An 83201-nucleotide genomic window follows, 5' to 3' on the forward strand; every position below is an offset into this window, starting at 1 on the left:
TCTCCTTGGAACACTGAAGCTTCGCAACCTCAGCTTCCTCGGTTCAGACCAGATGGACAACCTCCTGAGAGACCACAGCTAACCAACCCATTGCGCGAAGACGTGTCCGCTCCGTCGGCTTGTTCGCCCTCGCTGCTTGCGGAAACGTTGTAACCGACCGTAGACGCCTGGCGGCTGCGACCCAACCGCTCGCCGATCTCGGTTGCAGTCATCTCATCATCGAGTAGCGCAAGCAATTGCGCTTCTTCTTCGGGCGACCACGGACGGATCTCTTGTCGATCATCGGACATCGATCTCATGCCAGCAAAAGCGCTGCGGAGCGTCATCGTACGTCAAGATCGTAAACGATAAGTTCAGGGAGTCGTGGACGTCGCCTGACTCGCGCTTGCAAACCCAGGGCACGTGTAAGGTCGACCAAGATACGGGCGGTCCAGGGTGCCCGCGTAACGATCTGTAAGTATTGGGCATGCATGATAGCGTCTTTCTGCGCGTGATCAGTCCGATCAAGGAGATCGCCGTGACATCAGATAATGATGACGAGCTGGCTGTTTTGACGCGAGAGATCGCTGACAAGGTGACCTATGTTCAGAGCCAAACTGTCCTGATCCAGGTCCTTGGGCGAGACGGACACGACGTATCCGACTATGAGAGAGAGCTAGCCAAAGAGCGGTCGGGCTTGGCAACACGGATCGCGAGGCAGTTTAGACTGCTTGAAATAGCTTCGGCCAATGAAGGACCCGAGACTGCCCCGTCAACTCAAGGCTAATCATGTCGGATCGCCGGAAGATCGATCGTTCGGAGGTCGACTTAGCCGCCTACATTTTTGGAGATGGCGGCAGCCGACGTTGCCGCGTGTTCAATATCTCGGAGGATGGTGCTGGGATCGAGTTATCGACGAAGCTGCACATGCCTGCCACATTCAAGATGATGTTGGAAAGAGACCGTATCATCAGAGATTGTCGTCTCGTTTGGTCCAGTGATACTCGCATCGGCGTCGTGTTCAAAGCCGATTGAGTCGGCTCTGGTAGGTTGTTGGTGCCAGCCAAGTGCCCCGCGGGACAAAGGTCGGGGAGTGTTACCACGCGGTCTAGCGAGCGGCGTCGAGCGTTGTTGCTGCGGGTCAACGACGGCACACGCGGCGGGGGCTGTGAGGAGGGCGCCCGGTGATCCGCTTCACGGACCCTGTCGTTTTTGACAGGCGCGGGCCGTCCTGACATGCGGGCATGATCGCGGCTCAAGGACGAGGGCCCGCGGCTATGCGTTACTACTTCCCAATTTTCCACAATGGCGAGACACAGGCGGACGACGTAGGCGAGATGTTTAGCTCCGCTGAGCTTGCGGCGCAGTACGGCGCCCGCGTCGCTCGGGACATCGGTAATGATCCCGAATATGACCCCGATGCGGGCACCGTCATAATCGTGATCGACGCCTCCGGTGCTGAGATCGCGCGGCATAGGGTTGGTCCGTCAGGGACGCCTAAGACGCGGCGGTGATGATATGTGCTGCCTCTCTCACGCCGCACCGGCGAGAAGCATCGCGAATTCGTCCATTGCCGAAAGCCCTTCAGCTGGTGAGCTGCGGCCACTATAAGGTGAGTCCAACAGTGTTGTCTGCTGAGGAGGGCGGCTTTCTCTGCCGGCCTTCATGCCCTCTCCACCATAAACTGTCCAGTTGCTAGCGTTGTGGGGAGCTTCGATAGTGTCTCAGTTTGAAATTCTGGGCCGTTTGAAAATAGCTTGATGCCAAGTCCCCTCATGTTGCGGCAGCACGCACACCAGCTCCCAACCCTCTCGGCCCATTTTGTTGAGCTGTTCTGTCCATTCTATCGGATAGCGAGGGTCTAGCGCCATCTCGCGATATTCCCATTTCATTAGCCTGCCTTCTTGCCCAGTCTGCGAAGCTTACCGCTAGCCTCAGTGCTGACCCTCACATCATGTAACTTTTGAGACCTTGGATTTCAGCCAGTCAATGCCATACTCCACCTGCACGAGGCGGCAATCTCTCAAGACGAGAGAGGCGAGAGCGCGCTGCGCAACAACGCAAGAATATCATCAACCGCTAATTCTCAATCGCTCATCACCGCGCGACAGAAATCCTCGCCCAAACGAGTGACTACTACGACCTTGAGGTCGCCATGCACCACCCGCACAGCATCGCTGTGTTCCATCGCTTCGCGGTCTCCTTCATATCCAGCCGGGGCGTAGGTGTGGATCTCGGTGTAACTTGAAGCGATCAACCCAAGCCGGTTGAGGGAGATGACGGACAGCTCATCATGCTCCTCCGTTCCCCGGACGCCGGGACCGTACCGAACCGTCGTCGACCCCCAGGACTCGCTTTTATCGTCGACCAACCACTCATTCCAAATTGCTCTAAGCACGATGGCGTCGGGGCCGGTTAGGTCTGCAAGAATCGAGATGTACTTCCGATGTATCGCATCTGCCGTCGGATCCATAGCCGCCGACAACAATGATGCCCAAAGGGAATGAAGGTCGTCTTCATTCTCCATCGTCGCGTTCTGCAAGAGAGGAAGCGCAAGCTTTGGCTGCACGAGCCGAAATTGTGTGATGCCCTTGCGTCGAAGTCGCTCTTCCGTTTTGTGGAGCAGAAGCTCAAGACGTTCCCACGAGTGGATCGCGCCAGCGATCGACCGCTCCCGGACTCTGTTGGTCCAAATGCTCTTGACTGAATGTTCTACACCGGCCCCAAAGATGCGATCTAGCCATCCGCCGAGATTGTCGGCGACTTCGAGGGCTTTCGACGTCGCCTTCGCAATCTCTTGGGTTGACTTGGCGCTTTCGCTGATTGGATCCGACATGGCGCCCATGATAGCTGGTCGATGCAAGGATTCAAATGGGCCCGAAGCCAAAAAGGTGCGCACCGCAGAAGGCGATCATTGATCTCGACGCCGACAGGTTTCCTTGCGCTCGGGGTTGAACTCGGGGACGAAGTGCCGAATCTGCGCGCTCACGACGCCCGATACGGGCACATCGTCTTGCCGCTGCATTCTGCTACAAGGATCCGCGCTTGCATCGCAGGCGTGCCATTCGGGCGCCCTTGGAGCGCAAGCCACCCAGCACCGGCTTTACGCTGCTTCAACGGAGGGATTCCTTTCTTCCACAAATCGCGTATGGTCGAGTGATGGCACAGAACCGATCTCACGCTGTCATGGCGCAGCGTACCGAAGCGTCTGATAGTCGGGACGATTTTCCGACCCCGCCGTGGGCAACGCGCGCGCTCCTTGCTCACGTATTGAAAGACTTCGGGCCCTTGAACCAGCAGTCTGTTTTGGAGCCGGCTTGCGGAGCTGGCTACATGGCGCGACCGTTGGCTGAAAGCTTCGGGCAGGTCTTGGCCTCTGACATTCATGCCTATGGGTTCGGGGCGGTGCGGGACTATTTAGCGGTCCCATATGAAGCAAACGCAGTAGATTGGGTCATAACAAATCCACCGTTTCGGCTTGCCGAGGAGTTCGTCCTGCGGTCGCTAATCGTGGCAAGGAAGGGGGTAGCGATCCTTGCGAGGACGGTATTTATCGAGAGCGTCGGCCGCTATCGCAATCTCTTTGTCCCGCATCCGCCCTGCAGATTTGCGCAATTCACGGAACGGGTGCCGATGATAAAGGGCAGGGTGGACCGGTTGGCTTCCACCGCCACCGGCTACGCATGGCTTGTCTGGTCGAAAGAAATGCAGCCGAAAAATCCGGCACTAGTCTGGATCCCACCTTGCCGCAAGGCTCTTGAGCGCGACAGCGACTATTCTGATCGATCGTAGCGATCCATACCGTCTTTGAGGCTCTGGAGAGCGGAAGCATTATCGCCCGCCTCAAGTGCCTTTATTGCCTTTACCACAAAGGCATGCAGGCGGCGCCCCTTGATCCCCGGTGGACCTTTGGGTGGCAATTCGGCTGCTGGCGCCGCTTCGTTCGTGCCGAATTTTCCTTGAGAAACCTCGACAATGCGCGCTTGGTTTTCTCCAAACCAAGCTGCTACGTCATGTTGATTATCTCCCCGTGCCAACATCCCGATGGCGATTTTCGCATCGTGGATCGTCATTGCCATGTGATTTTTCCCTCAGCCTTTCGTTGAGCTTAAGCGCAACCAGAGCGAGAGCGCAAGGCCAGCAAGCGGTGGATTGCCACCGATCATCCTTTTACCGGCCGCGACTCAGGAGCGCGCTTCCATCGCGCCAATCCAGCGCTGTGTGGAGGCGAGCATATCGCGTGTCCACCATATTGATCGGAGAGTGAGTGCGAGGGATGAGGCTAGCGAAGGTTGGCTGGTTTATCTTTTCAGAATGAGCCCCATTGCGCGCGCCATTTCGCCTCACTGATCCGGTGTGCCGACCCAGCGCCGCCGCTATCTCCGACACGACACGACGACGCGCCAGCTACGCAAGCCGCTTTTGTCACTGCATCAAAGTTTCGCTCTTGCACCGGTGGCGTCAAAGACGATGATCCTGAGCAGCGCATCACAGAACAGTAACGAGGTCGGTGCGTAGTTTACGTTGGCGGTGCCTGCCTTTTCCGGATAGCGAAACCAAAAGTCGCTGTGGAAGATGCTTTTGCTATCAATAAAACCCCGTATCGGCTGAGACACTTGAAAGCCATGGTCGGTCGCGAGGTGCAACAAGGCCGAAAGGTCATGGGAGCGCTGCCATTTGCCCGCGGGCAGTGATTTGAAATCAAGATAACCTTTCAGCACATTTTCAATCCCAAAGCCGATCAACAGGAAGAATGGAATGCCGATTGTCTCGATCGGGCAATCCTTAGCGGTAGAAAAAATCCTTTCAGCACCACCGAAAAGCGATCGAGCATAAGCAAGTTTATCGATGTAGAGGTCGGGCTTCACGCTTTCATCCTTGACCAGCCATTGGCTCGGATAGCATGTCTTCCACTGTACTGCCCTGTCCAGTGCCATTGCAGCACTGAGGTCCGCGATGAACTACCCAGCCGGCCAACGCACGGCAGCCCCCGCTCACGCCGGCGGCTTCCCTTGGAATTGAATGTTGCATTTCTTCTGAATGCTCGCCTGCTCGATCGCGACCATTTGGCCTTTCATGTTGGCGAGCTCCGCGGCAGTCTGTTTGTCACCGCCGACAAAAAATGCGGCTGGCCAGAACACGACGATAGCAGCCGCCGTGACCAAGCCGTCTTTCGTCCGCTGGCTGTCTTGGGCGCCGGAAAGGGCGGCCGCTCGCTGCGAAATACCCTGAGCCTCAAGCCCCAGCTGCTGGCAGTTGTAGGATTGGTACACGACCGGCGAAACGTACGACGGCGCGATATCTGACGATGCTGACGCACAGCCAGCCAACGCGGCGCCAAGCGCCACGATTCCTAAATTACGCATTTGAAAAAGCCCCCCGGCCAAAACAACAGGGGTGCACTGAACCTCAACCAGTGCGCGAGATCAATAGGTTGCGCGCGTAAAATGCAGCAACTTGGGAAAAATATGCAAGGGCTTGTGGACGAAAGGCGGCAGCGCCCCCAAGAGGGGTTGTTTGTTCTGCGCATGCGGAGGAGCTGGCTGATGATGAGCGTGCGGAGGTTGCCGCCAGACGGTCGGCCGGGATGAGGGAGGCCGCGGAATAACGCTCAATCGGCGGCCAGTCATGGTCTGACACCCTGAGCCTACTCCAACCAAATGCGCCGCCGGGCTCCAAATACAGCGTCCCGGCGGCGTTTGCTTCAAACTGGGACCTTATAATCCCCAGCCAACCCTGAGTAGCAAGGCGGTGCCAGGCTGGGATCGTGTATTCTTCAGCAAGGCGGAGCCTGATTCGTCATGCTGGAAGCCATTCTCCTATTACTGGGAATTGGGGCCGCAGCCCTTCTGCTGATCGCCTTCTGGGGACTGCAGCATCACGTATAACTGCGCCTCGCGGGCCTAGCGCCCCAAGACCCGCCCGTTCACGCTGGTGGACCTTGTTTTCGCGACCCCCGGTAGTCATCCGGAGATGTAAGCTCCAGCCGCTGGGACTACGGTCGGTACTTTGGGCCGGACCGGCAATGGCGCGCGGCGATGACACCGAGAATGCACCAACGCTCATCTGCGAAAAATGCCGGCGGCCCATGGAATTTCTCGCATTGCTGCCGGCGATTGCGAACCTACCCGCCGCCTACGCCTACAGATGTATGCACTGCCTGAGAGTTGAAACTATCGTTCTGAAGTAGGGCACCTCTCGGCAACCGCTTCGTATGCGCCGGTTCACGTCACGCTGGCGCACAGAGCGCGACCGGCAGCGACTGATAAACGCACCGTCGGCGGCTGAGGCGGTAACCAGCCGTCAATAGGTATCAGCTTACGATCCAGCAACGCGGATCGGTGACGAGTACCGATACGTATTGGCATTGAGAACCCGCCGGCTCCCAGGTCGGCGGGCTTTTCATTTGAGCGAAAGCCGCCCGTTGCATTGGCCGTAGAAGCATCTTGACGCCATTTGATGCAAACGCTGTACTGGTCACATTCTACCGCGTTAGCGGCCGGCAGTTTTTTTGTAGTAATTATTTTGGGGGCGTTCCATGCGTAACTGTGATCGCGCCATCGTTGTGCGCCAGTATCTTGATGCACTGATCTCCGGACTTTCCGAACTCGAAGCTCTTCGTAACCGCGTGCTCGAAGCTGAGCAAAGAAGGATTGGCACGCCGCACCGACGGCGGAGAGGATCAGTCAGAAGAATAGCTAAAGTTCGCGGGCGCCTCTAACCTTCCGCGCTCCACAGACGACTAGTTGCCAGCTTCCCCTTGTAGGCCCAAGCTACATACAATTCGTGAGTCTGGAACGAAAGCCGTTTGAGGGTATGTCTCTCGAAGAACTGTGGCGACTCCACGCGCTCGTTAATGACGTTCTTGCCGTGAGGCTCGTGGCCATGAAGGAAGAGCTGGAGCGACGGCGTTTCTCAACCGAGACGACAAGCCGCTTAATTCATAAGGTCGTCTGGATTCTCGCGGCCCCCATGTTCACGCTGGCGGGCTCTGTGCTAGCACCACGGGTGCCGTGCGGAACGTTGCGGCGTCGGTCGCGGGAGCAGCCTCTTAGCCGTTCCTGCGACCTTCACTTTCGAGGCTCCGGCGCTCTGATCCGAAATTGAATCGGCGGCCGGGAGCATGGGGGCTGGAAACCAAACCATGCCATGGCACTCCCGTAGTTGTCCCGACTCCATTATTGGAACGGGGTGTTCTACCGTGAGAACACCGGCGCGATTTAATACCAATCAATATCAAGTTGCCCGGGACGGCCGCAGTGGGCCTGGAACCACGCTGCGGCCTTTCCCTTGAGCGAACCCAATTCTTTGTTGAGTCGTATCTGGCCGGAGCGATCTTTTCCGGGGGGCGATTGTGAGCATCCAAGGCATCGTGGCGACTATACTGGAGAAAGAGCTGGCCGCGCGTGGCGTGCACTCATTGAGGCATTCCGACTGCATGCAGATCGTTGAAAATCTAATCGTTCGTTTGAAGGAGCTGGACCAGGAATTAGCCGCACGAAAGATCGAGCCAAGCTAAGCTCGAACGAGAGACGACCCCGGCTGGATTGCCTGGGGGTCAAGGCCGGGGCCGCTCCGCCAGCTCGAAGGAGGGAGCTAGCAAGACAGCAAGCCCGGCAGTGATGCTAGGTTCCTACGACTGTCAGCAGGCGCACATAGGTCCCGCTTTCGTGGAGCTCGAGCCAGCCCTTCTCGACTGCGCACCTGATGCCGGCGCCGAACTCCGCGCCGCTTGCCTTAAGCGTGTAGAGGAAGGGGTAATTGATCTTCTCGATGTGGACACGGCCGTCCTGGACAGGCTCTATGCCGGCGGCGAGCTCGATCAGCTTGCGGGCTGCGGCTTGTGGATCGGCAAAAGGGCGTTCGGTGACGTGCTTCATCGCTGGAATCAAAACCTCAGTCCCATCCTTGGCCTGACTTGACCGCGACTGTCATGCCAGTTCGGGACGATATGCACAGATCCTGCGGCGCCGCATGCCGAGCAGACCATGCGCAAGCCGACGCTCGACCACGGTTGATCCTGCGGGAGTGTCTCGAGCCGCATGTCAACTGCGATCGCAACGGCCGTTCAGGCACTGGATGCTGCAGGTCACATGGCCGTCAGCCACCCATTCCGCAGGGCTGCGGGGCGGATAGTGGCCGGTATCGGCGAGTGCGCATGCCGCCATCAAAGCGGCATCGTAAGCAGCGCGCAAAATATCGATTCCTAGTAGGTCCGGGCGGGCGCGAACTACCGGTTGTCGTAGGTGGGGAAAAGTCGCTCGAAACGTCCGCCGGTCAGGCCGGCAGGTGCTCGCCTGAGCGACAAGCCAAAATGACGCCGCCGGGCAAATAATACCTTGTCCCGGCGGCGATGGGTTTAGTCCAGCCCCGAGAGGGATCAACAAAATCCCGGATACTGATACTACGAACGGAGGCGCGCGAAGTTTCAGTGCACCTCTCGTTAATTGCAATTCGGTGGCCCGCCCGGTTCATGCTGGCGGGCCGTGCCATCGTGCAGCAGAATGCCAAGGCGCTAGTGGAATTCAGTATCTATTCTCGTGGAACAAGCGCCTAGTGGATCCATCACCGGCCCATCACGGCCTCTATCGGTGACTGAGAGCCCCGTGCTCCCGCCAAGATATGCGGAGCCATTTATGCCCATGCTCACCACATCCCTGTCAGAACGCCTCACCCAAATGGCGAGCGCCGCTCGCAGCCGGGCAGAGGCAACGCCTCCGGGCCCCAAGCGGGAAGCTTTGCTAAAAGCCGCGCGCCTGAGTGAGAACGCCTTGCACATTCAGCAATGGCTGAGCTCCCCCGGCCTCCGCCCCCCAACGTAAGCCCCACTCGGTGAGCATGCCGTCTCATGTGGCGGCCTCATTGTAAGCGACGGTTCACGCTGGCGGGCCCCCGTGCTAGCACCACGGTGCCGTGCGGAACGTCGCGGCGTCGGTCGCAGGAGCAGCCTTTTAGCCGTTCCTGCGACCTTCACTTTCGAGCTCCGGCGCTCTGATCCGCAATTGAATCGGCAGCCGGAAGCATAGGGGCTGGAAGCCAAGCGATGCCATGTTTCGCTCTAGTGTGACAAGGCGCCACCGGTAGTTGTCCCGACCCCATTATTGGAACGGGGTGTTCTACCGTGAGAACACCGGCGCGATTTAAGTACCAAGCAATTTCAAGTTGACCCGGATGGTCGCAGTGGGGCTGGAACCACGCTGCGGCCTTTCGCTTGAGCGAACCCAATTCTTTTTTGATCCGTATTTAACGGCGCAACTGTCATGCCAGTTCGGACGATATGCACGGATCCTGCGGCACCGCATGCTGAGCAGACCAGGCGCACGCCGACGCGCGAGCAAAGAAGGCCTCACATCAACAGCCAAGACAGCCCGGCGATCAGGACCAAAAACCCCGTAACCGTCGTCACTGCGAAACCATATTCAATTCTGTCCACGACGCTCTCCTCATCCACTGAGGTGAAGTTGCGCCGTGTTGGGAGATCCGTCCCCAACAATGGTGAATCGACCGTATCCTAATTTCCGGAAAATGAGTGTCTCAGAATGTGTACGCAGTAAAATTACGGGGCGTCTCATTTGATCGTACCCCCATCTCAGGCCGGCTCTAGTCTCGCCTCGATGAGGCATCCAACTGCGCGACCCATGGGCGAATATCGAGCTTACGTAATCGGGGCTGACGGGCACATCCAGCTTCGGCTGGACTTGGTGGTCCCCGATGAGACGACAGCCCGGAAAAGAGCGAAGCAGCTTGTCAACGGACATGCCGTAGAGCTTTGGCAAGGCGCGACCAAGATGGATAGGTTCGAGCCGGAGCAGTGACGGCCTGCTTTGCTGTTCGGCGTGCATTCGGGAACCAGTGCACTTAACCTGCATTAAGGAACTGAACGGTCCAATTGAGGGATTGGCCATGGGCGCAGAGCGAATGCACTCCCCCAAGTACTGGCTGAAGCGTGCGGAGGAGTTTCACACCAAAGCCGATAATTGCCAGTTTCCGGAGACCAAAGCCGCGCTCCGGCAAGTTGCGAAGAACTATGAGGATCTGGCGCGGCAAGCACAGCAGATCCTCGATGCTGAACAACAAAGCGAGCGCCGCGGCTTTAGAACCTCGCGGGGAGGAGGGGGCGCTGACGATCCACGCGCTATGATGGGCGAGCTACGTCGCCGGATAAATTGAGACTGCGTAGCGTTCCGCCGATGCCGTGGAACAATTGAACAATGTGGCACTTGGTGAGTCGCTCAATGGCGAGGCGGTGCCCAGTGGACCGTGATTTCAAGAACGAAGTATTTTCGAGCTTCGACCCAAATCCGGTTCAGCCCTGCGACGAGTGCGGCAGGAAGCCTAAATCGGCCTTGAAGATGCTAAATCCAAAAAACGGTCACATCGTGCGCATGTTCAAGTGCCAATGCGGTGCGCAGACTTGGACCGAAACGAAGGAGTAAGGCCGGCTCGGTGGGCGTTACGTGTGCGGTTCTCGCTGGCGGGCCCGTTCTCCCTGGCCACAAGTTTTCCCGGCCAAGACCGAAGTGGCGTGTTTTCGTGTTGTGCCGACCCGTGATTTATCTCAAGGGAATTGGTCCACGCCGAACATTCAATGAACGCCATGGACCGGCACACTTACCGGCTTTCGCTGGTCTGGCTGGCGATCATGGTCGCCTGCCTAGTCTTGGTTCTCGTGCAGTAAGTCCGCCTCACTGGGCGGCTTAGAATCGGCCCCGGCTTCGTGGGGGCTGGAAGGTGGGCCGGGGCCGCTCCGCCAGCTCCCGGTCAAGTGAGCTAGCACGTCTTGCAAGCCTTCCTCCGCGCGTTCGTTCCTAACGTCCGTTTGCCGCTGCTGAAATCCGGCCTGACCTGAGCCCCTCGGTTGCCGCATGCGGCGCACACAAACCGCGGCTCGATGTCAGACAAGCGAACATCGTCTGGCCAGCGATCGGCGCTAAGAGCAACATTATGACCGCAATGGCAGTGGACCAGAACGCGCCGTAAGCCCATCTCGCGCATCTCGCCGAAGGGTGATCGATCGCCGTTTTGCGCCGTTAATCGGAGTCGCTATTGCCATGTGCCCAGCGGAGCATGCGCAATGGCGTTGCCATCCTCGTCGTAAACGACGATGCACATTCCTTTACAACTTAGCTCGGGCAATTCCGCGAGGATCTCTTGCGCCAGCACGGACGCAAACTCTTGCGCCTCATCCCGATCCAAGATGATTGGGGCGAGATCGGATTCGAACTCGGTCAGATTACTTATGCTGTAAGTGCAAAGAAGCATGGCTGCTGTCCTCGCCTTGTCGCAGCGGTGTCCCGGTAGCGGCTTAGAGGCGGCCCCGGCTAATGGGGGCTGGAAGGATGGACCGGGGTCGCTCCGCTGGCTTCCGGTCGAGCGAGCCAGCAAGACTTCCAAGCCGGGCAACGGTGCTAGGTTCCTAACGTAGTGCCAGGAGATCCTGGCCGGGCGTCAGCAGCCGCACATAGGTGCCGCTCTCATGCAGCTACAGCCAGCCCTTCTCGACCGCGCACCTGATGCCGGCGCCGAACTCCGAGCCGCTTGCCTTGAGCGTGTATAGGAAGGGATATAATGATTTTCTCGATGTGGATTCGGCCGTCCTGAGCGGCCATCCTAGGATTATCTTCGGATCTTTGGCGGGCGCCCAAGCTTGGGCCGGTTTGACTTTGGCCTGGGCGCAAGGGCCATGACGACGAACCGAAGTTGCATGGCGTCAAAAAGCTTCAAAATCCTGCTCAATTGGGGATCTACGGTCCCGCCGAATGTCCTGTAGACCGATCTTCGCTCAAGGCCAGAGGCTCGCGCGAGGACGGAGACATTCTGGGAGAGCGCAACTTCCTTCAATCCGCGCACGGCCTTGTCGAAATGATTGTCCTCGAACGCTTGAGTTAGTCGCACTGCAAACGCTTCAACCGCACCGGGGGCTGTTGTGGTCTGAGGGTCAGAAGGACTCGACGGCACCACGCACGCTCGCACGTTAAGCGCATCGAAGAGCTTGAGGATCCGACTGAGCTGAGGATCGATTCGGCCCCCAAATGTCCTGTACAGGCTCTCCCGCCTTAGGCCGGCGTCACGTGCCAGCATCTGCACATTTTGGCCTTGCATCACGAGGCCCAGACTAGTTCGCGCGGCGACGTAATCATTTTTGGCAAATTTTTCAGTGAGATAGGCTGCTATTTCCGCGGGATTGTCACGGAATAGCTCAGCTACGATTGTCTTGTTGCTCGCCAGCATCGCCTGTCGATTGCTCGTCACTGTGGCCCTTGAGTTACAGCATCTTTGGCCCTTCAGGCTATATTAGCCGAGACATCGACGCACACTGCTTGGGGATTTTTGTCATGAAGAAGATTTTGCTGGCTCTGACCGCCATTGCGGCGATGACCGGTTCGGCCTCAGCCGCTGACCTTGGCGCCCGTCCCTACGTGAAGGCGCCGATGGCGGCTCCGGTTGCCAACTGGACCGGCTTTTACATCTTCGGTGGTGGCGGCGGCGGCCTCTCGAATGCTGACCAGAGCGTTGTAGATACGGCCACCGGCACGCCGTTGACGATCACGCAGCGCCAGGGTGGTTCGGGCTGGTTCGGCACCGTCGGCCTTGGTTACGACTGGCAGTTCAGCGGCACCTGGGTTGCCGGCGTGTTCGCCGACGGTCAGTTCGGCAGCATCCGCTCCACGATCCAGGATCCGATCTTCGGCATCACCGGCAACCAGAAGCTGGAAGACTCTTGGGCCGCTGGTGTTCGCCTCGGCTGGCTAGCCGCTCCGAACGTTCTCACCTACGTCAACGGCGGTTACTCGGGCGCCCACTTCGGCCAGACCAACTTCACTGACCTCGCTGGCGTCCCGGTCGGTGCCCACCTCGACAGCTACAACCGCAACGGTTGGTTCATCGGCGGCGGCGTCGAGAACAGCTTGAACTTCTTCGGCATCTCTTCGCCCGGCTGGTTCATGAAGACCGAGTATCGTTCGGCCTTCTACAACGCCAAGACGCAGGACGAATTGATCGACGGCAGCAACCTCCCGACCGGCAACAGCATCCGCGCCAACAGCTGGAACCAGACGGTCTCCACCTCGCTGGTCTACCGCTTCAACTGGACTGGTGCGGGCGTCAGGTACTGATCTGATCTCACGATCAAGCGTCAAGGCCCCGGCATCGCCGGGGCTTTTTCGTTATGGCTGCGCGTTTTGCGGCTTCTCCGCTGCCAAGGCGGGGCGAGCTACTTCCCGCTCAGCGCGGCGGCGATCTTGCCTCCGATAGCCTCAACCGCGCGCCGCGCCGCCTCGTCTGCCAGATGGGCATATCGCTGTGTAGTGCTCGGGTCGGCGTGGCCGAGTAGGGTGCCGATAACGGGCAAGCCCATCTGGTCGCCGACTCCGGTGGAGGCAAAGGTGTGTCGCAGATCGTGGATTCGAACGCCGCTCACACCGGCGCGCTTACAGATAGCGGCCCATGGTCGCTTGAGATCTGAGCGGGGCTTCTCGTGCTTGGTGCCGGCGGACTCGCCAGCAATCATGTAGCTCCCAAGCTTCGTTAGCCCCTTGATTATGTCGACGGCAGCTGTCGGCAAGAACACCGTCTTTTTTCCGGTCTTTGAATCCGGCAGCCGCAGAACACCCCGCTCAAGATCAACCTCCGACCACCGCAGGTTAAGTATTTCCCGCAGGCGAGCGCCGGTGAGCATAAGAAGCCGGATTGCCGCAGTAGCGTATGGACTCATTACGACAAGCTGCCCCTTTGGCGCGTGCTTCGTTGTGCCCGCATCCACGGGAAGGCCTATGGTTTCAGCCTCAATCATGGCGTTGCCAATAGCCAGCATCTCGGCTGTAGTCAGGAAGCGCTCGCGACCCTCTTCCTCGTTTAGCTTGGTGCCGGAGGCCGGGTTCATGCCTTCCTGCACGTGACCATGACGCGAGCCCCAGCCATAGGCGGCGGACAGCAGCTTGATAGCGCGGTTCGCCGAAATGCGGGCCTCGCGGGTCATCAGGGCGTGGGCGCGCTGTACATCAACCCGCGTCAGCGAGGTGGCCTTGGTCGAGCCCAGGCGCGGCTTGACATGTTTCTTGAGCAGCATGCGGTAGAGGCCGGCGGTGGACGCTTTTTTGTGCTCCGCGACGTATTCCTCGATGTATTTCGAGACCAGCTCCTCAACCGTCAGACTCGCCCGCTCATCGCTTCGATTTTGAGCTAGGTCTTTCCCGAGCGCGGCGTTTGCAATCGCCCTACGGGCCGCCTCGCGGGCCTCATTGGCCTTGAGGGTGCCAACCCGGCCGAGCTTCAGCCGCTTCTTTGAACCGCCGGCCACAGGGCGGAATTCGGCGAAGTAGGTACCGGTGCCGGTAGTCGTGCGGTACAGCCCGAAGCCCGCTAGTTCATTGTCGAAGTAAAAGGTCGTTTTGTTCGGAACTGCCGACTTCGTAAGCGCCGCCACGCTCTCGGTTGTAATCTTGATCGTCGCCATGCCCCCACCAATTTATAGCCACCCTGTAGCCAGCAGTCTGGCTATCGGTCCGAAAAGGGCAAGTGGTCATTGGTTGGATGGCGTTTGATTTACAAGGTTTTTTTTACGTTGTCCAACGGTGTGAATGGCTATAAAACAGGCCGCTTATAACTGGGAGACTAGGGGTCGGAGGTTCAAATCCTCTCGCTCCGACCATTTTTTCAAAAGCATCTGTCGGGTGGAACGAGGGGCGGCGCGGAGCCAGCTGCCGCCGGTGACGCATGGGCCGCGATCAGTCGCGGGCGGCTGCTTTGGTGGCCGGTCAATCAAAATGCCGAAAACAACCCCATGCACAGTAGCGAAGCTATTGGCGGTGTTATGTTTTTCCGAAGCGTTTTGACGTGTCGGGCAAAACAGGGGCACGATGTCATCTTGCGAGCATGTGGAATGGGGGCGACCTCTCCGCCCGGCCAGCAGTAGCGTCCAAGACCCGGACATCGTTCCACTTATCTCACCCCGTCACCATTCACGTCCTCGCGTTCACAAGGGTTCGGCGTGACCTTCTCAGTAGGCACGGTCGGGTCGTGGACTGGCGCGAACAGAGACTTCGGTAGTATTGACTTTCCCTGCACGTTACGGGTGCATGTCGGGCTTAGCCGACGCAGAGAGATCAATCCTTGGCAAAAATTCATTCGTTTCGCATCCGAAATTTCAAAGGTGCCACAGACGTCGAGATTAAACTCGACAAGCGCGTAAGCTCGCCGATTGTAACGCTCATAGGTTTGAATGAGAGCGGGAAGACGACGATCCTCGAGGCCCTGTCCTACTACGTGAGCGGCGATATCGGAACGAGTGGTTGTTATCAGACAGAGTGGTGACACTCGCCAAGGTCGATGCGAAGTTTGAGGGCGGGCGTTTAGAGACAATGCTGTCTGAAAATACGAAGAAGGCCATTGGAGTTGCTGTCGGGAATCCAAAGCCGTCGAAGAAGGAGATAGGTTGGTACTTGGCCGAGCTTTGCGCAAATCCTCAAGCGGTTAATCCGTTTGACGATGAAACGAGACGCAACCTGACAAAGATTCTGAAATTTGCCGCTGACAAATTCGCCGCCGGAGGCTAACGGCGGAGCCGGAAATTTGCCGTTTGATACCCTTTGGAGAAGCCACCTACCTCAAATACCCCACCACCATCCTTGTCGTCTCGTCCACCAGCGTCTTCACCGTCTTCTCCGACAGCATCTCGGCCTGGTTCAGCACCGTGTTGTGCGCGACCGCTTCGATCGCGCTGACGCAGATGAAGGTGGCCAAGCCAGGGTCGATCTTGCGCATCTCTTTGCGGCGGCTTTCGAGATAGGCGCGCACGAGGGTGTGGACTTCGCGGTTGAAGGCTTCGACATCCCTAAGCTGGCCGGTGCGGGGGATCTGCTCGGCGAGGACGCGGTGCAATTTCGGGTCGATGCGGTGGGCTTCGATCGCGACCGAGACGAGCTTGCGCACGGCTTTCTCGATCGGCAGGTCGGCGACCTCGGCGAGCGCCGCGCGCACGATGCCCATGATCTCCTCGTTGTGGCGGTCGATCACGGCGGCGACGAGCGCCTCCTTGCTGGGAAAATATTGATAGAGCGAGCCGACGCTGACGCCGGCGATGTCAGCGATGCGGTTGGTGCTGGCTTTCTCAAAGCCTTCCTTGACTAGAATGCGAGCAGTTGCCTCGACCAGTGCGTCGACGGTGGCGCGAGAGCGCTCCTGCGAGGCGTTTTTCCGGGGGCTTGTGGGTGGTTTGCGGGCCACGGCCTTGTGATCTGAATGCGAGTAGGAAAAGCGAGTGAATGCTCGCATTATAGCGGCAAATGGTGGCGGGTCGGCAAGCCTCTTTGTCGCCGTGTCGAAAGAGCCAGATGGGGATGTGGCCATGAGCGTTGCAAGACTTGTCTCGGCCTTGCAGTTCTGTCCGGGCGGCTGCGTTTTCGGTACGCCGGCCCGGCGCGATCCCGCACCAAGCCTGCAAAGCCGTGCCTTCAACCTGCTGCTGCGGCAGCTTCCGTATAAGGAGCAGCTGGCGTCCGCCGAGGCGGTGCGGGCGCATGTGCAGAAGCTCGCGTTGCAGCCGGCCTCGTTTGAGCCGACGGGGCTCGGTCGCGGTGTCGAGGCGACGCTGACCAAGATGGGAGGGTGGCCGGTCTATTACACGGCGCCGTCATCGGGTCATGAGGGCTGCAACTACGTCATGTTCCTGCATGGTGGCGGCTACATCAACGAGATCGTGGCGGCGCATTGGCGCTTCGTTGGCCAGATGACGCGTGGGGCGCGCGTGTGCTGCGTCGTGCCGATCTATCCGCTTGCACCGCGCGCAACCGCAAAGGACGTCGTGCCGGCGACGGCCGAGCTGTTGCGGATGTTGCTGGAGGATGCCGGGCCCGCAAAGGTCACGGTGGTCGGCAATTCGGCCGGTGCAGGCCTCGCGCTCGCCGCATGCCAGTGGCTGCGCGATCGCGGGCATCGGCAGCCGAACCGGATGGTGCTGATCTCGCCGGCGGCGGATGCGTCGGTCAGCCGTCCGGAGCAGGTCGCGATCGCGGCGCGCGATCCGATCCAGGACATTCCGGGAATCCTCGAGGCGGGCCGCCTCTATGCCGGCGAGTTCGATGTCGGCCATCCCTTCGTCAGTCCGCTCAATGGCGCCTTCCGCGCGCTGGCGCCGATGACGATCTTCTCGGGCACGCGCGATCTGCTCTACCCTGATAGCGTCGAGCTCGCGGAGCGGGCGCGGGCGGTGGGTGTGCCGGTCGAACTGCATCTGCTCCGCGACCAGCCGCACAATTACGCGCTGATGCCGACGCCGGAAGGGCGACACGCGCGTGCGATCATTTTGCGAGCGGTGGCTTAAGAGGAAGGTGTGATCGTTGTCACAAAGCGCGCCGCCGCAATGGGGTCTGGCGCTGTCGATGCCCGCGCGGAAAGACCATGCGGCCTCCGGGGCGTTTCCTCGTTGGTAGTCTTGGTCCGTCGTCCTGGTATCAGTAGTTTTGCGGGACCTTAGGCGTGGCCCTTGATCTCGTAGCGACCCGGAACGCATTTGTAGCGATCGAGCCGCCAGTTGGCGTGGTAGATCGGATGCTCGCCCATCCATTTCGCCAGGGGGGCCTGTGCGCCGATCGCACACTGCATCATCGACATCTCGGGCGTCATGTTGCTGTCGGTCACGATTTCCTCGATGCAACTGCCTGAGCTGGCTGCACTCAGCCGGCAGAGCACGGCAACGACGGTCACGAACATTCCAGTCACCTCATCGGTAGTTTCTGACCACGAAGAGGATGCAAGCGGAGTGCCAGAGCCTGTGACGCAAACAACACGCTGGCCTGGCCGGCTCGACCCAGCGTCCGGACCCCATTTGACGATTCGGATTCTAAAAAGATTGCCCATAACCGAAGCCGGACAAATACGGGGAACCGGCGGGGGTGAGTCGCAGGGATGATCGATTGTGGGGGCAGCGCCGCGCCGGTGGCGCTTCACAGGCCGCGCGCAGCCGGTAGGCTTGCAGGACCGTGGGCACCCGCCAAAAGAGCGGGAGCGCCACAAGGGATATGGAAACGCGAGGGCAGACCATGAAGGCACGACCGACCGGCGTGATCCCGCCGATGACGACGCCGTTCCGCAAGGATGGCGAGATCGACTACACACTTGTGGCGCCTCAGGTCGACTGGATGATCGGCGCCGGCGCGCATGGCGTCGCGGCCGGCGGCTCGACCGGCGAGGGGCACACGCTCGATCACGAGGAATATCGCGACCTGATGGAGGCGACGGTTGCGGCGGTGAAGGGACGCATTCCCGTGATCGCCGGCATCATCGTCGATTCCACGCGCGATGCGATCCGCCGCGGCAAGCTGGTGCGCGACATGAATGTCGCCGCCCTCCAGGTCACGCCGGTGCACTATCTGTTCAAGCCGGACGACGAGGCGATGGTGGCGCACTTCCGCGCCATGGCGGACGAGACCGGCATGCCGATCATCATCTACAACGTGGTGCCGTGGTCGTACCTTTCGCCGGCGCTGCTGACGCGGATCATGACCGAGGTGCCGCTGGTGGTCGGCGTCAAGCAGAGCGCGGGCGACCTGAAACTGTTCGCGGACCTCATGATGATGGCGCCGGACAAGCTGATCTACAGCGCGGTCGATGCCCTGATGTATCCGTCCTACACTTTGGGGGCCCATGGCTCGATCGCCGCGATCCTGACCGCGGCGCCGCATGCCTCCGTCGCCCTGTGGGATGCGGTGAAGGCGGGTGACCATCCGCGCGCGCTCGACGTGCACAAGAAGCTGCTGACGCTGTGGAACGCTGTCATCGCCGACAATCTGCCGGCCTGCACGCGTTATGCGCAGACGCTGCAGGGCCTGCCCAGGACTTATCCGCGCGCGCCGATGCCGGAGGCCTCAAGCGCGCAGCAGGCGACGATCCGCAAGGCACTGGACGGGCTCGGCGCGTTGAACGGGCGGCGTGTCGAGGCGGCCGAATAGTCCACGTCCCGAAATTACTGATGAGCACGGCAGCGCCGATCCGCTTTTACCTGCGGATGCGGCGCTGCTACATTTTGCGCGCGCTCCGATGCGCGCGGCGCTAGCTGGAAGAAACATACCGACAAGGGAGGGGCCGAAAGTCCCATGAAGGATTTTGCAGGAAAGATCGCCGTTATCACCGGCGGCGGCACGGGAATGGGACGCGAGCTCGCGAGGCAGCTCGTCGCCGAGGGCTGCAATGTCGCGATGTGCGACGTCTCGGAAGCCGCGATGGCCGAGACCAAGCGGCTGTGCGAGGTCGAGAAGTTGCCGCAGGGCCTGCGCGTCACGACCCACATCGCCGACGTCTCGATCGAGGATCATCTGAAGCGATTCCGCGACGAACTCGCCGAGCAGCAGAAGACCGATCGGATCCACCTTCTGTTCAACAACGCCGGCATCGGTGGCGGCGGCAGCCTGTTCACCAACACGCGCGAGCAGTGGGAGCGCACTTTCAACATCTGCTGGGGCGGCGTCTATCTCGGCGTCCGCACCTTCCTGCCGATGCTGGTCGCGGCGGACGAGGCCCACATCGTCAACACCGCGAGCGTCAACGGCTTCTGGGCTTCGATCGGCATGAACCAGTCCCACACCGCCTACAGCTCGGCCAAGTTCGCGGTGAAGGGATTTACCGAAGCGCTGATCAACGACCTCCGCCTGCACGCGCCGCACGTCAAATGCTCGGTGGTGATGCCCGGCCATATCGGCACCTCGATCGTCTCCAATTCGCGCAAGGTGCAGAGCGCCGACGGTTCGGAGCGGCTCAATGCCGAGGAGGTCGCGCTGACCCGCAAGCGCATGGTCGCGGCCGGCGTGCCGGACGCCGACAAGATGTCGGACGAAGACATCCAGGCGGTGTTCACTGAGCGCGCCCGCAGCTTCCTCGAGGATGCGCCGACCACGGCGGCGCAGGCCGCCAGGATCATCCTCGACGGGGTCAAGGCGGAGCAATGGCGCATTCTCGTGGGCGAGGACGCAAAACGCCTTGACGAGCGCGTTCGTGCTACGCCGGAGCAGGCCTACGAAAGATCCTTCTACGAAAGTTTTACGCAGGAGGTCGGCTGGCGGCTCGGCTGAGGCGGCCGCCGAGCGCGCGCCGATATAGGGATGATGCTCATCATGGCAAGAGGCGCGCAGGCAATTTCGAGTGCCACCTCTTGCCAGTTCGCTGCCGGCGTGTCCCGCCAGTGTCGACCACTCATGACCAATTGGAATGTTACGCATGCGATACGTCCCTGCGTTCAAGCGATGGTGATCTCGAACGGCTCTCATTCGGCGCACGGCAGCTTGGTGAGGGAACCAAAATAGTTTAGTCAATCATGTGTAAGGCGATGACCAGAGCGTAGCTCCCGATGATACCCGCATGCCTCTCCGACGACTGGATCCTTTGCCCGGAGCGAGAGGACATCTCCGCTGAATTCACGCGGCTCCTCACCGCCGCCCAGGAGGGCGGCGCCACGATCGCGGAATGCCTGATGATCGCGCGGCAGCTGAAGCGGGGCGAAGACCAATCCTGGCATCGCGAGTGGAAGAATCTGGCGCAGGCCAATCGACTTCGTGCCGAGGCCGCGTTCGTGGAAGGTCACAGGGCGACCGCGCAACGCAACTGGCTCCGCGCCATGAATTACTATAGTGCGGCCGCAATGCCACTCGATCAGGCGGACGAGCGCCGCTGGGTCGCGGTCCTCGCCATGCAGGATTGTGCCCGCCGCTTCCTCGCCGCGCGCGATCCGGCCGGGGAAGTCATGACGATACCCTGGCTCGACGGACATTCGTTGCAGGGCTATTTCCTGCCCGCGCCATCGGGACGCGTGCGAGCTCCGACCGTGATCTGCATCGGCGAGCCCGGCCACCGCAAGGAGGAGTTTCTGTTCAAGCTCGCGCCGCATGCGCGCGAGCGCGGCTTCTCGCTGCTGGCGCTGGACCTGTTCGGCGACCAGCGCGACGATTATCTCGACGCGCTGTTGCGGCGCCGGGATCTCGAGAGTGCGATTCCGTGCGTCATGGACTATTTGGAGACGTGCAGCGACGTCGATTTCGGGCGCGTCGCGATCGTCGCCGATGGCTGGGGCTCTTCTTTCGTGGCCCGCGCGGTGCTGCAGGAGCCGCGGCTTGCCGCCGCCGTCTGCGATGGCGGCCTGTGGGACCTGCACGAGCGGGCCTTCTTTGCCAGCCGATTCGCGATGAGCGACGTCAGCATCGTTCCGGTGCCGCATGCTCCGCTGATGGCCTCCAGCGCCGACTGTCCGGTGTTGATCACGCTCGGCGAGGACGGCTGGCTCAAGGCCGATCGGGCGCGTCAGATCGTCCAGACGTCCCGGCTCGGCAGCTCGGATGTGATGTTGAAGGTATTCACGGCGGCCGAAACCGGCGCGGCGCAGGCCCATGCGGACAATCCAAGCCTTGCCAATGAATACATTTTCGATTGGCTCGAATCCCGGCTCGGCGTTGCGGGCCGCATCTAAGGACGTCGCCTCAGAAGTCGAGAGTCAGGCGGACGCAGGCCTTTTCGAGGCGGGTCTTCAACATCGCGAGCTTGGTGGTGAAATCGGTGAGTTCTTTCTCGTCGAACTCCTGGAAGACGAATTCCTTGATCGTCTTGTACTGCTCGGTGAGGCTCGCCAGGTGTTTCTGGGTCTTCTCGGTCAGGGACAGCCGCACCACCCTTGCGTCGGTCGGCGAGGGGCGACGGCGCAACAGGCCCTTCTTCTCGAGCAGCTTGGACTGGGTCGTGACGAACGACGGGTCGACGTGGAGGAGCTTTGAGACGACGTTGACTGGAATGCCGTCGTCCTTGTCGAGGTCGGAGATCGCCATCAGGATCAGCCATTGGGGGCCGCTGATGCCGAGCGTTCTCGCCCAGAACTGACGCAGCTCCTCCAGATACATGTTGATCGACGATATCTCCCAGGTGAAGCGCCTGATGATATCCAGGTTGCCGATGGGGCGGAGGCGCGCCCCTTCTTTCCTCGTCGCTGACACAGCGTCACTCCCGTGATCTGGTTTGTATGCGGCCGGTGTGGTGCAAGCCATAGTCCACGCAAGCCTGCTCTGACGCAAGTGCAGAGCAGGCTAATTTTGTCACTCAAACTACAAAGATGATTTGCTCACGGATCGCTTTCGCCGGAGTGTTGCGTATGGGGTACAGGTTTAGCGAAACCACAAAGCTGACTAAATAAGGTATTTTGATTAGTCAACGGCGCAGGCATATTGCTTCGTGACGGTGGGGGGTTCTCGATCGTCCCGTTGCAGCTGGTTCGCTCACGTCCCTCGCGTCGAAAGCGGGTGTGTCCGAAAGCGCAAAGCGGCCGAACGGATTTGCAAGACGGGGATCTGGGGGGCCTCACGGTCCGGTCTTCGTATAATGAGCAACTTGGAGGTTTTAATATGAAAGTGGTGAAGAGCCTTTTGCTCGGCACTGCGGCGGGTCTGATCGCCGTCGGTGGAGCTCAGGCGGCTGATCTTCCTGTCAAGGCCAAGGCGGTCGAGTATGTGAAGGTCTGCTCGCTCTACGGTGCGGGTTTCTACTACATCCCGGGCAGCGACACCTGCATCAAGCTGGGCGGTTATCTGCGTGCCGAAGTGGCGCTCAATGCCGGCGGCAACTACAGCGCCCAGTACAACAACGTCTTCGCGGCCAATAACCGCCTGACGAACTATTACTCGATGCGCGCTCGTGAAGATCTCAACATCGACACGCGCACCGCGACCGAGTACGGCGTTGTCCGCACCTATTTCGATGCGGTCTTCACCTGGACGACCGGCAACTATGTCGGCGCCGGTTCGGGAACGGGTGCCACCCAGTACAGCAGCACGCTCGGCCTCAACGCCGCAGGTACGGGTCTGATCGGGTCCAGCGGCGGCGCCGTCAACGGCACCGACGGGGGGATCTCGGGCGGCGCGCTCGGCGTCTACTACGCCTTCATCCAGTTCGCCGGCTTCACCATGGGTAAGGCGGTGTCGCAGTTCGACGCGCCCTGGATCAACTATCCCGGCAACAACTTCGACCAGCTCGTCGGCGGCAGCGGCACCACCAACGGTGTCGCCCAGTTCACCTACACCGCCGATCTGGGCCAAGGCATAACGGCGATCGTCTCGGCGCAGGACCAGACGCAGGTGTTCCAGACCGCGCTGTGGAATACGGCCGGCATGTCCACCACCGGCGTCCTCGGCGGTGCCTACGGCTCCAACGATCTCGGCGGCACCCGCGCCCCCGATCTCGTCGGTACGCTCCGCGTCGACCAGGCCTGGGGCCTGTTCCAGGCCTCGGTCGCGGCGCACGACAACCACGTCGGCTATTACGGCGCGAGCGAAGCCACGGGTCATCCTGAAGACAAGTGGGGCTGGGCCGTCCAGCTGGCTCTGTCGATCAAGAACATCCCGACCGGTGCAGGCGACGTGATCAACATCTCGGGCGTCTACACCGACGGCGCGAGCCGCTACAACTTCCAGGAGCTGGCAGCGACCAACTACTCGATGTTCGGCGGTTCGGGCGGCGCGTATCAGAGCATCGGCTTCGCCGGCGTGTCTGACGCGGTGTTCGCACCCGGCAGCGGCCTCGAGCTGACCAAGACCTACGGCTTCCGTGGTGCCTACACCCACAACTGGAGCCCGTACTGGAACTCGGCGCTCTATGGTGCGTGGGCTGCCGTCAACTACAGCGGCACGGCCAAGGGCATGATCTGCGGCAGCGCCGCGTTCGCGACCCTGACCGGTACCTGTAACCCGGACTTCAACATCGGCCAGATCGGTGTCATCACCCGCTGGACCCCGGTCAAGAACCTGACCTTCTCGGCTGACTTCACCTACAGCCACCTTGACCAGAAGTACTCGGGCGTGATCACGACGCCGGCGCTCACGAGCGTTGCCAAGCCCGCGGCGGCCTATGAGCTGAAGGACCAGGACACTTACAGCCTGCTGGTTCGCGCCCAGCGCAACTGGTAAGCCTTGGGTTTTCTTACCTGGGTCTTCGGACTCGAGTCTCCGGATATGACGCAGCCCCGGCGGGACACCGCCGGGGCTTTTTTACGAAGATCGCTTTCGGAAAATCAGATGGCCCGTGCCGGCAACGAAGACGAGCCATGCGATTCGACAGGCCCCAAATTTATTTACTTACCTGAGTTACTAAGCTATATAGCTCTCGGCCGATGACGAAAGTTGCGGCTCTGACTTGATGCTAAACCTCCAGGAACCTCCGGCAATGCCCTGCCGGAGGTTTTTCGTTTTGGGACATGGCTCGAGGACATGAGCTCTAAGACTTGGCTCTAAGACTTGGCTCTAAGACATGGCTCTAAGACATGGCTCTAAGACATGGCTCTAGCCGCGCATGACGCGCGCGCGGGAATTCGGCCGGTAGGCGAGGCGGCTGTGGCCGGCGCAATAGGACTGGCCGTCGGGCGCGGAGTTGCCGCAGAAGCAGAAATCGTCCGCGCCAGGTGTGGATATCGGCCAGCGGCAGCGGTTCTCGGCAAGCTCCAGCAGCGAGCAGCGATTGGCGTCGTCGATCGGACCGGCGACCATCGGCGCACCGGTCTCGCCGTAGATCGTGGCGAGCATTTCGTATTGCAGCCGCGGCACCGTTCGCGACGTGCGCGAAGGCGCGGAGCCCCGGTCCTGAACCTTGCGGTCGTCGATGGTCCGGCCGCGCGTCAGATTGAGGCGAGACAGCTTGCCGATCACGGCATTGCGGCTGACGCCGATGTCGGCGGCGATCTCGCGGCAGGAGAGGCCGGCCTCGAAGTGCTGCCTCAGCAGTTCGATGCGTTCGTCGGTCCAGGTTTGTGAAGAAGAAGTCGGTGAGAGAACAGGCATTGTCGCGGTCCCAGGTTGCAGATGTCGGCCATCCGCTTCTCGAGATCCGTCCGCCTCACGTTCGGCGCGCGCTCACGTCCTGCCATTGTCGCGAATCGACAAAAGCCCGTCCTTGATGGCGAGACGGATGCCTTCCTCGATCAAGGTACGTGCGACGCCGGGAACGCTGGTGCCGTGGGTGCCCTGTCTCACCAGCTTCTCCAGATAGGTGATGGTCGAGAGCGCCAAGGTTACGGGAATGCGGTCAGTCTCGGCTTTTTCGGTGGCCATGCCTAAACGCTAGCCTCTTACGCAGGTACATAAAAGTTACGATTAAGACTCTATTTAGCTTCGGAGGCAGAAGTCAATCGCAGGCTGCGGTGCTCGTTCAGCCCGTTGGAATCGCGAAGGAAATTAGGCATGACGAGGCGCGCCGCGCGAACAGGCCGGCGGCTGCGTGGCCTCGACAGGTCAGGAGTGGGCGGGTCGGCTCAGCCGTGCACGATCGCCTTGTCGATCATGCAATGGATGCCCTTGGAGCCGTTGACGGTCTGGGTCACCCGCAGATCGGCCGCCAGGCTGCATAGCGTATAGGCGTCCTCGCGCGACAAATTGCGCCTCTCGCCGAGCAGCACGATCATGTTGCGTAGCGCCCGCACCACGCATTGGTCGAGGTCGGGGTCCATCGCCATGGTCATGTAATGCGTCGCCGTCTCGCCGCGGGGATAATCGAGCCTGAGGTCCTTGCGCAGCGTCAGGCGAAAGCGGCCCTGGAGTGCGGTCTCGATCGCGGTGACGCAGACCTCGCCGTCGCCCTGCACGCCGTGGCCGTCGCCGCAGGAGAACAGCGCGCCCGGGACGAACACCGGCAGGTACAGCGTCGCGCCGGCGCCAAGCTCCTTGTTGTCAAGATTGCCGCCCATGGCGCGCGGGACCAGCGAGGAGATGCGGCCCCAGGCCGGCGGCGGCGAAACGCCCATCACGCCGAAGAACGGCTTGAGCGGCAGGTCCAGCCCCCAGGGCATCCGGGCGACCATCCGCGACCGGTCGAGCGGGATGTTCAGGATGCGCGTCTCGTGGAAATCGTCGGGCAGGGTGCCGGACAGCGGCTTGATCATGTTCCAGCCCCAATCCTGCCGGAGCTGGACGTCGAGGATCTCGACCGCGAGCACGTCGCCGGGCTCGGCGCCCTCGACCGCTATCGGGCCAGTGAGGATATGGCCGGGCAGCATGCGCTCGTTCTTGGCATGAACCTCGAGCATCTCGGGCGGAATGTGAAATGTGTCGCGGTCGGGCAGCATGTCCGGGCCGCCGCTGATGGTGTCGACCGTGACCTCGTCGCCGCTCGCGACGGTGAGGACGGGCTTGAGCGCAGCTTCGAAGAAGCCCCAATGGCAGGTCTCGGGGCTGGAATGCAGGTGGTGATGGGTCATGTGGCGTCCGTCCGTTTCACAGGCCCGGGCTTGACCAGGCAATCGATCCTCTTCCAAGAAGCTTTCTGAAGATCGACGGGCGGGTCAAGCCCGCGCGCAACGGGTACGATCATTCCAGCGAGGCTCCCCTGCTTTTTCTCCTGTCAAAGACCCTCGGCACCGCGGTGCTGCCGATCAACTTGATGATCGAGCTCGGAATCGTCTCGGTGGTCCTGATGGCGACGCGCTTTGCCGCATTCGGCCGCAAGCTCGCCGCGGCCACGCTGATCCTGCTGGCGCTCGCCGCGTTCTCGCCGCTCGGCAACCTTTTGCTCTATCCGCTGGAGTCGCGTTTTGCGCCGTGGGATCCGTCGCGCGGTGCGCCCGACGGCATCATCGTGCTCGGCGGCTCCGTCGACACCGATCTGTCGGCGGCGCACCGCACGCCGGTCGTCGCGCACGCGGCCGGTCGCCTGTTTGCGCCGGCTGAGCTCGCGCGCCGCTATCCGAACACGCGTATTGTTTTCACCGGGGGCACCGCGAACCTGGTTTCGACGGACTCCCGGGAGGCGGACTACTCCGCGCCGATCCTGGAGAACCTGGGTATCGCGAAGCAGCGCCTGATCCTCGAGCGGGACTCTCGCAACACCTACGAGAACGCCATCTTCACCAAACAATTGGTGGCGCCCAAACCGGGCGAACGCTGGCTCCTGGTCACCTCTGCCTTTCACATGCCGCGTTCGATGGGGATCTTTCGCAAGGCGGGATTTGACGTCGAAGCCTATCCCGTGGACTGGCGAATGGGCGGGCGTGACGATCTTCTCTCTTTCACCAATGTCGCCACGGACGGGCTCCGCCGAACCGAGGTCGCCGTGCGCGAATGGATCGGGCTCGTCGCCTACCGCCTGATGGGCCGGACCGGCGAGTTGCTCCCGGGGCCGGCGAAGGACTAGAACCGTTCAAGAAACAATAACAGCGCCGGCGCGCGACTGCCGGCCGGGAGGACGCCATGCAACAGCAGAGTGCAGACCGCATCGATCTTGCCGGCCTCGTCGCCGATCTCAACGGCCTGTTGCGGCTGAAGACCACGGTGATCGGCATGAAGCTGTTCGCGCGTACCGCGGACATGGAGGCAATCCCGAAAATCCGGCGGCCGACCGCGGTCCACACCACCGACCAGATCGTCAGCATGGCGGCGCGTCTGGGCTGGACCGTGGGCATCACCGCCGACGATCTCGTCGGCGCGCAATGCCGCGCGGTGATCGGCCTTGCACCGCAGGACGAGAAATGGCTCGCCGGCGAAAACTATGTCGGGGTCTGGCACGGCACGGCGGAGGACGCACGCAAGCGCCAGGAGGCGCTGGACGTGGTTCCGTTCGGGCAATATCAGGCGCTCGCGGTCAGTCCGCTGGCGAGCGGCCGGCTCGATCCGCCGGACATTTGTCTCGTCTATGCGACGCCGGGGCAGATGATCATCCTGATCAACGGGCTGCAATATACCGGCTACAAGAAGTTCGAATGGGGCGTGGTCGGCGAGACCGCTTGCGCCGATTCCTGGGGCAGGGCGCTCAAGAGCGGTGAGCCCAGCCTGTCCTTGCCATGCTATGCCGAACGGCGCTATGGCGGCGTGCCGGACGAGGAGATGCTGATGGCCCTGAAGCCGGAACATCTCGCGAAGGCGGTTGTGGGCATGAAGGCGTTGGCGAAGAACGGCCTGCGTTATCCGATCCCGCCCTATGGTATTCAAAGCGATGTCCGTGCCGGCATGGGCGTGAGCTACGCGAAGAAATAAAGTAAAGGCCGACCATGAGCTCTGCGAAATTCGACATCGTCGTCTATGGCGCGACCGGTTTTACCGGCCAGCTCGTCGCCGAATACCTGACCCAGCATTACAAGAGCGACCATTCGCTCAAATGGGCGATGGCAGGCCGCAGCCTCGGCAAGCTGAAATCGGTCCGCGATGCGATCGGCGCGCCCGGGAATACGGCGCTGATTGTCGCGGATGCGTCGGATGCGGCTTCGCTGAAGGCGATGGCGGAGCAGACGATGTCGGTGATCACCACAGTGGGCCCGTATCAGCTCTATGGTGAGGAACTGCTCGCGGCCTGCGTGGCCACGGGCACGGACTATTTCGATCTCTGCGGCGAGCCGATCTGGATGCGCCAGATGATCGACAAGTACGAGGCGGCCGCAAAAGAGAGCGGCGCGCGGATCGTGTTTTCGTGCGGCTACGATTCCGTGCCGTTCGAGCTCGGTACGTTCTTCGTCCAGAAAGAGGCCAAACGTGTCTTCGGCGCGCCGGCCCCGCGCGTGAAGGGCCGCGTGCGCGACATGCGCGGCACGCTCTCGGGCGGCACCGCCGCGAGCGCGAAGGCGACCTTCGATGCCGTGGCGAAGGATCTCAGCCTTGTCGCCATTCTCAACGATCATTTTGCGCTGACGCCCGGCTTCAGCGGCCCGAAGCAGCCGAAAGGCAACAGGGCAGCTTTCGAGGAGGATCTGCAATCCTGGGGGGCGCCGTTCATGATGGCGCTGATCAACACGCGCAACGTTCACCGCTCCAACATGCTGATGGGATTCCCCTACGGCCAGGACTTCGTCTACGACGAGATGGTCCTGACCGGTCCCGGCGAGAAGGGCGAGGCCACCGCCAAGCTCGTGATGGCTGCCAATGCGGGCAAGACCGGCCCCGACGCACCGAAGCCGGGCGAGGGCCCGTCGAAGGAAGAGCGCGAAAACGGTCTCTTCGATCTGCTCTATATCGCGATCGCACCCGATGGCCGCATGGTACGCGCCGGCGTCACCGGTGACCGCGATCCCGGCTACGGCTCGACCTCGAAGATGATCTCCGAATGCGCCATCTGCATGCTGCGTGACACGACCGACGTCGCAGCCGGCTTCTGGACCCCGGGCGCGGCGATGCAGCACAAGCTGATCAAGCGGCTGGTCGAGAACGCGGGGCTGACGTTCGCGGTGGAGGCCCAGACGTAGCTTCCGTAGGGTGGGCAGAGCGAAGCGTGCCCACCACGTCTCTCGCGATTGCGGGGAGATGGTGGGCACCGCGCGTTGCGCCTTTGCCCACCCTACTGCACCGTGCCACTACACCGCCCGCGCGTCGTACGCGTACATGAAATCCATGCCCTTCGCGCCCAGCGGCAGCAGCCATTTCATCATCTGATTGCGGATCCACGCGCCGGTGGCGCTGAACTCGCGCTTGCTGTTGCCGTTGCGGCGGGCCATGGCGACGATCTTTTCCGTGCGCGGGCGCCGTTCGGCCTCGAAGGCCTGGAAGGTGGCGCCGAGCTCCTGGCCTTGCTGCATCAACCGGGCGAGGCGCATCGCATCCTCCAGCGCGAGCGAGGCGCCCTGGCCGGCATGGGGGCTGGTCGCATGGGCGGCATCGCCGATCAGCAGCGAGCGCTTGCGCGACCAGGTCGGCAGGGTGGCGACGTCGAGCGTGTCGGTGACCACGATGTTCTCGGCTGCCTCGATGATGCCAGGGATTGGATCGTGCCAGCTGCGGTGGAAGCCGCGCAGGTGCTGCTTCAGCGTTGCATGGTCGAGCGCGCGAAACATCGCCGCGTCCATGCCGTGCGCCGGCTGCGTGCTCCACCACATCACGCCGTCGTCCGGATCGGGGCTGCAATAGCCGTAGCCGAAGAAGCCGCTCTGTCCAAACGTGGTCTCGACGTGCCGGCCAATCGGCCTGCCATCGAGGACGGCATGCGACACGAAGCCGCCGAAGCCGATCAGTCCGGTGTCGAACGGCTGCGGCCCGTCCGGCACCACCTGGCGGCGCGTCACCGAGTGCACGCCGTCGGCGCCGATCAGGAAGTCGCCTTCGGCCGTGGTGCCGTCGGCGAAGTAGGCGATGATCGGCTGGTCGCCGCGATCTTCGATCTTGATCAGGCGCTTCTCGAAATAGAGTGAAACGCATGCGCACCAGGCCTTGTCGATCAGCATCTCGTTCAGCGTGGCGCGGCAGACATTGACCGCGGGCTGGCCGTAGCGCCGCGCCATGTCGCGGTTGATCGAGCCGAGCCGCTCTCCGCCTTGCGAATAGAAGTCGAACGATTCCGCGATCGAGCCGCGGCTGATCAGCTCATTCGAAAGGCCGATCTCGTCCATGATCTGCATGCCGTTCGGCGCGATCTGAAGGCCGCCGCCGATGCCTTTCGAATAGGGCCAGGCCTCGTAGATCGCGGACTCGATGCCGGCGCGGCGCAGCAGGACCGCCGCGACGGGGCCGGCGATGCCGGCGCCGATGATCAGGGCCTTGCGAGGACGATAGGACATGGCTTGCTCCCGACGTTTCCGTGGTGCTAGGAGAATTACGGTCGCTAAATCTCTTAGTGACTAAGATATATATCGACTAAGATACGGGGTCTACCTTGTCAAGGACGAAGGCGCGCGCTGCGCTGCTGCGGGAGCTCGAGGAGGCGATGCGCAGGTCGTCTGCGCAGGGCGTGCTCTACGGCCAGACCGTTGCGAACGTTGCCGGAATTGCCAATTCCGACCTCGAATGCATGGACATCCTCTATCTCGAGGGACGCGTCACCGCCGGCCGGCTCGCCGAGGTCACGGGCCTGACGACGGGCGCCATCACCGGCGTGGTCGACCGGCTCGAAAAGGCAGGCCTGGTGCGCCGCGAGCGGGATGAAAACGACCGGCGCAAGGTTTTCATTGCCGTCGTGCCGGAAGCAGCCATGAAGATCGGCCAGTTCTACGTGCCGATGCAACGGGCAATGGAGAAGGTGTTCAATACCTATTCCGACGAGGAACTACGCCTGCTGCTGCGTTTCGCGACCGAGGGCTACAAGGGTGTGCTCGCGGCAACCGCGGCGCTGAAGGGTCTGCTCGATACGCCGCCGGAAAAGCGTCCCACTCTCAAGCTGAAGAAGCTTCGTCGCGAGCCCTAGCCTTGTAGATCTGCGCAGCCGCGATCATGCCCCACATCGCGCCCAGCATCATCCAGAAATGCCGCCAGTGGTCGGTGTCGATCACGAAGCTTTCGCCGACGGTGCCGACGAAGGCGGAGAACACCGCGAGATAAGCGCGCTGCCAGGGCACCGGCACGAAGATGTGCCTGACACCCATGATGACGGTCGTGAAGACCAGCGCGGGATAGCAGATGCCGGACAGCCAGCCGCCCGACATGAAGGCGTTGAGATAGGAATTGTGGGTGTCCTCGGGGAAGAAGCGGTGGAATTGCAGAGGGCCGATGCCGAACGGCAGGTCGAGCGCCATCTCCGCACCCAGGATGTGCCGGCCGAAACGGCCGAAGCGGCCTTCGTCATAGCTCTGGTCGAAGCTGGCGCGCTGCTTGAACATCTCGGCGGTGGAATCGAAGGACATCAACACCGCGATCAGCGCGAGGCCCAGCACCGCGGCCAGGATCGCCATGACGATGATGCGCGAGCGCTGCGCGTTGGTGCGGCTGGTCAGCACCATCAGCGCCAGCATGAAGGCGGATGTCAGCACCAGCCCGCCCCAGGCGGCGCGGGAGAACGCGAGCAGGATCGCCAGTGACATGATGCCGAAGGCGATGACGTTGCGGAAGGCCTTGCCGGCCTTGTCGGAAACCACGCTCTGCAGCGAGAACAGTGCCGGCAGGATCATGAAGGCGCCGAGCACGTTCGGATCCTTGAAGGTGCCGCGCGCGCGCCCGTACAGTGTGAGGAGGTCGTCGCCGCCGGGAACCAGGTGGAAGTAGCCGGCGACTGCCAATAACGAGGCGACCATCGCGCCGACCACGAGCCCGCGGCGCAGCATGTCGAGCCGGGCCGCGGTGTCCTCCGACGTGACCATGGCGAAGAACACCACCGTCACCGCCATGTACCAGGAGGTCGCAATCCAGCTGACCACTTCGGACTGTTCGAACAGCGGGATCGCGCTGATCGTGTAGCCGATATTGAGCAGGATCAGCATCAGCACCAGCGGCATCAGGGCGAGCCGTAGACGCAGGCCGGTGGCGAAGAAGGTGACGGTGGCTAGCAACGTCACGATCTCGTAGGGGCTCGGCTCGATGAAGACGATCGCGCCGGAGGCGCCGACCAGCCATACCAGCGCGCGCTGGAGGGCCAGCACGCCGGGCGCAGCGCGAACCGCTGCATTCATCTCCCCGGCTGTTGCCGCATACGCCATCACACGCTCATACGTTTACGCAACTGGTACGCCCACAAATCCCGCTGTCATCGCCCGGCTTGACCGGGCGATCCAGTACTCCGCGGCGTCTAGTGCGGAATCGACTGGCGCCGCGGAGTACTGGATGCCCCGCTTTCGCAGGGCATGACGGAGGATCCACAACTCAATACGCGTTCTCGTTCTTGGTCAGCAGCGAGATCGGCGTCTTCAGCAGAATGACGAGATCGAACAGCACCGACCAGTTTTCGATGTAATAGAGGTCGAACTCGACGCGTTTCTGGATCTTTTCTTCATTGTCGATCTCGCCGCGCCAGCCGTTGATCTGGGCCCAGCCGGTGATGCCGGGCTTGACCCGGTGGCGGGCGAAATAGCCGTCGACGGCTTCGTCGAACAGGCGGCTCTGCAGCTTGCCCTGCACCGCATGCGGACGCGGGCCTACCAGAGAGAGGTCGCCGGAGAAGACCACGTTGAAGAGCTGCGGCAGCTCGTCGAGGCTGGTCTTGCGGATGAAGCGGCCGACGCGGGTGACGCGCGAGTCGTTCTTGGTCACGACCTTCGAGGCCGTCGGATCAGCCTGATGATGGTACATCGAGCGGAACTTGTAGACGTCGATGCGCTCGTTGTTGAAGCCGAAGCGCTTTTGGCGGAACAGCACGGGGCCGGGGCTGTCGAGCTTCACGGCCAGCGCCACCAATCCCATCACCGGCAAGGCCACGAGCAGCGCGAGGGCGCCGACGACGCGGTCGAACAGCCATTTCATCACCAGGTCCCAGTCGGTGATCGGCGCCTCGAACACGTCCAGCGTCGGCACCTCGCCGATATAGGAATAGGAGCGGGGGCGGAAGCGCAGCTTGTTGGTGTGTGCGGAGAGGCGGATATCCACCGGCAGCACCCAGAGCTTCTTCAGCATCTCCAGGATACGCGTCTCGGCGGAGATCGGCAGCGCGAACAGCACGAGATCGACGCGGGTGCGGCGGGCGAACTCGACGATGTCGTCGACCTTGCCGAGCTTGCGCGCGCCGGCACAGGTGTCGAGCGCGCGGCTGTCGTTGCGGTCGTCGAACACGCCGAGCACGTGGATGTCGGAATCCTCCTGCTCCTCCAGCGCCTCGACCAATTGCTCGCCGTTGCGGTCGGAGCCGACGATGATGGTGCGGCGGTCGAGCCGGCCCTCGCGCCCCCAGGCGCGCACCAGCGAGCGCAGCACCAGACGCTCGCAGAGGAGCGCGGCGAGCCCGAGGACGTAGAAGGCCGCAAGCCACAGCCGCGATATTTCGCTGCCGAACTTGGCGAAGAAGGAGATGCCGATGAACAGCAGGAAGACGAACGACCAGGACGAGATCATCCGCGTCATCTGCCGGAGCTGACCGCGGAACAGCTGCACCTGATAGATGTCGGCGGCCTGGAAGCAGACCACGGCGGAAACCGCGACGGCGATGATCTGCGCGGGATAGATCCAGCTGAAGGAGCCGGCGTGCGGCATGACATAGCCGAGATAGAGGACGATGCCGACGAGGCTCAGCAGCGCGAAATCGGCGAGGCGTACGAAGCCGGTGATCACGATCGGCGAATAGGCGCGAGCGACCTTCTGGTTGACGACGTCGAGCGCGGCGGGCGAGAGCCGCTGGCGGCGCTCCACAAAGGGCCGGTCAGCCGGCTTCGCCGCAGCGCTGGTCGCGGCATCGAGCATCGAGCGTGCGTTGAGCGGTTCCACGGGCGTCCACGTCCATTCCAAAAACCCGCGGGGCGCATCCTTGCGCCCCGGGCGAGCATCCCCTGGGTCTCGGATTATCGGACAAATCGGAAGATTCTCTAAAGCGGTCTTAAGGATGGTTAATGATTGGCAAATGCGTCGCGATAGCCCGCGAGCACTCCGTCGACCATCGCCTGCTGGGAGAATTGCGCGGAGATGCGCTCGCGAAGGGACGAGGCGCGCTGCGCTGTTCCCAGCGGATTGTCGAGCGCGGCCGCAATCGCCTCTGCCATGGCTTCCGCGTTGCTCGGCGCAAACAGCGCCGGGTTCTCCGCACCGAAAATCTCGGGAATGCCGCCGATCTTGGCCGCAATCATCGGAATGCCGGCGGCACCGGCCTCGATCACGACATAGGGCATGGAATCGCCACGCGAGGGAACGACCAGCAGCCGCCCCTTGGAGAAGCCGCAGCGCGCCTTGACGTGACCGATGAAGCGGATGGCACTGGAGAGGCCCAGCCTCTCGACCTGCGCTTTCAGGGCCGCGGTCTCCTCGCCGTCGCCGCCGAGCGTCAGTGTGACCTTCTTGCCTCCCTCGTGCAGGCGCGCCACCGCTTCGACCAGCAGATCGGCGCCCTTGATGTGCCTGAACTCACCGACGTAAGCGAGGTCGGTGGCGTCGTCGGCCATGACGACAGGTTCGAATTCCTCCGGCGTCACGCCGTTGAAGACGCAATGCACTACGCCCTTCGGCTTGCCGACGATGCGCTGATAGGTGTCGCGGGCAAACGCGCTCTCGAACAGGAACAGGTCGGTCGCGTCCATCAGCGTACGTTCGAGCCGCGCGTAAAACTCGCCCTTGAAGGTGTTGAGGGGATAATGCAACGAGCCGCCATGCGGGGTGTAGATGCGGATGGTATCGTCGGATCGCCGCCGCATGCGGATGAAAGCGCCGGCCTTGGCGCCGTGGCCATGCATGACGTCGGGCTTGAGCGTGGCGATCAGGCGCCGCAAGCGGAACCAGACCAGGACATCGTCAGGCGACGGTTCGCGGCGGATCGCCATCCGGTGCACACCGAGCTTCAGCCGCGGTGCGAGCTCGGCAAGGGCCTTGTCGGCACGCTCACCGCCGGTGAGACTGTCGGCGAGGATGCCGACGTGATGGCCACGATCGACCTGGCCGTTGGCGACGTCGAGGATGTGGCGGAAGATGCCGCCGACCGGAGCGCGCACGGCGTGCAGGATGCGAAGCGGCTGGTCGGGAGAGGGGGGCATGATCAAAACCAGCGCTCGACGGCGAATGCTCGAACAATCTCACGAAATATCGAGACGGATTAAGAGCCCTCGTGGTTAACAAACGGTGACGGACGTGCACGCGCGAGTTGCCGCACGCCGCGATTAACCCAGCGGCAACCTTAATGGAGTGTAATCGCCCCGGTTGAGGTAGGTTCGTGGCGTTGCGCCTGCGGGAGTGTTCGATGCGTTTAGCGTTCTGGCGTGCCGGCAAGGACAAGGCGGTGGTCGAGCGGGCTGTCGCGAAGGCCGCAGCCAAGCGGGCCGAGCTCGAGCCCCGGATTGAAGCGAAGCCTGCGCCCGTCGCTCCGAGGCCGGCGCCAGTTGAGTCCGGCGATATCGACCTGCACGCGCTCGGCGCGGCATTGGCGCGCAAGCGCGGCTGGATCATCGTGCCGACGGTGCTGGCGCTCGTCGCATCCGTCGCGATCGTCAATCTCATCACGCCGCGCTACAAGTCTGAATCCCGCATCCTGATCGACGGCCGCGAGAACGTGTTTCTGCGCCCCAACAGCGACCGCGCCGAGGAGCGGCAAGCGCTCGATGCCGAAGCCGTCACCAGCCAGGTGCAGCTCGTGCTGTCGCGCGATCTCGCGCGCGAGATCATCAAGAAGAACAAGCTTGCGGAGCGGCCCGAGTTCGACCCGGTGCTGCAAGGCATTTCGCCGCTGAAGTCGCTTGCGGCGCTGGTCGGCATCGGCCGCGATCCGTTCTCGATGACGCCGGAAGAGCGCGTGCTCGACGCCTATTACGAGCGCCTCCAGGCCTACGCCGTCGACAAGTCGCGCGTGATCGTGATCGAATTCCAGTCTGCCGATCCCGATCTCGCCGTGCGCGTCGCCAATTCGATCGCCGACGGCTATCTCGTGCTCCAGCAGGATGCGCGTCAGGATCAGGCCCGAAACGCCAGCCAGTGGTATGCCGGCAGGATCGACGAGTTGCGACGGAACGTCTCCGAGGCCGAAGCGAAGGCCGAGGACTTCCGCTCCAAGTCGAGCCTGTTCGTCGGCACCAACAACACGACGTTGTCGAACCAGCAGATGGGCGAGGTCAACACCCAGCTCAACAATGCACGCGCGCTCAAGGCCGATGCGGAGTCGAAAGCGCGCCTGATCCGCGAGATGATCCAGAGCGGCAAACCGATCGAGTCGTCGGAAATTTTGAACTCGGAATCGATGCGCACGCCTTCGCAGCAGCGCGTGGCGTTGCGGGCGCAGCTGGCCGAGCAATCGTCGACGTTGCTCGGCAACCATCCGCGCATCAAGGAATTGAAGGCGCAGCTCGCCGACCTCGACACCCAGATCCGCGACGAGGCCGCCAAGCTTGCCCGCACGCTCGAAAACGATGCGCGTGCCGCCAGCGGGCGCGTCCAGGAATTGTCGGTGAGCCTCGAGCAGCTCAAGAAGCAGGCGACGGCCACCAACGGCCAGGACGTGCAGCTCCGCGCCCTCGAGCGTGAGGCCAAGGCCCAGCGCGACCTGCTCGAAACCTATCTCGCGAAGTACCGTGAAGCCAACACCCGCGAGACCATCGACACCGCGCCGACCGATGGCCGCATCATCTCGCGCGCCATCGTCTCGAACACGCCGGCCTATCCGAAGAAGCTGCCGATCGTGCTGATCGCGACGATCGCGACACTGCTGCTCTCGTCCGGCGTCGTCGTCACCGGAGAGTTGCTGCGCCAGACTGCACCCCGTGCGGTCGCGGTGTTCGCGCCAGCGCTGACGCGGACGTCGGCTCGCCAGGAGCAAATCGTCCAACCGGTGGTCGTCGAGCCCTTCGCCGATCCGGTCGTCGATCCGGTCATGGCAGAACCTGCGCCGCTGCAGCCGGAGATGACGGCTGACGCCGATGTCTCCGAATTCGCGGAGATCGAGCATCTGGCCCACAGCCTGCGCGCCGCCGGAACCATGGCGAAGAAAGTCACGGTACTGGGCACTGCGAGCGGCGAAGCCATCACGCTGTCGACGCTGACATTGGCCCGGCACCTGGCGCGCGACGCGCGGGTGGTCGTGGTCGATCTCGCCGCGTCCTCGCCGGCCATGGCCGCCGTGTCCGTCGATGCCTCGGCCCCCGGTCTTGCCGAACTGATGCAGGGCGAGGCGTCGTTCGCGCAGATTATCACCCGGGACAAGCTCTCGCGGCTGCATCTGGTCATGGCCGGCCGTCCCGGCTTCGATCGCAGCCTGTTGCAGTCGCCCCGCGTGACGCTCGCGATCGACGCGCTGCTGCGCGCCTACGACCACGTGTTGCTCGATGCCGGCAGTGCCTCCGATCTTCCGGCCGAGCTCCTGACGGCGAATGCCCGCGCCGTCGTGGTGCCCGACGCCTCGATGACGCCGGATGCGCGCGCGCTGATGTGCGAGCAGCTCAGCGCCGTCGGCTTCAGCAAAGTGACGATGCTGAAAAGGTCCGTGCAGCCGTCGGATGCGAGGGACGCGCCGCGCGTCGTGGCGGCGTAGGCTAACGCGGATTACCCGAACGCTCGCCGCAGCCGCTGCGCCAGGTCGAACAACATCTGGTTCTGTTTCACCAGCCGCTTGCCGTGGCTCAGCGAGGACATCGCCATCGCCGCGAGTTTTCCGCGTGACGTTAGCGGAACAAAGCTATCGAAGATGTCCTGGTCGTCCTTGCAGAACATCCGCTTGTACTCGTCCGAGCCGATGCCGAGGTCGAGCGATCGGTAGCCGCGCTCGGCGCAGCGGTCGATGATGTAGCGCATCAGGATCAGCCCGGGGCTGTAGCGGGCGCGCTCGGACATCGTGTAGGTGTTGAACATCATCGAGAAGCGCTGGCCGTCGGCGACGCCGGCGAAAATCGCGATTACCTCGTCGTCGCATTCGAGCGCATGGATGTCGATGACGCGGCCGTCACCGCGTGGCGCAAGGCAGGCGCTGCGGACGAATTGCTCCACGCCGGGCTCGGCGAAGACGTTGGGAAGCTTCTGTTCGGCCATCCGCGCCGGCTTGACGCGGAAGAACCAGTCGAGCAGGCGGGTGATGTCCGCGTCGGTGGTCGCCAAATGATAGCGATAGCCGGCGAGCGCCTGCAGCTTCTTCTCCTTGCTCTTGAGGCGGCGACGGAAGGAGTTGCTGATCCGCGATGCCGGCGGGCCGCCCGGTTCCATCGTGAGCAGCGGGCAGCCGTTGATCGCGCTCTGGCGCGGCAAATGCGCGAACGGGTTCTGCTGGTCGTTCCACTGCAGCGGCTGCTGGGTCAGCGCGAGCACGTCGGCATGCTCGCCGAGCGGCGCAAACAGCGCGTCGAGATCACCGATGACGACCTGCGCTGCAAATTCGGCGTTCCACAGGCCCATGTTGAAGGTCGTATGCTTGCCGCCCATGAAGCAGGCCGTGCGCACGCCGTGGTTTTGGCGCAGCGAGAGTGGCAGCAGCAGGAGCTGCTGATGCTCGGCGTCGCGGGCAACGACGATGAAAGGGCGGGCGCGTTCGTGCTCGCCGACCAGGCGCTGCCAGGGACTGAGCAGATCAAATCGCTGATAGGGCGTAAAGAGGTGACCGGGCTGCTCGAAGGCGCGCCAGACGGCCTCGGCCGCGCCGAGATCGGTCACGATATCGACATGCGCGATGCGGCCCGCTTTCGACCGCGCTGGCAATTCTGCCGTCCGGCTTTGCATCGCCGCAGCCATGGTCATTCGCGAAACCTGTCGAGAAATCAAAAATATGCGTAATTCGGCCGGTGGCCGACCTTTGCAAAGAAATGTCAACAAAGGGTAATGACTATAGGGGGCGAACGGCCGCCGACGGGCGCGAGGTGGGATATTGGCATCCGACGACAGATGGCTGGAACGGCTGCGCCTTGAGCTGACCTGGTTCACAGGCCAGGCTGCGCTGCGCAGTCGCGGCGCCGGCGCCATCCTGCGCTTTGCGCATGCGCGGCCGCGGCGGCGCGGCGGGTTTCAGCCGTTGCGCGAGAACGAGATCACGCCGCATTTCCTCGATCGCGCCATTCGGGCGCTGAAGCGGTGGAAGTATGATTTTCTCGGCATGGACGAGGTCTGCCGGCGCGCGGTGACGCTGTCGGAACAAAGGCGCTTCGTGGCACTCACCTTCGACGGCGCCGGCAAGGATCTGATCGACTTTGTCTATCCGGTGCTGGCGCGCCATGCCGTGCCCTTCACGATCTATGTGCCCACGGCGTTTCCCGATGGCGTCGGTGAGGCGTGGTGGCTCGGACTCGAACAGGTGATCGCGCGCGAGAGCCGTGTCAGCCTGATGATGGGCGAGAAGGAACAGCGCTTCACGGTTACTGATAACGCCGGGAAGCAGGCGCTGTTTTCGTTCGTCGAGGCCTGGCTGCGCTCGCTGCCGCCGGCCGATGTGTCGGCTGCGATCGCAGACCTCTGCACGCGCTACCGGGTGGACCTTGCCGCGCTCTCGCGCGAGGCATCGATGAATTGGGAGGATCTGGCGAGGCTTGCGGCCGATCCGCTGGTGACGATCGGCAGTGCGACTGTGAACTATCCCGTGCTCGCCAACATGAAGGATGCGGCGGCGCTGCGCGAGATGACGATGGGCAAGGCGGTGGCGGAAGCGGCCTTCGATCGCGATATCCGCCATCTCGCCTTTCCGTTCGGCGATCGCGCCTCGTTCCGGCGCAGCCATGTCCTCATGGCGGAGGAGGCCGGCTTCGCCAGCGCGGTGACGACGATCCCGGGCGTGGTGGACGCGAAGGGACGCACCAATCTGCGCGCGTTGCCGCGCATTTCCTGGGATGGCCGGGTGCGCTCGCTGCGCGTCATGCGGGTGCTGGTGTCGGGGGTTGCTTTTGCGCCGGTGAAGCCGACCGGCACTGCCGCGAGCTAGCAGCGCTACGAACTGGAAGCGCTACGAACTCGATTTGGCCCGGTCGGGCCGCTGCATCCAGCTCACGATCGGCATCGCCGGCAGCACCCAGCCCATGCCGACCACCACGTAATAGATTGCCTGCCGCCAGCCGGACTCGGCGATCCACGGCATCTGCGCCAGCGCCATGCCGAGCAGGGCCCAGACGGTGGCGAGCACCAGGAGCAGGATGGTGCCGAGGAACTTGCGGGTGCGGATCGTCATGACGGAATATCGCGGCTTTCGCGTAACTTGCGCTGCGGGAGCGGGGGACTATAAGGGGCACGCAGTTTGGTTCAAGCCTTGCCGGTTCAAGCTCTGGTTTTTGCCTCGAATGACGACGATTTCCACCCCGTCCGAGCCGCATCGCGCCGTGCGCTGGTGGCTGATCGCAGTGGCTGCGCTGATCGCGCTGATGGTGCTGGTCGGCGGCGCGACGCGGCTGACGGAATCCGGGCTCTCGATCGTCGAATGGAAGCCGGTCACGGGCAGCGTTCCGCCACTCTCGGAAGCGCAGTGGACGGCGGCCTTCGAGGCCTACAAGACGATCCCGCAATATCGCGAGCTCAACGCGGGCATGAGCCTGTCCGAGTTCAAGGAGATCTTCTGGTGGGAATGGAGCCACCGGCTGCTCGGCCGTTTCATCGGCATCGCTTATCTTTTGCCGTTCCTGTTCTTCCTGTGGCGCGGCGGCCTGTCCGGTGAGTTGAAGCGGCGGTTGTGGCTGTTGTTCGGGCTCGGCGGGCTCCAGGGCGCGGTCGGCTGGTGGATGGTGGCCTCAGGACTGTCTGAACGCGTCGAGGTGTCGCAATATCGGCTGGCGACGCATCTTGTGCTCGCGCTCGTGATCTTCGCCGGCATCGTCTGGACGGTGCGGCGGCTCGCCGGGCGTCCGCAGATCGCAGCATCGTCGCGGTTGCGCTTCACGAGCGCCTTACTCCTCGTCGTGACCTTTATCCAGATCTATTTCGGTGCGCTGGTTGCCGGCCTGCGTGCCGGCCGCGCCTACAACACCTGGCCGCAGATCGACGGCGCGTTCATTCCCTCAGGGGAGCGATTGTGGTTCGAGACGCCGTGGTGGCGCAACATGTTCGACAATGTGCTGACGGTGCAGTTCGAGCACCGCATGACGGCCTATGCGCTGTTCGCGCTGGCAGCGTTGCACGCGTTCGATGCGGTGCGTTCACGCGCGGGGTCCGCGGCAAGTGGGGCGCTTTTGCTGTTGGCCGGGGTGAGCCTGCAAGCATTGCTCGGCATCCTTACGCTGCTCAACCAGGTGCCGATTGATCTCGCGCTCGCGCATCAGGCGGTCGCGATCGTGGTGCTGATGCTTGCGGTGATGCAGACTGAGCGGCTCGCGACGCGTGGCACAACCGAAGCGCAGCCGCGCGCGGTTCCCGTCGGTCAGGCCGGTTGATCGGGTCTGCTCCTCAGCAATAGCCATAGATGCCGCACGAGTAGGGCAGGCGCCAGAAATAATCGACCTGCTTCCCGCCGTAATACGAGCCCTGGTAATCGTAGTCCCAAGGGCGGCCGTAATAGCCCGGCAGCGTATGGGAGCCCGGCAGCAGTGGCGTACCCGGCAGGTTGCGGATGTAACTGCCGATGCCGTAAGCCGGCGAGATCAGCGCATCCGGATCGGTCTCGACATAGACCTGCGGCGGCTCCTGTGGCGGAACGGCGGCCCGCCGCCTCGGCGTGGCCGGCAGATCGGCGGCAAACGCAGCTGAGACCGTCAGCATTGCCGCAAGGGCAGGCACTATCCAGCGCAGCATCGTTGGCTCCGAATCAAAGGGGCGATCCAGTGACGATGTATGCGGCAGATATGGTTAATGACTGTTAACTGACGGCGGCCAAAAAGCCGCCGTCAATCCGGGGCGGTGCGAAGCACCGAACCCGGAATCTAGAGCTTATGATGCGACGTCGAGATTCCGGGTTCGCGCTGTCGCGCGCCCCGGAATGACCGGAGAAGCTACGCGCTCAGCGCCTGTTCCAGATCGGCGATCAAATCTTCCTTGTCCTCGATGCCGATCGAGAGCCGCACCACGTCGGGGCCGGCGCCGGACTTGACCTTGGCGGCGTCGTCGAGCTGGCTGTGCGTGGTCGAGGCCGGATGGATGACCAGCGAGCGGGTGTCGCCGACATTGGCCAGATGCGAGAACAGCTGCAACTTCGACACCAGACTCACGCCGGCATCGTAGCCGCCCTTAAGGCTGAAGGTGAACACGGCGCCGGCACCCTTCGGCGCGTATTTGCGCGCGAGCTGGTTGTACTTGTCGCTTGCAAGGCCCGCATAGTTCACCGCGGCGACCGCCGGATGGCCGGCGAGGAATTCGGCGACCGCTTTCGCATTGTCGCAGTGCTTCTGCATGCGCAGCGGCAATGTCTCAATGCCGGTGAGGATCATGAAGGCGTTGAACGGCGACAGCGCGGGGCCGAGGTCGCGCAGGCCGAGCACGCGGCAGGCGATCGCGAAGGCGAAATTGCCAAACGTCTCCTGGAGCCGGATGCCGTGATATTCGGGCCGCGGCTCCGACAGCATCGGATATTTGCCGCCGGTCGACCAGTCGAAGGTGCCGGCATCGACGATGATGCCGCCGATCGAATTGCCGTGGCCGCCGAGAAACTTGGTCAGCGAGTGCACGACGATGTCCGCGCCGTGATCGATGGGGCGGATCAGATAAGGCGAGGCCAGCGTGTTGTCGACGATCAGCGGTACGCCCGCCTTGCGCGCCACCGTCGAGATCGCCTCGATGTCGGTGATGCTGCCGGCGGGATTGGCGATGGACTCGATGAAGATCGCTTTCGTGCGCGGCGTGACCGCGCGCTCGAAGCTCGCGATGTCGTCGGGATCGGCCCACACCACGTTCCAGCCGAAGCTCTTGAATGCGTGCGTGAACTGGTTGATCGAGCCGCCGTAGAGCTTTCGCGCCGCGATGAACTCGTCGCCGGGCTGGAGCAATTGCTGCAGCACCACGACCTGCGCGGCATGGCCCGAGGCCACCGCAAGCGCGGCCGTGCCGCCTTCGAGGGCCGCGACGCGCTCTTCCAGCACCGCATTGGTGGGATTGCCGATGCGGGTATAGATGTTGCCGAACGCCTGCAGGCCGAACAGGGAGGCGGCATGGTCGGCGTCGTTGAAGACGAACGACGTCGTTTGATAGATCGGAGTCGCGCGCGCACCGGTGGTGGGATCGGGCTGTGCACCGGCATGCACGGCGAGGGTCGAAAATCCCGGAAGGCGATCGCTCATTGAGGGCGTCCTGTTCTCGTGGTCTGAAATCGCGCGGCATGCTGATTGGCGCCGCGGTTGCCGTCAAGGCGCGGCTTCACATCAGAACGATCGTGCTACGCATTGTCGCGTTCGCGAAATGAAACCTTCGCAATTGCGTCAGCTTTGCTCGCTCTTGTTCTTGGCGGCGCGGTCCGATGCCGCGGTGTCGCCGCCGCCGACACTCATCCTATTGAGGGATAGTCGCATGCCCTGCGTCGGCACCGGGGCGCGTTTGGAGCTCAGCGTGCGCGAATTGACGCCCATCCAGGAGATTTCCGACGACAGACGGCCATATTCGATTTTGGGGCAGCGGTTCATCACCACCTTGATACCAACCGATTCCGCCTTCAGCGCCGCCGCATCGTCGCGCGCTCCCAACTGCATCCAGATCACCATCGGCAGCGGATCGAGCGTGAGGGCTTCCTCGACCACCGGCATGATGTGACTGGAGTTGCGGAAAATGTCGATCATGTCGACGGGACGGCCGATGTCGGACAGCGAGGCGACGAAGGGTTTTCCGAGCAGCTCCTTGCCGACATGGCCTGGATTGACCGGAATCATGTCGTAGCCGCGCTGGGCCAAATATTTGAACGCGAAATAGCTCGGCCGCACGTTGACGGGCGAGGCGCCGACCATCGCGATCGTTTTCACGTTGTTGAGGATGCCCCGGATGTAATTGTCGGGATAGGCGTCGTGGTTCATTGGCTCATCTTTTCGGGCTCATCTTCTTGCTGTCATTGCGAGGAGCGAAGCGACGAAGCAATCCAGTCTGTCTCCGAGGAGGGATTCTGGATTGCTTCGCTTCGCTCGCAATGACGAATTACTCGTCCCGCCATGTCGGCGTGCGCTTCTCGATGAAAGCGCCGATGCCTTCCTCGGCGTCGCGCGCCATCATGTTCTCGGTCATCACCTCTGCCGCATAGCGATAGGCGTCTGCAAGGCTCATCTCGGCCTGGCGGTAGAACGCCTCCTTGCCGAGCTTGACGGTATAGGCGGATTTCAGCGCAACCTTTTCGGCGAGCGCAATGGCGGTGTCGCGCTCGGTGCCGGCGGCGACGACACGATTGACGAGCCCGATCTCGCGGGCACGTGCGGCCGGAATCGGCTCGCCCGTCAGTAGCATCTCCATCGCCTGCTTGCGCGGCACGTTGCGCGATAGCGCCACCATCGGCGTCGAGCAGAACAGGCCGATGTCGACGCCGGGAGTGGCGAAGCTCGCTGTTTCGGAGGCGATCGCGAGATCGCAGCTTGCCACGAGCTGGCAGCCCGCGGCGGTCGCGATGCCCTGGACGGATGCGACCACGGGCTTGGGCAGGAGCACGATTGCCTGCATCATCGCGCTGCAGGCGGTCATCATCTCGGCGAAGAAGGCCCGGCCGCGATCCGGGTCGGTGCGGCGCGCGGTCAGCTCCTTCATGTCGTGGCCGGCGGAGAAGGCGGGACCGTTGGCCGCGATCACGACACCGCGGACGGCCTTGTCGTCGCGGATTTCGTTGAGCTCGGCATGCAGGCTTGCGATCATCGTCTCCGACAGGCTGTTGCGGGCAGCCGGGCGGTTGAGGGTCAGGACCGCGATGGGGCCTATGGTCTCGCGCAGCAGGATCGGCGGTTGCGGGGAGGGGGCGCGGGCGGCCTGGGCGGACATCAAAGCGTTTCCGGTTGGATTATTGCGATTGGATGACGCAGATAACTTAATGTAACAGGGGACGTGAAGCGAGGGTGAGGGGTAGCATGGCGTTAGCGAAAATGAGCGTGGCGGAGCTCGAGCAGTTCCTCCGCAACGAGTTTCCCCAGGCCTTCAGCGGCGACGACATCACGATCGAGAGCGCGGACGGTCAGGCCTGCCTTTTGCGTCAGCGCTATAGCGAAAAGATGCTGCGGCCGGGCGGAACCGTGTCCGGCCCGACCCTGATGGCGCTCGCCGATTTCGCGATGTACGTAGTGCTGTTGTCCGCGATCGGGCCGATCGGGCTCGCCGTGACCACCAATCTCAACATCAACTTCCTGCGCAAGGGGCAACCCGGGCAGGACGTGCTGGCGGAGGCGCGGCTGCTAAGGCTCGGCAAGCGCCTCGCAGTCGGCGAGGTGAAGCTGTTGTCCGGTACCTCGCCCGATCCGATTGCGCATGTCACCTCGACCTATTCCATTCCAAACGTTTGAGCTTTTTGCGGGTATCTCAATACCATAATTCTAAACCATTGATATTTAACATGTAAATTCCGCCTTTGGGCATTGACCGCGGCGCCGCTGTTCTCTAGAAAACCGCCCAGTCCGGTGCGGTGTTCGCGCCGATGCTCCCCGTCCACGGAAACTCTGACATGAAAACCTTTTCGGCAAAGCCGGCTGAGGTGACGAAGAAGTGGGTATTGATCGACGCCAAGGGTCTGGTCGTCGGCCGTCTCGCCACCATCGTCGCCATGCGCCTGCGCGGCAAGCACCTCCCGACCTACACCCCGCACGTTGATTGCGGCGACAACATCATCATCATCAACGCGCAGTATGCGGTTCTCACCGGCCGCAAGCGCGAGCAGAAGACCTATTACAAGCACACCGGTTACGTCGGCCACGTCAAGGAGCGCACCGCGCGCCAGATCCTCGAGGGCAAGCATCCCGAGCGCGTGCTCGAGAAGGCCGTCGAGCGCATGATCCCGCGTGGTCCGCTCGGTCGCGTCCAGATGGGCAACCTCCGCGTCTATGGCGGCGCCGATCATCCGCACGAGGCCCAGACGCCCGAGAAGATCGACATCGCCAAGTTGAACCGCAAGAACACGAGGGCCGCATAACATGGCCGAATCCATCCAGTCGCTCGACCAGCTCTCGCAGCTCAAGACGGCGGCCGCGCCCGACGCGCCCAAGCACGAGAAGAAGGTCGACAAGTTCAACCGCGCCTACGCAACCGGCAAGCGCAAGGACGCGGTCGCCCGCGTCTGGATCAAGCCGGGCGCCGGCAAGGTCACGGTCAACTCGCGCGAGGTCGAGGTCTATTTCGCCCGTCCCGTGCTGCGCATGATGATCGAGCAGCCGTTCTCCGTGGCCGCGCGTTCCGGCCAGTATGACGTGATCTGCACCGTCGCCGGCGGCGGTCTGTCCGGCCAGGCCGGTGCCGTCCGTCACGGCATCTCCAAGGCGCTGACCTATTTCGAGCCGGAGCTGCGCACCGTGCTCAAGAAGGGTGGCTTTCTCACCCGCGACTCCCGCGTGGTCGAGCGCAAGAAGTACGGCAAGGCCAAGGCCCGCCGGTCCTTCCAGTTCTCGAAGCGTTAATCGCTTCGGTCGCATTCGCCGCGAAAGCGGCTTCAATGAGATGCAAAAGGGCGCTGATTTCAGCGCCCTTTTTGCTGTTCGTTTGTATGCAAATTGATGGCGTGTTTCCTGAAAACTTGGGCTCGCATGAAAACCTGAATGGAACCCGCCGGACATAGCGTCGCATTTGGAAGGGCGCGCAAATCGGCTGAGCCGATCGCGTAACTGCTATGTCTAGAAGGGGGCCGACATGATGTCGCTCGATAGCATCACGCTCTATTTGGTTGCCACCATGGTCGCCGCACTGCTCGGCGCCATGATGGTGTTTTTCGGAAGGCAGGAGAACAGCGCCGCGCTGAAATGGTGGGGCACCGCGTATCTCCTCGGCGCCGCATCGGTCGCGCTCTGGACGGCGGCCGGTGACAGACTGGGGCCGCATCTTTACCTTGCGCTGAACGCGGTCGGCTTCGTCGCCTGCGGCATGGTGTGGAATGCGGCGCGTGTCTTCCATGGTCGCAAGCCGAACTGGCCGGGTCTCCTGGTCGGCGCGCTCGCCTGGGCCGCTGCCGCCACGCTGCTCGATCCCACCGCGTCCATGCTGCGCATGATCATCGGCTCCGGCATCGTCTCGGTCTATGCGGCGCTGACCGCGAGCGAGCTCTGGGTCGAGCGGCGCAAGAGCCTGCAACGGCGCTGGCCGGCCGTTGTGGTGCCGGTGATGCACGGCTGCGTCTTGATGCTGCCGATCCTGCTCGGCAGTTTCCTGCGCCCGAACGATGCCGGCTTCTCCACCAGCATCTGGGTCACCGTGTTCGCGGTCGAGCTCGTGCTCTATGCCGTCGGCACCGTGTTCGTGATCTTCATGCTGGTATCCGAGCGCACGGTCACCGCGCACCGGACCGCCGCGTCCACCGATCCGCTGACCGGCATGCTCAACCGCCGCGGCTTCTCGGAAGCCTGCGGACGCGTGATCGAGCGCGAAGCCAAGGCCGGCCGCCCCGTGACCGTGATGATCTTCGACATCGATCATTTCAAGTCGATCAACGACCGCTTCGGCCATCCCGCCGGCGACGAGATGCTGAAACTGTTCTCGACCGTCGTCGTCAGCAATCTGCGCATCAGCGACATGTCGGGTCGCATCGGCGGCGAGGAGTTCGCAGCCCTCCTGCCGTGTTCGCTCGAGGAAGGCGTGCTGGTCGCCGAGCGCGTGCGCGAGGCCTTCGAGACCTCCGGCGTCGTCGTCGACGAGGGCCCGGTCGACACCACCGTCAGTATCGGCGTGGCGGGCGGTCCGGCCGGCACCGAGCTCGAAGTGCTGCTGGCCTCGGCCGACACCGCGCTCTACCAGGCCAAGCGCGGCGGCCGTAATCGCGTCGAGGCGGCGGAGGAGCTGCCACTGTCGCTGGAGAATTGGCGCCGCCAGAGCGCCGCGCGGATCGGCGTGCCCAACGCGCAATCCAAAGCGCGGCCGGCGACCGCCTAGGTAAGGGAGGCCTCGCGGTAATCCCCTGTTTACCATTCGATCCCTACCATTGCGGACATGGAATCGATCCATCGACAGAACCCGCAAGCCGCCCTGATATCGCTCGAAGCCGCGGCGGTCTCGGCACGCGGCGGCTTCGCCTGCCTGTTCTCGACCGCTGACGAATACGAGAGCGCGCTGATCACCGAGCGCCGCGCCCAGGGGCGTTACACACAAGGCCGCAATTACTGGCCGCTGGCGCTGTTCGCCGGTTGTGCGCTGACGGTGGCGGGCACCGTTCTGCTGCTCGCCTGAGTGATCTGCATTTTTGGACCGGGCAGGGCGCCGTTTCGGCGCCTTTTTCTTTGGCGCGGGCTGCGGTAGACACGCCCATCGGACAAAAATGGGTGGAAACAGATGATCACCGAGATCGCGCAAATCGACGTCAAGCCGGGCAGCGAGAAGGACTTTGAGGCCGCCGTCACCAAGGCAAAGGCCGCTTTCGGTCGCTCCAAGGGTTTTCACGGTTTCGAGCTGCACAAGTCGATCGAGAAGCCGCAGCGCTATCGTCTGATGGTGAAGTGGGAGACGCTCGAGAACCATACCGTCGATTTTCGCGGCTCCGAGAATTTCGCCGAATGGCGCGGCCTCGTCGGCCAGTATTTTGCGGCACCCCCTGAGGTCGAGCACACCGAGACCGTGCTCACCACCTGAGGCGGCTCAGGCCGCCTCAGCCAGAGGCGGCGCTTCATACGTCTTGAAGTGGTCGATCATGACCTTGGCGATGGCGACCAGTGGCAGCGCCAGCGCCAGGCCCCAGATTCCGAACACGACGCCGAGCAGGATTTGGAACGCGAACAGCGTGGCCGGCGGAATGTCCAGTGCCTGCCGCTGAAGGATCGGCGTCAGCACATAGCTCTCCATCGCGTGCACGCCCATGAAGAGGAGAAAGGCCGACAGCGCCGGTATCCATCCCGAGGCGAGGCTCGCCAGCACGACCACGACGCCGGCTATGATGGCGCCGACGGTCGGGATGAAGGCGAGCAGGCCCGCCTGAATCCCCAGGATGAACGAGCCTGGAATGCCGATGACGGCGAGACCGATCCAGGTCACCACGCCGACCGCAAGCATCACGACGATCTGCGCGATCAGCCAGCGCTCCAGCGTCTCGCCGATTCGGTCGATGATCTGGGCTACGCGAGTACGATGTCTCGCCGGCGCGAGAAATAACAGGCCGTCGTGATAGACGCTGGGCTGGGCGGCGAAGGCGAGCCCCAGGAACAGCACGATGAAGATGTTGCCGACCGCGCTGATGGTGCCGAGCAGCAGCTTGAAGGTCTGGCTCACGATCGCGCCGCCGCTCGAAGCCAGCGCACCCGCGCCCGGCAATCCGCCGTGCGAGCCCGAGTTCGGCGCGGGTGCCGGCGCCGCATCGCTGGCGGTGGGTGCGGCATTGCCGAGATCGAAGAAGCTGGTGTCGATGCCATGGTTTTCGAGGAAGGATCGGACGTTGGTGATCTGCGACTTGATCGTCTTGCTCAGCAGCGAGGCCTGCTCGGCAATGGTGGCGCCGCCGAGATAGGCAACACCTGCGAGCATCACCGCCAGCGCGGCACAGACGATGGCGAGCCGCACCGCGTGGGGCAAGTGCACGCGGCGGCCAAGCGCGTTGGTCAGCGCGTTCAGGCCAACGCCGAGCAGCATTCCGGTGAAGATCAGGAGCAGGGTAGCGGCAAAATACCAGGTGAAGACCAGCATTGCCGTGAACAGCACGATGCCAATGCCCCCGACCGAGATCGCCCAGGCCAGATCGCCGCGGGTCCGGCGCCGTTCATCTGCGGGAATGGTCACATCGGGTCCTTTTCAGCGCGGTGCGCACCGCACTCTTTCGACAAACGCGATCCGGATCAAGACCGCGTCAACGCGCTGGTTTGACGCTGCCGCGTGAACGGTGCAGAGCGATGAGGAAAGAACAGGTGAGGGCGCTTGAGTTTCATCAGCAAGTGGGCCGGTCTGCTCGGCCTTCTCGCCGTGCTCGTGATCGGCGACCAGATCCGGATCAACCGGCCCGGTCACAAATATCGGCTCGCGGTCGAGGTGTCGACGCCTGACGGGATCAAGACCGGCTCGGGCATTCTGTCCGTCGTGCCCGATCGCGGCTATACCCGGGGCGGCCGCACCACGATGCGCGGCGAGGCTGTGTTCGTCGACCTCGGCCGGGGAAAGAATGTGGTGGCATTGCTCGCGCATCAGCAGGGCGCGAAGCTCGATCTCGACGACATCAACTATGTCGCGCTCCGCGCATATGGCGCTGCGCGTGGCAACCGCGTCTCGTTCAACGAGCTCAACCGGCAGACCGGCGTCGTCGCGGTGCAGGGGGACCTAATGCCCGTGCTCGTGAGCTTTGGCGATCCCCTCGACCCTGCGACCGCGCGCCTTGTCGCCGGCGACCATGCGGAGGCGGTCCTGGGCGACGGCTATGCACTCCGTGGCCTTACCGCCGAAATGGTGCCCAACGGGCTCTGGCCGATTGATTTCGGTGGCGTGCTCGGGGAGTCCGTGACGCGCGGAATCGAGACGAAACTGCCCTGGCTGGCTGCGCCGGGCGACGCGGCGGCGACCGCGCTGAAGGCCGCCGGCCTGCTCCTCGGCGGTGCGCTCGAGGCCCGGGAGGCATTTGCGCGAAAATAGCATTGCCGTCCCGCGTACCCTTCTGTTGAATTTGTTCCCTCCCAGGGGCATGTTTGGAGAATCTTCTTACGGGAGAGGTCTGAACGGGAGATGAGAAAGCCGGTCGTCGGCGTGATCGGGAACGCCCATCGCGTTGAAAATCGATTTCAGGTCCAGATGGTCGGCGAGCGTAATCTGCGCGCCGTGGCCGAGGTTTCCGGCGGCCTGCCGGTGATGTTCGCGGGCTCGCCCGACATCACCGATATCGGCGCGCTGCTCGATACCGTCGATGGCATCGTGCTCACAGGCGCGCGGGCCAACGTGCACCCGACTCGCTTCAACGTCGACCCGTGTGAGCGGCACGAGCCCTACGACATCCACCGCGACGAGGTGGCGCTGGCGCTCTCGGTCGCGTGCGTTGCCCGCGGTATCCCGCTGTTCGGCATCTGCCGGGGCCTCCAGGAGATGAACGTCGCCTTCGGCGGCTCGCTGCATCCCGAGATCCGCGAAATCCCGGGCCGCATGAACCATCGCATGCCGAGGCTCGAGAACGGTGAGATCCATCCTGACCCGACAGTGGTGTTCGCCGATCGTCACGACGTCGATCTGACGCCGGGTGGCGCGTTCGCAGAATTGCTCGGCTGTGACAAGATCCGGGTGAATTCGCTGCACGGCCAAGGCATCCTCGATCCCGGCAAGCGCGTGCTGATCGAGGGTATTGCCGAGGACGGCACCATCGAGGCGATCCGCATCGCGGAAGCCAAGGCCTTTGCGCTCGGGGTGCAATGGCACGCCGAATACGACCCGCAGCACAATCCGATCAACCGAAAGCTGTTCGAGGCTTTTGGCGAAGCGATGGTTGCGCGGCAGAAGGCGGCGGCGTAGGCGGACGCGCTGGAAGAAGGCAGGCACGCCCGCGCCACACCGTCATTGCGCTGGTGAATGGGCGCTGGTGGCGACGGAGATCGGGTGAACTTTCCGGACAAGTGACGCCGCGGGGAACGGGAGAGCGGCGTTCCGGACTGCTACGCCGCCCGCTCCATCCGTCGCGCGCGATAGGCCTGCGGCGACATCAGGGTGAGCTTGCGGAACGCCTTGCGAAAGCTGCTCTCGTCCTCGTAGCCGGCCGATCTCGCGATGGTCTTGACCGGCTGCATCGTCGTCTCCAGCAACGTGCGGGCGTGCTCGACGCGCCGACGCATGATGAAGGCCTGCGGCGGCTCGCGGGTGAGTTCCTGAAACTTCCGGTTCAGCGTGCGCTCGCTGAGGCCGAGCGCATCGGCGAGCCGCTTCACCGTCATCGGACGTTTTCCGGAGCGTCGCACCAGCAGGTCGGCCTGGGTCAGCATCGGGTCCTGCGTCAGCAAATAGCCGACGGGCATGAAGATCGACTGGGTGCGCTGCGCGGTGTCGATGACGACGTAGTCCGCGCATAGTTTTGCGATCTCCTTGCCGTCGACCATCTCGATCAGCCTGAGCAGGAGATCGACCCACGACATCGGTCCGGCCGCGCAGACGATGCGGTCGGCGGTGGTGATGACGGCGTCCGGGGCGAGGTCGATGGCGGGATGACGCTGCCGCAGCTCGCTTTGCAGCCACCAGGTGATGGTGGCGCGGCGGTTGTCGAGCAGACCGGCGCCGGCCAGCAGGAACACGCCACTGCAGAACGCGCCGATCAGCCGTCCGTTCGCGTGCTGCTGCCGCCAGGCGCCGGCCCGGGCATATTGCGGCTGCAGGCGTTCGGCCGTGACGTGATCGACAAGGTTGCCGGGGACGAGGATCGCGTCAAAGCGACCTCGTCTGCCAATGGCGCCGTCGACCGCGACCATCTGGCTGCCGCCGGACCGCACGGCCTTGCCGTCGAGCGAAAGCGTCTGCCAGGCGAAGCCGGGGTTGGCGCCGCTCTGCTGCATCACGTGGTTGGCGAGCGACAGGATGTCGGCGACGCCTGAGATCGCCGAATGCATGCAGCCTTCCAGCGCCAGTATTGCGAGCTTCATGGGACCTCCAGACAGGACGCGGCAATCCTACCCGATCGGCGCGCGGGCGCCATGGCGGAAATTGCCCGATCTCTGTCTTATCCGCCACTGCCGTCTCCGGCAGGCCCGGTTCAATCTCTCAACCATCGTCACACGACATATCGGAGAGAGACATGCCTTACGTCACCATTTCCACCGTCCGCGGCATCCTGGATGTCGCGCAGAAGAAGGCACTGCTCGAGCGCGTCACCGACCTCCTGGTCGAGGTTGAAGGGCAGGGCAACCCGGAATTCCGCCGCAACGTCTGGGTCAGGATCGAGGAGCAGGAGCCCTCACATTGGTCGCTCGGCGGCATGCAGCCGACGGCGGAGATCATCGCCGGCACGTTCGGCGCGATCGGGACGGATGGGGTGCGGATCGCGAAGACGTAGAACGTAGGAGGGGTAGAGCGCAGCGAAGCCCATCGCCATCGCGAGTTGCGAGATGATGGGTTTCGCAAGGGCTCCACCCACCTACGGTTTCCCCAATACGAAAGGCGCCTCCTTTTGGAAGCGCCTTTTGCTTGTCGCAGGAATTTCGGGCGGCTTAGCCCGAATAGTACATCTCGAACTCGACGGGATGCGGGGTCATTTCGAAGCGGGCGACTTCGGTCATCTTCAGCTCGATATAGGCGTCGATGAAGTCGTCGTCGAACACGCCGCCGTTCTTCAGGAAGCCGCGGTCCTTGTCGAGGTTTTCGAGCGCCTCGCGCAGGCTGCCGCACACGGTCGGGATCTGCTTCAGCTCTTCCTTCGGCAGATCGTAGAGGTCCTTGTCCATCGCCGGACCCGGATCGATCTTGTTCTTGATGCCGTCGAGGCCGGCCATCAGCATCGCGGCGAAGCCGAGATAGGGATTGGCGAGCGGATCTGGGAAGCGCACCTCGACGCGCTTGGCCTTCGGCGAAGCGGTGTAGGGGATGCGGCAGGAGGCCGAGCGGTTGCGCGCCGAATAGGCGAGCAGCACGGGGGCCTCATAGCCCGGGACCAGGCGCTTGTAGGAGTTGGTCGACGGGTTGGTGAAGGCGTTGATCGCCTTGGCGTGCTTGATGATGCCGCCGATGTAGTGGAGGCAGGTCTCCGACAGGTCGGCGTATTTGTTGCCGGCGAACACCGGCTTGCCGTCCTTCCAGATCGACTGGTGCACGTGCATGCCCGAGCCGTTGTCGCCGAAGACCGGCTTCGGCATGAAGGTGGCGGTCTTGCCGTAGATGTGCGCGACCTGGTGGATGCAGTATTTGTAGATCTGCATGTGGTCGGCCATCAGCGTCAGCGTGTCGAACTTCATGCCGAGTTCGTGCTGGGCGGAAGCGACTTCGTGATGGTGCTTCTCGACCTTCACGCCCATCTTGGCCATGGCGCCGAGCATCTCCGAGCGCATGTCCTGCACGGAGTCCTGCGGCGGCACCGGGAAGTAGCCGCCCTTGGTGCGGACACGATGGCCGAGATTGCCGCCTTCGTATTCGGTGTCGGAGTTGGTCGGCAGCTCCGAGGAGTCGAGGCGGAAGCCGGTGCTGTAGGGGTTAGCGGAGAAGCGCACGTCGTCGAACACGAAGAACTCGGCTTCGGGGCCGACGAACACGGTGTCGCCCACGCCCATCGACTTCACCATCGCCTCGGCCTTCTTGGCGATGCCGCGGGGGTCGCGATTGTAGGGCTCGCCGGTGGTCGGCTCGAGCACGTCGCAGGTGATGACCATGGTGGTCTCGGCGAAGAACGGATCGATCGTCGCGGTCACCGGATCGGGCATAAGGCACATGTCGGACTCGTTGATCGCCTTCCAGCCGGCGATCGAGGAGCCGTCGAACATCGTTCCCTCAGCGAAAATGTCTTCATCGATCATGCTGATGTCGAAGGTGACGTGCTGCCACTTGCCGCGCGGATCGGTGAAGCGCAGGTCGACGTATTTGACGTCGTTGTCCTTGATCGATTTCAGGACGTCTTTGGCGGTCTTCATGCATACCCCTTTTGGCTCTGCGGGTCGGTTTCCAAGCTTCAAGCGACCGTGTTCACGCTTCTTGAGGCGCGCGAGGCACAAACAAAATGAGGCCGCCGAAGCAGCCTATTTCTTGTCAGAATGTCGCAAAATGCGGGATAGCACCCGGCTCAGATAGCGTCCAGCCCGGATTCGCCGGTTCGGATGCGGATCGCCTCTTCGATGTTGGAGACGAAGATCTTGCCGTCGCCGATGCGCCCCGTTTGCGCGGCGCGGCGGATTGCGTCGATGGCGCGCTCGACCAGATCGTCGCCGATCACGATCTCGATCTTCACCTTGGGCAGGAAGTCGACGATGTATTCTGCGCCGCGGTACAGCTCGGCGTGACCCTTCTGCCGGCCGAAGCCCTTGGCTTCGGTGACGGTGATGCCCTGAAGGCCGACTTCCTGAAGCGCTTCCTTCACCTCGTCGAGCTTAAATGGCTTGATGATGGCTTCGATTTTCTTCACTGCGCGCCTCCCGGCCTTTCGAACAAATAGCAACGTCTTCGTCAGGATGCGCTTTTCATGACGCACGATCTTGTCTTCGCTATGCCGGGATCCCTGACCAGTCCGGCAACAACGGCCGGCCACACCCTGATAAATGCCAGTGAGCACGACGAACCGAAGCGACTTCCGCGAAAGCAGGGTCTATGCCAATTTGCAAATGCCCTGATTGTTGGAGCGTTATCAGCCTTTTAACGTGCCGCTCTGATAGGTGGCGCCGACCCGCACAAAATACCGCAGACTACGAAATAGGCAAACGGTTCAATATCTGTGCAGATCGCTGTTCCGTCGGATAGCCCGGTGCGGAACGTGCCTCTTGAAAAGGCTTTTGGACAGGGAAGTGGCATGGAAGTTCTGACCAACGCCGAAATGCAGCGCGCCGACCAGCTCAGCATTGCGGCAGGCACCCCCGGCTTCAAGCTGATGCTCAGCGCCGGCCAGGCGGTCGCCGAGGCCGCCCACGCACTGGTGGAGGAGGGGCCGATCCTGATCGTGGCCGGCCCGGGCAATAATGGCGGTGACGGTTTTGTTGCAGCCGCCGAGCTGGCCGCGCAAGGCCGCGAGGTCTCGGTGATCCTGATGTGCGAGCGCGACCAGCTCCAGGGCGACGCGGCCTCGGCGGCGCGGGGCTGGAAGCACCCGGTGCTTCCGTTCAACCCGCAGGCGATCGGGCGACCGGCGCTGATCATCGATGCGCTGTTCGGCGCGGGCCTCAGCCGTCCTGTCGACGGCGAGGCGCGTGAGATGATCGAGGCGATCAACGGCAACGGTGCGCCGGTGCTCGCGGTCGATCTGCCGAGCGGCATCAACGGCACCAGTGCGGCCGTGCTGGGCGTGGCGGTGAACGCCACCGAGACCGTCACCTTCTTCCGCAAGAAGCCGGCGCATCTGCTGCTGCCGGGGCGGATGCATTGCGGACACGTCCGTGTCGCCGATATCGGCATCGAGGCGCAGGTGCTGGACGAGATCGCGCCGCAGATTTTTGAGAACGATCCGGACTTCTGGGGCGCCGCCTTTCCGGTGCCGCGCATCGACGGCCACAAATACGCGCGGGGCCATGTGCTGGCGGTCTCGGGCGATGCGGCCGCGACCGGTGCAGCGCGTCTCGCCGCGCGCGGAGCGCTACGCGCCGGCGCGGGCCTGGTGACTCTGGCCACTCCGCGTGATGCTCTCGCGATCAATGCGGCTGCGCTCACCGCGGTGATGGTTCGCCCCGTCGATACCGCCATCGAGTTCGGCGAGCTGCTCGGTGACAAGCGCTACAACACCTGCATGATCGGCCCCGGCGCGGGTGTCGGCGAGCGCACCTGCGATCTCGTCCACACGGCGCTTAACGCGCAGCGGCGCCTGGTGCTCGACGCGGATGCGCTGACGAGCTTTGCCGCCAATCCCGAGCGCCTGTTCGAATCGATCAAGACGTCGCACGACAAGGTGGTGGTGCTGACACCGCACGAGGGCGAGTTCCCGCGCCTGTTCTCCGACCTCAGCAACAAATATCCGGGACGCTCGAAGATCGAGCGCGTGCGCGCCGCCGCCGAGCGCTCCGGCGCTGTCGTGCTGCTGAAGGGCCCGGACACCACGATCGCCGCGCCCGACGGCCGCGCCACCATCGCCGCCAACGCGCCGCCCTGGCTCGCTACCGCGGGCGCCGGCGACGTGCTCGCCGGCATTATCGCAGGGCTGCTGGCGCAAGGCGTGCCGGCATTCGAAGCCGCCAGCATCGCCGTGTGGATGCATGGCGAAGCGGGGAGCGAGGCGGGGCCGGGCCTGATCGCGGAGGATCTCACTGAGACGCTGCCCGCCGTGCACCGGCGGATCTACCATGCGCTGGGGGTGGAATACTGAGCTCTCACTCCACCGCGTACCAGCGCGCCAGCCGCGGGGACGCCCAATCGGCTACGACGGATTCCATCAGCCATCGGCCGGGACCTCTGGCCTCGAATGCGATGCGCTGGGTCTGGCCGGGTTCGATCGCGAGCGTGTCGAGCCAATACGGCTTCCAGCCGTCGTCGAGCTTGTCGAGCAGGCGGAAATGGTGGCCATGGAGATGGAAGACGGTGGCGACGGGTGCGGGGTTCTTGAGGGCCAGCACGACGGTGCGGCCGGCCTTGGCGCGAAAGGCGGGGGCGGACGACGTCGAGAAATTTGCGGGCCGTATCCACCCGGCGTCGGCTACCCCGAGCGCGACACCGAATCGCAGGGCGCCTTTTAGATCAAGCCGGTCGGGCAGGTCATTCGGAGGGAGCGGCTGTGGCGGCAACAAGGGCACGCGCCGCTCCACCTTGCCGGAGACCGTCAGCCGGCCGACCTGGCGCGCCTCCGTGCCATCATGCAGCAGAAATGGGGCCGACGTGGCCGCATCCACAAAGGCGTCGGCGCGTGCGCCGGGAGCCAGCACCAGGGCGCCGTTTCGCGCCTGGAACGGCTCAGCTGGCTGTCCGTCCAAGGCCATCACCTGGACCTCGTGACTTTCCAATTTGATCGCCAGAACAGAACGTTGGGAGCCGTTGATAAAGCGCAGCCGCAGCCGCTCATTGGCTGCGGCTGCGAGTTCGAATGAAGTCTGCCCGTTGACTGTGAAGAGCGGGGATGTGTCCTTCGGTTCGCGGCCCGGGGCGAGTGCGGTCCCGTCCGGCCGCAGCCGCCATTCCTCGATCAAGAGGACCACGTCCCGATCGACGGCGACCGGGTTGGTCTCTGCGGCGATGATCGGCAGGGGGCGCGCGGGCTGCTTCAGGCCGTCCTCGAAGAGCCGGAAGTCGGCCAGCAGGGTTCCCGCATTTGGTATTGAAATGATTGATGTTTCCGTCGCGTCCGGGGCGGTCGGGGCGCGACCCCGAAGCGGGTCGGCTGCGGCCGGGCCATTGAGGCCGTACCAGACTGGTGCAAGCGGGACAGGCAGACCGTTGCGGAAGACCACCTCGCAGCGGTCGCCACGTTTGAGACGGACATCCCCGAGGTGGCTTACGGCGGCCAGCTCCCAGATGGGTGTAGCCGGCTGCCCCGGCCTCAGAGCCAACGTCGCCGGCCTTGCCTGAAGGGCGAGCTGGGCGGTCATGGCCGGGACTGCGCCGCCCGCCATCAGCCCGGCCGCAGAGGCCCCGATGCCGAGTCCAAGTCCGGCCAATACCTCGCGCCTCGTCGGGCCGAAGATCCGCGTTTTCATCGCCGATCCCGACCACGCCGTGCTGGATAAGTCCAGCCGCCATGCCTAGGTGAAGCCTGCCTCTATCGGGCCATTTTTTTGCTGCGAACAGGCGGGCACATGCTATAAGCCCGCCGCCCGCGGCATCGCGGCCGGTCTTGATGCAAATTTACGCGGGCGTGGCGGAACTGGTAGACGCGCTGGATTTAGGTTCCAGTGACGAAAGTTGTGGGGGTTCGAGTCCCTCCGCCCGCACCAAGCGCTTTCAGCGTTTGCACGGATTACGCGATCTGCTCCCGCGCGGATGTTTGTCCGCCGGAAGCCGGTCCGATGAACCACCGGCGTTGAGGCGTTCGCCTCGCGCCGGATCGATTAATGGCAGCGTCCCGACGCATGCGCGCCGGGACCGAACGAGAAGAAGATTGGACACCATGCAGGTCACAGAAACCCTCTCGGAAGGTTTGAAGCGCGAGTTCAAGATCAGCGTTCCCGCGTCTGATCTCGACGCCAAGGCCGGTGCCAAGCTCGTCGACCTCAAGGACAAGGTCCGCATCAACGGCTTCCGTCCCGGCAAGGTGCCGGTCACGCACCTCAAGAAGGTCTATGGCCGCTCGGTGATGGCCGAGACCATCGACCAGACCATCCGCGACACCAACACGCAGCTGTTCTCCGAGCGCGGCTTCCGCCTGGCGACCGAACCGAAGATCACCATGCCGACCGAGCAGGCCGAGGTCGAGGAGCTGCTCAACGGCAAAACCGATCTGACCTACACGGTTGCGATCGAGGTGGTGCCGTCGATCGCGCTCGCCGACTTCAAGACCTTCGAGGTCGAGAAGCCCGTCGCCGAAGTCACCGACGCCGACGTCGACGAGGCGATCAAGCGCATCGCCGATTCGAACCGTGGCTATGCCGCGAAGGGCGAGGGCGCCAAGGCCGAGTCGGGTGATCGCGTCACCGTCGCCTTCAAGGGCACCATCAACGGCGAAGCCTTCGAGGGCGGCGCCGGCGAGGGCATCCAGGTCGTGATCGGATCCAACACCTTCATCCCCGGCTTCGAAGAGCAGCTCACCGGCATCGCCACTGACGAGACCCGCACGCTGAAGGTGGCGTTCCCCAAGAACTACATGAACGACAAGCTCGCGGGCCAGCCGGCCGAGTTCGAGACCACCGCGACGCTGATCGAGGCGCCGCAGGATCTCGCGATCGACGACGAGTTCGCCAAGACGCTCGGCCTCGAATCGCTGGACAAGCTGAAGGAAGCGGCACGCGAGCGGCTGGTCGCCGAGTTCGCGACCGCGACGCGCCAGCGCGTCAAGCGTGCGCTGCTCGACCGCCTCGACGAGGCCCATCGCTTCGAGGCTCCGCCCTCGCTGGTGGACGAGGAGTTCAATCTGATGTGGAACTCGGTGAAGGCCGAGATGGACTCCGCCGGCAAGACCTTCGCCGACGAGGACACCACCGAAGACGCCGCCAAGGAAGAGTACCGCAAGATCGCCGATCGCCGCGTGCGGCTCGGCCTCGTGCTCTCCGAGATCGGCGAGAAGAACAAGATCTCCGTGACCGACGACGAGGTCGGCCGCGCCGTGATCGAGCGGGCGCGCTCGATGCCGGGCCGCGAGAAGGAGGTCTGGGACTATTACCGCAGCAACGCCCAAGCGTTGGCCCAGCTTCGTGCACCGATCTATGAGGACAAGGTGGTCGACTTCATCCTCGAGCTTGCCAAGGTGACCGAGAAGAAGGTCTCGCGCGACGATCTCTACAAGGACGACGAGGCGGAAAAGACCGCCGCCTGAGGGCTGCAGGAGAGCCTTTAGGATAGCCGTGCATTAAGGATGATCAGCGAAGAGGTCGAGCTAGCCAGGTGGCCGGCTGGGCCTCTTTGTACGAATCAGCTTCAACTGCCGCACGGATTAAGCCTTAATTCGCTCCGCACTTGTCAGGAACGAATTGGGCTATATCTGTCGCTACGCCTTCTGCTTCTGCCAAGTTCTTCTACTAAGTCTTCTGCCAAGTTCCTGCATCACGGGACGTCCATCGGCCTTCCGGCAGATCCAGCCCCGACTGGCAGCCGGGACTGGCGGTGTCCGCCTCTTCAAAACCCTAGGTGACTCATGCGCGATCCGGTTGAAACCTACATGAACCTCGTGCCCATGGTGGTCGAGCAGACCAACCGTGGCGAGCGCGCCTACGACATTTTCTCGCGCCTTCTGAAGGAGCGCATCATCTTCCTGACCGGGCCGGTCGAGGACGGCATGTCGACGCTGATCGTCGCGCAGCTGTTGTTCCTTGAGGCGGAAAATCCGAAGAAGGAAATCTCGATGTACATCAACTCGCCGGGCGGCGTGGTGACGTCGGGCCTCGCGATCTACGACACCATGCAGTTCATTCGCCCGCCGGTCTCGACGCTGTGCACGGGACAGGCCGCCTCGATGGGCTCGTTGCTGCTCTGTGCCGGCGAGAAGGACATGCGCTTCTCGCTGCCGAACGCGCGCATCATGGTGCATCAGCCCTCCGGCGGCTTCCAGGGCCAGGCCACCGACATCATGCTGCACGCCCAGGAAATCCTGAACCTGAAGAAGCGGCTCAACGAGATCTACGTGAAACACACCGGCCAGACCTACAAGGCGATCGAGGATGCGCTGGAACGCGACAAGTTCCTGACCGCGAGCGACGCCAAGGAGTTTGGCCTGGTCGACAGGGTTATCGACAAGCGCGCCGAGGAAACCGCGGCGCCGAAGACCCCGTAGCACTACTGTGACGGCGACCCCTTTGGGATCGCCGGCACCATCAGGGAGCGTTCACGTTAAGGACACGTGCGCGCGTCGCAAAACGCAGTTTTGCGCCCTGCGACAGGCAGAAAGTTCCGCTTTCGTGCTTGTTTTTCGTGGCAATCCAGCAACGCCGGGGTGATTTCGATCACTTCGCCCGTGCCAAGACCGGAAATCACGGTATTGTCACGGGTAGCCGGCGCCCCTCGATTAGCGAATTCTTGATAGTCGGGTGACAGCATGGTTCGCTGCGACTGATCGGCTATGATCGCGGAGATATCGAGTGACCGTGATTCGCACGGCATGTAACGCGTAGGGTCTTTTTTGGTACGGAATTTGCTCTATTTGAAGGACTGTACCGGCTGTCGTGCCGGAATAGGGCGATCGAGCGGACGGGATCGAACCGCGGACGGAGACATGAATGAGTAAGGTCGGCACGAGCGACTCCAAGAACACGCTGTATTGCTCGTTCTGCGGCAAGAGCCAGCACGAAGTGCGCAAACTGATCGCGGGTCCCACGGTCTTCATCTGCGACGAGTGCGTTGAGCTCTGCATGGACATCATTCGCGAGGAGAACAAATCCTCGCTGGTGAAGTCGCGCGACGGGATTCCGACGCCGAAGGAAATCTGCAAGGTGCTGGACGATTACGTGATCGGCCAGAACCATGCGAAGAAGGTCCTCTCGGTCGCGGTGCATAATCACTACAAGCGCCTCAACCACCAGACCAAGCACAACGACGTCGAGCTTGCGAAGTCGAACATCCTGCTGATCGGTCCGACCGGTTCGGGCAAGACGCTGCTCGCGCAGACGCTCGCTCGCATCCTGGACGTGCCGTTCACGATGGCGGATGCGACGACGCTGACCGAAGCCGGCTATGTCGGCGAGGACGTCGAGAACATCATCCTGAAGCTGCTCCAGGCCGCCGACTACAATGTCGAGCGTGCCCAGCGCGGCATCGTCTATATCGACGAAATCGACAAGATCAGCCGCAAGTCCGACAATCCCTCGATCACGCGCGACGTGTCGGGAGAGGGCGTGCAGCAGGCACTGCTCAAGATCATGGAAGGCACGGTGGCTTCGGTCCCGCCGCAGGGCGGTCGCAAGCATCCGCAGCAGGAATTCCTGCAGGTGGACACCACCAATATCCTGTTCATCTGCGGTGGTGCGTTCTCGGGCCTCGAGAAGATCATTTCGGCACGCGGACGGTCGACCTCGATCGGTTTCGCCGCCCAGGTGCTCGCGCCGGAAGACCGCCGTACCGGCGAGATCTTCCGTCACGTGGAGCCGGAGGATCTCCTGAAGTACGGCCTCATCCCGGAATTCGTCGGCCGTCTGCCCGTCGTGGCGACGCTGGAGGATCTCGACGAGGCTTCGCTCAAGAAGATCCTGGTCGAGCCGAAGAACGCGCTGGTGAAGCAGTACCAGCGGCTGTTCGAGATGGAGAACATCGAGCTGACCTTCGCCGACGAGGCGCTTGGCGCGGTTGCCCGCAGGGCGATCGAGCGCAAGACCGGTGCGCGCGGACTGCGTTCGATCCTCGAGGCGATCCTGCTCGAGACCATGTTCGACCTGCCGGGCCTCGAAGGTGTGGAAGAAGTCGTGATTTCCCGCGAAGTCGTGGAAGGAACGGCGCGTCCGCTCTACATCTACGCTGATCGGTCCGATCGCGCCGTCGAGAACGCCAGCGCCTGATTTCGGCGCTGGAACGCTCCAATCGTCTCCTCAAGCAAGGGCTGCGGAAAGTCTCTCCGCCGCCGGTGTTGCGTCGCTTATTTGCGTGCGTAAGCGCCTGATGGCGCGCGTCTTCAATGACTTGACACCCCCCGGGTCGATAGCCACCTAATGTCGGCGGCGAGCAAAAATTCTCTTCAAGATTCGCCTCAGTTCCGATCCGGCGAGCCGGTCCAACCTCAAAAGGACCGACCGGTTTTGCCGATCACCTCGGCACCTTGTGGCGGTTGCGCATGAGCATGGCGGGCTGCGTGCAAGGGGGCAAAGCAAAAGGAAAAGGCCATGACCAATCCAAAACCCAGGCCAACCATCGTTCATGGCGAAACGCACGCTTATCCCGTGCTGCCGCTGCGCGACATCGTCGTCTTCCCGCACATGATCGTTCCGCTCTTCGTCGGCCGCGAGAAGTCGATCCGCGCGCTCGAAGAGGTGATGAAGAACGACGCGCTGATCATGCTCGCGACCCAGAAGAACGCGTCCGACGATGATCCGGCACCCGATTCCATTTACGAGACCGGTACGCTTGCCAGCGTGCTCCAGCTCTTGAAGCTTCCCGACGGCACCGTGAAGGTGCTGGTCGAAGGGCTCGAGCGGGCGCGCGTGCAGAAGTACACCGATCGCGCCGACTATTACGAAGCAACGGCGATTGCGCTCGCCGACACCGATGCGAAGTCGGTCGAGGCGGAGGCCATGGCGCGCTCCGTCGTGTCCGACTTCGAGAGCTACGTGAAGCTCAACAAGAAGATCTCGGCCGAGGTCGTCGGCGTCGTGCAGGCGATCACTGATTTCGCCAAGCTTGCCGACACCGTCGCCTCGCATCTCGCCGTCAAGATCGCGGATCGCCAGGGCATCCTGGAGACGCTGTCGGTCACGCAGCGCCTCGAGAAGGTGCTGGGCCTGATGGAGAGCGAGATCTCGGTGCTCCAGGTCGAGAAGCGCATCCGCTCGCGCGTCAAGCGCCAGATGGAGAAGACCCAGCGCGAGTACTATCTCAACGAGCAGATGAAGGCGATCCAGAAGGAGCTCGGCGACGACGACGGTCGCGACGAGCTCGCCGATCTCGAAGAGAAGATCTCCAAGACCAAGCTCTCCAAGGAAGCGCGCGAGAAGGCGCAGCATGAATTAAAGAAGCTGCGCCAGATGTCGCCGATGTCCGCGGAAGCGACCGTCGTGCGCAACTATCTGGATTGGCTGCTGTCGATCCCGTGGAATAAGAAGTCCAAGGTGAAGAAGGATCTGGAGGCCGCGCAGGCGGTTCTGGATGCCGATCACTATGGGCTGGAGAAGGTCAAGGACCGCATCGTCGAGTATCTCGCCGTGCAGTCGCGCGCCAATAAGCTGACGGGCCCGATCCTGTGCCTCGTCGGCCCTCCCGGTGTCGGCAAGACCTCGCTCGGCAAGTCAATCGCGAAGGCGACGGGGCGCGAATTCGTCCGCGTCTCGCTCGGTGGCGTGCGTGACGAGGCCGAGATCCGCGGTCACCGTCGCACCTATATCGGTTCGATGCCCGGCAAGATCATCCAGTCGATGCGGAAGGCGAAGTCGTCCAATCCGCTGTTCCTGCTGGACGAGATCGACAAGATGGGCGCCGATTTCCGCGGCGATCCGTCCTCGGCGCTGCTCGAGGTTCTTGACCCCGAGCAGAACGCGACCTTCAACGACCACTACCTCGAGGTCGACTACGATCTGTCTAACGTGATGTTCATCACGACCGCGAATACGCTCAATATTCCCGGCCCCCTGATGGACCGCATGGAGATCATCCGGATCGCGGGCTACACCGAGAACGAGAAGGTCGAGATCGCGCGCAAGCACCTGATCCCGAACGCGGTGTCCAAGCATGGCCTGGACTCCAAGGAGTTCTCGATCGACGACGACGCGCTGCTGCTTCTGATCCGCCGCTACACCCGCGAAGCGGGCGTGCGTAACCTGGAGCGTGAGCTCTCCACACTCGCCCGCAAGGCGGTGAAGGAGCTGATGATCTCCAAGAAGAAGTCGGTCAAGGTCACCGAGAAGACTCTGGAAGAGTTCCTCGGCGTCCCGAAGTACCGCTTCGGCGAGATCGAGAGCGAGCCGCAGGTCGGCATCGTCACCGGACTTGCCTGGACCGATGTCGGCGGCGAGTTGCTGACGATCGAAGGCGTCATGATGCCCGGCAAGGGCAAGATGACGGTCACGGGCAATCTGCGCGACGTGATGAAGGAGTCGATCTCGGCAGCGGCGTCCTACGTCCGCTCGCGCGCGATCGTCTACGGCATCGAGCCGCCGCTGTTCGACCGGCGCGACATCCACGTGCACGTGCCGGAAGGCGCGACGCCGAAGGACGGTCCGTCGGCGGGCGTGGCGATGGCCACCGCGATCATCTCGGTCATGACCGGCATCCCGGTCCGCCACGATGTCGCGATGACCGGCGAGATCACGCTGCGCGGCCGCGTGCTGCCGATCGGCGGCCTGAAGGAGAAGCTGCTGGCTGCCGCCCGCGGCGGCATCAAGACGGTGCTGATCCCCGAGGACAACGCCAAGGATCTCACGGAGATTTCCGATGCGATCAAGGGCGGCATGGAGATCATCCCGGTCTCCCGCCTCGACGACGTCGTCGCCAAGGCTCTGGTGAAGAAGCCGGTGCCGATCGTCTGGGAAGAGGACACCAAGGTTACGGTGAAGCCGGACGGCGACGAAGCCGCTGGCGGCCTGACCGCTCACTGAGATCGCAGCTCGAAAAAGATGATAAAACGGCGCCTTCGGGCGCCGTTTTTGTTTGGGGGCAGCGGATGACGACAATGCACATCGACGGGCAATGCCATTGCGGCCAGATCACCTTTGAAGCGGAGATCGATCCCGAGACGGTGTCGGTCTGCCACTGCCGGGACTGCCAGACCCTGACGGGCTCGCCGTTCAGGGTGACCGCGATCTGCACCAAGGTCGACGTCAAGCTGACCAGCGGAACCCCCAGGATCTACGGCAAGCGTGGCGACAACGGCCGGATGCGCTTTCAGCACTTCTGTGCCGAGTGCGGTTCCCCGCTATTCACGAGCGGCGAGGGCGACCAGGAGGACGATTGGGGCATCCGCTGGGGCAGCATCCGCCAGCGCGACACATTGCGGCCCGTCAGGCAGATCTGGTGCCAGTCGGCGGCGGTCTGGACCGACGCGGTGCCACTGCTGCCGGGACGGCCGGGGGATTGAGGCCCAGGAATTGGCGTTCCGCGCTTGCCCGTTCGGGCTCGGTGGGGATAAAGAAGCGGCGAGGGGCGGTTAGCTCAGCTGGTTAGAGCATCTCGTTTACACCGAGAGGGTCGGGAGTTCGAATCTCTCACCGCCCACCACCATGCGCTCGCGCAGCGAGCGCGGCGTTGCGGGCCACCCCAGCGGGCCGTCATGCGGAGGCCCGATGCAGCAGCCAAGCGGACACGAGCAGAACGCCGATCAGATCGCTTACTGGAATGGCCCCAGCGGGCAGCGCTGGGCCGATCGCCATGCGGCGCAGGAGAGCCTGCTTGGGCCCATTGCCGAGGTGCTGATCGAGCGCGCCAGGCCGAAGCCGGGCGAGCGCGTCCTCGACGTCGGCTGCGGCTCCGGTGCGACGACGTTCGCCTTCGCAAAAGCGGTGGCCCCGAATGGCTTCGCGCTCGGGCTCGACGTCTCCGAGCCGATGCTGTCGCAGGCGCGTGCGTTTGCGCCAAAGGGCCTGCCGCTCGATTTCGTGCTGGCGGATGCGACGGTGCATTCGTTCGAGCCGGCGAGTTTTGACCTGCTGGCCTCGCGCTTCGGCGTGATGTTCTTCGCCGATCCGATCGCGTCTTTCACTAATCTCCGCCGCGCACTGAAGCCGACGGGGCGGCTCGCCTTCGCCTGCTGGCGCGAGCCGAAGGAAAATCCCTGGATGATGGCGCCGTTGATGGCGGTCTACAAACATGTGCCCAAGATGCCACCGGTCGGGCCGGACGAGCCGGGCCCGTTCGCCTTTGCCTCCGAAGAGCGCGTGACACGCATCCTGAAAGGCGCGGGCTTCGTCGACGTCGCGATGGAGCCGCACAATCTCGCGATGGATGTCGCGAGCGGCGGCGGGCTCGATGCCGCCGTCGAGGGCTCGCTCCAGATCGGCCCCGCCAGCCGCGCGCTGCAAGGCCATCCGCCGGAGACGTATGCCGCGGCAAAAGCCTCGATCCGCGAGATGCTCGCGCCCTTCCTGAAGGGGCAGAGCGTGGCGCTTCAGGGCGCGATCTGGATCGTGACGGCGAAGGCGGCGTAGGCACGCCTCACTCCACCGTCATTGCGAGGAGCTCTTGCGACGAAGCAATCCAGGCCGTGTCCGCGGAGGCAGTCTGGATTGCTTCGCTGCGCTCGCAATGACGAGTGGTGGACTGGCGAATCCTACACCACATCGTCCGGCGCCAGCGCGCAGCCGTTGTCGGGATGGGTCTCGACCTGAAGGGTGGTGTGGCCGATGCGGTGGGAGCTCTTCAGCATCTGCGCGGTCTCCATCAGGAATGCATCGCCGGCGCCGGTGGGCATGACGAGGTGGCAGGTCAGCGCCGTCTCGGTGGTCGAGATCGGCCAGACGTGGAGATCGTGGATCGCAGTGACGCCGGGCCTCCCCAGCAGAAGGATCTTGATCGCGGCAATGTCGGTGCCCTTGGGGGCCGCCGCCATCGACATGTCGATGGAGCCGCGGAGCAGGCTGGTGGTGCTCCAGAGGATGGTGGCGCAGATGACGAGGCTGGTGACGGGATCAAGCCAGAGCCAACCGGTCCAGATGATCAGCGCCGCCGAGATGACGACGCCGAGCGAGACCGCGGCATCGGCCGCCATGTGCAGATAGGCGCCTTCGATGTTGATGTCGTCCTTGCGTCCGCGCGCGAACAACATGGCGGTAAAACCGTTGATGAGGATGCCGATGCCGGCGACCACCATCACGGTGATGCCGGCGACCGGCTCCGGTTCACGCAGGCGCAAGAACGCTTCCCAGCCGATCGCGCCAGTTGCGACCAGCAGGAACACCGCGTTCGCCAGCGCCGCCAGGATGGTGGAGGCGCGCAGGCCATAGGTGAAGCGTCCGCTCGGGGCGCGCCGCGCCGCGATCGATGCGCACCAGGCCACGACCAAGCCTAGCACGTCGGAAAGATTATGGCCGGCGTCGGCAAGCAGGGCGGTGGAGTTGCCGATATAGCCGTAGACGGCCTCGGCCACCACCAGCGCGGTGTTGAGCGAGATGCCGATCGCGAACGCCTTGCCGAAACTGGCGGGCGCATGAACATGGGCGTGGCCAGGACCATGATCGTGACCGTGATCATGGCTGTGATCGTGGTGATGATGACCGTGATGGTCGTGGCTGCCCACCTCTAGCGCTCCCCGGAAGCTGCCAAATCAGGCGTCATTGTAGGCGTTTCGGCAGCCCCGTCACGGCGGAACAGCACGTAGAGGGCCGGCAGCACCAGGAGCGTCAGGACGGTCGAGGAGATGATACCGCCGATCACCACGGTTGCAAGCGGCCGCTGCACCTCGGCGCCGGCCCCGGTGGCAAGGGCCATTGGTACGAAGCCGAGGGACGCCACCAGCGCCGTCATCAGCACCGGACGCAGGCGTGTCAGCGCGCCCTCGCGGACCGCGTCGGCGACGGGGTGCCCCTCGCTGCGCAGCCGCTCGATGAAGGCGATGATGACGAGCCCGTTGAGCACGGCCACGCCCGACAGCGCGATGAAGCCGACGCCGGCGCTGATCGACAGCGGGATGCCGCGCAGCAGCAGCGCCATGACGCCGCCGGTCAGCGCCAGCGGCACGCCGGAGAACACGAGCGCCGCATCCGCCGCCGATCCCATGCCCATGAACAGCAGCAGGAACACCAGCAGTAGCGCCACCGGCACGACCAGCGTCAGCCGCTTGGTGGCGGAGACCAATTGCTCGAACTGTCCGCCCCAGCCGATCCAATAGCCCGGTGGCAGCTTGACCTTCTCCGCGACGGCTGCCTCCGCCTCGGTGACGAAGGAGCCGAGATCGCGCGCGCGGACATTGGCGGTGACGACGATGCGCCGCTTGCCGTTTTCGCGGCTGATCTGGTTGGGGCCGGGCGTCGCATCGACGGTTGCGACCGACGACAGTGGCACATAGCGCATCTGGGCGAGGGGCGGGGCGGGCAATGCCGTCCGGATTGGCGCACTGGACGTGGCTTCCTCGCCGGGCGGCAGCGGTATCGGGATCGCCCGGATGGCCTCGAGATTGCCGCGCAGGTGTTCCGGCAGGCGCACGACGATGTCGAAGCGACGGTCGCCCTCGAACAGCTTGCCGGCCGACTTGCCGCCCACCGCGATTTCGACAATGCCCTGCACCTCGCTGATGCTGAGCCCGTACCGGGCGAGCGCCTGGCGGTCGAGACGGACGGTGAGGATCGGCAGGCCAGAGACCTGCTCGATCTTGACGTCGCTGGCGCCACGAATACGGCGGATCGCCGCCTCCACCTGTTTTGCCGCGCCTTGCAGGATATCGAGATCGTCGCCGAAGACCTTGACGCCAACGTCGCTGCGCACACCAGAGATCAGCTCGTTGACACGGAACTGGATCGGCTGGGAGATTTCATAGGCGCTGCCGGGGATGTCGTCGGCGGCACGGTCGATGGCCTCGATCACGTCCGACTTGGGCCTGCCCGGGTCGGGCCATTCGGCGCGCGGCTTCAGCATGATGTAGCCGTCGGTCTGTGCCGGCGACATCGGATCGGTTGCGATCTCCGCGGTGCCGATGCGGGTGAAGAACTCCTTCACCTCCGGAATCTGCTTGATGCGCTTCTCCAGCGCTTTTTGCAGCTCCAGCGACTGGGTCAGGCTGGTGCCGGGAATCCGGATCGAGGCCAGCGCGACGTCGCCTTCGTCCAGGCTCGGAATGAACTCACCGCCCATGCGCGCGGCCGCAACGCAGCTTGCGACCACGATGATGGCGGCCATGATTGCGACGCTGAGGCGATTGTCGATCGCCAGCCGGAGCAGGGGGAGATAGGCGCGCTTCGCCAGCCGCATGAACAGGTTTTCGTGTTCGGACACCTTGCCGGTGACGAAGATGGCGACTGCCGCCGGGACGAAGGTGATTGAGAACAGCACCGCGGCGCCCAGCGCCATCAGCACCGTCAGCGCCATGGGCGTGAACATCTTGCCTTCGACGCCGGTCAACGTCAGCACCGGCAGGTAGACCACCGCGATGATCAGCGTTCCGAACAGGCTCGGCTTGATGACCTCGCTCGAACCGCGCCGGATCGCGCGCAGCCGTTCGGAGATCGTGAGCAATCCGCCTTTCTCGCGCTGGGCCTCGGCCAGCATGCGCAAGCAGTTCTCGACGATGATCACGGCGCCGTCGACGATGATGCCGAAATCGATCGCGCCCAGGCTCATCAGGTTCGCACTGACCCTGGTCTCGACCATGCCGGTGACCGTCATGGCCATGGACAGCGGAATGACGCAGGCTACCACGAGCGCGGCGCGGATGTTGCCGAGGATCAGGAACAGCACCGCCACGACCAGCGCCGCGCCTTCCAGCAAATTGTTCTCGACCGTGCGGATGGTGGCTTCGACCAGATCAGTGCGGTCGTAGACGGTCCGCGTCACGACACCGTCGGGCAGCGATTTGGCGATCTCCTCGAGCCGGGCCGCGACACGGCGTGCCACGGTGCGGCTGTTCTCGCCGATCAACAGCATGGCGGTGCCGAGCACGGTTTCCTCGCCATCGCGCGTCGCGGCTCCCGTGCGCAGGTCGCGGCCTTCGGTGACGGTCGCGATATCCCTGATCCTGACCGGATTGCCGCCGCGCGAGCCGATGACGATGTCCCTGATTTCGCCGACATTGCCGACCTGGCCCGGCGAGCGAACCAGATATTGTTCGCCGTTGCGCTCGATATAGCCGGCGCCGACATTGGCGTTGTTGGCGGCGAGCGCCGTCATGACGTCGCGAAAGCCGAGCCGGTAGGCCATCAGCTTGCCGGGATCGGGGAGCACGTGGAATTGCCGCTCGAAGCCGCCGATGGTGTTGACCTCGATCACCCCCGGCACGTTGCGAAGCTGCGGCTTGATGATCCAGTCCTGCACGGTGCGCAAATCGGTCAGCGAATAGTCGTGGCCGCCTTGGGTCTTCGCGCCCGCCTTCGCCTCGACGGTGTACATGAAGATTTCGCCGAGCCCGGTCGAGACCGGTCCCATCGCGACCTCGACGCCGGTCGGAAGCTGGTCCTTCACCTGCTGGATCCGTTCGCCGACGAGCTGGCGGGCAAAATAGATGTCGGTGCCGTCCTTGAAGACGACCGTCACCTGGCTCAGCCCGTAGCGCGACAGCGAGCGGGTGTAGTCGAGTTTCGGCAGACCGCCCATGGCGGTCTCGACCGGGAAAGTGATGCGCTGCTCGGTTTCCAGCGGCGAATAACCGGGCGCGCGGGTGTTGATCTGGACCTGGACGTTGGTGATATCAGGCACGGCGTCGATCGGAAGGCGCTGGAAATTCCAGGCGCCGAAGGCGATAGCGCCGAGCGCAAGCAGCAGGACCAGCCAGCGCTGCTGCAGCGAGACCGCGATGAGGCGCTCAATCATGCTCGGCCTCGCCCTTGCCCATCTCCGCCTTCACGACGAAGCTGTTTTCCGCGACGTAATGCTCGCCGGCCGATAGGCCGGCCCTGATCTCGACGTGGCGGGGATCGGAATCGCCAAGCTCCACCGGGCGCGCTTCGATCTTGTCGCCGTCCTCGCGGACGAACACGATGGTCCTGTTCTCCAGCGTCTGGATCGCGCTTCGGCGCACGGCGACCGCGACGTTGCGCGCGGCGAGGATCAGCCGTGCCGTGACGAACAGGCCGGGACGCAAGCGTCCGTCCGGATTTGGCAGCACCACGCGCGCCAGCGCGGTCTGGGTCTCGCTGCTGCCGATCGGGGCCATGTAGGAGATCGTGCCCTTGATCTCGCCACGGCCGTCGTCGGGATCGATCAGCACCTCGTCGTTGAGGCGAACGCGCCGCAGGTCCTGTCGGTAGATCGACAGATCGACCCAGATGGTGGTGAGGTCGGCGACGACGAAGGCCGGCTTCTGCTCGGAGGCATATTCGCCGAGCGAGATCTGCCGCTCGATGATGGTGCCGGCAAGCGGCGCCTTGAGCTCGTAGACGGTGAGGCTCTGGTTGCTTTCGATCGTGGCGAGCAGATCGTCCTTGCCGACCTTGTCGCCGATGCGCTTCTGGATCGATTTCGCGACGCCTGGAAAGCGCGGCGTCACCTGCACCACGGCTTCCTGGTTGGCGCGCAGGATGCCGTTGAAGGCGAGCGTGTCGGTCAGCGTGACGCTCGCGGCTTCCGCCAGCGTCACGCCCGCGGCGGCAAGCTTGACGTCGGAGATGCGGATCCGGTCGGCGCCGTGCTCGTCCTGCTCGACATGGTCGTTCGGCTTCTCCGGCTTCTTGTCTGCGGCGTGTTCGGCATGCTCGATCCTGGCCGGACCGAGCAGGGAATAGCCGTAAGCGCCAAGTGCGGCGGCAACGAATGCGACGAGAATGGTGGAGGACGTCTTCATCGTGCGCTCTCCCGCGCCAGCGTGAAGGGATTGCCGACGAGGCCTTCGATGGTCGCCACCCCCGCGTGGAAATTCTGCAGCGCCTCCTGCTCGCGCAGCCGCGCCTGGGTGACGCTGGCCTGGGCGTCGAGCACTTCGAGCAGGCTGAAGCGGCCCTGGCCGTAGCCTTGCGCGATGGCATCCGAGGCTTCGGTGGCCTTGGGAATGGCGCTCTCGCGCAGCACCGCGAGCTCGCGCAGCGAGCCTTGGAGCGAGTCGTAGGCGCGGCCGGCGACCACGATCAGCGTGTTGCGGTTGGCCTCGCGCTCGGCCTTGGTCTTGGCAAGGCTTTCCTGCGCCGAGAGGATATTGCCCTGGTTCTGGTCGAACACGGGGATCGGCACCGAGACGGTGAGGCGCGCCGCGTTGTCATTGGTCTCGTTGAAATGGCGCCAGCCGGCGGCGATCCGGACGTCGGGGTAGGGCCGCAGCCGTGCCAGCAGCAGCTCCGCGTTGCGCTGGGCATAGATCGCGGTCCAGCGCACCAGCTGCGGATTGGCATCGATCGCGGCGACGACCGACTGGAATGTCGGGGGGCGTCCCATGGTGTCGAGCCGTCCGGAGACCTCGCCGAATTTCGGAGCCGCGTCGCCCATCAAGACCGCAAGCTCGCGCCGGGCGCTGGCCAGCGTCGCCTTGAACCGCTCGCGGTCGGCCTTTACGAGGGCGGATGCCACTTCCGCACGGCCGGTCTCGGCCGGCGAGGAGGCGCCGGCCTCGACGCGGCGGCGTAAAAGGGGTGTCAGCCGGTCAATGGCGGTGATCTGCTCGTCGAGGATCTGGATGCGCCGCTGTGCGCCGAGCACGCTGAGGAACGCGATCGCGGTCTCCGACAGCACCTCCAGCCTGACGGCCTTGCGCTGGATCGCGGCGACCTCGATGCCGGCGACGCCCGCTGCAATCCGCGCGTCGCGTTTGCCGAACAGCTCGAAGGCCTGGCTGATCTGGAGCGTGGTCTCGGCCGATCGCGTGCCGCGATAGATGCCGGACCCGAACGAATTGTCCTGTTCGTAGGTCAGCTCCGGATTGAGAAGTGCACCTGCCTGGATGCGCTGGCCCGTGGCGATGCCGACATCGCGCTCCGCCGCGGTCAGCCGCGGGCTCGTGGCCAGCGCGCGCGAGAGCGCACTCCGCATCGTCAGAGTCTGGGCGTGAGACGGCGCAAGCGCCGATCCGGCAATCAGACACGCTGCCGCGCACGCCAGGCGCGCGGCCATTCCCCTGCAAAACATGAAACCGACCTGTAAAGGATGAACCCCATGGGCGCGCGTGGCGCCCGCCCAAATCCGTTCAGGCCATACGTTTGGGAGGCGGGGAGTCGGTATCGGGAACGATGCCCGTGAGCCGGGGGGCGCGTTGCGGGCGCGATGCGGAGACGAGCCCGATCGATGAGACCGGTGGCGCCGGCTGAGTCACCGTCACGGAGAAGCAGCCATGACAATGATGGCCGCCCATGGCCTTGTGATCGTTGTGGTCTGTGGAGCCGTCGAGGACCGCGCTGATCTCCGAGCCGCCACCCGGCGTGGTGACGTCGATGTTGTGGAGACCATGCAGCGCTCCCGCGAGCAGGTAGACAACCGCGATCAGCACAGACAGCAGCCCGCGCCAGTTGCGCGGCCGGCATGATCCTGAGGGCTGGCGGTTCGCGAGCACGACGTCACTCTGGTTGCGGTCTGCGCCCGGCCTAGCATGAGGGCCGGAACAGTGTCGACCCGCAACATTGTTACGTCCCTGGAACAATTGCCGCAGCGATGGCGAAGGCGGCAGCTCTTCTCACTGGCGCGTGATCAAACTCAGCTGAGCATCGGCTGCCGCTCCGCGTGCTGCGTCCGGCATGTCGCCGGTGTGGCCGGCTTCGACCGTGACGACGGCGCGACAGCCGGCTTCCATGGCGCGTTCGAGCCATTTGATGGCTTCATCGATCCACTGGTCGTGGTGCTCGGGATCGGCGATTGCCTTTTCCCGGAATGCATCTGCCTGATGAAGGCACGCGGTCCTGCGATCCACGCTGCTCTCCCGATCCGGAAGTTCCGCCCCGACCGCATCCTTGATGATCGGCGAGCCGGCGTCGTTAACATAGGACAGGAACCGCCGCCCAAAAAGAAAGCCCCAGCCGGGACTGACCGGCTGGGGCTTTCGTGCTCACAAACTTCATCCTTGGGACTTGGACAGATAATCCGCAACGCGCCGGTTCGTTCCCGCAGGTTCGGTCCAATTTGGAACGTTCCTTGTTCGTTGTGATTAGCGACGAGGAGAAACTGAGGAGGACAGACCATGGACGGATTGATTTATCTCATCGGCTTGATCGTGGTGGTCATGGCGATCTTGTCGTTCTTCGGCCTGCGCTGAGAGAGCGGCGATGACGATGGAAACTCTCATACGGGAAGACATCATGGAAGGCGGCGTCGTCGCTGCCGACGACCGGCGCACCATCCAGTGGAGCTCGGTCATCGCAGGCGCTTTGGCTGCCGGCGCAATGTCGTTCATCCTGGTCGGCTTTGGGGTCGCCGTCGGCCTGGGCGTCAGTTCAGCCTCGCCGACATGGCGCGATGCATCGGCGGCACTGGCTTTGCTGTCGGGGCTGTATCTGATCATCCAGGCGATCGTCAGCTTCGGCTTTGGCGGCTATATCGCCGGCCGGACGACGCGACCAGCCCCGGCGGTCACAACGATCGAAGACGACGGCGAACGGCGGGATGGGCTGCATGGGCTGATGTCCTGGGCGCTTGCCGTGCTGCTTGGTGCCGCGCTGCTCGCCATGCTCGGCGCGGCTGCGGTTGACCGTTCGCCGATGCGCAGTTCGGCCAGCAATACGTCCGCGGCCGAGCCTCTGTTGAGCTACGAGTTGGACAAGCTGTTTCGTGTAGCGCGGCGGCCCCCCAACACCGACCTCAGGGAACCTCGTGCCGAAGCCGGGCGCATCCTGATGACGTCATCGAGCCACAGCGGCGTCAGCACCGATGACCGGACCTACCTGGTGCAGCAGGTGGCCGCGCTGACGGGCCTCGCGGCACCCGACTCGGAACGACGGGTCGACGCGGCGATTGCGGATTCGAGGACGGCGATCAACCGGGCACGGCGTAACTCCATCATCGTCGCCTTCTCGGTTGCGGCAGCAGCCCTGATCGGGGCTGCGGTGGCCTGGGCTGCGGCGGTTGCCGGCGGCCGCCATCGCGACGGCGAGCCGCTGCCGAACTGGATGGCAAGCTCGAACCGCTTCCATCGCTCTCCGCGTGCGATGCCGGTGCCTTGACATGCAGGACGATGGCCGGGAGCGATCCCGGCCATGTTGCCTTGACGAGAACGGTAATACTTCTGTTGCCAGATCACTCAGGTGGGACATCGGATCACGACGTCACGCGGGCCTTGGGCCAGTTGCGGTAGCGCGCGCGAAAGTCGTGCAGAGAAGGTCGACCTCGCCGGCCGCGATCGGCGCGCGGTGAAGGCGGCACCGAAGCTCCGTGTTTGTCCGCGCCCGGCCATGGGACGGCCGCTTTATGCCAGATTCGGCGAGAAACATGCAGTCGCGGCAGGCGCCCACCGCCGGCTGACGATCCGCGGTATCGATGCGATTCAAGATTTTGCCAAGCGAGTCCCTTAGCCTGAGACATTCTTCGGGAATCAGCGAAGTGATTGCGTCCAACAAACCGTTGAGCGGATCGTGCAGGGCCAGAAGCCTCTCACCCTGAGAGGTCACGACAAGTGTCGTCGAGCGCCCGTCTCGTTTTGAAGGTCTTCGCGCCAGGTAAGACTTTGCTTCAAGGATCTTCACGATCTGCGAAGCGGTTGCCCTGGCCGTGCCAGTGAGGGCGGCAACCGCCGAGGGAGTTCGTGAAAACCTGTTGGCGCGCGACAGAAAACGCAGCACCATCCATTCCCGATCGTGCAATCCCTGTCGATCGTTTCCGAAATAGCAGATTTTCACCGCTTGAACCAGCAGCTCAACCGTTTCACGCTCCAGCGCCAGGTCTATCTGGCCCGGGGCTTCGGTTCTTCAGGATGTCGAAGTGGTCTTTGCACTGCGGTCTCGCCCGGGGTCAGTTTCGTTGATCCAAATCAACGAAGATTGTCGTCGTCGCGATCCTGTGGAAACAGCGCGCGGGGCGATCGACCTCTCGTACGGGAGGATGGGAGGTCCGTCTTGCGATCAAGTGCCGAGAAATTGGCTTTTTGAGCCAACGTGCCAAGGCACGCCCTGCCATGCGCTATGTCAAACCCGATCGTCTCGGTGCTGTACCCAACTCGACAGGCGGGATTGCGAGGCTTGCGTGCGAGCGGATCCGCAAAGCCGGAAAGGACCTGGCGCGATTTGTGTCGAGAGCCGGATTGACGCTCGAGGTGATCGAGGATCCAAGTCATCGTCTCGGGGTGGAGACCCAGATCAAGTTGCTCGAAGCCGCCGCACGGGAGTTGCGTGACGATCATCTGGGGTTTCATTTGGCGCGGGATTTCGATCTCCGCCAGATCGGGCTGCTGTACTACGTCATGGCGTCATCGGAGAGTCTTGCCGAAGCGCTTCGGCACGCCGAGCGTTACTGCTCGCTCAACAATGAGGGCGTCCGCATCCGGGTCGGTTTCGGCCGCGCCGTCGTTGTCACGCTCGAGTACGTCAACGTGGAGCGTGGTTCGGACCGCCATCAGATCGAGTTCTGGTTCGCAGCCTTGATCCGCGTCTGTCGGCACTTGACCAACCGCCAATTGACGCCGCGCCAAATCAGAACGAGACACCATCGCACGACGGTGCCTCTCGACGTTCGTGCTCTTCTAGGCTGTGCCATCGACTTCGAAGCCGCCGCCGATGAGATCGTGTTTGCCGCCTCGGACGCGTGCTTGCTCTCCGTCGGTGCTGACGCTTATCTCAATCGGCTGCTGCTCGACTACGCGAATGAGGCACTCGGCAAGGGAAAGCTTTCCCGATCAACCCTTCGATTCCGCGTGGAGCAGTTGATCGTCCAGCTGCTGCCCCACGGCACGGCGAACGTAGGGGAAGTGGCCGGTCGCCTCGGCATGAGCCGCCGCACGCTGGCGCGGGGGCTGGCGGCGGAGGAAGAAACATTCTCCGAGCTTCTCGACCGGATCCGAGCAGCTTTGGCCGAGCGATACCTGCGGGAGCGGGAACTACCGATCTCCCAGATTGCGTGGCTGCTCGGTTACCGGGAGGCCAGTTCTTTTACGAACGCCTTTGTCCGGTGGACCGGATCGACCCCAAGGCGGTTTCGGGCGGACCACGCAATATCGCAGTGGCAGCAAGCGTAAGGAAAGCGCCAGCCTAAGTCTAAGCGACTGAAGCTTGCCATGCTCAAGATGTCGGTCCTCGAGACTTTTCGCGAAACGCGCTCCGCCTGCGATGACGGCATCCCGTCAGCCCTTACGCCTTCTCCTCCCAGATCATGGCGAGGTGGACGATCGTCTGGACCGCCTTCTCCATGTCCTGCCGGCTGACCCATTCGAGCCGGGAGTGAAACGCATGCTCGCCGGCGAAGATGTTGGGGCAGGGCAGGCCCATGAAGGACAGGCGGGAGCCGTCGGTGCCGCCGCGGATCGCGGTGCGCATCGGGCGCAGTCCAGCGCGGCGGATCGCTTCGATGGCGTATTCGAGAATGTGCGGGTGTCGATCGATCACCTGCTTCATGTTGCGGTACTGCTCCCGCACCTCGAATGTGTAGGTCGAGCGGGGAAAATCCTTCATCACGTCCTGGACGATGTTCTCGAGCAGGATCTCCTTTTCCTTCAGCCCTTCCTCCGTGAAGTCGCGCACGATGAAGGAAAGCGTCGCCTGCTCCAGCGCACCCTCGATGCCGATCGGATGCAGAAAGCCCTGCTTGCCTGATGTCGTCTCGGGCGAGCAGCCTTCGCGGGGCAGGCGCTCGACGATGGCGGCGGCGATCTTGATGGCGTGCTCCATCTTGCCCTTGGCATAGCCGGGATGGGCGCTGACGCCATTGATGGTGATGGTGGCGCCGTCCGCCGAAAAGGTCTCGTCCTCGACGCAGCCCGCGCTCTCGCCGTCCATGGTGTAGCCGAAATCGGCGCCGAGCTTCTTGATGTCGACATTGTCGACGCCGCGGCCAATCTCCTCGTCGGGCGTGAACAGGATCTTGATGGTGCCGTGCTTCACTTGCGGATTGTTGATGAAGAAATGCGCGGCATCCATGATCTCGGCCACGCCGGCCTTGTTGTCGGCGCCGAGCAGCGTGGTGCCGTCGGTGGTGATGATGTCGTTGCCGATCTGGTTCTTCAGCGCCGGATGCTCGGCGAAGCGGATCACCTGGCTGGTGTCGCCTGGGAGGGCGATATCGCCGCCGCGATAGTTCTTCAGGATCTGCGGCTTGACGTCCTTGCCGGTGACGTCGGGCGAGGTGTCCATGTGCGAGCAGAAGCAGATCACCGGCACCTTCTTGGTGGTGTTCGCCGGGATCGTTGCATAGATGTAGCCGTAATCGTCCAGATGAGCGTCCGCAACGCCCATGGCCTTCAGTTCAGCCGCGAGCACGCGGCCGAGGTCCTTCTGTTTCTCCGTCGAGGGCGAGCTCGGAGATTCCGGATCGGACTGGGTATCGATGGTGACGTAGCGCAGGAAGCGCTCGGTCACGGTATGCGAAAAGGTGAGGGAGGACATTTCTGGTCAAACCGCCGGGTCAGGGGAGAGAGGCGGTATACCAGAAAAGCAGGGCGCGGTGAGGCCGGAGGACGCTGATCAGGCTTAACGAAACGTGAGTGGTCAGATCGCCTCTTTCAGTTCCTTGACCGGGCGGAAGGCGACCTTCTTGCTGGCCTTGATGTGGATGGGCTCGCCGGTGGCGGGATTGCGGCCGGTGCGGGCGGCGCGCTTGCGGACCTGGAGGATTCCAAGCCCGACGATGCGGACGCGGTCGCCTTTCTTCAGGTGCTTGGTGATGAGCTCGACCATGTCGGTCAGGACGGCCTCGGCGCGCTTCTTCGAGAGGTCCTGGCTTTCCGCGATATCGGCGGCGAGGTGCTTGAGCGTGATGGTGGCGGGAGCGGCAGCCTTTTTCCCCAAGTCCTTCTTGGCCGAATCCTTCTTAGCCATGTCCTTCTTAGCCATATCTGGGCTCCTCAATCACAAGGGGGCCCCGGAAAAGCCGGTAAAGCGTGGGGTCCCTCCAAGTCCTGGAAGGCCTAGACGATTCGGGCTTGGGCTGACTATGGCGCGAGTTCTCGACGGATGCCGGCAATCGCCGTCAGAGCCGCGAAAGGCGTGTAGAAGTTTATTCTAAGGCTATGAAGGAATTGCCAAAATGGCGCGAGAGACGGGGCTCGAACCCGCGACCTCCGGCGTGACAGGCCGGCGCTCTAACCAACTGAGCTACTCCCGCGTGGTTCGCTGAAAGCGCGCGGAACGAGGGGGACTTAAAGGCGGGGCTGGGTGAAGTCAAGGACGTTGCGCTTCGCCGGCAGGTCTCGGCTAAGCATTGCTCTGGAAAACGAAAAAAGGCCGCCAGGCGGCGGCCTCTGTCAGCCCGGAGCGGGGCGGTGTCAGCGGATCTCCGACGTCCCGGCGCTGGTCACGACGACGGGCTTGCCGGCCTTGATTACGTGGGCGGACTGGGCGGTCTGGCTGTAATCGGCATTGGTGCGAGCTGCGATCCCGAAGCCGGCCACCGTGATGCCGGCCACCAGCGCCACCACCACGATCTTCAGGTGGGTCGCACGATCAGCAGAATGAATGGAGTGGTTCATGTGAGCCTCCCGACGGGCTTTGCCGCCGTCTATGGCTCTTCTTGTAAGGACGGTCTGTTTCCGGATGGTTTCGCGGGTTCCGCAAAACGGTTTCATCCGGCCGTTTGTCTGGTTTCGCCTGCGGGCGGCGGGAGCGCCTTAAGCGATCTTACCTGGCGCGTAATCGCGGAGGTGATCCCGCCTGGTCATGATCGTTTTCATCGGCCGAGACCGATGGGCCGACAGATCCGCAAGGGTATCGGCAAGGGAGAAGCGCCATGAACCGTCGAACCGTCCTCGAAGCCACGTTGTTTGGGACCGCCTTCGCGGCAGCGTCTGGTGCGAGCGCGCCAGTGGCAGCAGCGGCCCAGCGGAATGAACGGCCGTCCTTTGTGACGGCCAGGGACGGCACAAAACTCTTCGTGCAGGATTGGGGCAGCGGCCGACCGGTGCTGCTGCTTTCGGCATGGACGTTCAACGCTAGCACGTGGGGCAGCCAGATTGCCGCCCTCAACGCAAATGGCTTCCGCTGTGTTGCGCCCGACAGGCGCGGGCATGGCCGGTCCGAGATGCCGTCCGCGGGTTATGACCTGAACACGCTGACTGACGACGTCGCCGCGTTGATCGAGGCGCGTGACCTGCGCGACGTGACACTGGTCGGCTTCTCGATGGGGACGGCCGAGGCGGTGAACTATCTCGGACGATACGGATCGGACCGGATCGCAAGGGTGGTGCTGGTTGCGCCGACGACGCCATTCCTGATCAAGACCGAAGACAATCCGGATGCGGTGCCGAAGGCAATGATCGAGGCAGACAACGCGGCCATCGCGCGCGACTTCCCCAAATGGATTGCGGCGAACGAAGCGCCGTTCTTCACTGCCGAGACACCCGAGATCACGCGGACCTGGATCCGCGAGATGATGCTGAGCGTGCCGTTGCCGGTGGCGCTGGCCTGCCGCAAGGCCATCGCGTTCGCCGATCTCCGAGCGGCAGCTGCCAAGATCGATCGCCCGACGCTGATCGTTCAGGGCGACAAGGATGCCAGCGCGCCGCTGCCGTTGACCGGTGCAAAGACGGCAAAACTAATCAAGGACAGCAAGCTGACCGTCTACGAAGGCGGCCCGCATCCGCTGCCGCTGACGCACAGCGAGCGCCTGATCGCGGACATGCTGGCGTTCATGGGCGCCTAGCTCGCTCGCCTGATGTCGGTGCGGATGGTTTGCGCTGCCCAGACGAACAGGAGCGCCCCCAGCGTGGTCGTGACCGCCGCCGAGAGCAGGGAATAGCGCACCGCGTCGGCGCCATAAGCGCCCTTCAGGGCGTCGTTGACCACGCCCACGGCGAGCGGGCCGACGCCCTGGCCGAAGCAGGTGGCGGTGAGCGCGATGAGGGCGGAGGCCAGCGCCCGCATGCTCGGCTTCGCCACGGTCTGCGCGATCGCGAAGATCGGTCCGAGATGGAAGCCGACCAGGAACGAGGTCAGCGCCAGCATGCCCACCATCATCGCAAAGTCCTGCGTCAGCATGCAAAGCGCGAACACCGGCCCGGCAAGGCCCGAAGTGATGGCGGGCGCCCACAGCTTCCAGCGGTCGTCGCGGCGGCTGACCTGCGCCACCACGAAGCCGCCGAGCAGGGTGCCGGCCATGCCGGCGAGGCCCTTGAAGGTGCCGGCATAGGTGCCGATCTCGGCGCTCGACAGATGGTGCACGCGCGCCAGGAACGGCGGTATCCAGGCCGCGGTCGCGTAGTTCGTGTAAGTGGTGAGACAGAAGCCGATCAGCACGATGATGAAGCTCTGCTGCGAGGCCAGGAAGCGCAGCGTCGGCCCGAGCGGCTCGGGCACGAAATTCTCCTGCATGGCGCCGCGCTTCGGCTCGGAGATCGTCAGCCACAGGACAATAGCGAGCAGGATGCCGGGCAGGCCCGCGACGTAGAACGCCATCCGCCAGCCATAGTGCTGGTTGACGTAGCCACCGACGAAATAGCCGAGGAAGACGCCGAGATAGGTGCCGACGGCGTAGATGCCGAGCGCGCGCGGACGCTCATTCTTGGCGAAGAGATCAGCGACGATCGATTGCGAGGCGGGAGACCCCGCGGATTCGCCAATGCCGACGCCGATCCTCGCCAGCGCCAGCGACGTGACGCTCGAAGCCGCGCCGCACAACGCCGTCATCGCGCTCCAGAACGCCAAGGCGACGGCGACGATGTTGCGTCGGTTGAGCCGATCGGCGACCCGCGCGATGGGAATGCCGAGCAGGGAATAGAACAGCGCGAAGCCGAAGCCCGCGAGCAGGCCCATCATGGTGTCGCTGAGCTGAAACTCCTTCTTGATCGGCTCGATCAGGACGTTGAAGATCGTGCGGTCGAGGAAGTTCAGCGCGTAGATGATGGTGAGCAGGCCCAGCACGTAATAGCGCCGCGCCGAGGGTTTTGCCGCGGCGGCCGTTTGCACCGACATCTGTGACGTTACATCGACCATCGCTTCCCCCAATTAGTCTTTGTTATCGTTGTCGGTCCAGCCTTGATTGGAGCTGGCAGGTCAGCCCTCGCGGATGTAATTCCCCGCTTCGAATTCGACGGGAGGCGCGCTTGCATCGAAGGAGATGCCGATCGGATCGCGGCCTGCTTCGATCGTTTCGAGCTGGTCACTCAGCATGCGCCGGATCATGAGGATTCCGCGGTCGCTCTGGCCGAAATGTTCCTCCGAATGGATGGTCTGCGGTCCCTGGCCGACCTGAGCCTCGTAATCGCCCGGAAATTGCTGGTGCTCTTGCTCGGTCATCTCCCACCAGAATCTGCCGTTGAATTTCGAGCGCATGCGGCCGATGTCGCCGGCGTTCTTGACGCGGCCGGCGACATAGATGCGGAACGAGGTGTCGTCGATAGGCCGCGGCCAGCCCCAAGACGCGACCCGGGCGCATTTGGCCCCCCGCCCCCCCCCCCCCCCCCCGGCGTTGACCGTGAGGTCGACGCCGGAGACCGCGGTCAATCCGCCGAACCGCTTGGATACGCCTTTGACC

Annotated in this window: 79 protein-coding genes and 3 tRNA genes; 40 read left to right on the plus strand and 42 right to left on the minus strand. The window is 63.3% G+C overall.

What is annotated here, in order from left to right; translation table 11 throughout:
* Positions 1–768 precede the first annotated feature (768 nt).
* Positions 769–1014: a PilZ domain-containing protein gene (locus AC0L3P_RS28545; RefSeq protein WP_085385788.1), complete on the plus strand. Its 246-nt coding sequence runs from the start codon at positions 769–771 to the stop codon at positions 1012–1014.
* A gap of 242 nt (positions 1015–1256) precedes the next feature.
* Positions 1257–1493, plus strand: a complete 237-nt coding sequence (locus AC0L3P_RS28550) for a DUF6894 family protein (RefSeq protein ID WP_473307117.1) — start codon at positions 1257–1259, stop codon at positions 1491–1493.
* A 572-nt stretch (positions 1494–2065) separates the two neighbouring features.
* On the opposite strand, the gene AC0L3P_RS28555 is transcribed toward AC0L3P_RS28550, so the two are convergent.
* Complete coding sequence (locus AC0L3P_RS28555; protein ID WP_473307120.1) at positions 2066–2824, minus strand: Abi-alpha family protein; 759 nt, start codon at positions 2822–2824, stop codon at positions 2066–2068.
* Positions 2825–3312: 488 nt separating this feature from the next.
* Between AC0L3P_RS28555 and AC0L3P_RS28560 the strand changes: the two genes are divergently transcribed.
* Entirely contained in the window at positions 3313–3771 is a 459-nt protein-coding gene (locus AC0L3P_RS28560; protein WP_473307122.1) for an SAM-dependent methyltransferase, read from the plus strand.
* On the opposite strand, the gene AC0L3P_RS28565 is transcribed toward AC0L3P_RS28560, so the two are convergent.
* The 4 genes from AC0L3P_RS28565 to AC0L3P_RS28580 form a co-directional block, all read right to left on the minus strand.
* A complete protein-coding gene (locus tag AC0L3P_RS28565; protein ID WP_473307126.1) occupies positions 3753–4058 on the minus strand; it encodes a hypothetical protein in 306 nt (101 codons plus the stop codon). The genes AC0L3P_RS28560 and AC0L3P_RS28565 overlap by 19 nt on opposite strands.
* A gap of 354 nt (positions 4059–4412) precedes the next feature.
* Positions 4413–4916: a hypothetical protein gene (locus AC0L3P_RS28570; protein WP_473307130.1), complete on the minus strand. Its 504-nt coding sequence runs from the start codon at positions 4914–4916 to the stop codon at positions 4413–4415.
* 57 nt (positions 4917–4973) lie between these two features.
* Positions 4974–5345: a hypothetical protein gene (locus AC0L3P_RS28575; RefSeq protein WP_249804142.1), complete on the minus strand. Its 372-nt coding sequence runs from the start codon at positions 5343–5345 to the stop codon at positions 4974–4976.
* A 2259-nt stretch (positions 5346–7604) separates the two neighbouring features.
* Positions 7605–7859, minus strand: coding sequence for a hypothetical protein (locus tag AC0L3P_RS28580; protein WP_473307135.1), 255 nt, complete (start codon positions 7857–7859; stop codon positions 7605–7607).
* Between the two features lie 2023 nt (positions 7860–9882).
* Between AC0L3P_RS28580 and AC0L3P_RS28585 the strand changes: the two genes are divergently transcribed.
* Positions 9883–10149, plus strand: coding sequence for a hypothetical protein (locus AC0L3P_RS28585; protein WP_473307137.1), 267 nt, complete (start codon positions 9883–9885; stop codon positions 10147–10149).
* 873 nt (positions 10150–11022) lie between these two features.
* Here AC0L3P_RS28585 and AC0L3P_RS28590 read toward each other — a convergent pair.
* Both AC0L3P_RS28590 and AC0L3P_RS28595 read right to left on the minus strand, forming a co-directional pair.
* The gene (locus AC0L3P_RS28590; RefSeq protein WP_473307139.1) at positions 11023–11241 is read right to left on the minus strand and encodes a DUF6894 family protein; all 219 of its coding nucleotides are present in this window, start codon (positions 11239–11241) and stop codon (positions 11023–11025) included.
* Positions 11242–11595: 354 nt separating this feature from the next.
* Positions 11596–12210, minus strand: a complete 615-nt coding sequence (locus tag AC0L3P_RS28595) for a helix-turn-helix domain-containing transcriptional regulator (protein ID WP_354209943.1) — start codon at positions 12208–12210, stop codon at positions 11596–11598.
* 104 nt (positions 12211–12314) lie between these two features.
* Here AC0L3P_RS28595 and AC0L3P_RS28600 point away from each other — a divergent pair, with 104 nt between their 5' ends.
* Positions 12315–13094 (plus strand): outer membrane protein, encoded by a 780-nt coding sequence (locus AC0L3P_RS28600; protein WP_354209942.1) that lies wholly within the window; start codon positions 12315–12317, stop codon positions 13092–13094.
* Between the two features lie 98 nt (positions 13095–13192).
* Here the strand turns inward: AC0L3P_RS28600 and AC0L3P_RS28605 are convergent, their stop codons facing one another.
* Complete coding sequence (locus tag AC0L3P_RS28605; protein ID WP_354209941.1) at positions 13193–14434, minus strand: tyrosine-type recombinase/integrase; 1242 nt, start codon at positions 14432–14434, stop codon at positions 13193–13195.
* Between the two features lie 656 nt (positions 14435–15090).
* Between AC0L3P_RS28605 and AC0L3P_RS28610 the strand changes: the two genes are divergently transcribed.
* Both AC0L3P_RS28610 and AC0L3P_RS28615 read left to right on the plus strand, forming a co-directional pair.
* The gene (locus tag AC0L3P_RS28610; protein ID WP_473307143.1) at positions 15091–15291 is read left to right on the plus strand and encodes an AAA family ATPase; all 201 of its coding nucleotides are present in this window, start codon (positions 15091–15093) and stop codon (positions 15289–15291) included.
* A complete protein-coding gene (locus tag AC0L3P_RS28615; RefSeq protein WP_275171370.1) occupies positions 15288–15533 on the plus strand; it encodes a hypothetical protein in 246 nt (81 codons plus the stop codon). The genes AC0L3P_RS28610 and AC0L3P_RS28615 overlap by 4 nt, the downstream gene beginning before the upstream one ends.
* 46 nt (positions 15534–15579) lie before the next feature.
* Here AC0L3P_RS28615 and AC0L3P_RS28620 read toward each other — a convergent pair whose 3' ends face one another.
* The gene (locus tag AC0L3P_RS28620; protein ID WP_275171369.1) at positions 15580–16203 is read right to left on the minus strand and encodes a TetR/AcrR family transcriptional regulator; all 624 of its coding nucleotides are present in this window, start codon (positions 16201–16203) and stop codon (positions 15580–15582) included.
* Positions 16204–16324: 121 nt separating this feature from the next.
* Between AC0L3P_RS28620 and AC0L3P_RS28625 the strand changes: the two genes are divergently transcribed.
* A complete protein-coding gene (locus AC0L3P_RS28625) occupies positions 16325–17299 on the plus strand; it encodes an alpha/beta fold hydrolase (RefSeq protein ID WP_275171368.1) in 975 nt (324 codons plus the stop codon).
* A gap of 149 nt (positions 17300–17448) precedes the next feature.
* Here the strand turns inward: AC0L3P_RS28625 and AC0L3P_RS28630 are convergent, their stop codons facing one another.
* A complete protein-coding gene (locus tag AC0L3P_RS28630) occupies positions 17449–17688 on the minus strand; it encodes a hypothetical protein (protein ID WP_007603449.1) in 240 nt (79 codons plus the stop codon).
* Between the two features lie 329 nt (positions 17689–18017).
* Here AC0L3P_RS28630 and AC0L3P_RS28635 point away from each other — a divergent pair, with 329 nt between their 5' ends.
* The 3 genes from AC0L3P_RS28635 to AC0L3P_RS28645 all read left to right on the plus strand — a co-directional run bounded on the left by AC0L3P_RS28635 (position 18018) and on the right by AC0L3P_RS28645 (position 21430).
* Positions 18018–18926, plus strand: coding sequence for a dihydrodipicolinate synthase family protein (locus AC0L3P_RS28635; protein WP_473307146.1), 909 nt, complete (start codon positions 18018–18020; stop codon positions 18924–18926).
* 144 nt (positions 18927–19070) lie between these two features.
* Positions 19071–20042 carry an SDR family NAD(P)-dependent oxidoreductase gene (locus AC0L3P_RS28640; RefSeq protein WP_275171366.1) on the plus strand — a complete coding sequence of 324 codons (972 nt, stop codon included), beginning with the start codon at positions 19071–19073 and terminating at the stop codon, positions 20040–20042.
* A 275-nt stretch (positions 20043–20317) separates the two neighbouring features.
* Positions 20318–21430, plus strand: coding sequence for an alpha/beta hydrolase family protein (locus AC0L3P_RS28645; protein WP_275171365.1), 1113 nt, complete (start codon positions 20318–20320; stop codon positions 21428–21430).
* Positions 21431–21440: 10 nt separating this feature from the next.
* Here AC0L3P_RS28645 and AC0L3P_RS28650 read toward each other — a convergent pair whose 3' ends face one another.
* Positions 21441–21947, minus strand: coding sequence for a MarR family winged helix-turn-helix transcriptional regulator (locus AC0L3P_RS28650; RefSeq protein ID WP_275171364.1), 507 nt, complete (start codon positions 21945–21947; stop codon positions 21441–21443).
* Positions 21948–22352: 405 nt separating this feature from the next.
* Here AC0L3P_RS28650 and AC0L3P_RS28655 point away from each other — a divergent pair, with 405 nt between their 5' ends.
* Positions 22353–23909 (plus strand): porin, encoded by a 1557-nt coding sequence (locus AC0L3P_RS28655; protein WP_275171363.1) that lies wholly within the window; start codon positions 22353–22355, stop codon positions 23907–23909.
* Positions 23910–24281: 372 nt separating this feature from the next.
* Here the strand turns inward: AC0L3P_RS28655 and AC0L3P_RS28660 are convergent, their stop codons facing one another.
* The 3 genes from AC0L3P_RS28660 to AC0L3P_RS28670 all read right to left on the minus strand — a co-directional run bounded on the left by AC0L3P_RS28660 (position 24282) and on the right by AC0L3P_RS28670 (position 26188).
* A complete protein-coding gene (locus AC0L3P_RS28660) occupies positions 24282–24776 on the minus strand; it encodes a GcrA family cell cycle regulator (protein WP_275171362.1) in 495 nt (164 codons plus the stop codon).
* A 72-nt stretch (positions 24777–24848) separates the two neighbouring features.
* Positions 24849–25046, minus strand: a complete 198-nt coding sequence (locus AC0L3P_RS28665) for a hypothetical protein (protein ID WP_007603456.1) — start codon at positions 25044–25046, stop codon at positions 24849–24851.
* A gap of 200 nt (positions 25047–25246) precedes the next feature.
* A complete protein-coding gene (locus AC0L3P_RS28670) occupies positions 25247–26188 on the minus strand; it encodes an acetamidase/formamidase family protein (protein ID WP_473307151.1) in 942 nt (313 codons plus the stop codon).
* Positions 26189–26370: 182 nt separating this feature from the next.
* Here AC0L3P_RS28670 and AC0L3P_RS28675 point away from each other — a divergent pair, with 182 nt between their 5' ends.
* Genes AC0L3P_RS28675 through AC0L3P_RS28685 form a run of 3 tightly spaced genes read left to right on the plus strand, consistent with a single transcriptional unit; the run spans position 26371 to position 29158 of the window.
* The gene (locus AC0L3P_RS28675; protein ID WP_275171360.1) at positions 26371–27120 is read left to right on the plus strand and encodes a YdcF family protein; all 750 of its coding nucleotides are present in this window, start codon (positions 26371–26373) and stop codon (positions 27118–27120) included.
* Between the two features lie 56 nt (positions 27121–27176).
* Entirely contained in the window at positions 27177–27959 is a 783-nt protein-coding gene (locus tag AC0L3P_RS28680; protein ID WP_275171359.1) for a DUF169 domain-containing protein, read from the plus strand.
* Positions 27960–27973: 14 nt separating this feature from the next.
* On the plus strand, positions 27974–29158 hold the full coding sequence (locus AC0L3P_RS28685) for a saccharopine dehydrogenase family protein (protein WP_473307154.1): 1185 nt from the start codon (positions 27974–27976) through the stop codon (positions 29156–29158).
* Between the two features lie 108 nt (positions 29159–29266).
* Here the strand turns inward: AC0L3P_RS28685 and AC0L3P_RS28690 are convergent, their stop codons facing one another.
* Positions 29267–30463: an FAD-dependent oxidoreductase gene (locus AC0L3P_RS28690; protein ID WP_275171357.1), complete on the minus strand. Its 1197-nt coding sequence runs from the start codon at positions 30461–30463 to the stop codon at positions 29267–29269.
* 146 nt (positions 30464–30609) lie between these two features.
* On the opposite strand from AC0L3P_RS28690, the gene AC0L3P_RS28695 reads away from it, so the two are divergent.
* Positions 30610–31086 (plus strand): MarR family transcriptional regulator, encoded by a 477-nt coding sequence (locus AC0L3P_RS28695; protein ID WP_275171395.1) that lies wholly within the window; start codon positions 30610–30612, stop codon positions 31084–31086.
* On the opposite strand, the gene AC0L3P_RS28700 is transcribed toward AC0L3P_RS28695, so the two are convergent.
* The 3 genes from AC0L3P_RS28700 to AC0L3P_RS28710 form a co-directional block, all read right to left on the minus strand.
* Positions 31055–32311: an O-antigen ligase family protein gene (locus AC0L3P_RS28700; RefSeq protein ID WP_275171356.1), complete on the minus strand. Its 1257-nt coding sequence runs from the start codon at positions 32309–32311 to the stop codon at positions 31055–31057. The two genes, AC0L3P_RS28695 and AC0L3P_RS28700, sit on opposite strands and share 32 nt — an antisense overlap.
* Positions 32312–32474: 163 nt before the next feature.
* Positions 32475–34025 carry an undecaprenyl-phosphate glucose phosphotransferase gene (locus AC0L3P_RS28705; protein ID WP_473307157.1) on the minus strand — a complete coding sequence of 517 codons (1551 nt, stop codon included), beginning with the start codon at positions 34023–34025 and terminating at the stop codon, positions 32475–32477.
* 119 nt (positions 34026–34144) lie between these two features.
* Positions 34145–35278, minus strand: a complete 1134-nt coding sequence (locus AC0L3P_RS28710; RefSeq protein ID WP_275171354.1) for a glycosyltransferase family 4 protein — start codon at positions 35276–35278, stop codon at positions 34145–34147.
* A 203-nt stretch (positions 35279–35481) separates the two neighbouring features.
* On the opposite strand from AC0L3P_RS28710, the gene AC0L3P_RS28715 reads away from it, so the two are divergent.
* Positions 35482–37758, plus strand: coding sequence for a GumC family protein (locus AC0L3P_RS28715; protein ID WP_275171353.1), 2277 nt, complete (start codon positions 35482–35484; stop codon positions 37756–37758).
* An 11-nt stretch (positions 37759–37769) separates the two neighbouring features.
* Here the strand turns inward: AC0L3P_RS28715 and AC0L3P_RS28720 are convergent, their stop codons facing one another.
* Positions 37770–38951, minus strand: coding sequence for a GNAT family N-acetyltransferase (locus AC0L3P_RS28720; RefSeq protein WP_473307160.1), 1182 nt, complete (start codon positions 38949–38951; stop codon positions 37770–37772).
* Positions 38952–39078: 127 nt separating this feature from the next.
* Here AC0L3P_RS28720 and AC0L3P_RS28725 point away from each other — a divergent pair, with 127 nt between their 5' ends.
* Positions 39079–40122 carry a polysaccharide deacetylase family protein gene (locus tag AC0L3P_RS28725; protein WP_473307162.1) on the plus strand — a complete coding sequence of 348 codons (1044 nt, stop codon included), beginning with the start codon at positions 39079–39081 and terminating at the stop codon, positions 40120–40122.
* 21 nt (positions 40123–40143) lie between these two features.
* On the opposite strand, the gene AC0L3P_RS28730 is transcribed toward AC0L3P_RS28725, so the two are convergent.
* Positions 40144–40365, minus strand: coding sequence for a DUF2842 domain-containing protein (locus AC0L3P_RS28730; RefSeq protein ID WP_007603477.1), 222 nt, complete (start codon positions 40363–40365; stop codon positions 40144–40146).
* 109 nt (positions 40366–40474) lie between these two features.
* Here AC0L3P_RS28730 and AC0L3P_RS28735 point away from each other — a divergent pair, with 109 nt between their 5' ends.
* Complete coding sequence (locus AC0L3P_RS28735; RefSeq protein ID WP_275171350.1) at positions 40475–41557, plus strand: COX15/CtaA family protein; 1083 nt, start codon at positions 40475–40477, stop codon at positions 41555–41557.
* Positions 41558–41570: 13 nt separating this feature from the next.
* Here the strand turns inward: AC0L3P_RS28735 and AC0L3P_RS28740 are convergent, their stop codons facing one another.
* The 4 genes from AC0L3P_RS28740 to AC0L3P_RS28755 all read right to left on the minus strand — a co-directional run bounded on the left by AC0L3P_RS28740 (position 41571) and on the right by AC0L3P_RS28755 (position 45059).
* Positions 41571–41915, minus strand: a complete 345-nt coding sequence (locus tag AC0L3P_RS28740) for a hypothetical protein (protein ID WP_275171349.1) — start codon at positions 41913–41915, stop codon at positions 41571–41573.
* Between the two features lie 197 nt (positions 41916–42112).
* Entirely contained in the window at positions 42113–43393 is a 1281-nt protein-coding gene (locus tag AC0L3P_RS28745) for an O-acetylhomoserine aminocarboxypropyltransferase (protein ID WP_275171348.1), read from the minus strand.
* 138 nt (positions 43394–43531) lie between these two features.
* Positions 43532–44116 carry a CoA-binding protein gene (locus AC0L3P_RS28750; protein WP_275171347.1) on the minus strand — a complete coding sequence of 195 codons (585 nt, stop codon included), beginning with the start codon at positions 44114–44116 and terminating at the stop codon, positions 43532–43534.
* A gap of 118 nt (positions 44117–44234) precedes the next feature.
* Positions 44235–45059 (minus strand): enoyl-CoA hydratase, encoded by an 825-nt coding sequence (locus AC0L3P_RS28755; RefSeq protein WP_473307166.1) that lies wholly within the window; start codon positions 45057–45059, stop codon positions 44235–44237.
* Positions 45060–45145: 86 nt separating this feature from the next.
* Here AC0L3P_RS28755 and AC0L3P_RS28760 point away from each other — a divergent pair, with 86 nt between their 5' ends.
* From AC0L3P_RS28760 to AC0L3P_RS28785, 6 genes are all read left to right on the plus strand, one after another.
* Positions 45146–45574: a PaaI family thioesterase gene (locus AC0L3P_RS28760; protein WP_275171345.1), complete on the plus strand. Its 429-nt coding sequence runs from the start codon at positions 45146–45148 to the stop codon at positions 45572–45574.
* A 158-nt stretch (positions 45575–45732) separates the two neighbouring features.
* On the plus strand, positions 45733–46197 hold the full coding sequence (gene rplM, locus AC0L3P_RS28765; protein ID WP_007611024.1) for a 50S ribosomal protein L13: 465 nt from the start codon (positions 45733–45735) through the stop codon (positions 46195–46197).
* A gap of 1 nt (position 46198) precedes the next feature.
* Positions 46199–46678: a 30S ribosomal protein S9 gene (gene rpsI, locus AC0L3P_RS28770; RefSeq protein ID WP_007611021.1), complete on the plus strand. Its 480-nt coding sequence runs from the start codon at positions 46199–46201 to the stop codon at positions 46676–46678.
* Positions 46679–46907: 229 nt separating this feature from the next.
* Positions 46908–48140, plus strand: coding sequence for a GGDEF domain-containing protein (locus AC0L3P_RS28775; protein WP_473307169.1), 1233 nt, complete (start codon positions 46908–46910; stop codon positions 48138–48140).
* Positions 48141–48197: 57 nt separating this feature from the next.
* Complete coding sequence (locus tag AC0L3P_RS28780; protein ID WP_275171342.1) at positions 48198–48434, plus strand: hypothetical protein; 237 nt, start codon at positions 48198–48200, stop codon at positions 48432–48434.
* A 102-nt stretch (positions 48435–48536) separates the two neighbouring features.
* On the plus strand, positions 48537–48833 hold the full coding sequence (locus AC0L3P_RS28785) for an antibiotic biosynthesis monooxygenase family protein (protein WP_275171341.1): 297 nt from the start codon (positions 48537–48539) through the stop codon (positions 48831–48833).
* A gap of 6 nt (positions 48834–48839) precedes the next feature.
* Here AC0L3P_RS28785 and AC0L3P_RS28790 read toward each other — a convergent pair whose 3' ends face one another.
* On the minus strand, positions 48840–49970 hold the full coding sequence (locus AC0L3P_RS28790) for an AI-2E family transporter (protein WP_275171340.1): 1131 nt from the start codon (positions 49968–49970) through the stop codon (positions 48840–48842).
* Between the two features lie 135 nt (positions 49971–50105).
* Here AC0L3P_RS28790 and AC0L3P_RS28795 point away from each other — a divergent pair, with 135 nt between their 5' ends.
* A complete protein-coding gene (locus AC0L3P_RS28795; protein ID WP_275171339.1) occupies positions 50106–50810 on the plus strand; it encodes a hypothetical protein in 705 nt (234 codons plus the stop codon).
* A gap of 90 nt (positions 50811–50900) precedes the next feature.
* Positions 50901–51674, plus strand: coding sequence for a gamma-glutamyl-gamma-aminobutyrate hydrolase family protein (locus AC0L3P_RS28800; protein WP_275171338.1), 774 nt, complete (start codon positions 50901–50903; stop codon positions 51672–51674).
* 140 nt (positions 51675–51814) lie between these two features.
* On the opposite strand, the gene AC0L3P_RS28805 is transcribed toward AC0L3P_RS28800, so the two are convergent.
* On the minus strand, positions 51815–52789 hold the full coding sequence (locus tag AC0L3P_RS28805; RefSeq protein ID WP_473307175.1) for a GlxA family transcriptional regulator: 975 nt from the start codon (positions 52787–52789) through the stop codon (positions 51815–51817).
* Between the two features lie 152 nt (positions 52790–52941).
* Here AC0L3P_RS28805 and AC0L3P_RS28810 point away from each other — a divergent pair, with 152 nt between their 5' ends.
* Positions 52942–53199 (plus strand): tautomerase family protein, encoded by a 258-nt coding sequence (locus AC0L3P_RS28810; protein ID WP_275171336.1) that lies wholly within the window; start codon positions 52942–52944, stop codon positions 53197–53199.
* 154 nt (positions 53200–53353) lie between these two features.
* Here the strand turns inward: AC0L3P_RS28810 and glnA are convergent, their stop codons facing one another.
* Entirely contained in the window at positions 53354–54763 is a 1410-nt protein-coding gene (gene glnA, locus AC0L3P_RS28815; protein WP_007603494.1) for a type I glutamate--ammonia ligase, read from the minus strand.
* A gap of 149 nt (positions 54764–54912) precedes the next feature.
* Positions 54913–55251 carry a P-II family nitrogen regulator gene (locus tag AC0L3P_RS28820; protein WP_007603495.1) on the minus strand — a complete coding sequence of 113 codons (339 nt, stop codon included), beginning with the start codon at positions 55249–55251 and terminating at the stop codon, positions 54913–54915.
* Positions 55252–55632: 381 nt separating this feature from the next.
* Between AC0L3P_RS28820 and AC0L3P_RS28825 the strand changes: the two genes are divergently transcribed.
* The gene (locus AC0L3P_RS28825) at positions 55633–57132 is read left to right on the plus strand and encodes an NAD(P)H-hydrate dehydratase (protein WP_275171335.1); all 1500 of its coding nucleotides are present in this window, start codon (positions 55633–55635) and stop codon (positions 57130–57132) included.
* 4 nt (positions 57133–57136) lie between these two features.
* On the opposite strand, the gene AC0L3P_RS28830 is transcribed toward AC0L3P_RS28825, so the two are convergent.
* On the minus strand, positions 57137–58453 hold the full coding sequence (locus tag AC0L3P_RS28830) for a multicopper oxidase family protein (protein WP_275171334.1): 1317 nt from the start codon (positions 58451–58453) through the stop codon (positions 57137–57139).
* Positions 58454–58605: 152 nt separating this feature from the next.
* On the opposite strand from AC0L3P_RS28830, the gene AC0L3P_RS28835 reads away from it, so the two are divergent.
* The 8 genes from AC0L3P_RS28835 to AC0L3P_RS28870 all read left to right on the plus strand — a co-directional run bounded on the left by AC0L3P_RS28835 (position 58606) and on the right by AC0L3P_RS28870 (position 67183).
* Positions 58606–58690: transfer RNA gene (locus AC0L3P_RS28835), tRNA-Leu, on the plus strand.
* Between the two features lie 173 nt (positions 58691–58863).
* Complete coding sequence (gene tig, locus AC0L3P_RS28840) at positions 58864–60225, plus strand: trigger factor (RefSeq protein ID WP_354209906.1); 1362 nt, start codon at positions 58864–58866, stop codon at positions 60223–60225.
* A gap of 318 nt (positions 60226–60543) precedes the next feature.
* Positions 60544–61179, plus strand: a complete 636-nt coding sequence (locus tag AC0L3P_RS28845; RefSeq protein ID WP_007603501.1) for an ATP-dependent Clp protease proteolytic subunit — start codon at positions 60544–60546, stop codon at positions 61177–61179.
* A 442-nt stretch (positions 61180–61621) separates the two neighbouring features.
* Entirely contained in the window at positions 61622–62893 is a 1272-nt protein-coding gene (gene clpX, locus AC0L3P_RS28850; RefSeq protein WP_007603503.1) for an ATP-dependent Clp protease ATP-binding subunit ClpX, read from the plus strand.
* A gap of 321 nt (positions 62894–63214) precedes the next feature.
* Positions 63215–65638 (plus strand): endopeptidase La, encoded by a 2424-nt coding sequence (gene lon / locus AC0L3P_RS28855; RefSeq protein ID WP_275171332.1) that lies wholly within the window; start codon positions 63215–63217, stop codon positions 65636–65638.
* A gap of 74 nt (positions 65639–65712) precedes the next feature.
* A complete protein-coding gene (locus tag AC0L3P_RS28860; protein ID WP_275171394.1) occupies positions 65713–66117 on the plus strand; it encodes a GFA family protein in 405 nt (134 codons plus the stop codon).
* Positions 66118–66180: 63 nt separating this feature from the next.
* A tRNA-Val gene (locus tag AC0L3P_RS28865) sits at positions 66181–66257 on the plus strand.
* A 65-nt stretch (positions 66258–66322) separates the two neighbouring features.
* Positions 66323–67183, plus strand: coding sequence for a class I SAM-dependent methyltransferase (locus AC0L3P_RS28870; protein ID WP_275171331.1), 861 nt, complete (start codon positions 66323–66325; stop codon positions 67181–67183).
* A gap of 122 nt (positions 67184–67305) precedes the next feature.
* Here the strand turns inward: AC0L3P_RS28870 and AC0L3P_RS28875 are convergent, their stop codons facing one another.
* The 6 genes from AC0L3P_RS28875 to AC0L3P_RS28900 form a co-directional block, all read right to left on the minus strand.
* Positions 67306–68271: a cation diffusion facilitator family transporter gene (locus tag AC0L3P_RS28875; protein ID WP_275171330.1), complete on the minus strand. Its 966-nt coding sequence runs from the start codon at positions 68269–68271 to the stop codon at positions 67306–67308.
* Positions 68272–68273: 2 nt separating this feature from the next.
* Positions 68274–71492, minus strand: a complete 3219-nt coding sequence (locus AC0L3P_RS28880; RefSeq protein ID WP_275171329.1) for an efflux RND transporter permease subunit — start codon at positions 71490–71492, stop codon at positions 68274–68276.
* A complete protein-coding gene (gene ihpB, locus AC0L3P_RS28885) occupies positions 71485–72462 on the minus strand; it encodes a divalent metal ion exporter adaptor subunit IhpB (protein WP_473307181.1) in 978 nt (325 codons plus the stop codon). Before ihpB ends, AC0L3P_RS28880 begins: the two co-directional genes overlap by 8 nt.
* Entirely contained in the window at positions 72459–73733 is a 1275-nt protein-coding gene (gene ihpA, locus AC0L3P_RS28890; RefSeq protein WP_275171327.1) for a divalent metal ion exporter subunit IhpA, read from the minus strand. The genes ihpB and ihpA overlap by 4 nt, the downstream gene beginning before the upstream one ends.
* Positions 73734–73791: 58 nt before the next feature.
* Positions 73792–74154, minus strand: a complete 363-nt coding sequence (locus tag AC0L3P_RS28895; protein WP_275171326.1) for a hypothetical protein — start codon at positions 74152–74154, stop codon at positions 73792–73794.
* A gap of 120 nt (positions 74155–74274) precedes the next feature.
* A complete protein-coding gene (locus tag AC0L3P_RS28900) occupies positions 74275–74508 on the minus strand; it encodes a protein-tyrosine phosphatase family protein (protein ID WP_275171325.1) in 234 nt (77 codons plus the stop codon).
* A gap of 352 nt (positions 74509–74860) precedes the next feature.
* On the opposite strand from AC0L3P_RS28900, the gene AC0L3P_RS28905 reads away from it, so the two are divergent.
* Positions 74861–75754 (plus strand): hypothetical protein, encoded by an 894-nt coding sequence (locus tag AC0L3P_RS28905; protein WP_275171324.1) that lies wholly within the window; start codon positions 74861–74863, stop codon positions 75752–75754.
* A gap of 102 nt (positions 75755–75856) precedes the next feature.
* Here the strand turns inward: AC0L3P_RS28905 and AC0L3P_RS28910 are convergent, their stop codons facing one another.
* A complete protein-coding gene (locus AC0L3P_RS28910) occupies positions 75857–76426 on the minus strand; it encodes a MarR family winged helix-turn-helix transcriptional regulator (RefSeq protein ID WP_473307186.1) in 570 nt (189 codons plus the stop codon).
* 275 nt (positions 76427–76701) lie between these two features.
* Here AC0L3P_RS28910 and AC0L3P_RS28915 point away from each other — a divergent pair, with 275 nt between their 5' ends.
* Positions 76702–77757, plus strand: coding sequence for an AraC family transcriptional regulator (locus AC0L3P_RS28915; RefSeq protein WP_275171322.1), 1056 nt, complete (start codon positions 76702–76704; stop codon positions 77755–77757).
* Between the two features lie 112 nt (positions 77758–77869).
* Here AC0L3P_RS28915 and pepT read toward each other — a convergent pair whose 3' ends face one another.
* From pepT to AC0L3P_RS28935, 4 genes are all read right to left on the minus strand, one after another.
* The gene (gene pepT, locus AC0L3P_RS28920) at positions 77870–79120 is read right to left on the minus strand and encodes a peptidase T (protein ID WP_275171321.1); all 1251 of its coding nucleotides are present in this window, start codon (positions 79118–79120) and stop codon (positions 77870–77872) included.
* A gap of 102 nt (positions 79121–79222) precedes the next feature.
* Complete coding sequence (locus AC0L3P_RS28925) at positions 79223–79552, minus strand: HU family DNA-binding protein (protein WP_275171393.1); 330 nt, start codon at positions 79550–79552, stop codon at positions 79223–79225.
* Between the two features lie 209 nt (positions 79553–79761).
* Positions 79762–79838: transfer RNA gene (locus AC0L3P_RS28930), tRNA-Asp, on the minus strand.
* Between the two features lie 160 nt (positions 79839–79998).
* Entirely contained in the window at positions 79999–80202 is a 204-nt protein-coding gene (locus AC0L3P_RS28935; protein ID WP_026232877.1) for a hypothetical protein, read from the minus strand.
* A gap of 257 nt (positions 80203–80459) precedes the next feature.
* On the opposite strand from AC0L3P_RS28935, the gene AC0L3P_RS28940 reads away from it, so the two are divergent.
* Complete coding sequence (locus AC0L3P_RS28940; protein ID WP_275171320.1) at positions 80460–81371, plus strand: alpha/beta fold hydrolase; 912 nt, start codon at positions 80460–80462, stop codon at positions 81369–81371.
* On the opposite strand, the gene AC0L3P_RS28945 is transcribed toward AC0L3P_RS28940, so the two are convergent.
* On the minus strand, positions 81368–82660 hold the full coding sequence (locus tag AC0L3P_RS28945; RefSeq protein ID WP_275171319.1) for a spinster family MFS transporter: 1293 nt from the start codon (positions 82658–82660) through the stop codon (positions 81368–81370). The two genes, AC0L3P_RS28940 and AC0L3P_RS28945, sit on opposite strands and share 4 nt — an antisense overlap.
* Positions 82661–82720: 60 nt before the next feature.
* Positions 82721–83201: SRPBCC family protein (locus tag AC0L3P_RS28950; protein WP_473307195.1), on the minus strand; the 481-nt coding region annotated here is incomplete at its 5' end.

The sequence above is a fragment of the Bradyrhizobium sp. WSM4874 genome, from assembly GCF_055811835.1.

Bases quoted from the DNA above. Each gene is read 5' to 3' on its own strand.
- AC0L3P_RS28595 (WP_354209943.1), bottom strand. From the start codon at position 12,210: ATGCTGGCGAGCAACAAGACAATCGTAGCTGAGCTATTCCGTGACAAT.
- AC0L3P_RS28785 (WP_275171341.1), top strand. From the start codon at position 48,537: ATGATCACCGAGATCGCGCAAATCGACGTCAAGCCGGGCAGCGAGAAG.
- AC0L3P_RS28755 (WP_473307166.1), bottom strand. From the start codon at position 45,059: ATGTCCGCCCAGGCCGCCCGCGCCCCCTCCCCGCAACCGCCGATCCTG.
- AC0L3P_RS28690 (WP_275171357.1), bottom strand. From the start codon at position 30,463: ATGTCCTATCGTCCTCGCAAGGCCCTGATCATCGGCGCCGGCATCGCC.
- AC0L3P_RS28940 (WP_275171320.1), top strand. From the start codon at position 80,460: ATGAACCGTCGAACCGTCCTCGAAGCCACGTTGTTTGGGACCGCCTTC.
- AC0L3P_RS28560 (WP_473307122.1), top strand. From the start codon at position 3,313: ATGGCGCGACCGTTGGCTGAAAGCTTCGGGCAGGTCTTGGCCTCTGAC.
- AC0L3P_RS28735 (WP_275171350.1), top strand. From the start codon at position 40,475: ATGACGACGATTTCCACCCCGTCCGAGCCGCATCGCGCCGTGCGCTGG.
- AC0L3P_RS28605 (WP_354209941.1), bottom strand. From the start codon at position 14,434: ATGGCGACGATCAAGATTACAACCGAGAGCGTGGCGGCGCTTACGAAG.
- rplM (WP_007611024.1), top strand. From the start codon at position 45,733: ATGAAAACCTTTTCGGCAAAGCCGGCTGAGGTGACGAAGAAGTGGGTA.
- AC0L3P_RS28570 (WP_473307130.1), bottom strand. From the start codon at position 4,916: ATGGCACTGGACAGGGCAGTACAGTGGAAGACATGCTATCCGAGCCAA.
- lon (WP_275171332.1), top strand. From the start codon at position 63,215: ATGACCAATCCAAAACCCAGGCCAACCATCGTTCATGGCGAAACGCAC.
- pepT (WP_275171321.1), bottom strand. From the start codon at position 79,120: ATGTCCTCCCTCACCTTTTCGCATACCGTGACCGAGCGCTTCCTGCGC.
- ihpB (WP_473307181.1), bottom strand. From the start codon at position 72,462: ATGAAGACGTCCTCCACCATTCTCGTCGCATTCGTTGCCGCCGCACTT.
- AC0L3P_RS28945 (WP_275171319.1), bottom strand. From the start codon at position 82,660: ATGGTCGATGTAACGTCACAGATGTCGGTGCAAACGGCCGCCGCGGCA.
- AC0L3P_RS28880 (WP_275171329.1), bottom strand. From the start codon at position 71,492: ATGATTGAGCGCCTCATCGCGGTCTCGCTGCAGCAGCGCTGGCTGGTC.
- AC0L3P_RS28710 (WP_275171354.1), bottom strand. From the start codon at position 35,278: ATGCCCCCCTCTCCCGACCAGCCGCTTCGCATCCTGCACGCCGTGCGC.
- AC0L3P_RS28630 (WP_007603449.1), bottom strand. From the start codon at position 17,688: ATGTTCGTGACCGTCGTTGCCGTGCTCTGCCGGCTGAGTGCAGCCAGC.
- AC0L3P_RS28870 (WP_275171331.1), top strand. From the start codon at position 66,323: ATGCAGCAGCCAAGCGGACACGAGCAGAACGCCGATCAGATCGCTTAC.
- AC0L3P_RS28600 (WP_354209942.1), top strand. From the start codon at position 12,315: ATGAAGAAGATTTTGCTGGCTCTGACCGCCATTGCGGCGATGACCGGT.
- AC0L3P_RS28915 (WP_275171322.1), top strand. From the start codon at position 76,702: ATGCGCTATGTCAAACCCGATCGTCTCGGTGCTGTACCCAACTCGACA.
- AC0L3P_RS28640 (WP_275171366.1), top strand. From the start codon at position 19,071: ATGAAGGATTTTGCAGGAAAGATCGCCGTTATCACCGGCGGCGGCACG.
- AC0L3P_RS28665 (WP_007603456.1), bottom strand. From the start codon at position 25,046: ATGGCCACCGAAAAAGCCGAGACTGACCGCATTCCCGTAACCTTGGCG.
- AC0L3P_RS28625 (WP_275171368.1), top strand. From the start codon at position 16,325: ATGAGCGTTGCAAGACTTGTCTCGGCCTTGCAGTTCTGTCCGGGCGGC.
- AC0L3P_RS28800 (WP_275171338.1), top strand. From the start codon at position 50,901: ATGAGAAAGCCGGTCGTCGGCGTGATCGGGAACGCCCATCGCGTTGAA.
- AC0L3P_RS28575 (WP_249804142.1), bottom strand. From the start codon at position 5,345: ATGCGTAATTTAGGAATCGTGGCGCTTGGCGCCGCGTTGGCTGGCTGT.
- AC0L3P_RS28825 (WP_275171335.1), top strand. From the start codon at position 55,633: ATGGAAGTTCTGACCAACGCCGAAATGCAGCGCGCCGACCAGCTCAGC.
- AC0L3P_RS28805 (WP_473307175.1), bottom strand. From the start codon at position 52,789: ATGAAGCTCGCAATACTGGCGCTGGAAGGCTGCATGCATTCGGCGATC.
- AC0L3P_RS28675 (WP_275171360.1), top strand. From the start codon at position 26,371: ATGATCGAGCTCGGAATCGTCTCGGTGGTCCTGATGGCGACGCGCTTT.
- AC0L3P_RS28750 (WP_275171347.1), bottom strand. From the start codon at position 44,116: ATGAACCACGACGCCTATCCCGACAATTACATCCGGGGCATCCTCAAC.
- AC0L3P_RS28740 (WP_275171349.1), bottom strand. From the start codon at position 41,915: ATGCTGCGCTGGATAGTGCCTGCCCTTGCGGCAATGCTGACGGTCTCA.
- rpsI (WP_007611021.1), top strand. From the start codon at position 46,199: ATGGCCGAATCCATCCAGTCGCTCGACCAGCTCTCGCAGCTCAAGACG.
- glnA (WP_007603494.1), bottom strand. From the start codon at position 54,763: ATGAAGACCGCCAAAGACGTCCTGAAATCGATCAAGGACAACGACGTC.
- AC0L3P_RS28810 (WP_275171336.1), top strand. From the start codon at position 52,942: ATGCCTTACGTCACCATTTCCACCGTCCGCGGCATCCTGGATGTCGCG.
- AC0L3P_RS28635 (WP_473307146.1), top strand. From the start codon at position 18,018: ATGAAGGCACGACCGACCGGCGTGATCCCGCCGATGACGACGCCGTTC.
- AC0L3P_RS28545 (WP_085385788.1), top strand. From the start codon at position 769: ATGTCGGATCGCCGGAAGATCGATCGTTCGGAGGTCGACTTAGCCGCC.
- AC0L3P_RS28775 (WP_473307169.1), top strand. From the start codon at position 46,908: ATGATGTCGCTCGATAGCATCACGCTCTATTTGGTTGCCACCATGGTC.
- AC0L3P_RS28845 (WP_007603501.1), top strand. From the start codon at position 60,544: ATGCGCGATCCGGTTGAAACCTACATGAACCTCGTGCCCATGGTGGTC.
- clpX (WP_007603503.1), top strand. From the start codon at position 61,622: ATGAGTAAGGTCGGCACGAGCGACTCCAAGAACACGCTGTATTGCTCG.
- AC0L3P_RS28590 (WP_473307139.1), bottom strand. From the start codon at position 11,241: ATGCTTCTTTGCACTTACAGCATAAGTAATCTGACCGAGTTCGAATCC.
- AC0L3P_RS28655 (WP_275171363.1), top strand. From the start codon at position 22,353: ATGAAAGTGGTGAAGAGCCTTTTGCTCGGCACTGCGGCGGGTCTGATC.
- AC0L3P_RS28780 (WP_275171342.1), top strand. From the start codon at position 48,198: ATGGAATCGATCCATCGACAGAACCCGCAAGCCGCCCTGATATCGCTC.
- AC0L3P_RS28715 (WP_275171353.1), top strand. From the start codon at position 35,482: ATGCGTTTAGCGTTCTGGCGTGCCGGCAAGGACAAGGCGGTGGTCGAG.
- AC0L3P_RS28670 (WP_473307151.1), bottom strand. From the start codon at position 26,188: ATGACCCATCACCACCTGCATTCCAGCCCCGAGACCTGCCATTGGGGC.
- AC0L3P_RS28550 (WP_473307117.1), top strand. From the start codon at position 1,257: ATGCGTTACTACTTCCCAATTTTCCACAATGGCGAGACACAGGCGGAC.
- AC0L3P_RS28925 (WP_275171393.1), bottom strand. From the start codon at position 79,552: ATGGCTAAGAAGGATTCGGCCAAGAAGGACTTGGGGAAAAAGGCTGCC.
- AC0L3P_RS28585 (WP_473307137.1), top strand. From the start codon at position 9,883: ATGGGCGCAGAGCGAATGCACTCCCCCAAGTACTGGCTGAAGCGTGCG.
- AC0L3P_RS28745 (WP_275171348.1), bottom strand. From the start codon at position 43,393: ATGAGCGATCGCCTTCCGGGATTTTCGACCCTCGCCGTGCATGCCGGT.
- AC0L3P_RS28905 (WP_275171324.1), top strand. From the start codon at position 74,861: ATGACGATGGAAACTCTCATACGGGAAGACATCATGGAAGGCGGCGTC.
- AC0L3P_RS28695 (WP_275171395.1), top strand. From the start codon at position 30,610: ATGCGCAGGTCGTCTGCGCAGGGCGTGCTCTACGGCCAGACCGTTGCG.
- tig (WP_354209906.1), top strand. From the start codon at position 58,864: ATGCAGGTCACAGAAACCCTCTCGGAAGGTTTGAAGCGCGAGTTCAAG.
- AC0L3P_RS28645 (WP_275171365.1), top strand. From the start codon at position 20,318: ATGATACCCGCATGCCTCTCCGACGACTGGATCCTTTGCCCGGAGCGA.
- ihpA (WP_275171327.1), bottom strand. From the start codon at position 73,733: ATGTTTTGCAGGGGAATGGCCGCGCGCCTGGCGTGCGCGGCAGCGTGT.
- AC0L3P_RS28680 (WP_275171359.1), top strand. From the start codon at position 27,177: ATGCAACAGCAGAGTGCAGACCGCATCGATCTTGCCGGCCTCGTCGCC.
- AC0L3P_RS28720 (WP_473307160.1), bottom strand. From the start codon at position 38,951: ATGACCATGGCTGCGGCGATGCAAAGCCGGACGGCAGAATTGCCAGCG.
- AC0L3P_RS28830 (WP_275171334.1), bottom strand. From the start codon at position 58,453: ATGAAAACGCGGATCTTCGGCCCGACGAGGCGCGAGGTATTGGCCGGA.
- AC0L3P_RS28660 (WP_275171362.1), bottom strand. From the start codon at position 24,776: ATGCCTGTTCTCTCACCGACTTCTTCTTCACAAACCTGGACCGACGAA.
- AC0L3P_RS28555 (WP_473307120.1), bottom strand. From the start codon at position 2,824: ATGGGCGCCATGTCGGATCCAATCAGCGAAAGCGCCAAGTCAACCCAA.
- AC0L3P_RS28730 (WP_007603477.1), bottom strand. From the start codon at position 40,365: ATGACGATCCGCACCCGCAAGTTCCTCGGCACCATCCTGCTCCTGGTG.
- AC0L3P_RS28565 (WP_473307126.1), bottom strand. From the start codon at position 4,058: ATGGCAATGACGATCCACGATGCGAAAATCGCCATCGGGATGTTGGCA.
- AC0L3P_RS28685 (WP_473307154.1), top strand. From the start codon at position 27,974: ATGAGCTCTGCGAAATTCGACATCGTCGTCTATGGCGCGACCGGTTTT.
- AC0L3P_RS28580 (WP_473307135.1), bottom strand. From the start codon at position 7,859: ATGAAGCACGTCACCGAACGCCCTTTTGCCGATCCACAAGCCGCAGCC.
- AC0L3P_RS28700 (WP_275171356.1), bottom strand. From the start codon at position 32,311: ATGGCGTATGCGGCAACAGCCGGGGAGATGAATGCAGCGGTTCGCGCT.
- AC0L3P_RS28760 (WP_275171345.1), top strand. From the start codon at position 45,146: ATGGCGTTAGCGAAAATGAGCGTGGCGGAGCTCGAGCAGTTCCTCCGC.
- AC0L3P_RS28935 (WP_026232877.1), bottom strand. From the start codon at position 80,202: ATGAACCACTCCATTCATTCTGCTGATCGTGCGACCCACCTGAAGATC.
- AC0L3P_RS28860 (WP_275171394.1), top strand. From the start codon at position 65,713: ATGCACATCGACGGGCAATGCCATTGCGGCCAGATCACCTTTGAAGCG.